Origin of the sequence: Pseudomonas sp. NFACC24-1, from assembly GCF_900115235.1 — a bacterium.
GTDB classification, from domain to species: Bacteria; Pseudomonadota; Gammaproteobacteria; order Pseudomonadales; family Pseudomonadaceae; genus Aquipseudomonas; species Aquipseudomonas fluorescens_AA.
The window spans coordinates 53,664-169,006 of record NZ_FOVS01000007.1; the positions used below are offsets into that span (position 1 = coordinate 53,664).

General features: G+C 62.0%; 103 protein-coding genes and 2 pseudogenes (2 of these 105 cut by a window edge). 37 read left to right on the plus strand and 68 right to left on the minus strand.

Annotated features, from left to right (window positions below):
- From ispD to rpsB, 23 genes are all read right to left on the minus strand, one after another.
- On the minus strand, nucleotides 1-667 hold the 5' portion of the coding sequence (gene ispD, locus BM317_RS08920) for a 2-C-methyl-D-erythritol 4-phosphate cytidylyltransferase (RefSeq protein WP_072408301.1). 41 nt of this gene lie to the left of the window's left edge; the window shows 667 of its 708 coding nt (coding positions 1-667); its start codon is at nucleotides 665-667; the stop codon falls past the left edge of the window.
- Complete coding sequence (ftsB, locus tag BM317_RS08925; RefSeq protein WP_003184873.1) at nucleotides 664-942, minus strand: cell division protein FtsB; 279 nt, start codon at nucleotides 940-942, stop codon at nucleotides 664-666. Before ftsB ends, ispD begins: the two co-directional genes overlap by 4 nt.
- A 171-nt stretch (nucleotides 943-1,113) precedes the next feature.
- Nucleotides 1,114-2,403, minus strand: coding sequence for a phosphopyruvate hydratase (gene eno, locus BM317_RS08930; protein ID WP_072408299.1), 1,290 nt, complete (start codon nucleotides 2,401-2,403; stop codon nucleotides 1,114-1,116).
- A 162-nt stretch (nucleotides 2,404-2,565) separates the two neighbouring features.
- Nucleotides 2,566-3,411 carry a 3-deoxy-8-phosphooctulonate synthase gene (gene kdsA, locus BM317_RS08935; RefSeq protein WP_092165852.1) on the minus strand — a complete coding sequence of 282 codons (846 nt, stop codon included), beginning with the start codon at nucleotides 3,409-3,411 and terminating at the stop codon, nucleotides 2,566-2,568.
- Nucleotides 3,412-3,415: 4 nt separating this feature from the next.
- Nucleotides 3,416-5,047 carry a CTP synthase gene (locus tag BM317_RS08940; protein WP_058542194.1) on the minus strand — a complete coding sequence of 544 codons (1,632 nt, stop codon included), beginning with the start codon at nucleotides 5,045-5,047 and terminating at the stop codon, nucleotides 3,416-3,418.
- Nucleotides 5,048-5,321: 274 nt separating this feature from the next.
- Complete coding sequence (gene tilS / locus BM317_RS08945) at nucleotides 5,322-6,647, minus strand: tRNA lysidine(34) synthetase TilS (RefSeq protein ID WP_092474022.1); 1,326 nt, start codon at nucleotides 6,645-6,647, stop codon at nucleotides 5,322-5,324.
- A 152-nt stretch (nucleotides 6,648-6,799) separates the two neighbouring features.
- The gene (locus tag BM317_RS08950) at nucleotides 6,800-7,747 is read right to left on the minus strand and encodes an acetyl-CoA carboxylase carboxyltransferase subunit alpha (protein ID WP_060738991.1); all 948 of its coding nucleotides are present in this window, start codon (nucleotides 7,745-7,747) and stop codon (nucleotides 6,800-6,802) included.
- A gap of 149 nt (nucleotides 7,748-7,896) precedes the next feature.
- The gene (dnaE, locus tag BM317_RS08955; protein WP_092165850.1) at nucleotides 7,897-11,418 is read right to left on the minus strand and encodes a DNA polymerase III subunit alpha; all 3,522 of its coding nucleotides are present in this window, start codon (nucleotides 11,416-11,418) and stop codon (nucleotides 7,897-7,899) included.
- A gap of 241 nt (nucleotides 11,419-11,659) precedes the next feature.
- Nucleotides 11,660-12,319, minus strand: a complete 660-nt coding sequence (gene rnhB / locus BM317_RS08965; RefSeq protein ID WP_092165848.1) for a ribonuclease HII — start codon at nucleotides 12,317-12,319, stop codon at nucleotides 11,660-11,662.
- Nucleotides 12,316-13,446: a lipid-A-disaccharide synthase gene (gene lpxB, locus BM317_RS08970; RefSeq protein WP_092165847.1), complete on the minus strand. Its 1,131-nt coding sequence runs from the start codon at nucleotides 13,444-13,446 to the stop codon at nucleotides 12,316-12,318. The genes rnhB and lpxB overlap by 4 nt, the downstream gene beginning before the upstream one ends.
- Nucleotides 13,447-13,448: 2 nt before the next feature.
- Nucleotides 13,449-14,225, minus strand: a complete 777-nt coding sequence (lpxA, locus tag BM317_RS08975; protein ID WP_092165845.1) for an acyl-ACP--UDP-N-acetylglucosamine O-acyltransferase — start codon at nucleotides 14,223-14,225, stop codon at nucleotides 13,449-13,451.
- A complete protein-coding gene (gene fabZ / locus BM317_RS08980) occupies nucleotides 14,222-14,662 on the minus strand; it encodes a 3-hydroxyacyl-ACP dehydratase FabZ (protein ID WP_003184897.1) in 441 nt (146 codons plus the stop codon). Before fabZ ends, lpxA begins: the two co-directional genes overlap by 4 nt.
- A gap of 105 nt (nucleotides 14,663-14,767) precedes the next feature.
- Nucleotides 14,768-15,823, minus strand: a complete 1,056-nt coding sequence (gene lpxD, locus BM317_RS08985) for a UDP-3-O-(3-hydroxymyristoyl)glucosamine N-acyltransferase (RefSeq protein WP_060738995.1) — start codon at nucleotides 15,821-15,823, stop codon at nucleotides 14,768-14,770.
- Nucleotides 15,824-15,826: 3 nt separating this feature from the next.
- Nucleotides 15,827-16,330: an OmpH/Skp family outer membrane protein gene (locus BM317_RS08990; RefSeq protein ID WP_003184901.1), complete on the minus strand. Its 504-nt coding sequence runs from the start codon at nucleotides 16,328-16,330 to the stop codon at nucleotides 15,827-15,829.
- Nucleotides 16,331-16,375: 45 nt separating this feature from the next.
- A complete protein-coding gene (gene bamA / locus BM317_RS08995) occupies nucleotides 16,376-18,751 on the minus strand; it encodes an outer membrane protein assembly factor BamA (protein ID WP_092165843.1) in 2,376 nt (791 codons plus the stop codon).
- 74 nt (nucleotides 18,752-18,825) lie between these two features.
- Nucleotides 18,826-20,178 (minus strand): RIP metalloprotease RseP, encoded by a 1,353-nt coding sequence (rseP, locus tag BM317_RS09000; protein WP_092165842.1) that lies wholly within the window; start codon nucleotides 20,176-20,178, stop codon nucleotides 18,826-18,828.
- 52 nt (nucleotides 20,179-20,230) lie between these two features.
- Entirely contained in the window at nucleotides 20,231-21,421 is a 1,191-nt protein-coding gene (gene ispC / locus BM317_RS09005; protein ID WP_092165841.1) for a 1-deoxy-D-xylulose-5-phosphate reductoisomerase, read from the minus strand.
- Nucleotides 21,418-22,224 carry a phosphatidate cytidylyltransferase gene (locus BM317_RS09010; RefSeq protein WP_092165840.1) on the minus strand — a complete coding sequence of 269 codons (807 nt, stop codon included), beginning with the start codon at nucleotides 22,222-22,224 and terminating at the stop codon, nucleotides 21,418-21,420. The genes ispC and BM317_RS09010 overlap by 4 nt, the downstream gene beginning before the upstream one ends.
- Nucleotides 22,224-22,979 (minus strand): polyprenyl diphosphate synthase, encoded by a 756-nt coding sequence (gene uppS / locus BM317_RS09015; protein ID WP_060739000.1) that lies wholly within the window; start codon nucleotides 22,977-22,979, stop codon nucleotides 22,224-22,226. Before uppS ends, BM317_RS09010 begins: the two co-directional genes overlap by 1 nt.
- A 13-nt stretch (nucleotides 22,980-22,992) precedes the next feature.
- Nucleotides 22,993-23,550 carry a ribosome recycling factor gene (gene frr / locus BM317_RS09020; protein WP_003184913.1) on the minus strand — a complete coding sequence of 186 codons (558 nt, stop codon included), beginning with the start codon at nucleotides 23,548-23,550 and terminating at the stop codon, nucleotides 22,993-22,995.
- Nucleotides 23,547-24,290, minus strand: coding sequence for a UMP kinase (gene pyrH, locus BM317_RS09025; protein WP_024779012.1), 744 nt, complete (start codon nucleotides 24,288-24,290; stop codon nucleotides 23,547-23,549). The genes frr and pyrH overlap by 4 nt, the downstream gene beginning before the upstream one ends.
- 216 nt (nucleotides 24,291-24,506) lie before the next feature.
- Nucleotides 24,507-25,373 carry a translation elongation factor Ts gene (gene tsf, locus BM317_RS09030; RefSeq protein ID WP_092165839.1) on the minus strand — a complete coding sequence of 289 codons (867 nt, stop codon included), beginning with the start codon at nucleotides 25,371-25,373 and terminating at the stop codon, nucleotides 24,507-24,509.
- 195 nt (nucleotides 25,374-25,568) lie between these two features.
- Nucleotides 25,569-26,306 (minus strand): 30S ribosomal protein S2, encoded by a 738-nt coding sequence (gene rpsB / locus BM317_RS09035; RefSeq protein WP_003198231.1) that lies wholly within the window; start codon nucleotides 26,304-26,306, stop codon nucleotides 25,569-25,571.
- A 446-nt stretch (nucleotides 26,307-26,752) separates the two neighbouring features.
- On the opposite strand from rpsB, the gene map reads away from it, so the two are divergent.
- The 3 genes from map (at nucleotide 26,753) to dapC (ending at nucleotide 31,614) form a co-directional block, all read left to right on the plus strand.
- Nucleotides 26,753-27,535, plus strand: coding sequence for a type I methionyl aminopeptidase (gene map, locus BM317_RS09040; RefSeq protein ID WP_053118843.1), 783 nt, complete (start codon nucleotides 26,753-26,755; stop codon nucleotides 27,533-27,535).
- Nucleotides 27,536-27,588: 53 nt separating this feature from the next.
- Nucleotides 27,589-30,291: a [protein-PII] uridylyltransferase gene (locus BM317_RS09045; protein WP_092165838.1), complete on the plus strand. Its 2,703-nt coding sequence runs from the start codon at nucleotides 27,589-27,591 to the stop codon at nucleotides 30,289-30,291.
- Between the two features lie 123 nt (nucleotides 30,292-30,414).
- Nucleotides 30,415-31,614, plus strand: a complete 1,200-nt coding sequence (gene dapC / locus BM317_RS09050; protein ID WP_092474024.1) for a succinyldiaminopimelate transaminase — start codon at nucleotides 30,415-30,417, stop codon at nucleotides 31,612-31,614.
- A gap of 202 nt (nucleotides 31,615-31,816) precedes the next feature.
- Here dapC and BM317_RS09055 read toward each other — a convergent pair.
- Nucleotides 31,817-31,987: pseudogene (locus BM317_RS09055) on the minus strand (DUF6124 family protein); the annotation flags it as partial.
- A gap of 225 nt (nucleotides 31,988-32,212) precedes the next feature.
- Nucleotides 32,213-33,859: a Na+/H+ antiporter gene (locus BM317_RS09060; RefSeq protein ID WP_092165835.1), complete on the minus strand. Its 1,647-nt coding sequence runs from the start codon at nucleotides 33,857-33,859 to the stop codon at nucleotides 32,213-32,215.
- A gap of 273 nt (nucleotides 33,860-34,132) precedes the next feature.
- On the opposite strand from BM317_RS09060, the gene BM317_RS09065 reads away from it, so the two are divergent.
- The 4 genes from BM317_RS09065 to BM317_RS09080 all read left to right on the plus strand — a co-directional run bounded on the left by BM317_RS09065 (nucleotide 34,133) and on the right by BM317_RS09080 (nucleotide 37,343).
- Entirely contained in the window at nucleotides 34,133-34,495 is a 363-nt protein-coding gene (locus BM317_RS09065) for an ArsC family reductase (RefSeq protein ID WP_092165834.1), read from the plus strand.
- Nucleotides 34,496-34,527: 32 nt separating this feature from the next.
- Nucleotides 34,528-35,562, plus strand: a complete 1,035-nt coding sequence (gene dapD / locus BM317_RS09070) for a 2,3,4,5-tetrahydropyridine-2,6-dicarboxylate N-succinyltransferase (RefSeq protein ID WP_072408264.1) — start codon at nucleotides 34,528-34,530, stop codon at nucleotides 35,560-35,562.
- Between the two features lie 174 nt (nucleotides 35,563-35,736).
- Entirely contained in the window at nucleotides 35,737-36,942 is a 1,206-nt protein-coding gene (locus tag BM317_RS09075) for an aminotransferase class V-fold PLP-dependent enzyme (RefSeq protein WP_092474026.1), read from the plus strand.
- A complete protein-coding gene (locus BM317_RS09080; RefSeq protein WP_092165829.1) occupies nucleotides 36,939-37,343 on the plus strand; it encodes a SufE family protein in 405 nt (134 codons plus the stop codon). The genes BM317_RS09075 and BM317_RS09080 overlap by 4 nt, the downstream gene beginning before the upstream one ends.
- A 142-nt stretch (nucleotides 37,344-37,485) precedes the next feature.
- Here BM317_RS09080 and tcdA read toward each other — a convergent pair whose 3' ends face one another.
- Nucleotides 37,486-38,298, minus strand: a complete 813-nt coding sequence (gene tcdA, locus BM317_RS09085; RefSeq protein WP_170866252.1) for a tRNA cyclic N6-threonylcarbamoyladenosine(37) synthase TcdA — start codon at nucleotides 38,296-38,298, stop codon at nucleotides 37,486-37,488.
- 377 nt (nucleotides 38,299-38,675) lie between these two features.
- Between tcdA and dapE the strand changes: the two genes are divergently transcribed.
- The 3 genes from dapE (at nucleotide 38,676) to BM317_RS09100 (ending at nucleotide 41,098) form a co-directional block, all read left to right on the plus strand.
- Complete coding sequence (gene dapE, locus BM317_RS09090; protein WP_092474030.1) at nucleotides 38,676-39,827, plus strand: succinyl-diaminopimelate desuccinylase; 1,152 nt, start codon at nucleotides 38,676-38,678, stop codon at nucleotides 39,825-39,827.
- Complete coding sequence (locus BM317_RS09095; protein ID WP_092165826.1) at nucleotides 39,827-40,636, plus strand: putative RNA methyltransferase; 810 nt, start codon at nucleotides 39,827-39,829, stop codon at nucleotides 40,634-40,636. Before dapE ends, BM317_RS09095 begins: the two co-directional genes overlap by 1 nt.
- Before the next feature lie 84 nt (nucleotides 40,637-40,720).
- The gene (locus BM317_RS09100) at nucleotides 40,721-41,098 is read left to right on the plus strand and encodes a hypothetical protein (protein ID WP_003198200.1); all 378 of its coding nucleotides are present in this window, start codon (nucleotides 40,721-40,723) and stop codon (nucleotides 41,096-41,098) included.
- 180 nt (nucleotides 41,099-41,278) lie between these two features.
- Here the strand turns inward: BM317_RS09100 and BM317_RS09105 are convergent, their stop codons facing one another.
- A complete protein-coding gene (locus BM317_RS09105; RefSeq protein WP_092165825.1) occupies nucleotides 41,279-41,488 on the minus strand; it encodes a cold shock domain-containing protein in 210 nt (69 codons plus the stop codon).
- A 234-nt stretch (nucleotides 41,489-41,722) separates the two neighbouring features.
- Here BM317_RS09105 and plsB point away from each other — a divergent pair, with 234 nt between their 5' ends.
- The 4 genes from plsB (at nucleotide 41,723) to BM317_RS09125 (ending at nucleotide 45,993) form a co-directional block, all read left to right on the plus strand.
- Nucleotides 41,723-44,221 (plus strand): glycerol-3-phosphate 1-O-acyltransferase PlsB, encoded by a 2,499-nt coding sequence (gene plsB / locus BM317_RS09110; RefSeq protein WP_092165824.1) that lies wholly within the window; start codon nucleotides 41,723-41,725, stop codon nucleotides 44,219-44,221.
- A gap of 187 nt (nucleotides 44,222-44,408) precedes the next feature.
- On the plus strand, nucleotides 44,409-44,780 hold the full coding sequence (locus BM317_RS09115) for a hypothetical protein (RefSeq protein WP_092165823.1): 372 nt from the start codon (nucleotides 44,409-44,411) through the stop codon (nucleotides 44,778-44,780).
- A 94-nt stretch (nucleotides 44,781-44,874) separates the two neighbouring features.
- Entirely contained in the window at nucleotides 44,875-45,270 is a 396-nt protein-coding gene (locus BM317_RS09120; RefSeq protein WP_092474032.1) for a YbaY family lipoprotein, read from the plus strand.
- Between the two features lie 33 nt (nucleotides 45,271-45,303).
- Nucleotides 45,304-45,993, plus strand: a complete 690-nt coding sequence (locus BM317_RS09125; RefSeq protein ID WP_092165820.1) for a DUF4197 domain-containing protein — start codon at nucleotides 45,304-45,306, stop codon at nucleotides 45,991-45,993.
- A 173-nt stretch (nucleotides 45,994-46,166) separates the two neighbouring features.
- Here the strand turns inward: BM317_RS09125 and BM317_RS09130 are convergent, their stop codons facing one another.
- Nucleotides 46,167-49,232, minus strand: a complete 3,066-nt coding sequence (locus tag BM317_RS09130) for an efflux RND transporter permease subunit (protein WP_092474034.1) — start codon at nucleotides 49,230-49,232, stop codon at nucleotides 46,167-46,169.
- A 6-nt stretch (nucleotides 49,233-49,238) separates the two neighbouring features.
- Nucleotides 49,239-50,339: an efflux RND transporter periplasmic adaptor subunit gene (locus BM317_RS09135; RefSeq protein ID WP_092165816.1), complete on the minus strand. Its 1,101-nt coding sequence runs from the start codon at nucleotides 50,337-50,339 to the stop codon at nucleotides 49,239-49,241.
- 94 nt (nucleotides 50,340-50,433) lie between these two features.
- Between BM317_RS09135 and BM317_RS09140 the strand changes: the two genes are divergently transcribed.
- Nucleotides 50,434-51,069 carry a TetR/AcrR family transcriptional regulator gene (locus BM317_RS09140; RefSeq protein ID WP_092474036.1) on the plus strand — a complete coding sequence of 212 codons (636 nt, stop codon included), beginning with the start codon at nucleotides 50,434-50,436 and terminating at the stop codon, nucleotides 51,067-51,069.
- Between the two features lie 123 nt (nucleotides 51,070-51,192).
- Here the strand turns inward: BM317_RS09140 and BM317_RS09145 are convergent, their stop codons facing one another.
- The gene (locus BM317_RS09145) at nucleotides 51,193-51,975 is read right to left on the minus strand and encodes a class I SAM-dependent methyltransferase (RefSeq protein ID WP_092165812.1); all 783 of its coding nucleotides are present in this window, start codon (nucleotides 51,973-51,975) and stop codon (nucleotides 51,193-51,195) included.
- 91 nt (nucleotides 51,976-52,066) lie between these two features.
- Between BM317_RS09145 and BM317_RS09150 the strand changes: the two genes are divergently transcribed.
- Nucleotides 52,067-52,687, plus strand: coding sequence for an energy transducer TonB (locus BM317_RS09150; RefSeq protein ID WP_092165810.1), 621 nt, complete (start codon nucleotides 52,067-52,069; stop codon nucleotides 52,685-52,687).
- Nucleotide 52,688: 1 nt separating this feature from the next.
- Here the strand turns inward: BM317_RS09150 and BM317_RS09155 are convergent, their stop codons facing one another.
- The 7 genes from BM317_RS09155 to ppc form a co-directional block, all read right to left on the minus strand.
- Nucleotides 52,689-53,387 (minus strand): extensin-like domain-containing protein, encoded by a 699-nt coding sequence (locus tag BM317_RS09155; protein ID WP_092165808.1) that lies wholly within the window; start codon nucleotides 53,385-53,387, stop codon nucleotides 52,689-52,691.
- Between the two features lie 16 nt (nucleotides 53,388-53,403).
- Nucleotides 53,404-54,225 (minus strand): isocitrate lyase/PEP mutase family protein, encoded by an 822-nt coding sequence (locus tag BM317_RS09160; RefSeq protein ID WP_092165806.1) that lies wholly within the window; start codon nucleotides 54,223-54,225, stop codon nucleotides 53,404-53,406.
- A gap of 33 nt (nucleotides 54,226-54,258) precedes the next feature.
- Nucleotides 54,259-55,119: a DUF72 domain-containing protein gene (locus BM317_RS09165; protein WP_092165804.1), complete on the minus strand. Its 861-nt coding sequence runs from the start codon at nucleotides 55,117-55,119 to the stop codon at nucleotides 54,259-54,261.
- Nucleotides 55,119-55,427, minus strand: coding sequence for a hypothetical protein (locus BM317_RS09170; RefSeq protein ID WP_060739023.1), 309 nt, complete (start codon nucleotides 55,425-55,427; stop codon nucleotides 55,119-55,121). The genes BM317_RS09165 and BM317_RS09170 overlap by 1 nt, the downstream gene beginning before the upstream one ends.
- A gap of 362 nt (nucleotides 55,428-55,789) precedes the next feature.
- Entirely contained in the window at nucleotides 55,790-56,467 is a 678-nt protein-coding gene (gene tsaB, locus BM317_RS09175; protein ID WP_092165802.1) for a tRNA (adenosine(37)-N6)-threonylcarbamoyltransferase complex dimerization subunit type 1 TsaB, read from the minus strand.
- 94 nt (nucleotides 56,468-56,561) lie between these two features.
- A complete protein-coding gene (adk, locus tag BM317_RS09180; protein ID WP_092165800.1) occupies nucleotides 56,562-57,209 on the minus strand; it encodes an adenylate kinase in 648 nt (215 codons plus the stop codon).
- Between the two features lie 291 nt (nucleotides 57,210-57,500).
- Nucleotides 57,501-60,131 (minus strand): phosphoenolpyruvate carboxylase, encoded by a 2,631-nt coding sequence (ppc, locus tag BM317_RS09185; protein ID WP_092166078.1) that lies wholly within the window; start codon nucleotides 60,129-60,131, stop codon nucleotides 57,501-57,503.
- Between the two features lie 180 nt (nucleotides 60,132-60,311).
- On the opposite strand from ppc, the gene BM317_RS09190 reads away from it, so the two are divergent.
- The 3 genes from BM317_RS09190 to BM317_RS09200 all read left to right on the plus strand — a co-directional run bounded on the left by BM317_RS09190 (nucleotide 60,312) and on the right by BM317_RS09200 (nucleotide 62,298).
- Nucleotides 60,312-60,656, plus strand: a complete 345-nt coding sequence (locus tag BM317_RS09190; protein WP_003198166.1) for a hypothetical protein — start codon at nucleotides 60,312-60,314, stop codon at nucleotides 60,654-60,656.
- A 388-nt stretch (nucleotides 60,657-61,044) separates the two neighbouring features.
- The gene (locus BM317_RS09195) at nucleotides 61,045-61,458 is read left to right on the plus strand and encodes a DUF4398 domain-containing protein (RefSeq protein ID WP_003198164.1); all 414 of its coding nucleotides are present in this window, start codon (nucleotides 61,045-61,047) and stop codon (nucleotides 61,456-61,458) included.
- A 51-nt stretch (nucleotides 61,459-61,509) separates the two neighbouring features.
- Complete coding sequence (locus tag BM317_RS09200; protein ID WP_092166076.1) at nucleotides 61,510-62,298, plus strand: lipotoxin F family OmpA-related lipoprotein LptF; 789 nt, start codon at nucleotides 61,510-61,512, stop codon at nucleotides 62,296-62,298.
- A 69-nt stretch (nucleotides 62,299-62,367) separates the two neighbouring features.
- Here BM317_RS09200 and BM317_RS31050 read toward each other — a convergent pair.
- From BM317_RS31050 to BM317_RS09275, 16 genes and pseudogenes are all read right to left on the minus strand, one after another.
- Nucleotides 62,368-62,463 (minus strand): annotated as a pseudogene (locus BM317_RS31050) (metal ABC transporter ATP-binding protein); the annotation flags it as partial.
- Between the two features lie 17 nt (nucleotides 62,464-62,480).
- Nucleotides 62,481-62,810, minus strand: a complete 330-nt coding sequence (locus BM317_RS09205; RefSeq protein WP_003184997.1) for a PA3694 family proteiin — start codon at nucleotides 62,808-62,810, stop codon at nucleotides 62,481-62,483.
- A complete protein-coding gene (locus BM317_RS09210; RefSeq protein WP_092165796.1) occupies nucleotides 62,807-63,712 on the minus strand; it encodes an alpha/beta hydrolase in 906 nt (301 codons plus the stop codon). Before BM317_RS09210 ends, BM317_RS09205 begins: the two co-directional genes overlap by 4 nt.
- 145 nt (nucleotides 63,713-63,857) lie before the next feature.
- Entirely contained in the window at nucleotides 63,858-65,135 is a 1,278-nt protein-coding gene (locus BM317_RS09215; protein WP_053118756.1) for a flavohemoglobin expression-modulating QEGLA motif protein, read from the minus strand.
- Between the two features lie 36 nt (nucleotides 65,136-65,171).
- Nucleotides 65,172-65,726 carry a hypothetical protein gene (locus BM317_RS09220; RefSeq protein WP_092474038.1) on the minus strand — a complete coding sequence of 185 codons (555 nt, stop codon included), beginning with the start codon at nucleotides 65,724-65,726 and terminating at the stop codon, nucleotides 65,172-65,174.
- A 165-nt stretch (nucleotides 65,727-65,891) separates the two neighbouring features.
- Nucleotides 65,892-66,608, minus strand: a complete 717-nt coding sequence (locus tag BM317_RS09225; RefSeq protein WP_053118752.1) for a TetR/AcrR family transcriptional regulator — start codon at nucleotides 66,606-66,608, stop codon at nucleotides 65,892-65,894.
- Between the two features lie 101 nt (nucleotides 66,609-66,709).
- Complete coding sequence (lysS, locus tag BM317_RS09230) at nucleotides 66,710-68,212, minus strand: lysine--tRNA ligase (RefSeq protein ID WP_092165792.1); 1,503 nt, start codon at nucleotides 68,210-68,212, stop codon at nucleotides 66,710-66,712.
- Between the two features lie 108 nt (nucleotides 68,213-68,320).
- A protein-coding gene (gene prfB / locus BM317_RS09235; protein ID WP_095963568.1) for a peptide chain release factor 2 occupies nucleotides 68,321-69,416 on the minus strand; the annotation gives its coding sequence in 2 pieces (ribosomal slippage) (nucleotides 68,321-69,343 and nucleotides 69,345-69,416; 1,095 coding nt in all).
- A 295-nt stretch (nucleotides 69,417-69,711) separates the two neighbouring features.
- Nucleotides 69,712-70,713 (minus strand): response regulator, encoded by a 1,002-nt coding sequence (locus tag BM317_RS09240; protein WP_092165790.1) that lies wholly within the window; start codon nucleotides 70,711-70,713, stop codon nucleotides 69,712-69,714.
- A 45-nt stretch (nucleotides 70,714-70,758) separates the two neighbouring features.
- Nucleotides 70,759-71,769, minus strand: a complete 1,011-nt coding sequence (locus BM317_RS09245; protein WP_092474040.1) for a chemotaxis response regulator protein-glutamate methylesterase — start codon at nucleotides 71,767-71,769, stop codon at nucleotides 70,759-70,761.
- Nucleotides 71,766-74,030 carry a hybrid sensor histidine kinase/response regulator gene (locus tag BM317_RS09250; RefSeq protein WP_092474042.1) on the minus strand — a complete coding sequence of 755 codons (2,265 nt, stop codon included), beginning with the start codon at nucleotides 74,028-74,030 and terminating at the stop codon, nucleotides 71,766-71,768. The genes BM317_RS09245 and BM317_RS09250 overlap by 4 nt, the downstream gene beginning before the upstream one ends.
- On the minus strand, nucleotides 74,027-74,695 hold the full coding sequence (locus BM317_RS09255) for a chemotaxis protein CheW (protein WP_092474044.1): 669 nt from the start codon (nucleotides 74,693-74,695) through the stop codon (nucleotides 74,027-74,029). The genes BM317_RS09250 and BM317_RS09255 overlap by 4 nt, the downstream gene beginning before the upstream one ends.
- Nucleotides 74,692-75,957: a CheR family methyltransferase gene (locus BM317_RS09260; protein ID WP_092474046.1), complete on the minus strand. Its 1,266-nt coding sequence runs from the start codon at nucleotides 75,955-75,957 to the stop codon at nucleotides 74,692-74,694. The genes BM317_RS09255 and BM317_RS09260 overlap by 4 nt, the downstream gene beginning before the upstream one ends.
- Nucleotides 75,954-76,490, minus strand: coding sequence for a chemotaxis protein CheW (locus tag BM317_RS09265; protein WP_092474048.1), 537 nt, complete (start codon nucleotides 76,488-76,490; stop codon nucleotides 75,954-75,956). Before BM317_RS09265 ends, BM317_RS09260 begins: the two co-directional genes overlap by 4 nt.
- Nucleotides 76,490-78,112, minus strand: coding sequence for a methyl-accepting chemotaxis protein (locus BM317_RS09270; protein ID WP_092165766.1), 1,623 nt, complete (start codon nucleotides 78,110-78,112; stop codon nucleotides 76,490-76,492). The genes BM317_RS09265 and BM317_RS09270 overlap by 1 nt, the downstream gene beginning before the upstream one ends.
- Nucleotides 78,113-78,370: 258 nt before the next feature.
- Nucleotides 78,371-79,081: a tellurite resistance TerB family protein gene (locus tag BM317_RS09275; RefSeq protein WP_060739037.1), complete on the minus strand. Its 711-nt coding sequence runs from the start codon at nucleotides 79,079-79,081 to the stop codon at nucleotides 78,371-78,373.
- Between the two features lie 183 nt (nucleotides 79,082-79,264).
- Here BM317_RS09275 and BM317_RS09280 point away from each other — a divergent pair, with 183 nt between their 5' ends.
- The 9 genes from BM317_RS09280 (at nucleotide 79,265) to BM317_RS09320 (ending at nucleotide 88,349) form a co-directional block, all read left to right on the plus strand.
- Complete coding sequence (locus BM317_RS09280; protein ID WP_092165764.1) at nucleotides 79,265-80,179, plus strand: LysR family transcriptional regulator; 915 nt, start codon at nucleotides 79,265-79,267, stop codon at nucleotides 80,177-80,179.
- 205 nt (nucleotides 80,180-80,384) lie between these two features.
- Entirely contained in the window at nucleotides 80,385-81,842 is a 1,458-nt protein-coding gene (locus tag BM317_RS09285) for a gamma-aminobutyraldehyde dehydrogenase (RefSeq protein WP_092474049.1), read from the plus strand.
- 90 nt (nucleotides 81,843-81,932) lie between these two features.
- Nucleotides 81,933-83,084, plus strand: a complete 1,152-nt coding sequence (gene ydcS, locus BM317_RS09290; RefSeq protein ID WP_092474051.1) for a putative ABC transporter substrate-binding protein YdcS — start codon at nucleotides 81,933-81,935, stop codon at nucleotides 83,082-83,084.
- A gap of 226 nt (nucleotides 83,085-83,310) precedes the next feature.
- Nucleotides 83,311-84,348: an ABC transporter ATP-binding protein gene (locus BM317_RS09295; RefSeq protein ID WP_092165760.1), complete on the plus strand. Its 1,038-nt coding sequence runs from the start codon at nucleotides 83,311-83,313 to the stop codon at nucleotides 84,346-84,348.
- A 1-nt stretch (nucleotide 84,349) separates the two neighbouring features.
- On the plus strand, nucleotides 84,350-85,297 hold the full coding sequence (locus BM317_RS09300; protein ID WP_092165758.1) for an ABC transporter permease: 948 nt from the start codon (nucleotides 84,350-84,352) through the stop codon (nucleotides 85,295-85,297).
- Complete coding sequence (locus tag BM317_RS09305; protein WP_092474052.1) at nucleotides 85,287-86,105, plus strand: ABC transporter permease; 819 nt, start codon at nucleotides 85,287-85,289, stop codon at nucleotides 86,103-86,105. Before BM317_RS09300 ends, BM317_RS09305 begins: the two co-directional genes overlap by 11 nt.
- A 147-nt stretch (nucleotides 86,106-86,252) precedes the next feature.
- Nucleotides 86,253-87,677 carry a gamma-aminobutyraldehyde dehydrogenase gene (locus tag BM317_RS09310; protein WP_092474054.1) on the plus strand — a complete coding sequence of 475 codons (1,425 nt, stop codon included), beginning with the start codon at nucleotides 86,253-86,255 and terminating at the stop codon, nucleotides 87,675-87,677.
- A gap of 146 nt (nucleotides 87,678-87,823) precedes the next feature.
- Complete coding sequence (locus BM317_RS09315) at nucleotides 87,824-88,087, plus strand: CopG family ribbon-helix-helix protein (protein WP_063322816.1); 264 nt, start codon at nucleotides 87,824-87,826, stop codon at nucleotides 88,085-88,087.
- On the plus strand, nucleotides 88,050-88,349 hold the full coding sequence (locus BM317_RS09320) for a type II toxin-antitoxin system RelE/ParE family toxin (protein WP_092474056.1): 300 nt from the start codon (nucleotides 88,050-88,052) through the stop codon (nucleotides 88,347-88,349). The genes BM317_RS09315 and BM317_RS09320 overlap by 38 nt, the downstream gene beginning before the upstream one ends.
- Before the next feature lie 44 nt (nucleotides 88,350-88,393).
- On the opposite strand, the gene BM317_RS09325 is transcribed toward BM317_RS09320, so the two are convergent.
- Nucleotides 88,394-88,579: a hypothetical protein gene (locus BM317_RS09325; protein WP_003198116.1), complete on the minus strand. Its 186-nt coding sequence runs from the start codon at nucleotides 88,577-88,579 to the stop codon at nucleotides 88,394-88,396.
- Nucleotides 88,580-88,939: 360 nt separating this feature from the next.
- Between BM317_RS09325 and BM317_RS09330 the strand changes: the two genes are divergently transcribed.
- Nucleotides 88,940-90,568 carry a glucan biosynthesis protein D gene (locus tag BM317_RS09330; RefSeq protein WP_092474058.1) on the plus strand — a complete coding sequence of 543 codons (1,629 nt, stop codon included), beginning with the start codon at nucleotides 88,940-88,942 and terminating at the stop codon, nucleotides 90,566-90,568.
- Between the two features lie 113 nt (nucleotides 90,569-90,681).
- On the opposite strand, the gene BM317_RS09335 is transcribed toward BM317_RS09330, so the two are convergent.
- The 3 genes from BM317_RS09335 to BM317_RS09345 all read right to left on the minus strand — a co-directional run bounded on the left by BM317_RS09335 (nucleotide 90,682) and on the right by BM317_RS09345 (nucleotide 94,598).
- Entirely contained in the window at nucleotides 90,682-91,788 is a 1,107-nt protein-coding gene (locus BM317_RS09335) for an NADH:flavin oxidoreductase/NADH oxidase (protein WP_092474060.1), read from the minus strand.
- 389 nt (nucleotides 91,789-92,177) lie between these two features.
- On the minus strand, nucleotides 92,178-93,887 hold the full coding sequence (gene recJ / locus BM317_RS09340) for a single-stranded-DNA-specific exonuclease RecJ (protein ID WP_060739049.1): 1,710 nt from the start codon (nucleotides 93,885-93,887) through the stop codon (nucleotides 92,178-92,180).
- A 168-nt stretch (nucleotides 93,888-94,055) separates the two neighbouring features.
- Nucleotides 94,056-94,598 carry a YaeQ family protein gene (locus tag BM317_RS09345; RefSeq protein WP_003198109.1) on the minus strand — a complete coding sequence of 181 codons (543 nt, stop codon included), beginning with the start codon at nucleotides 94,596-94,598 and terminating at the stop codon, nucleotides 94,056-94,058.
- A gap of 147 nt (nucleotides 94,599-94,745) precedes the next feature.
- Here BM317_RS09345 and BM317_RS09350 point away from each other — a divergent pair, with 147 nt between their 5' ends.
- The gene (locus tag BM317_RS09350; RefSeq protein WP_092474062.1) at nucleotides 94,746-95,945 is read left to right on the plus strand and encodes a CaiB/BaiF CoA transferase family protein; all 1,200 of its coding nucleotides are present in this window, start codon (nucleotides 94,746-94,748) and stop codon (nucleotides 95,943-95,945) included.
- 325 nt (nucleotides 95,946-96,270) lie between these two features.
- On the opposite strand, the gene BM317_RS09355 is transcribed toward BM317_RS09350, so the two are convergent.
- The 11 genes from BM317_RS09355 to ffh form a co-directional block, all read right to left on the minus strand.
- Complete coding sequence (locus BM317_RS09355; RefSeq protein ID WP_060739052.1) at nucleotides 96,271-96,558, minus strand: DUF3509 domain-containing protein; 288 nt, start codon at nucleotides 96,556-96,558, stop codon at nucleotides 96,271-96,273.
- 163 nt (nucleotides 96,559-96,721) lie between these two features.
- Complete coding sequence (locus BM317_RS09360) at nucleotides 96,722-98,110, minus strand: transporter substrate-binding domain-containing protein (RefSeq protein WP_092474064.1); 1,389 nt, start codon at nucleotides 98,108-98,110, stop codon at nucleotides 96,722-96,724.
- 120 nt (nucleotides 98,111-98,230) lie between these two features.
- A complete protein-coding gene (gene thrC, locus BM317_RS09365; RefSeq protein ID WP_063322824.1) occupies nucleotides 98,231-99,640 on the minus strand; it encodes a threonine synthase in 1,410 nt (469 codons plus the stop codon).
- 104 nt (nucleotides 99,641-99,744) lie between these two features.
- On the minus strand, nucleotides 99,745-101,049 hold the full coding sequence (locus BM317_RS09370) for a homoserine dehydrogenase (protein WP_072408170.1): 1,305 nt from the start codon (nucleotides 101,047-101,049) through the stop codon (nucleotides 99,745-99,747).
- A 132-nt stretch (nucleotides 101,050-101,181) separates the two neighbouring features.
- Entirely contained in the window at nucleotides 101,182-101,913 is a 732-nt protein-coding gene (locus tag BM317_RS09375; RefSeq protein WP_092165745.1) for a DsbC family protein, read from the minus strand.
- Between the two features lie 187 nt (nucleotides 101,914-102,100).
- Nucleotides 102,101-102,997, minus strand: coding sequence for a site-specific tyrosine recombinase XerD (gene xerD, locus BM317_RS09380; protein ID WP_092474066.1), 897 nt, complete (start codon nucleotides 102,995-102,997; stop codon nucleotides 102,101-102,103).
- Between the two features lie 132 nt (nucleotides 102,998-103,129).
- Nucleotides 103,130-103,480 carry a 50S ribosomal protein L19 gene (rplS, locus tag BM317_RS09385; RefSeq protein ID WP_003175895.1) on the minus strand — a complete coding sequence of 117 codons (351 nt, stop codon included), beginning with the start codon at nucleotides 103,478-103,480 and terminating at the stop codon, nucleotides 103,130-103,132.
- A 45-nt stretch (nucleotides 103,481-103,525) separates the two neighbouring features.
- A complete protein-coding gene (gene trmD, locus BM317_RS09390) occupies nucleotides 103,526-104,299 on the minus strand; it encodes a tRNA (guanosine(37)-N1)-methyltransferase TrmD (RefSeq protein WP_170842268.1) in 774 nt (257 codons plus the stop codon).
- Nucleotides 104,281-104,817: a ribosome maturation factor RimM gene (gene rimM, locus BM317_RS09395; protein ID WP_058544503.1), complete on the minus strand. Its 537-nt coding sequence runs from the start codon at nucleotides 104,815-104,817 to the stop codon at nucleotides 104,281-104,283. The genes trmD and rimM overlap by 19 nt, the downstream gene beginning before the upstream one ends.
- A 5-nt stretch (nucleotides 104,818-104,822) precedes the next feature.
- Nucleotides 104,823-105,074, minus strand: coding sequence for a 30S ribosomal protein S16 (gene rpsP, locus BM317_RS09400; protein WP_003198088.1), 252 nt, complete (start codon nucleotides 105,072-105,074; stop codon nucleotides 104,823-104,825).
- Nucleotides 105,075-105,325: 251 nt separating this feature from the next.
- Nucleotides 105,326-106,702, minus strand: a complete 1,377-nt coding sequence (gene ffh, locus BM317_RS09405) for a signal recognition particle protein (RefSeq protein WP_060739058.1) — start codon at nucleotides 106,700-106,702, stop codon at nucleotides 105,326-105,328.
- 195 nt (nucleotides 106,703-106,897) lie between these two features.
- On the opposite strand from ffh, the gene BM317_RS09410 reads away from it, so the two are divergent.
- From BM317_RS09410 to cmoA, 7 genes are all read left to right on the plus strand, one after another.
- On the plus strand, nucleotides 106,898-107,710 hold the full coding sequence (locus BM317_RS09410) for a cytochrome C assembly family protein (RefSeq protein WP_060739059.1): 813 nt from the start codon (nucleotides 106,898-106,900) through the stop codon (nucleotides 107,708-107,710).
- 12 nt (nucleotides 107,711-107,722) lie between these two features.
- Complete coding sequence (locus BM317_RS09415; protein ID WP_092474068.1) at nucleotides 107,723-108,964, plus strand: HlyC/CorC family transporter; 1,242 nt, start codon at nucleotides 107,723-107,725, stop codon at nucleotides 108,962-108,964.
- Nucleotides 108,965-109,378: 414 nt separating this feature from the next.
- Nucleotides 109,379-110,692 (plus strand): MFS transporter, encoded by a 1,314-nt coding sequence (locus BM317_RS09425; protein WP_092474070.1) that lies wholly within the window; start codon nucleotides 109,379-109,381, stop codon nucleotides 110,690-110,692.
- Nucleotides 110,693-110,902: 210 nt separating this feature from the next.
- On the plus strand, nucleotides 110,903-113,317 hold the full coding sequence (lon, locus tag BM317_RS09430; RefSeq protein WP_092165735.1) for an endopeptidase La: 2,415 nt from the start codon (nucleotides 110,903-110,905) through the stop codon (nucleotides 113,315-113,317).
- 215 nt (nucleotides 113,318-113,532) lie between these two features.
- A complete protein-coding gene (locus BM317_RS09435) occupies nucleotides 113,533-113,925 on the plus strand; it encodes a protease inhibitor I42 family protein (RefSeq protein WP_092474072.1) in 393 nt (130 codons plus the stop codon).
- Between the two features lie 2 nt (nucleotides 113,926-113,927).
- Nucleotides 113,928-114,563, plus strand: a complete 636-nt coding sequence (locus BM317_RS09440; protein WP_092165733.1) for a lysoplasmalogenase — start codon at nucleotides 113,928-113,930, stop codon at nucleotides 114,561-114,563.
- Between the two features lie 152 nt (nucleotides 114,564-114,715).
- A protein-coding gene (gene cmoA / locus BM317_RS09445) for a carboxy-S-adenosyl-L-methionine synthase CmoA (RefSeq protein ID WP_092165731.1) crosses the window boundary here: on the plus strand, nucleotides 114,716-115,343 show its 5' portion. 116 nt of this gene lie beyond the right edge of the window; 628 of the gene's 744 nt are visible here — the first part of the coding sequence; it begins with the start codon at nucleotides 114,716-114,718; its stop codon lies off the right edge, out of view.

Below are 115,343 nucleotides of genomic sequence, written 5' to 3' on the forward strand. Positions count from 1 at the left end.
CTTCCGGCCGAGTGACCTTGATGTTATCCGAACGCCCCTCGATCAACCGAGGCGCCTGCCCCGCCCACTCCATGGCGGACGCTTCGTCGGTAATCACCGCATCCGCCACCAGGCTGTCGGCCAGGGCTCGGTGCAAGGCACCTAGGCGGAACATCTGTGGCGTATAGGCTTGCCAGATCACGCTGCGATCAACGGTTTCCAGCACGCGGCCATGCTTGTCGACGCGTTTGAGGGTGTCGCGCGCCGGAACGGCCAGCAGGCCGCCGACCGGGTCGTTCGCCAACTCGCTGAGCAATGTGTCCAGGTCGGCCCGAGCCAGGTTGGGCCGGGCAGCGTCGTGCACCAGCACCCAATCGTGGTCGTCGGCGCCCTGCCCGTGCAGATGCAGCAAGGCATTGAGCACTGAATCCGAACGTTGCTCGCCACCGTCGACACGCTGGATGCGTGTGTCGCTGGCGCAGGCCAGGGTCGGCCAGTAGGGATCATCGTGTGCAAGGCTGACCACCACACCCTTGACGGTGGGATGGTCGAGGAAACAGCCGAGGCTGTGTTCGAGAATTGTGCGTCCGCCCAGTTGCAGGTATTGCTTGGGACGGTCGGCGGCCATCCGGGCGCCAACGCCCGCGGCAGGAATCACGGCCCAGAAGGCCGGCAAACGCATACTCATTGGGCCAACTGGTAGAGGGTTTCGCCCTCCTTGACCATGCCCAGTTCATGTCGAGCCCGCTCTTCAACGGTCTCCATGCCTTTTTTCAACTCTGTCACTTCGGCGTCCATCACCCGATTACGCTCCAGCAGCGCCTCGTTTTCGGCGTGTTGGTCGGCAATTTGCTGAGTCAGGTCGGCCACTTGCGCCAAGCTGCCATTGCCCACCCACAGGCGGTACTGCAGGCCGGCCAGCAACAGGAGCAAGACAAGAAACAACCAATTGGGACTGCGCATCGAATATCAGGTATCCAGTGAAAAAAGACCGCCATGCCAAACTTTGAAGCGTCTGATAGCACGAAGCCTGGAAGAACCAGGCTTGTGCTTGATAAGGCATCAGATTAGAGGGAAAAGCGCCGCCATGGCGACTTTTCCGACCTAAGCCGCTGTCTTTTTACCATTTACCGCTTAGCCGCGAAACTCGGCACGACCGTTGTACTTGGCCTTGCCATTCAATTGCTCTTCGATACGCAGCAATTGGTTGTACTTGGAAACGCGGTCGGAACGGCACAGCGAACCGGTCTTGATCTGGCCCGCCGCAGTGCCCACGGCCAGGTCGGCAATGGTCGAGTCTTCGGTTTCACCGGAGCGGTGGGAGATCACGGCGGTATAGCCGGCGGCCTTGGCCATCTGGATGGCTTCCAGGGTTTCGGTCAGGGTGCCGATCTGGTTGAACTTGATCAGGATCGAGTTGGCGATCTTCTTGTCGATGCCTTCTTTCAGGATCTTGGTATTGGTCACGAACAGGTCGTCACCCACCAGTTGGGTCTTCTCGCCGATCTTGTCGGTGAGGATTTTCCAGCCAGCCCAGTCGGACTCGTCCAGACCGTCTTCGATGGAGATGATCGGATAACGTTCGGTCAGGCCCTTGAGGTAGTCGGCGAAACCTTCGGCGGTGAATACCTGGCCTTCGCCGGACAGGTTGTACTTGCCGTCTTCGAAGAACTCGCTGGCGGCGCAGTCCAGGGCCAGGGTCACGTCGGTACCCAGCTTGTAGCCTGCGTTGGCCACGGCTTCGGAGATCACTTTCAGTGCGTCTTCGTTGGACGCCAGGTTCGGTGCGAAACCGCCTTCGTCGCCAACCGCGGTGCTCAGGCCACGGGCCTTCAGCACGGCCTTGAGGTGGTGGAAAATCTCGGTGCCCATGCGCAGGCCTTCGGAGAAGGTCTTGGCGCCAACCGGCTGCACCATGAATTCCTGGATGTCGACGTTGTTATCGGCGTGCTCGCCGCCGTTGATGATGTTCATCATCGGCACCGGCATCGAGTAGACACCCGGGGTACCGTTGAGGTTGGCGATGTGGGCGTACAGCGGCAGGTCCTGGTCCTGGGCAGCGGCCTTGGCAGCGGCCAGGGACACGGCGAGGATCGCGTTGGCGCCCAGGGTGGCTTTGTTCTCGGTACCGTCGAGCTTGATCATCGCGTGATCGAGGGCTTTCTGGTCGGCAGGGTCCTTGCCCAGCAACAGTTCACGGATCGGACCATTGATGTTGGCGACGGCTTTGAGCACGCCCTTGCCCAGGTAACGGCTCTTGTCGCCATCACGCAGCTCCAGCGCTTCGCGCGAGCCAGTGGAAGCACCGGACGGCGCGCAGGCGCTGCCGATGATACCGTTGTCGAGAAGCACGTCCGCTTCAACAGTGGGGTTGCCGCGGGAGTCGAGAACTTCACGACCTTTGATGTCGACGATTTTTGCCATTGTTGTAAACACTCCAAAGTTGACGAAAACGCTGTGGGAGCACGGCTTGCCGGCGATGGGGGCCTCAAGGGCGCCATCGCTGGCAAGCCATGCTCCCACAAGAGCAGTGCGGCCAGCGGGCCAGAGCGATAATCGAGCGGTACTTTACCGGAGAAAACCGCGTTACGCGGTTTCTATCATCGGAAAACTCTTGACCAGCTCGTCCAATGCCTTGAGCTGAGACAGGAAAGGTTCCAGCTTGTTCAAGCGCAAGGCACAAGGGCCGTCACACTTGGCGTTGTCCGGATCGGGGTGGGCCTCGAGGAACAGACCGGCCAGGGACTGGCTCATGCCCGCCTTGGCCAGATCAGTGACCTGGGCGCGACGACCGCCGGCGGAGTCGGAACGACCACCGGGCATCTGCAAGGCGTGGGTCACGTCGAAGAACACCGGGTATTCGAACTGCTTCATGATGCCGAAGCCGAGCATGTCCACCACGAGGTTGTTATAGCCGAAGCTCGAGCCACGCTCGCAGAGGATCAACTGGTCATTGCCGGCCTCTTCGCACTTGCTCAGGATGTGTTTCATTTCCTGGGGGGCGAGGAACTGGGCTTTCTTGATGTTGATCACCGCGCCGGTCTTGGCCATCGCCACCACCAGGTCGGTCTGGCGCGACAGGAAGGCCGGCAACTGGATGATGTCGCAGACTTCGGCGACCACTGCGGCCTGGGCCGGCTCGTGGACGTCGGTGATGATCGGCACGCCAAAGGCTTGCTTGATGTCCTGGAAGATCCGCATGCCTTCTTCCAGGCCCGGGCCACGGTAGGACGTCACGGACGAACGGTTGGCCTTGTCGAAGCTGGCCTTGAACACGTAAGGGATACCCAGTTTCTGGGTCACCTTCACGTACTCCTCGCAGACCTGCATCGCCATGTCGCGGCTTTCCAGCACGTTCATGCCGCCGAACAGCACCATGGGCTTGTCGTTGGCAATCTCGATGTCGCCGACGCGGATGATCTTCTGGGCCATCGTCTTATGCCTTTTTCTGGTGTTGGGCCAACGCGGCCTTCACGAAACCGCTGAACAACGGATGACCGTCCCGTGGCGTCGAGGTGAACTCAGGGTGGAACTGGCAGGCGACGAACCATGGATGGTCCGGGGACTCGACCACTTCCACCAGCGCGCCGTCACCGGAACGACCGGAGATTTTCAGGCCGGCCTCGATCAGTTGCGGCAGCAGGTTGTTGTTCACTTCGTAGCGATGCCGGTGACGCTCGACGATCACATCCTTGGCGTAGCAATCGTGCACCTTGGAACCGGCTTCGAGCAGGCATTCCTGGGCACCCAGACGCATGGTGCCGCCCAGGTCCGAGCTTTCGGTGCGCACTTCCACGGCGCCGGTGGCATCTTCCCACTCGGTGATCAGGCCCACGACCGGATGGCCGCTGGCGCGATCGAACTCGGTGGAGTTGGCGTCTTTCCAGCCCAGCACGTTACGGGCGAACTCGATGACCGCCACTTGCATGCCCAGGCAGATCCCCAGGTAAGGCACCTTGTTTTCGCGAGCGTATTGCACGGCGGTGATCTTGCCTTCCACGCCCCGCAGGCCGAAGCCGCCCGGCACGAGGATCGCATCGGCGCCTTCGAGCAGGCCGGTGCCCTGGTTCTCGATGTCTTCGGAATCGATGTAGCGCAGGTTGACCTTGGTGCGGTTGCTGATACCGGCGTGACTCATCGCCTCGATCAGCGACTTGTAGGCGTCCAGCAGTTCCATGTACTTGCCGACCATGGCGATGGTGACTTCGTGTTCCGGATTGAGCTTGGCATCGACCACGGCGTCCCATTCGGACAGGTCGGCGCTGGCGCATTGCAGGCCGAAACGCTCGACGACGAAATCGTCCAGGCCCTGGGAGTGCAGGATGCCCGGGATCTTGTAGATGGTGTCGGCGTCTTCCAGGCCGATGACCGCGCGCTCTTCAACGTTGGTGAACTGGGCGATCTTGCGACGCGAAGAAATGTCGATCGGGTGATCGGAGCGGCAGATCAGCACGTCCGGCTGCAGGCCGATGGAACGCAGTTCCTTGACCGAGTGCTGGGTCGGCTTGGTCTTGGTTTCGCCGGCGGTGGCGATGTACGGGACCAGGGTCAGGTGCATCAGCATCGCGCGCTTGGCGCCGATTTCGAAACGCAACTGGCGGATGGCTTCGAGGAACGGCTGGGACTCGATATCGCCCACGGTCCCGCCGATTTCGACCATCGCCACGTCGGCGTCGCCAGCACCCTTGATGATGCGGCGCTTGATTTCGTCGGTGATGTGCGGGATGACCTGGATGGTCGCGCCCAGGTAGTCACCACGACGCTCCTTGCGCAGCACGTGTTCGTAGACACGGCCGGTGGTGAAGTTGTTGTTCTGGGTCATGGTCGTGCGGATGAACCGCTCGTAGTGGCCCAGGTCCAGGTCGGTCTCGGCGCCGTCGTGGGTGACGAACACTTCACCGTGCTGGAACGGGCTCATGGTGCCCGGGTCGACGTTGATGTACGGGTCCAGCTTGAGCATGGTGACCTTAAGTCCCCGCGCCTCCAGGATGGCCGCCAATGAAGCCGAGGCAATGCCTTTCCCCAATGAAGAAACAACACCGCCCGTGACGAATATGTAGCGCGTCATGAAAAACCCTAGAAGTCTGCGTTAAAGCGGTCCGAGCCGCCGGGGAAAGCGAAGGAAGGCCGAAGCCCCCGATCACCTGCATTAATCACAGTGCACCTTTCAAAAAAACCGCCGCGTTGGGACAGACCGGAAGTGAAATCACCGGTACGTTGCTCGCTACACATTTTTTGGAATCGCCCAGCAAAGACTGCTTGGTAATCGGCAACTCCTGCAATTCAGGCGAATCCACAGAAGTTGTATCAAGAAGGGAGCGTAGTCTACCGGAAAGCCCCTTTCAGCTCAAACCCAGATCTTGGTTTCCTGGCTGCCAGATCAATTGCCAACTGCCATCAGCGGGTGTGTCGAGCCCGGCCAGGTTGGCCACCGCCAGCAATTGCTCGCCTTGATAGAGCAGCGGCAATCGGCCGCGAACGAACGCCGGCACGCCCTTTTCATTGAGCAAACGCTTGAGATCACGATGACCACGACCCGCTAACGCCAGCACCTCGCCGCCTTGACGATAGCGCACGCTAAGCGGCCCCGCAGGCGGCTGGCCGATGAGCGCCACCCGACCATTGCCCGGCAAGGGCAGCGGCAGCGCCGGATCCGCCCAGTCGACGGGGCCTGGCAGCGAACATAGCCAGTGGTCGGATAACCACCAGAGCCGCCCGGCGGCGCGATGCAGCTCGCCACCGGCCAGGCGCCAGATGGGCCGGGCATCGTCCGCGGCATCGCGCAACGAGTCCCAGCCGGCCCAGTGATCGCTGTCGGGCAGCAGGGTCAGCGGTGCCAGCCAGTGGCTCAATGCGTTGCGCTGACGGGCCGACGACAACCCCCGCAACGGCGCCAGCACCAGCGATTGCAGCCCGAGCCAGTCGAACGCAGCTGGCGTCACGGCCTGGGCCAAGTCGATCCGCGCCAAGTCGTCCAGCAAGCCTTGGGCTTCGCCCATGTGCGCAGCACTTCGGCCCAGGGTCGCCGAGGCTTGCGGCCAGTGCGCCGCCAGCACTGGAAAAACCCGCTGGCGCAGGTAGTTGCGCGCGTACCGGTGATCATCGTTGGACGGGTCGTCGATCCAGCTCAAGCCCTGTTGCGTCGCATAGGCTTGCAGCTCGGCACGGGACACCTCGAGCAACGGCCGCAGCAGATGCCCCAGACCCAAAGGTCGCTGCCGTGGCATCGCCGCCAACCCCCTCACCCCTGCCCCCCGCAGCAGGCGAAACAACAAGGTTTCGGCCTGGTCATCACGATGCTGGGCGGTGAGCAGCACTTCATTGCCATGGAGGGCCGCCACGAACGCGCCATAACGCGCCTCCCGGGCGGCACGCTCGATACTGGCGCCAGGGCGCACTTGCACATTCACCACGTCCAGCGGTACGCCAAGGGCCGCACAGACCGAACGGCAATGATCCGGCCATGCCTCGGCCACCGCCTGAAGGCCGTGATGCACATGGATCGCACTCAGCGCGGGCAGGGCGTGGTGTCGTGAAAGGGTCGCGAGCAGGTGCAGCAGGACGGTGGAGTCGAGGCCGCCGGAGAAGGCGATGCGCCAGGTGGCGGCGTTGCGCCAGGGGGATAGCTGTGTGAGGAGCCGGGTTGGCAGGTCGATGCTTGTGTTCATGGGTATCAGCCTTGGCACAAATCAAATGTGGGAGCGGGCTTGCTCGCGAAGGCGGTGAATCAGTCAACACATGGGTTGAATGTTAAACCGCTTTCGCGAGCAAGCCCGCTCCCACACTGGCTCCCCACACAACTGCTGGAAGCTTGGTCAGATCAGAGACCGTAGCTCATCAACCGCTCGTAGCGACGGGCCAGCAGCGCGTCGTTGTCGAACTTCTTGAGCATCGACAGCTGGGAACTCAGCTCGGCACGGATCAGTGCCGCCGCCGCAGCCGGATCGCGATGAGCGCCGCCCACGGGCTCGTTGATCACTTTGTCGACGATGCCCAGGCCTTTGAGACGCTCGGCGGTAATGCCCATGGCCTCGGCGGCATCCGGCGCCTTCTCGGCAGTTTTCCACAGGATCGAGGCGCAGCCTTCCGGCGAGATCACCGCATAAGTGGAATATTGCAGCATGTTCAACTGGTCGCAGACACCGATGGCCAACGCACCGCCGGAACCGCCCTCACCAATCACGGTGGCGATGATCGGGGTTTTCAGGCGTGCCATGACCCGCAGGTTCCAGGCAATCGCTTCGCTCTGGTTGCGCTCTTCGGCGTCGATGCCCGGGTAGGCGCCCGGGGTGTCGATGAAGGTCAGGATCGGCATCTTGAAGCGCTCGGCCATCTCCATCAGGCGGCACGCCTTGCGGTAGCCTTCCGGACGCGGCATACCAAAGTTGCGGCGCACCTTCTCGCGGACTTCGCGGCCTTTCTGGTGACCGATCACCATCACTGGCTGCTCGTCCAGGCGGGCAACGCCGCCGACGATCGCGGCGTCGTCGGAGAAGTGACGGTCGCCATGCAGCTCATCGAACTCGGTAAAGATGTGGTCGATGTAGTCCAGGGTGTAGGGACGACGCGGGTGACGCGCCAGACGGGCGATCTGCCAGCTGGTGAGCTTGCCGAAGATGTCTTCGGTCAGCGTGCGGCTTTTGTCCTGCAGACGTGAGATTTCATCGCCGATATTCAGCGAATTGTCATTACCGACCAAGCGCAACTCTTCGATCTTGGCTTGCAGGTCGGCGATCGGCTGTTCGAAATCAAGAAAATTCGGGTTCATAGGCGTCCGTCTTGGGTCGACGTCCAAGAGAGCTTGGGCCGGCCGGTTGTCTATTCGCGCCTACCTTAAGGGAGAGGCGCGTTCAGGTCGAGATTAAAAATTCGGGTCGAGATCAGGAGCTTTCCGGTTTCAACAGTGGCCCCTGGCCGTCAACGGTATTGGAGGAAGACGTTGTCTTTGCCGAACTGGTCACGCAAGGCTTGAATCAACGCATCCGCCGGATCGATCCGCCAGCCTTCGCCGAACTGCAGCACGGCCTTGGCATCGGGGCGTACGTACTCCATGGTGATCGGACAGGCACCGCGATGGCGCTTGAACAATTCGCCCAACCAGCGTAGCTGATCGCCCTTGAGGTCCTGGGTCTGCAACTTCAGGCGCAGGCTCTCGGCCAGGTTGGTCCGGGCATCTTCCATGCTCATCACCCGCTTGACCCGCAACCGCAGGCCACCGGAGAAGTCATCGTTGCTGACTTCGCCTTCCACCACCACCATCGCGTCGGTCTGCAACAGCGACTGCGCCGAATGGAACGCATCGGCGAAAAGTGACGCCTCGATGCGCCCGGAGCGGTCGTCCAGGGTGATGAACCCCATCTTGTCGCCCTTTTTGTTCTTCATCACCCGCAGGGCGATGATCATGCCGGCGACCGTCTGGGTGTCGCGCGCCGGCTTGAGGTCAATGATGCGCTGGCGGGCGAAGCGGCGGATCTCGCCTTCGTATTCGTCGATCGGGTGACCGGTGAGGTACAGGCCCAGGGTGTCTTTTTCACCCTTGAGGCGTTCCTTGAGGGTCAGCTCCTTGGCCTTGCGATGGTTGCCGTAGACATCGGCGTCCTCCTCGACGAACAGCCCGCCAAACAGGTCGGCGTGGCCGCTGTCGTGGGTACGGGCGGTCTGTTCGGCGGCCTTGATCGCCTCCTCCATCGCCGCCAGCAACACCGCGCGGTTGCGGTCGATGTTGGCCTGGTAGGCCTTGGGCTCATCCTGGAAGTAAGGCCCGAGCCGGTCCAGGGCGCCACTGCGGATCAAGCCGTCGAGGGTGCGCTTGTTGATGCGCTTGAGATCGACCCGCGCGCAGAAATCGAACAGGTCCTTGAACGGCCCGTCCTGGCGCGCTTCGGTGATGGCTTCCACCGGCCCCTCGCCCACGCCCTTGATCGCACCGAGGCCATAGATGATGCGGCCTTCGTCGTTCACCGTGAACTTGAACTCCGAAGCGTTCACGTCCGGGGCGTCGAGGCGCAGCTTCATGGTCCGCACTTCTTCGATCAAGGTCACGACCTTGTCGGTGTTGTGCATATCCGCCGAGAGTACCGCGGCCATGAATGGCGCCGGGTAATGTGCTTTCAACCATGCCGTCTGGTACGACACCAGGCCATAGGCGGCGGAGTGGGATTTGTTGAAGCCGTAGCCGGCGAATTTTTCCACCAGGTCGAAGATGTTGCCCGCCAGGTCCGCATCGATGCCGTTGTTCGCGCAACCTTCGATGAAACCACCGCGCTGCTTGGCCATTTCCTCGGGTTTTTTCTTACCCATGGCTCGACGCAGCATGTCCGCACCGCCGAGGGTGTAGCCGGCCATCACCTGGGCAATCTGCATCACCTGTTCCTGGTACAGGATGATGCCGTAGGTCGGGGCCAGTACCGGCTTGAGGCCGTCGTACTGATAATCCGGGTGCGGGTACGCCAGCTCGGCGCGACCGTGCTTACGGTTGATGAAGTCATCCACCATGCCCGATTGCAGCGGCCCCGGACGGAACAGGGCCACCAGTGCGATCAGGTCTTCCAGGCAGTCGGGCTTGAGCTTCTTGATCAGCTCCTTCATGCCCCGGGATTCAAGCTGGAACACCGCCGTGGTTTCGGCTTTTTGCAACAGGCTGTAGGTCGGCTTGTCATCCAGCGGGATGAAGGCAATGTCCAGCGGCTCTTCGCCGACCTTGGCCCGGTCGCGGTTGATGGTTTTCAGCGCCCAGTCGATGATCGTCAGGGTCCGCAGGCCGAGGAAGTCGAACTTCACCAGGCCCGCCGCCTCGACGTCGTCCTTGTCGAACTGGGTCACCAGGCCGTCGCCTTCTTCATCGCAATAGATCGGCGAGAAGTCCGTCAACTTGGTCGGCGCGATGACCACGCCCCCGGCGTGCTTGCCGACGTTACGCACCACGCCTTCGAGCTTGCGGGCCATCTCCCAGATTTCCGCGGCCTCTTCGTCGACCTTGATGAAGTCCCGCAGGATTTCTTCCTGCTCGTAGGCCTTCTCCAGGGTCATGCCGACTTCGAACGGAATCATCTTCGACAGGCGATCCGCCAGACCGTAGGACTTGCCCTGCACCCGCGCCACGTCACGCACCACCGCCTTGGCGGCCATGGAACCGAAGGTGATGATCTGGCTTACCGCGTTGCGGCCATATTTCTCGGCCACGTAGTCGATGACCCGGTCGCGGCCGTCCATGCAGAAGTCGACGTCGAAGTCGGGCATGGATACCCGTTCCGGGTTGAGGAAACGTTCGAACAGCAGGTCATATTCCAGCGGGTCGAGGTCGGTGATCTTCTGCACGTAGGCCACCAGCGACCCGGCGCCCGATCCACGGCCAGGGCCCACCGGCACGCCGTTGTTCTTGGCCCACTGGATGAAGTCCATCACGATCAGGAAGTAACCGGGAAACCCCATCTGGATGATGATATCCAGCTCGAAATTCAACCGATCGACATAGACCTGGCGCTTGGCTTCGTAATCTTCGGTGGTGTCCTTGGGCAACAGGACGCGGAGGCGTTCGTCGAGGCCGTCGAAGGACACTTTGCGGAAATACTCGTCGATGGTCATGCCATCGGGAATCGGGAAGTTGGGCAGGAAGTGCTTGCCCAGCTTCACTTCGATGTTGCAGCGCTTGGCGATCTCGACGGTGTTTTCCAGCGCCTCGGGCAAATCGCTGAACAACTCGGCCATTTCCTCGGCGCTCTTGAGGTATTGCTGGTCGCTGTAGTTCTTCGACCGACGCGGGTCGTCGAGGGCACGGCCCTCACCGATGCAGACCCGCGTTTCGTGGGCTTCGAAATCTTCCTGCTTGATGAACCGCACGTCGTTGGTCGCCACCAGCGGCGCGCCGATCCTGTCCGCCAGGGCCACGGCGGCATGCAGGTGCTCTTCGTCATTGGGACGGTTGGTGCGTTGCACCTCGATGTAGAAGCGGTCCGGAAACACCGCCATCCAGTCACGGGCCAGGGTCTCAGCTTCGTCGGGATTGCCACTGAGCAGGGCCAGGCCGATTTCACCTTCCTTGGCCGCCGACAGCATGATCAGCCCTTCGCTGGCCTCGGCCACCCACTCGCGCTCGATGATGATCGAGCCGTTGCGCTGGCCATCGATAAAGCCGCGGGAGATCAGCTCGGTGAGGTTGCGATAACCCACGGCGTTCATCGCCAACAGGCTGATACGGCTCAGCGGCGCGTCCGGATCCTTGTTCGACAGCCACAGGTCGGCGCCACAGATCGGCTTGATCCCGGCGCCCATGGCGGCCTTGTAGAACTTGACCAGCGAGCACATGTTGTTCTGGTCGGTAACCGCCACGGCAGGCATGTTCATGCCCACCAGGGTCTTGACCAGGGGCTTGATCCGCACCAGACCGTCGACCAGGGAGTATTCAGTGTGCAGGCGTAGATGAACGAATGAAGCCGGCATAGTGATCCTGCGTTAAGTCATGAAAACAACAAGGCCCGGATTGTACCGGGCCTTGGGTAAAACATCAGCCATGAGTGTCCGGTCTTGAAAACGCGAACACGGCTTTTGTGGCGAGGGGATTTATCCCCGCTGGGGCGCGAAGCGGCCCTTAAACCTGACAACCCGTTACGCCTGATAGACTTCGGGACTGCTTCGCAGTCCAACGGGGATAAATCCCCTCGCCACAAAAGCAGCGTTCGTCTTAAGAAACAGGGCACTGACTGTTTATGATCAACCCGTCACGGGCTTCATAAGCCAGCCGCACCGGGGCGAACGAGCGCCGGTGGATCGGCGTCGGCCCCAGGCGTGCCAGGGCTTCCAGATGAACGGGGGTCGGGTAGCCCTTGTGGCTGCCGATGCCGTAGCCTGGGTAGATCAACTCGAAAGCCGCCATTTCCCGGTCGCGGCTGACCTTCGCCAGAATCGAGGCCGCCGCGATGGCCGGCACCTTGCCATCGCCCTGGATCACCGCTTCGGCGCGCATCGACAACTTCGGGCAGCGATTGCCATCGATCATCGCCAGCTTCGGCGTGATGTGCAGGCCCTGCACCGCACGCTGCATGGCGAGCATGGTGGCGTGCAGGATATTGAGCTCATCGATCTCTTCGACTTCGGCCCGGGCGATGCACCAGCTCAGGGCTTTCTCGCAGATTTCGTCGTAGAGTTTTTCACGACGGGCTTCGGTGAGTTTCTTCGAATCATTGAGCCCCAGGATCGGCCGGTTCGGGTCGAGAATCACCGCCGCCGTCACCACCGCGCCGCACAATGGGCCGCGCCCCACTTCATCGACACCGGCCACCAGTTCTTCCACTTCGGCAACCAGGTTGAAGTCCAGGCCCATCTGTAGCTTTACATTGCTCATGGTTTTGCGCCGATCAGGGTCAGTACCGCGTCAGCCGCCTGGTTGGAGGCATCGCGACGCAGGGTACGGTGAATTTCGTCAAAGCCGCGAGTCTGTTCCTCGCCGCCGTCGATCAAGGGCAAGAGTGTGGTGGCCAGCGCCTCGGCGGTCGCATCGTCCTGCAGCAGCTCCGGCACCAACAGGCGTTGGGCCAGCAGGTTCGGCAAGGACACGTAGGGGCTCTTGACCATGCGCTTGAGAATCCAGAACGTCAGCGGCGCCAGGCGATAGGCGACCACCATCGGGCGTTTGTACAACAACGCCTCAAGGGTAGCAGTGCCGGAGGCAATCAACACCGCATCACAGGCCGCCAACGCGTCGTGGGAACGGCCGTCGAGCAACGTCACCGGCAAATCGCGACCGACCAGCAGGGCTTCCAGCTGGACGCGCCGCTGCGGACTGGCACACGGCAGGACAAACCGTACACCGGGGCGCAGCGCCAGAAGGCGTTCGGCGGCGTCGAAGAACAAGCCACCCAGGCGACTCACTTCGCCGCCCCGGCTACCGGGCATCAACGCCACCAGCGGCCCGTCGGGCAAGCCCAACGCCTGGCGAGCCGCCTCGCGATCGGCTTCCAAGGGAATGGTATCGGCCAGGGTGTGCCCGACAAATCGCACCGGTACGCCCTTCTCTTCGTAGAACCTGGCCTCGAACGGCAGCAGCGTCAGCATCAGGTCGCAGCCTTCGCGGATCTTCAGCACCCGCTTCTGCCGCCAGGCCCAGACCGACGGGCTGACGTAGTGCACGGTCTTGATCCCGGCCTGACGCAATTTGAGTTCGATATTGAGGGTGAAATCCGGCGCATCGATGCCGATGAACACATCCGGTTTTTCTTCGATCAGGGTCTGGATCAGTTTCTTGCGTCGGGCCAGCAGCTCGCGCAAGCGACCGAGCACTTCCACCAGGCCCATCACTGACAGACGCTCCATCGGAAAATAGGAGGTCAGGCCTTCGGCCTGCATCAACGGCCCACCGACCCCGATGAATTCCACCGCGGGGTGCTGCGCCTTGAGCGCTCGCATCAGACCCGCGCCCAGAATGTCACCGGAAGCCTCTCCCGCCACCAGTGCAACGCGCACGTTAGCCATGGTCAGCGAGTGATGCCGCGGGTCGAAGACTGGATGGAATCGCGGAAGATCGCGACTTCCGGGTATTGCACCGACGCCTCGGCCAGTTCGGCGAGCGCCTGCTCGACGGTCAGGCCCTGGCGGTACACCACCTTGTAGGCACGACGCAGGGCTGTAATCGCCTCTTCGCTGAAACCACGACGGCGCATGCCTTCGAAGTTCATGCTGCGGGCTTCGGCCGGGTTGCCGAACACCGTGACATAGGCTGGGACGTCCTTGCCGATGGCGGTGCCCATGCCAGAGAAGCTGTGGGCGCCGATATGGCAATACTGGTGCACCAGGGTGAACCCGGACAGGATCGCCCAATCGTCCACGTGCACATGGCCGGCCAACGCGGTGTTGTTGACCAGGATGCAATGGTTGCCGATCACACTGTCATGGCCGATGTGTGCATAAGCCATGATCAGGTTGTGGTCGCCCAGGGTCGTTTCGGAACGATCCTGGACGGTGCCACGGTGAATCGTCACGCCTTCGCGGATCACGTTGTGATCGCCGATGACCAGACGGGTTTCTTCACCTTTGTACTTGAGATCGGGCGTGTCCTCGCCTACCGAAGAAAACTGGTAGATGCGATTGTGACGACCAATCCGGGTCGGTCCCTTGAGCACTACGTGGGGGCCGATCACCGTACCCTCGCCGATTTCCACACCTGCGCCGACAATCGACCACGGGCCGACCTCGACATCGGCGGCCAGGACGGCCGTCGGATCGATGATTGCGCGAGGGTCAATCAAACTCATAGTTTGCGTTCCGCACAGATGATTTCAGCGGAGCAGACTGGCTTGCCGTCGACCGAAGCCTGGCATTCGAATTTCCAGATCTGGCGCTTGCAACTGATGAACTTGGCTTCGAGGATCAACTGATCGCCCGGAGTGACCGGCTGGCGGAAGCGCAGCTTGTCGGAACCGACGAAGTAATAGAGCGTGCCGTCGGCAGGCTTGACGTCGAGCATTTTGAAACCAAGGATCCCGGCAGCCTGGGCCATCGCCTCGATGATCAAGACGCCCGGCATGATTGGATGCGCGGGGAAGTGACCGTTGAAGAACGGCTCGTTGATGCTGACATTCTTATAGGCGCGAATGCGCTTGCCTTCAACGTCCAGGTCCACCACCCGATCCACCAGCAGGAACGGGTAACGGTGAGGCAGGTATTCGCGAATCTCGTTGATGTCCATCATTTCGGGGGGAAGCCTATGTAAAGATTGGGAGCGCACGAGTGACGCGCACTCCGCTAGCAAATCAAGATGCCCTAACGGCTGTGCACACTTGATATGGAAATGGTATCAGCCATCTGATGAAGCATTACCGCCAGGGGTCACGTCCCCTACACGCTTTTCCACCTGCTTGAGGCGCCGCGCGATGTCGTCGAGCTGGCGGATACGCGCCGCGCTCTTGCGCCATTCGGCTGCCGGTTGCATGGCTGTGCCGGAAGAATAGGCACCCGGCTCGGTAATCGAGTGGGTCACCATGGTCATCCCGGTCAGGAATACGTTGTCACAGATGTCGATATGGCCCACCAGGCCCACGCCACCGGCGAGCATGCAATGCTTGCCGATCTTGGTGCTACCGGAGATCCCCACGCAGGCGGCCATGGCGGTGTGGTCACCAACCTGGACGTTGTGGGCGATCTGGATCTGGTTGTCGAGCTTGACGCCATTGCCGATGACCGTATCGGCCAGGGCACCGCGGTCGATCGCAGTGTTGACGCCGATTTCAACGTCATCGCCAATGGTGACGCCACCGATCTGGGCGATCTTTTGCCAGATGCCTTTCTCGTTGGCAAAACCGAACCCTTCGCCACCCAGCACGGCACCGGACTGGATCACCACCCGCTTGCCGATGCGCACATCGTGATACAGGGTGACCCGTGGGGCCAGCCAGCCGCCTTCGCCGATCTCGCTGCGCGCACCAATGACGCAATGGGCGCCCAGCGTGACGCCGGCACCGATTCGGGCCGCGCTTTCGATGACCACGAACGGACCGACGCTGGCGGTAGGGTCCACCACGGCATCCGCCGCGATCACCGCGCTGGGATGAATACCAGCAGCCGACTTGGGCTTGGGATCGAACAGATGGGAAATTCGCGCATACGCCAGGTACGGATCGGGCACGATCAGGGCGTCGCCGGCAAACCCTTCGGCATCGGCAGCCTTGAGCAACAGCGCGGCGGCCCGGCTATCAGCCAGATACTTGCGATACTGAGGATTTGCCAGGAAGCTCAACTGAGCTGGGCCAGCCTCTTGCAAAGTGGCTAGCCCAGTAATAGCCTTCTCCGGGTCGCCACGCAAGGTGGCGCCGAGGAACTCGGCCAACTGGCCAAGCTTGATGGTCGCTGTCATGGATTACTTCAGCTGATTCATGCGCTCGATAACCTGGCGCGTGATGTCGTATTGAGGCTTGACATCGATCACCGCGCCACGCTCGAACACCAGGTCAAAACCACCTTTCTTGATGACTTCTTCCACGGCGCTGTCGAGCTTCGGCTTGAGTTGCTTGAGCATTTCGCGGTCGGCAACGGCTTTCGCTTCGTTCAGCTCCTTGGACTGGAACTGGAAGTCACGGGCCTTTTGCTTGAATTCAAGCTCCAGACGCTCGCGCTCGCCCTGGGCCATCTTGTCGCCACCGGCGACCAGACGATCCTGAATGCCCTTGGCGCTACTTTCCAGGCCTTTGAGCTTGGTCAGTTGCGGGCCGAATTTTTTCTCCGCATCCACGGCGTACTTCTTCGCCGCGTCGGATTCCAGCAGGGCCATCTGATAATTCAGCACGGCAATCTTCATGTCGGCAAAAGCCGGACCGGCGACCAGTACGGTCGCCAGGAGAACCAATTGAGTCAACTTACGCACGATGCACTCCTACAAAATCCATTGTCGTTGTCATGGGTCAGACGCTTAGAACGTCTGGCCGAGGGAGAATTGGAACACTTGGGTTTCAGCGTCATCCGGCTTCTTGATCGGCATCGCCAGCGCGAAACTCAAAGGACCCAGCGCAGTGACCCAGGTCACGCCCACACCGACGGAACTGGCCAGGTTGCTCAGGCTGATGTCGTTGCACTTTGTGTCGGACTTGGTGCCGTTGGCGTTGGTGGTGTCACTGCAACTTGAATCGAAAACGTTACCCACGTCCCAGAATACCGAGGTACGCAGGGAGCGTTGATCCTTGACGAACGGCATTGGGAACAGCACCTCAAGGCCACCCTGGATAAGGACATTGCCACCGAACGGCAGTGGATCCTGGTCCGGGTCTCTAATGGTGCCCGGGTTATTGCCCTGACTCGGCGTACTGCGCGGACCAAGCGTACTGTCCTTGAAACCACGTACCGAGTTGAAACCACCGGCGTAGTAGTTCTCGTAGAACGGCAGGCCATCGGTCGAGCCGTAGCCGTCACCATAGCCCAGTTCGGTGTGCAGGCGCATGGTGTAGGTGTCGGTCAACGGCTGGAACAGTTGGCCACGGTAGTCGAGCTTGAAGAACGACAGGTCACTGCCAGGGGTGGTGGTTTCGAACACCAGGCTCTGGGAATGGCCACGGGTCGCCAGCACGCCCTTGTTCAGGGTCGACTCGGACCAGCCGGCGGACGCCTTGAAGTTCAGGTAGCTGTCGCCTTCCTTGTTAACGAAGTCGAAGATCTCGTCGACGGTGTAGCGACCGGTATTGATCTTGTCCTGCTGGGCGGTGAGGCCAAAGGTCAGGCGCGAGGTCTCGCTGATCGGGTAGCCGATGTTGGCGCCGACACCGTAGCTGTCCACCGCATAGCTGGAGATGTCAGAGTCCAGCTCGTCGTAGTCGGTGGTGCGGTAGAAGGCGTTGTAGCCCAGGCTCACGCCGTCAGCCGTCCAGTAGGGGTCCACGAAACCGAAGTTATAGCGGGTCTGGTATTCGCTGCGGGTCAAGCCGATGCTGACCTTGTTACCGGTACCCAGGAAGTTGTTCTGGGTGATCGAGCCACCGAGGATCAGGCCGGCGCTCTGGGCGAAACCGACGCTGGCGGTGATCGAGCCGGAAGCCTGCTCTTCGACGCTGTAGTTCACATCGACCTGGTCATCGACGCCCGGCACGGCCGGCGTCTCGACGTTGACTTCCTTGAAGAAGCCCAGGCGCTCCAGGCGGGTCTTGGACTGGTCGATCAGGTAGGTCGACGCCCAGCCACCTTCCATCTGGCGCATTTCACGGCGCAGCACTTCGTCCTCGGACTTGGTGTTGCCACGGAAGTTGATGCGGTTGACGTAGGCACGCTTGCCCGGGTCCACGGCGAACGTGATGTCGACGGTGTGGTCTTCATCGTGCGGCTGCGGCACGCCGTTGACGTTGGCGAAGGTGTAGCCCTCGTTACCCAGGCGGCGGGTGATCAGCTCGGAAGTGGTGGTCATCAGCTTGCGCGAGAACACCTGGCCCTTCTGCACCAGCAGCAGCGACTTGACCTGGTCCTCGGGAACCTTCAGGTCACCGCTGAGCTTGACGTCGCGAACGGTGTACTTCTCGCCTTCGTTGACGTTGACGGTGATGTAGACGTGCTTCTTGTCCGGGGTGATGGACACCTGGGTCGAAGCGATGTCCATGTTGATGTAGCCACGGTCCAGGTAGTAGGAACGCAGGCGCTCCAGGTCACCAGAGAGTTTTTCACGGGCGTACTTGTCGTCGTTCTTGAAGAACGACAGCCAGTTGGTGGTCTTGAGCTCGAACAGGTCGATCAGGTCTTCATCCGGGAACACCGTGTTGCCCACCACGTTGATGTGCTGGATGGCCGCCACGGTGCCTTCGTTGATGTTGACCTTCAGGCCGACGCGGTTGCGCGGCTGCGGCACCACTTCGGTGTCGACGGTGGCCGAGTAGCGACCCTGGGCGACGTACTGGCGCTGCAGCTCGTTACGCACACCTTCGAGGGTGGCGCGCTGGAAGATCTCGCCTTCGGCCAGGCCGGATTGTTTCAGGCCCTTCATCAGGTCTTCAGTGGAGATCGCCTTGTTGCCTTCGATCTCGATACTGGCGACCGACGGGCGCTCGACTACCGTGATGACCAGGACATTGCCGTCACGGCCCAGCTGGATATCTTGAAAGAAGCCGGTCTTGAACAGCGCACGCGTGGATTCCACCAGGCGCCGATCATCCGCCTGCTCGCCGACGTTCAACGGCAAGGCACCAAAGACGCTACCCGCGGAGACCCGCTGGAGGCCATTGACGCGAATATCAGAGATAGTGAAGGACTCGGCGTGAACTTCGGCGATCATCAATACGGTGAGAACCGCAGTTAGCAGCAGACGTTTCATGAAGTCCTTTCTTATTCCAACTGGCAATAAACAAACTGCCGCAAAATGCGGCAGATTCGCAATTCAGCGAAGCGTTACAGACGACCCAGATCGTTGACGAGGGCAAGCAACATGACCCCGACCACCAAGCTGATACCGATCTGTATCCCCCAACCTTGCACCCGATCCGACAAGGGACGACCACGCGCCCACTCGATCAGATAAAACAGCAGATGCCCCCCATCCAGTACCGGAATGGGCAGCAAATTCAGAACCCCCAGGCTAATGCTCAGATAAGCAAGGAAATTCAGGAAATCAGCGACGCCCGACTGGGCAGAAGCGCCCGCCACTTTAGCAATGGTTATCGGTCCACTCAAGTTTTTTACCGAGAGCTCGCCGAACAACATTTTCTTGAGCGAGTCCAGCGTCAGGATGCTCATGGTCCAGGTACGACGCGCACCCTCGCCAATCGCCGCCACTGGACCGAAACTGACCTCGCGGATCATTTCCGGTGGCCAGTCGACCGCCTTGACGCCCGCTCCCAGGTAACCGGTCGGTGCCTTGCTCTCGCCACGGGCGGCCAGGGTTACCGGGACGTCGATTGGAGCACCGTCGCGCTCGATGCGCAGCACAATTTTGGTATCAGGACGTACACGAACCGAATCGACCACCTGCTGCCAGTCGCCGACCGGCTGGCCGTCGAGGGCCAGCAACCGATCGCCGGTCTTCAGGCCAGCCGCCTGGGCCGGGCCTTTCGGGTCGAGTTCGGCGAGGATCGGCGACAAGGCCGGACGCCATGGCCGGATCCCCAGGGAACGGATCGGATCCGGCTCGTCCGCGCCCTTGAGCCAGTTGTCCAAGATGAGCTCGCGAGGCGAATCCACCGTGGAGCCCTGCTCACGCACCATCAATTGCAACGAACCGCTCTCACCCAGGCGACGTACCAACTGCAGATTGACCGCCGCCCAGCCCGATGTCGGCTCGCCATCGATGGCGACGATTTCCTGCCCGGCACCCAGCCCGGCACGGGCGGCAACGCTACCGGCCTCTACCCCACCGATGACCGGGCGCACCTGTTCGCTGCCCAGCATGGCCAGGCCCCAGAAAAACACCATGGCCAGCAGGAAGTTGGCAATCGGCCCCGCCGCGACGATGGCAATACGCTGACGGACGGTCTTGCGATTGAAGGATTGATCGAGCTGGTCGGCCGGAACTTCGCCTTCGCGCTCGTCGAGCATCTTGACGTAGCCACCCAACGGGATGGCCGCCACGACGAACTCGGTGCCTTTCTTGTCGTGCCAGCGCAGCAATGGCATGCCAAAGCCCACGGAAAAACGCAGGACCTTGACGCCACAGCGACGCGCAACCCAGAAATGACCGAATTCGTGAAAAGTGACCAACACCCCCAATGCAACCAGGGTGCCGACAATCATATAGAGCGCGCTCATCTGTTTTCTCCGCAATCCTGTCCAGGGCAACCCTGGCTAACGTATCGCAGCTTCAACGCCCGTGGCGCTGCAGCCATTGGCCCGCCAACTCACGAGCCCTGGCATCCGCCGTAAATACTGTGTCGAGGTCATCGACCGAAACCACGGCCTCGAGATTCAAGACTTCCTCGATGATACTCGCGATCTCGAGGTAACGGACACGTCCATCGAGAAACGCAGCAACAGCCACTTCATTGGCAGCGTTCAACATGGCCGGAGCACTGTTGCCCGCCTCGGCCGCCTGGCGCGCCAGGCGCAGGCAGGGGAAGCGCTGCTCATCGGGCGCCTGGAAATCCAGGCGAGCGATAGCGAACAGGTCCAGCGGCGCAACGCCCGAGTCGATACGCTCCGGCCAGGCCAGGGCGTTGGCGATCGGCGTGCGCATGTCCGGGTTACCCAACTGGGCCAGCACGGACCCGTCGACGTAGTCCACCAGGGAGTGAATCACGCTCTGGGGGTGAATCACCACCTCGACCTGCGATGGCTTGGCATCAAACAGCCAGCAGGCCTCGATCAACTCCAGGCCCTTGTTCATCATGCTGGCCGAATCCACGGAAATCTTGCGCCCCATGGACCAGTTCGGATGGGCACAGGCCTGTTCGGGTGAAACATGCACCAATTCTTCCAGCGGCGTCTGCCGGAACGGACCACCGGAGGCTGTCAGCAAAATCCGCCGAACACCTACTGCGCCGAGACCACGGGAAAAATCCCGCGGCATGCATTGAAAAATCGCATTGTGCTCGCTGTCGATCGGCAGCAGCACCGAGCCGCTCTTGCGAACAGCCTGCATGAACAGCGCGCCAGACATCACCAGCGCCTCTTTATTGGCCAGCAGGATCTTCTTGCCGGCCTCCACCGCCGCGAGGGTCGGACGCAGGCCCGCCGCACCGACAATCGCCGCCATCACGGCGTCGACTTCGGGGTCGGCAGCCACTTGGCAGAGGCCCTCCTCTCCCACCAGCACACGGGTTTGCAGGCCGGCTGCGCGCAGATCATCCTGCAACGCCCGCGCCACGCCAACCTCAGGCACCACGGCAAACCGCGGCGTGTGGCGAATGCACAATGCCAGCAACTCGCTCAAACGCGTGAAACCACTGAGGGCGAAGACCTGGTAGCGCTCCGGATGCCGGCCGATGACGTCCAGCGTACTGAGGCCAATCGAACCGGTCGCGCCAAGGACAGTGATCCGCTGGGGGCGACTCACGATGCCGCCATCCACAACAGCACGGCAAAGATCGGGATCGCGGCAGTCAGGCTGTCGATGCGATCCAGCACACCACCGTGACCGGGCAACAGGTTACTGCTGTCCTTGATCCCGGACTGACGCTTGAACATGCTTTCGGTCAGGTCGCCGACCACCGACACGAATACGATCAGGGCGGCGCCAATAAGCCCCATGAACAGTTGCGCGACCGTCCAGTCCCGTACGAAACCGACCACTGTGGTGATCACCAGGCTCAAGGCCAGGCCACCATAGACCCCTTCCCAGCTCTTGCCAGGGCTGACTTGCGGCGCGAGCTTGCGCTTGCCGAAGGCCCGACCGGAGAAGTAGGCGCCAACGTCGGCCCCCCAGACCAGCACCATCACGGCCATGATCTGCCAGTTGCCCAACGGGCCTTGCTTGATCCAGATCAGCCCCTGCCAGGCCGGCAGCAGGATCAACAGGCCGATCACCAGCTTGGTCGCCGTATTGGCCCAATGATGCGTCGTCCGTGGATAGGTCAGGACCAGGAAGGTCGCCGTCGCCCACCACAGCACCGCGGCACCCAGCACCCAAGGCGCGAGGCCGGGCACCACGTACATGATGAACAGCATGGCCGCCACGGCCGTTGCATAGGTCACGCGCGCCGACTGCGCAGGAAAACCCGCCAGCCGCGCCCACTCCCACGCGCCCAAGGTCACGACCAGCCCGATGAACAGCGCAAAGCTGCCACCGTCGAGCAGGAAGAAACCACCCAGGGCGATAGGCAACAGGATCAAGGCAGTGATGATTCGTTGTTTAAGCATTAAACCCGGGCTCCAGCTTCGATCTGCTCGCTCGTTTTACCGAAGCGACGCTGACGGGAAGCGAAATCGGCCAGTGCGGTGCGCATGGCTTCGTGTTTGAAGTCCGGCCAGAACAGGTCGGAGAAGTACAACTCGGCATAAGCCAACTGCCAGAGCAGGAAGTTGCTGATGCGATGCTCGCCACCGGTACGGATGCACAGGTCAGGCAATGGCAGGTCACCGGTCGCCAGGCAGGTCTGCAACAGTTCAGGGGTGATGTCTTCCGGGCGCAAGTGCCCGGCCTGGACTTCCCGCGCCAACCGCTGGGCAGCCTGGGCAATGTCCCACTGGCCACCGTAGTTGGCGGCGATCTGCAGGACGAACCGATTGGTACCCGCCGTCGCAGCCTCGGCTTCGCGCATCGCAGCCTGCAATTCAGGATGGAAGCGAGAGCGATCACCGATGATGCGCAGGCTGATCTTGTTGTCGTTGAGGCGCTTGGCCTCACGACGCAGGGCCTTGAGGAACAAGTCCATCAAGGCGCTGACTTCATCGGCCGGCCGTTGCCAGTTCTCGCTGGAGAAGGCGAACAGGGTCAGCACCTCGACCCCCGCCTCGGCGCACACCTCGATGACCGCACGAACCGCATCGACCCCCGCCTTGTGCCCGGCGACGCCAGGCATAAAGCGCTTCTTGGCCCAGCGGTTGTTGCCGTCCATGATGATCGCCACGTGGCGCGGAACCGCGAACGGCACGGCCTGCTTGGTCTTTTCCATGAAAACGAGACCCTTATACGGCCATCAGGTCTTTTTCTTTCTGCGCCAAATCCGCGTCGATCTTAGCCACGTACTTTTTGGTCAGGTCGTCGATTTCGCCAGTGGCGCGACGCTCTTCGTCTTCGCTGATTTCCTTTTCCTTGACCAGATCCTTGAGCTGGCTGTTAGCATCGCGACGGATGTTGCGCACAGCGACGCGAGCGTCTTCAGCCACATCGCGGGCCTGCTTGGTGAAACCACGACGGGTTTCTTCAGTCAGGGCCGGCATGGAGATCAGCAGCAGCTCACCCAGGTTGGTCGGGTTCAGGTTCAGACCGGCACTGCCGATGGCCTTGTCGACCGCGCCCAGCATGTTGCGCTCGAAAGCCACGACCTGCAGGGTACGCGCGTCCTTGACGGTGATGTTGGCCACCTGCTTGATCGGGGTATCGGAGCCGTAGTACGGCACCATCACGCCCTCGAGGATGCTCGGGTGCGCCTGGCCGGTGCGGATGCGACCGAAGTTGTGCGCCAGGGACTCCAGGGATTTCTGCATGCGCTGTTCAGCGTCTTTCTTGATTTCGTTGATCATTGTTGAACTTCCTCGATCAGTGTTCCTTCGGCGCCGCCATGGACGATATTCAGCAGGGCACCGGGCTTGTTCATGTTAAAGACACGCAGCGGCATCTTGTGGTCGCGGCACAGGCAGATAGCCGTCAGGTCCATGACACCCAGCTTGCGATCCAGCACTTCATCGTAGGTCAGATGATCGAACTTCTCGGCATGCGGGTCTTTGAACGGGTCAGCGGTATAGACGCCATCGACCTTGGTTGCCTTGAGCACGACATCGGCATCGATCTCGATCGCTCGCAGGCAGGCGGCCGAATCCGTGGTGAAGAACGGATTACCGGTACCGGCGGCAAAAATCACCACTTCCTTGGCGTTGAGGTGGCGCATGGCTTTGCGACGATCGTAGTGATCGGTCACGCCAACCATGGAAATGGCCGACATCACGATGGCCGAGATATTGGCACGCTCCAGCGCATCGCGCATAGCCAGGGCGTTCATCACAGTGGCCAGCATGCCCATGTGGTCGCCCGTGACCCGATCCATGCCGGCCGCGCTCAGCGCCGCGCCGCGAAACAGGTTGCCGCCGCCGATGACCAGGCCGACCTGAACGCCGATCCCGACCAACTGGCCCACTTCCAGGGCCATGCGATCCAGCACTTTCGGATCGATCCCGAACTCTTCCGAGCCCATCAGGGCCTCGCCGCTAAGCTTGAGTAGAATGCGTTTATAGCGAGCCTGATAACCACTGCCCTGCTGAGCCATTGCGAATCTCTCCTGCGGCGTATGTGTTCAAAAAATTCTTTGCAAGCTGTTTGCAGCCTGCGTTCACTCTAGCTCGACGCTGACACAGCGCCATCGGAACACGGCTTTGTAAGCCAGTTCCGACAGGAAACCAATAAAAATCGGCATCCCCATCCGAAAAGAGGCTGCGCGCGTTAAGCGGGCAGCCTCTTCTGGGCGACAGTTGTAAAAACCGTCTTATTGCTTGCTGGCAGCAGCTACCTGGGCAGCAACTTCAGCAGCGAAGTCATCAACCGGCTTCTCGATGCCTTCGCCTACTTTGAAGTAGGTGAACGAAACGATTTCAGCACCGGCTTTCTTCGCCAGGTCGCCAACCTTGATTTCCGGGTTCTTGACGAAGGCCTGCTCAACCAGGCTGGCTTCAGCCAGGAACTTGGAGATACGGCCGCTGACCATTTTTTCTGCGATTTCAGCAGGCTTGCCTTTCAGCTTCTCTTCGTTCAGCTGCAGGAAAACGCCCTTCTCGCGCTCGATCGCTTCAGCCGAAACGTCCGTAGGCAGCAGGAACTCAGGGTTGGTTGCAGCCACGTGCATGGCGATGTCTTTCGCCAGTTCGGTGTCGCCGCCCTTCAGGACAACCGCAACACCGATCTTGTTGCCGTGCAGGTAGGTACCAACCACGTCACCTTCAACGCGAACCAGGCGACGGATGTTGACGTTTTCGCCAGTCTTGCCAACCAGGACCAGGCGCGCTTCTTCCTGGGACTCGATCAGCGGGGCTGCGTCGGTCAGTTTGTCAGCGAAGGCTTTTTCGACGCTGGCAGCGACGAACGCCTTGAAGTCATCCTGCAGAGCCAGGAAGTCGGTCTGGGAGTTGACTTCCAGCAGAACGGCAGCCTTGCCGTCGTCCTTGATGGCGATGGCGCCTTCAGCGGCGACGTTGCCGGCTTTCTTGGCAGCCTTGATGGCGCCCGAAGCACGCATGTCATCAATGGCTTTCTCGATGTCGCCGCCAGCCTTGGTCAAGGCTTTCTTGCAATCCATCATGCCTTCGCCGGTACGCTCGCGCAGTTCTTTGACCAACGCTGCAGTAATCTCTGCCATTTCAAAATCCTCTTGGATAGGTTTTCAACCATTCCACCCGATCGAACGGGCGATCAATTCTTCCCGGAAAACCACTGCTTATAGGCCGCGGCAGGTTACAAACAAGTCACTGCGCTGGCGGCAAATGGTTTTCGAGGTGGCAAAAAGGGGGCCAAGCCCCCTTTTTGCTTACTGAGTCAACGCCAGGGGCGTCAATTACTCAGCGGCTGCTGCCGGAGCTTCTTCAGCGAAGACTTCGGTGCCGCCATTCACGTTGTTGCGACCACGGATCACAGCGTCAGCCATCGAACCCATGTACAGCTGGATGGCGCGGATGGCGTCATCGTTGCCTGGGATGATGTAGTCAACGCCTTCCGGGCTGCTGTTGGTATCGACAACGCCGATGACCGGGATACCCAGCTTGTTGGCTTCGGTGATCGCGATGCGCTCGTGATCAACGTCGATCACGAACAGTGCGTCAGGCAGACCGCCCATGTCCTTGATACCGCCCAGGGAGCGGTCCAGCTTCTCAAGATCGCGAGTGCGCATCAGCGCTTCTTTCTTGGTCAGCTTGGCGAAAGTACCGTCTTCGGACTGGACTTCAAGGTCACGCAGACGCTTGATGGAAGCGCGAATGGTCTTGAAGTTGGTCAGCATGCCGCCCAACCAGCGGTGATCGACGTACGGCGAACCGCAACGTGCTGCTTCTTCGGCAACGATCTTGCCAGCGGAACGCTTGGTGCCGACGAACAGAATCTTGTTTTTGCCCTGGGCCAGGCGCTCTACGAAGGTCAGTGCTTCGTTGAACATCGGCAGGGTTTTTTCAAGGTTGATGATGTGGATCTTGTTACGCGCGCCGAAAATGTACTTGCCCATTTTCGGGTTCCAGTAACGGGTCTGGTGACCGAAGTGCACACCGGCCTTCAGCATATCGCGCATGTTGACTTGGGACATGATAGTTCCTTGATAAGTCGGGTTTGGCCTCCACGTATCCCAATAACCAACCAGCGGCTATATAAACCGAAGGCACCCAGGTCATCGTGTCGACACGTGTGTGGATTTAAGCTTACGGGGTCATCCCCGGAAAGCGGCGCATTTTATACCACAGCAAGGGCGAAAACGGAACATGGATTCTGAAATCCTCTTGTGGCGAGGGGATTTATCCCCGCTGGGGCGCGCAGCGGCCCCATACCAGGCGATTCAATCGACTTGATACACCATGCTGCCTGATTTGGGCTGCTGCGCAGCCCAACGGGGATAAATCCCCTCGCCACAGAGTTCCAGGCTGGAGAGCTCATTGTACTGATCGTCTGTTAGAATCGCGTTTTCAGGGCCGCCCGGATCCCCATCCGCCGCCCATTTCGTTTTGAACAGCGCCGTCGGGCGCAGAGAGAGCCTGTATGACCGTTACCCTCAAGACACCCGAGGACATCGCCAAAATGCGTGTCGCCGGCAAACTCGCCGCCGAAGTGCTGGAGATGATCGCCGACTACGTCAAGCCGGGCGTGACCACCGAAGAGCTGGACCGCATCTGCCACGACTACATCGTCAACGAGCAGAAGGCCATCCCGGCGCCGCTCAACTATAAAGGCTTCCCGAAGTCGATCTGTACCTCGATCAACCACGTGGTCTGCCACGGCATCCCCAACGAAAAACCGTTGAAGGATGGCGACACCCTGAACATCGACGTCACCGTCATCAAGGACGGCTATCACGGCGACACCAGCCGCATGTTCCATGTCGGCAACGTGCCGGAGTGGGCCCAGCGCCTGTCCAAGGTCACCCAGGAATGCATGTACATGGCCATCGAACTGGTGAAGCCGGGCTGCCGCCTGGGGGACATCGGCGAAGTGATCCAGAAGCATGCGCAGAAGAACGGCTTCTCGGTGGTGCGCGAGTTCTGCGGCCACGGCATCGGCAAGGTGTTCCACGAAGAACCGCAGATCCTGCACTACGGCCGTGCCGGCACCGGCATGGAACTGCAGGCGGGCATGACCTTCACCATCGAGCCGATGATCAACCAGGGCCGCGCCGACACCAAGGTGCTGGGCGACGGCTGGACCGCCATCACCAAGGACCGCAAGCTGTCGGCCCAGTGGGAACACACCTTGCTGGTCACTGAGACGGGCTATGAAATCTTCACCCTGCGCAGCGATGACACCATCGCGCGCGTTTCCGCCTGATCCGAACCCAGCCTATAGATCCGATAGATATAGATAGAAAGGAAAGCCATTCAATGCCGCAGGTGGATCCCGAACTCTTCGACCGCGGCCAGTTCCAGGCTGAACTGGCCCTGAAGGCAAGCCCCATCTCGGCGTTCAAGAAGGCGATCCGCCAGGCCCATGAAGTGCTCGACCAGCGCTTTCGCAATGGCCGGGACATTCGCCGGCTGATCGAGGACCGCGCCTGGTTCGTCGATAACATCCTGCAAAAGGCCTGGGAGCAGTTCGATTGGAGCGAAGACGCCGACATCGCCCTGGTGGCGGTGGGCGGCTATGGGCGCGGGGAGTTGCACCCCTACTCCGACATCGACCTGCTGATCCTGCTGGACAGCGCCGACCATGAGGTTTTCCGCGATTCCATCGAGCGTTTCCTGACGCTGCTGTGGGACATCGGCCTGGAAGTCGGCCAGAGCGTGCGCTCGGTGCAGGAATGCGCCGAGGAGGCCCGCGCCGACCTGACGGTGATCACCAACCTGATGGAAAGCCGCACCATCGCCGGCCCCGAGCGCCTGCGCCAGCGCATGCTCGATGTCACCAGCACAGAGCACATGTGGCCCAGCAAGGATTTTTTCCTGGCCAAGCACGCCGAGCAGAAGGCCCGCCACCACAAGTACAACGACACCGAATACAACCTGGAACCCAACGTCAAGGGCTCGCCCGGCGGGCTGCGGGACATCCAGACGATCCTGTGGGTCGCCCGCCGCCAGTACGGCACGCTGAACCTGCGCGCCCTGGCCGGCGAAGGTTTCCTGGTGGAAAGCGAAAACGCCTTGCTGGCCTCGTCCCAGGAATTCCTGTGGAAGGTCCGCTATGCCCTGCACATGCTCGCCGGGCGCGCCGAGGACCGCCTGCTGTTCGATCACCAACGCTCCATCGCCGGCCTGTTGGGTTTCGAAGGGCAGGATGCCAAGCAGTCCATCGAAAACTTCATGCAGCAGTACTACCGCGTGGTGATGAGCATCGCCCAGCTCAGCGAACTGATCATCCAGCACTTCGAGGAAGTCATTCTCGCCCCCGAAGACGAGGAACCGCCGCAGCCGATCAACTCACGCTTTCAACTGCACGACGGCTACATCGAAGCGCGTCATGACTATGTGTTCCGCCGCACGCCGTTCGCCATGCTCGAAATTTTCGTGCTCATGGCCCAGCAGCCGGAAATCAAGGGCGTGCGGGCCGACACCATCCGCCTGCTGCGGGAAAACCGTCATCTGATCGATGAGGATTTCCGCCACGACATCCGCAACACCAGCCTGTTCATCGAGCTGTTCAAATGCCGGATCGGCGTGCACCGCAACCTGCGGCGCATGAATCGCTACGGGATCCTCGGGCGCTATCTGCCGGAGTTCGGCTTCATCGTCGGACAGATGCAGCACGACCTGTTCCACATCTATACGGTCGATGCCCACACCCTGAACCTGATCAAGCACCTGCGTAAGCTGCAGTACACCCAGGTGTCAGAGAAATTCCCGCTGGCCAGCAAGCTCATGGGCAAGCTGCCCAAGCCCGAGCTGATCTACATGGCCGGGCTGTACCACGACATCGGCAAGGGCCGCCACGGTGACCACTCCGAGATTGGCGCGGTGGATGCCGAGGCGTTCTGCCAGCGCCATCAACTGCCCCTGTGGGACAGCCGGCTGATCGTCTGGCTGGTGCAGAACCACCTGGTAATGTCCACCACCGCCCAGCGCAAGGATTTGTCCGACCCGCAGGTGATCCACGACTTCGCCCAGATCGTCGGCGATGAAACGCGCCTGGATTACCTCTACGTGCTGACCGTGGCCGACATCAACGCCACCAACCCGAGCCTGTGGAATTCCTGGCGCGCCAGCCTGTTGCGCCAGCTCTACACCGAGACCAAGCGGGCCTTGCGCCGTGGCCTGGAAAACCCGGTGGACCGCGAAGAACAGATCCGTCGCACCCAAAGCGCGGCCCTGGACATCCTGGTACGCGGCGGCACCGATCCGGACGATGTCGAGCAGCTCTGGTCGCAATTGGGCGATGACTATTTCCTGCGCCACACCGCCGGCGACGTGGCCTGGCACAGCGACGCGATCCTGCAGCAACCGGCCGATGGCGGGCCGCTGGTGCTGATCAAGGAAACCACCCAGCGCGAGTTCGAGGGTGGCACGCAGATCTTCATCTATGCCCCGGACCAGCACGACTTCTTCGCCGTGACCGTGGCGGCGATGGACCAGCTCAACCTCAACATCCATGACGCCCGGGTCATTACCTCCAGCAGCCAGTTCACCCTCGACACCTACATCGTGCTCGACACCGATGGCGACTCGATCGGCGACAACCCGGCGCGGGTCAAGCAGATTCGAGACGGCCTCACCGAAGCCCTGCGCAACCCGGCGGACTACCCGACCATCATCCAGCGCCGGGTGCCGCGCCAGCTCAAGCATTTTGCGTTTGCGCCCCAGGTGACGATCCACAACGACGCCCAGCGCCAGGTCACCGTGCTGGAACTCAGCGCCCCGGACCGCCCGGGCCTGCTGGCGCGGATCGGCCATATTTTCCTGGAGTTCGACCTGTCGCTGCAAAACGCCAAGATCGCCACCCTCGGCGAACGGGTAGAAGACGTGTTTTTCATCACCGACGCTCACAACCAGCCGCTGTCCGATCCGCAACTGTGCAGCCGCCTGCAGGAGGCCATCGTCCGGCACCTGAGCGTCAACCAGGAACCCGATGCTCACCTGACACGCATCAGCATCTGAACGAACAAATTTCCCGCTGTGGGAGCGGGCTTGCTCGCGAAAGCGGTGGGTCAGTCAGCATAATCATTCACTGACCCACCGCTTTCGCGAGCAAGCCCGCTCCCACATTGAACGAGGCCCCCGATGAACAACGCTTTGAACCAGTTGCAGCCTTATCCGTTCGAAAAGCTCCGCGCCCTGCTCGGCAGCGTTACGCCCAACCCCGACAAACGCCCCATCGCGTTGTCCATCGGCGAACCCAAGCATCGCTCGCCCAGCTTCGTGGCTGAAGCCCTGGCCAGTAATCTGGAAAAAATGGCCGTGTACCCGACCACCCTCGGCATCCCGGAACTGCGTGAAGCCATCACCGGCTGGTGCGAGCGTCGCTTCAACGTGCCGACCGGCTGGCTGGACCCGGCGCGCCACGTGCTGCCGGTCAATGGCACTCGTGAGGCCTTGTTCGCCTTCACCCAGACCGTGGTCAACCGGGGCGACGACGCCCTGGTGGTCAGCCCGAACCCGTTCTACCAGATCTACGAAGGCGCGGCGTTCCTGGCCGGGGCCAAGCCGCACTACCTGCCGTGCCTGGACGAAAACGGCTTCAACCCGGATTTCGAGGCCGTCTCGCCGGACATCTGGAAGCGCTGCCAGATTCTGTTCCTGTGCTCCCCGGGTAACCCGACCGGCGCGTTGATCCCGGTGGACGTGCTGAAAAAACTCATCGCCCTGGCCGATGAGCATGACTTCGTGATCGCGGCGGACGAGTGCTACAGCGAACTGTACTTCGACGAACAGACCCCGCCGCCAGGGCTGCTCAGCGCCTGCGTCGAACTGGGCCGCAAGGACTTCAAGCGCTGCGTGGTGTTCCACAGCCTGTCCAAACGCTCCAACCTGCCCGGCCTGCGCTCCGGTTTCGTCGCTGGCGACGCGGACATCCTCAAGGGTTTCCTGCTGTACCGCACCTATCACGGCTGCGCGATGCCGGTTCAGACCCAACTGGCGAGCATCGCGGCGTGGAACGACGAAGTGCACGTACGGGCCAACCGCGCGCTGTACCGGGAGAAGTTCGACGCCGTGCTGGAAATCCTCAGCCCGGTGCTGGACGTGCAGCGTCCCGATGGCAGCTTCTACCTCTGGCCGAATGTAGCCAGCGATGATGCAGCGTTCTGCCGGGACCTGTTCGAACAGGAACACGTGACCGTGGTGCCGGGCTCCTACCTGTCCCGCGATGTGGATGGCGTCAACCCGGGCGCCGGGCGCGTGCGCATGGCCCTGGTCGCGCCATTGGCCGAATGCGTGGAAGCGGCGGAACGGATCCGCGCGTTCATCCAGCGTCGGGGTTGATGGCTGTATCGGACTGAAGTGGACCTCTGTTGTGGCGAGGGAGCTTGCTCTAGCGGGACTGATCGTTCCCACGCCGCGTGGGAATGCATCCCGTGACGCTCTGCGTCACCTTCCAGAAGCGGAACGCAGAGCGTCCCTGGCGGCGTTCCCACGCGGAGCGTGGGAACGATCAGTGCGGGCCGGGCGGCCGGCATTTACTGCATCAAGTCCGAAGCTCTACCCGATCCAACGCCTTGTTCGCCAACAACGTCCCCAACTCAATCATCTGCGCCACTCCCAAGGCTACATGCCGCCGCGAGCCGTCCAGGCCAAACGCCAGGTCGCTGAGCATCGCATTGGCCGAAGCCAGGGTTTCGCTGAGGTTGGCTAGCAGGGCTTCAGCAAGGACAAGAAATGACCTCAACCGAAGAGAAAGACATACTAGAGGTCGACCTGGGTGAGTTCGTAAAGCACATCGGGCTTGAGAAATCGGTTCCTGGGCGTTACAGCTTGTAGCAGCACAGGATCGCCCACCATTCGTATTTGACTTTACCCATCGCAAGGTATGTCCATAGAGTTTGTGGTCGACCCCAGACTCTTCGGGCGATGAGGCCAGTATTTATTTACCCAACCCCAAATTCGCCTCCGCCAAATCCAACTCCCCCAGCACCTCACGCAACACATCATCGCCAATCTGGTGATGACGACTAAGGCGATACAACTCCAGCCGCTGCGCCCGAAAAGCCTTCAGGCGCAGCCGGCGCTCCAGCAGGTCCATCTCGAATGCCAGCGCCTGGGCTTCGGCGGAGTCGTTGAACACGTCGAGCTGATGACGATACTCGGACATCAGCCGCGCCTTGACCTCGGTCGCCAGCGCCGCTTGGGCCGCATCCGGCGTACTGCCCGCCTCGGTCGGTTCTTCCACCTCCAGCGCATGGATCGCCGCTTCAGCGGTTTTGCGCCAGGCCTCGCGGACTTCATTGCGACGTTTGTCGTCGGGGCTTTTCTCGATGCCCCGCAGCAACAACGGCAAGGCGATACAAGCTGCGATCAACGACAGCAGAATCACCCCGGCGGCGATGAAGATCAGCAGGTCCCGCTCGGGAAACGCCTCGCCCGCGCCCAACAGCAATGGCACCGACAGCACGCCCGCCAGTGTCACCGCGCCGCGCACCCCGCCGAAGGTCAACAGCCAGCAGGAACGTGCGTTCGGCACCAGGATCAGCTCACCCTTGCCACGCCAGCGGCGCAACAGCCCCGACAGACGCCAGATGCTTTGCACCCAGACAAACCGCAGCACCAGCAACACCAGGAAAATCGCCAGCACATCCAGGCAACGGTAGAACAACGTCGGCCAGAGCGTGGTTTCGAGGCGGGTCACCGCCTTGATGATGTCCGGCAGTTGCAAGCCCAGCAGCAGGAAGATCAAGCCGTTGAAGGCGAATTCCAACAGCGACCAGACACTGCGATTGAGCAGCCGCGTGCCGGTCTGGCGCGGCAGCAGGTCGAGCCAGCTCTGCATCATCCCCGCCGCCACCGCCGAGAGAATGCCCGAGGCGCCCAAGCGCTCAGCCAGCACATAGGCGGCAAACGGCAGCAGCAACATGAACACCACATGGGTGGCCGGGTCGTCCCAACCCCGGGCAATCATCCACGCCCGCAGCCGGCCCAGCAGCCAACTCAGGGCCACGCCGACCAGCAGGCCGCCGACCGCCACCAATACGAACGTCAGGCTCGCGTTGGCCAGGGAAAAGACCCCGGTGATGGCCGCCGCCAGGGCGAACTTGAACGTCACCAGGCCCGACGCATCGTTCATCAGCGCCTCACCCTGGAGCATGTGCATCAGGGGGCCGGGCAAGCGGTCGCGGGCAATCGCCGACACCGCCACCGCGTCGGTCGGCGACAGCACCGCCGCCAGGGCGAAGGCCACCGGCAACGGGATACTTGGCAGCAGCCAATGAATGAAATAACCGGCGCCCACCACCGTGAACAACACCAGCCCCACCGCCAGCGTCAGGATCGGCCCGCGCAGGCGCCACAACTCGCGCTTGGGCATGCGCCAACCGTCGGAGAACAGCAGCGGTGGCAGGAACAGAAACAGGAACAACTCAGGATCGAGGGCCACGTGCAGCCCCAGGGACGGCCAGGCCAGCACGGCACCGGCGCCGATCTGTACCAGGGGCAGCGGCAGCGGGATCAACCGTCCGATCAGGCGCGACACGCCTACCAGCATCAACAGGATCAGGACGGTATAAGCGCTTTGCATAACGGTTTCCACTGGCAGCGACACACATCCGGCAACAGCTTGCCGTTGAAGTGCCATATTAACCGCCTAGGATTAACTTGGCCGTTACACCTATGTCGCAGCAGCTCTTTAGTGAGCAAGCTGTGGGAGCAAAGCTTGCTCGCGATGAAAACACCTCGGTCTGCCAGAAGACCGCGTCATCGTTCATCGCGGGCAAGCCTCGCTCCCACAACCGTCCGGTCATGGCATAATCCTTCACCTTTTATTTCCAGCACCTGCAAAGGGGGCAGTTCCTTGACCGATTCAAGCAAAACGTTGCACCTTTTCGGCATCAAAGCCTGTGACACGATGAAAAAGGCGCGCACTTGGCTCGATGATCACGCTGTGCAGTACGACTTTCACGACTACAAGACCGCCGGCATTGACCGTGAACACCTGACCCAATGGTGCAACGAGCATGGCTGGCAAGTGGTGTTGAACCGTGCCGGTACGACCTTTCGCAAACTCGACGACGAACGCAAAGCCGATCTCGACCAGACGAAAGCCATCGAACTGATGCTCGCCCAACCCTCGATGATCAAGCGCCCGGTGCTCGATCTCGGTGACCGAACCCTGATTGGCTTCAAGCCAGATATCTATGCGGCAGAAATCAAGTAAGCCTGCCCAGTCCATTTTGTAGAGGTAATTTCATGTCCACTACCCTGTTCAGCCTGGCCTTCGGTGTCGGCACTCAAAACCGTCAAGGCGCCTGGCTGGAAGTGTTCTACGCACAGCCGCTGCTCAACCCATCGACCGACATCGTCAAAGCCATCGCGCCGATCCTCGGCTACAGCGAAGGCAACCAGGCCATCACCTTCACCACCGCCCAGGCCTCGCAACTGGCTGAAGCCCTCAAGGGCGTCGATGCCGCACAAGCTGCCCTGCTGACCCGCCTGGCTGAAAGCCACAAGCCACTGGTCGCCACCCTGCTGGCCGAAGATGCCCAACTGAGCTCCACCCCTGAGGCCTACCTCAAGCTGCACCTGCTGTCCCATCGCCTGGTCAAGCCCCACGGCCTGAACCTGGCCGGGATTTTCCCTCTGCTGCCGAACGTGGCCTGGACCAGCCAGGGCGCGATCGACCTGGCCGAACTGGCTGAGCACCAGCTCGAAGCCCGCCTGCGTGGCGAACTGCTGGAAGTGTTCTCGGTGGACAAGTTCCCGAAAATGACCGACTACGTGGTTCCGGCCGGCGTGCGCATCGCCGACGCCGCGCGAATCCGCCTGGGCGCCTATGTGGGCGAAGGCACCACGGTCATGCACGAAGGTTTCGTCAACTTCAACGCCGGCACCGAAGGCCCGGGCATGATCGAAGGCCGTGTCTCGGCGGGCGTGTTCGTCGGCAAGGGTTCGGACCTGGGCGGCGGTTGCTCCACCATGGGCACCCTGTCGGGCGGCGGCAACATCGTGATCAAGGTGGGCGAAGGCTGCCTGATCGGCGCCAACGCCGGCATCGGCATCCCGCTGGGCGACCGCAACACCGTGGAGTCGGGCCTGTACGTGACCGCCGGCACCAAAGTGGCGCTGCTGGACGAAAACAACCAACTGGTGAAAGTGGTCAAGGCCCGCGACCTGGCCGGCCAGCCCGACCTGTTGTTCCGTCGCAATTCCGAGACCGGCGCGGTGGAATGCAAGACGCATAAGTCGGCCATCGAGCTGAACGAAGCACTGCACGCCCACAACTAAGCTTCACACCAGCACCTGTGGTGACGAGCCTTTGTGGGAGCCGAGCTTGCTCGCGATGAACGATGATGCGGTCTTGCAGTTAAACCGTGTCGCAGCCATCGCGAGCAAGCTCGGCTCCCACAAAAAAAGCCCGCTCCCACAAGGTCCGGCGTAACTCCAGCAGGGCCCGAAAGCATGTTGATCCAATCCCCCTGGCGTGCCGATTTCCCGGCCATCGCCGCCCTGCAACGGCAAGGCCAGACCTACCTGGACAGCGCCGCCACCACGCAAAAACCCCAAGCCCTGTTGGATGCCCTGACGCATTACTACGCCAACGGCGCGGCCAACGTGCACCGTGCGCAACATTTGCCGGGCGCCCATGCCACCCAGGCGTTCGAGGACAGCCGCCTCAAGGCTTCGCAATGGCTCAATGCCGGAAACTGCGGGCAGGTGGTCTTCACCCACGGCGCCACTTCGGCGCTGAATCTGCTGGCCTACGGGCTGGAACATTTATTCAACCCGGGCGATGAGATCGTCATCAGCGCCCTGGAACACCACGCCAACCTGTTGCCGTGGCAGCAACTGGCCGAGCGCCGTTCGTTGACCCTGGTGGTATTGCCACTGGATGCCGACGGGGTGATCGACCCTGGCGCCTCCGCCGAACTGATCGGTCCCCGTACGCGCTTGCTGGCGGTGAGCCAGTTATCCAATGTGCTGGGGGCCTGGCAACCCGTGCCGGCGCTGCTGGCGCTGGCCAAGGCCCAAGGCGCGCTGACGGTGATCGACGGCGCCCAAGGCGTGGTCCATGGCCGCCACGACGTGGAAGCGCTGGGCTGCGACTTTTACGTGTTTTCCAGCCACAAACTCTATGGCCCCGACGGGCTGGGCGTGCTGTTCGGCCGTACCGAAGCCCTTGGCAAGCTGCGCCATTGGCAGTTCGGCGGCGAAATGGTGCAACAAACCGATTACCACAGCGCCACCTTCCGTCCGGCGCCGCTGGGCTTCGAAGCCGGCACGCCGCCGATTGCCAGTGTGATCGGGTTGGGCGCGACCCTGGACTACCTGTCCGCCCTCGATCCGCAAGCGGTCATCGACCATGAAGCGGCGCTGCATGACTACCTGCGCCATGGCCTGCAAGCCCGCAACGGCATTCGCCTGCTGGGCAACCCGCGCCTGGCTCTGGTCAGTTTCGTGGTCGAAGGCATCCACAACGCCGACCTGGCGCACCTGCTGACCGAGCAAGGCATTGCCGTGCGCGCAGGGCATCACTGCGCGATGCCGCTGTTCAAGCATTTGCAGCTGTCCGGGGCGATTCGCGTGTCGTTGGCGCTGTACAACGATTCTGCCGACATCGAACGGTTCTTCGAAGCCCTCGACCAAGCCTTGGAGATGTTGCGATGAACCTGCCGGCCGATGCCGTCACGGCGCTGCAAATCTTCCGGGACGCGTCAGGCTGGGAGCAACGGGCCCGATTGCTGATGCAATGGGGCGAACGTCTGCCGCCCCTGAGCGACGCGGACAAATGCGAGGCCAACCTCGTCCACGGCTGTGAAAGCCAGGTGTGGTTGGTGGGTCGCTTGCACGACGGGCACTGGCAGTTTTCCGCCAGCAGCGATGCGCGGTTGATCCGTGGGTTGGTGGCGTTGCTGCTGGCGCGGGTCAACGGGCTGTCCGCCGAGGCGTTGCAGCAGGTGGATCTGCCGGATTGGTTCAACCAGCTGGGATTGTCGCGGCAGCTGTCGCCGTCGCGTAGCAATGGCTTGAATGCGGTGCTAAAGCGGATGTTTGAGTTGACTAAATGATTGTGGCGAGGGGATTTATCCCCGTTGGGCTGCGAAGCAGCCCCTAAAGCAGTCAACTCAAGCTGTCTGACACAGCGCATTGTTAGGTTTGAGGGCTGCTTCGCAGCCCAGCGGGGATAAATCCCCTCGCCACATAAAGCGCTCACTGCCCGGACTTGACCCTGTCAGCCGGTCGCCGCACACCCGCCACGATCTTATCCACAGCCTTGGTCGCCGCGACCATGCCAAACGTCGCCGTGACCATCATCACCGCACCAAACCCACCGGCACAGTCGAGCTTGACGCCGTCGCCCACAAAACTCTTCTGCAGGCAAATGCTGCCGTCCGGCTTCGGATAGCGCAGTTGTTCGGTGGAGAACACGCAGGGCACGCTGTAGTGGCGGGTCACGGTGCGGGAGAAACCGTAGTCGCGGCGCAAGGTGGAGCGCACCTTGGAAGCCAGTGGATCGTTGAACGTACGGTTGAGGTCGCAGACCTGGATCAGCGTCGGGTCGATCTGCCCGCCCGCGCCGCCGGTGGTGATGATCTGGATCTTGCGGCGCTTGCACCAGGCGATCAGCGCAGCCTTGGCGTTGACGCTGTCGATGCAGTCGATCACGCAGTCGATGTTCGGCGTGATGTACTCGGCCATGGTGTCGCGGGTGACGAAGTCCGCCACCGCGTGCACCGTGCAGTCGGGATTGATCCCCCGCAGCCGCTCGGCCATCACTTCGACCTTGGGTTTGCCGACGGTGCTGTCCAGGGCGTGCAACTGGCGGTTGGCGTTGCTGACGCAGACATCGTCCAGGTCGAACAGCGAGATCTCGCCCACGCCGCAACGGGCGATGGCTTCAGCCGCCCAGGAACCGACGCCTCCGATGCCGACAATCGCCACATGGGCCGCCCGCAGGCGTTCCAGGCCCTCAATGCCATACAAACGGGCGATGCCGGCAAACCGTGGATCTTCTGTACTCATGACCATTACCCCAAAAACCGGCGCGCATTATAGGGCTTTGCCGTGGCAATTTAAGCAAAACCTCTGTGGGAGCGAGCTTGCTCGCGATGGCGGTGTATCAGTCGACATCGATACTGGCTGATCCAGCGTCATCGCGAGCAAGCTCGCTCCCACAGGTTTTGTGTTCCACCTGTCCCGCACCAGGGGCCAATGGTGGTCGTTTTGCTATAAGATAACCGCCATTTTACGAGCCTTGGCCAAATACAATCCACGGCCGAACTCAGGACCTGTGGGAGCGGGCTTGCTCGCGAAGGCGTCATCACTGGCGCTAAAAGCTTCGCGAGCAAGCCCGCTCCCACAGAGATCCGTGTCTCCTTTCCATGTTTCCGGAGTTTTCCATGACGGCCCACGCCGACCTCTCGCCGACCCTGCAACTCGCCTGCGACCTGATCCGCCGTCCATCCGTGACACCGCTGGATGCCGATTGCCAGAAACTGATGATGCAGCGCTTGGGCAACGCGGGCTTCACGCTCGAGCCGATGCGCATCGAGGATGTGGATAACTTCTGGGCCAGCCATGGCAAGCATGACGGCCCGGTGCTGTGTTTCGCCGGGCACACCGATGTGGTGCCGACCGGTCCGGTAAAGGCCTGGCAGCTCGACCCGTTCGACGCGGTCATCGACGAACAGGGCATGCTCTGCGGCCGTGGCGCGGCGGACATGAAAGGCAGCCTGGCGGCAATGGTCGTGGCGGCCGAACGGTTCGTCGCCGACTACCCGGACCACAAGGGTTCGCTGACCTTCCTGATCACCAGCGATGAAGAAGGCCTGGCCCACCACGGCACCAAGGCCGTGGTCGAGCGCCTCAAGGCGCGTCAGGAGCGGCTGGACTGGTGCATCGTCGGCGAGCCGTCGAGCACTACCTTGGTGGGCGATGTGGTCAAGAACGGCCGGCGCGGCTCCCTCGGCGCAAAACTGACCGTGCGCGGCAAACAAGGCCACGTGGCTTATCCACACCTGGCGAAGAACCCGATCCACCTGGCGGCGCCCGCCTTGGCCGAATTGGCCGCCGAGCATTGGGACCACGGCAACGACTTTTTCCCGCCGACCAGTTTCCAGATCTCCAACCTCAATTCCGGCACCGGCGCGACCAACGTGATCCCCGGTGACCTGGAAGCGGTCTTCAACTTCCGCTTCTCCACCGAGTCCACCGTCGAAGGCCTGCAACAACGCGTCGCCGAAATCCTCGACAAGCATCAACTGGACTGGCACATCGACTGGGCCTTGTCCGGCCTGCCATTCCTCACCGAACCGGGCGCGCTGCTCGATGCGGTGTCGTCGAGCATCCGGGATGTCACCGGGCGCGAGACCCAGGCGTCCACCAGCGGCGGCACGTCCGACGGTCGCTTCATCGCCACCATGGGCACGCAAGTCGTGGAACTCGGGCCGGTCAACGCGACCATCCACCAGGTCAACGAGCGCGTGCTGGCTGCCGATCTCGACGTGCTGACCGAGATCTACTACAAGACGCTGATCAAGTTGCTCGCCTGATGCTCGCCTGCCCGATCTGCAGTGAACCGCTGAACGCGGTGGATAACGGCGTGGTGTGCCCGGCCGGCCACCGCTTCGACCGTGCGCGGCAGGGTTACCTGAACCTGCTGCCGGTGCAGCACAAGAACAGCCGCGACCCCGGCGACAACCAGGCGATGGTCGAAGCCCGCCGCGACTTTCTCAACGCCGGGCACTACGCCCCGGTCGCCCGGCGCCTGGCGGAACTGGCCGCCGAGCGCGCACCCGGGCGCTGGCTGGACATCGGCTGCGGCGAGGGTTACTACACCGCGCAGATCGCCGAGGCATTGCCCCAGGCCGATGGCTATGCCCTGGACATTTCCCGCGAGGCGGTCAAGCGCGCCTGCAAACGCAACCCGCAACTGACCTGGTTGATCGCCAGCATGGCCCGGGTGCCATTGGCGGACGGATGCTGCCAGTTCCTGGCCAGCGTGTTCAGCCCACTGGACTGGCAAGAGGCCAAGCGCCTGCTCAGCCCCGGCGGCGGCCTGATGAAGGTCGGCCCCACCGCCGGCCACCTGATGGAGTTGCGCGAGCGCCTCTACGACGAAGTGCGCGCCTACACCGACGACAAGCACCTGGCCCTGGTGCCGTCGGGCATGGCGCTGGATCACAGCGAAACCCTCGAATTCAAGCTGACCCTCGAAAACGGCCAGGATCGCGCCAACCTGCTGGCCATGACGCCCCACGGTTGGCGCGCCAGCGCCGAACGCCGCGCCAGCGTGATCGAACAGGCCGAGCCATTCGAGGTCACGGTGTCGATGCGCTACGATTATTTCGTTCTTCAATAACCTTTTTGATTCCAGGCCCCGGGCAACCGTTCGGGGCCAGTTAAATCCGCGAATGGATTTTTCAAGACCGCAGCGAGGACATCCATGCGCCAACCCGATATCGAGATTTACCTCAAGGACGCCGACGTCGACCACAAGGCCATCGCCGCCTGGCTCGGCCAGGCCCTGGGCCCCTGCAGCGACTGGGTACAGAAAGGCCAGACCTACAAGTGCAAGGCCGGCAACATTCCGGTGACCTGGCTGCCCAAGGCCGTGGGCAAATGGAACAGCCTGTACCTGGAAAGCGACCAGACCCCGTGGGAAGACGACATCGCCTGCGCCCGCGCCGCCTTCGCCGCACTGAATGTCGAAGTGCGTTGTGCGCCTGGGTCATGGGTGGAGGAAGAAGGGGAAGAATCGGCGGACCGCTGGATTCGCATCAGTGCCGACGGGGAAGAAGAGATTACCTGGAAGACGGCGTGACAGCTGGGTAGGCCTGTTGCGATTGCCAGGCTCGACGCCACTTGCAATGCTAAAACAGATCCCAATGTGGGAGCGGGCTTGCTCGCGAATACGGTGTGTCAGGCAATATCCTTGTGACTGATACACCGTATTCGCGAGCAAGCCCGCTCCCACAGGGATTACTGTGACGGCAAGCGCGGTTTACAACCCCACCACATCCTCAGCCTGCAAGCCCTTCTGCCCTTCCACGACCGCGTACTCGACCTGCTGGCCTTCGGTCAGGGAACGGTGGCCTTCGCCGCGGATCGCGCGGTAATGCACGAATACATCCACCCCGCCTTCGCGTTGGATGAAGCCGTAACCCTTGGCGTCGTTGAACCACTTCACACTGCCGGTTTCCCGTGCTGCCATGATGCTCACTCCCATTTTTATCTTATAAGTCGACTTTTCGATGGAAAGCCGTACGAACTTTCACCACCGTCTGGCCGTCCATGGGAGGCCGGGGCGGTAACCTGCCGAGTATATGACACACGGAAAAACTCTCAACTGACTTTACTTCGGCGCTTTTTTGCCGATTTTCGATGAATCCGGCACACTAGCGGGCCCGAGCAGCCGCTCGGTTTTATCCACTCATGCAGAAGCCGTATGACCCGCTCCCCGTTCCGCCGTCTTGTGTTTGGCACCCTGCGCCGACTGTTGTACCTCTGGGTTCGCTCCGAGACCATCAACCAGTCGTCCTTTACCCTCAACCTCGACCGCAGTCGTCCGGTGTTCTACGTCCTGCAAGACCCTTCGCTCACCGACCTGGCGGTGCTCGACACCGAATGCACCAAGGCCGGCCTGCCCCGTCCGGTGCTGCCGGTCTCGGTGGGTAACCTGCTGGAGCCGGCGGCATTTTTCTACCTGACGCCGGCGCCGGACTGGATCGGGCGCCAGGACAAGCGCGGTGCGCCGCCCACCCTGACGCGGCTGGTCGACGCCCTGACCCACAATGCCGCCGAAGACGCCCAGATCATCCCGGTCAGCGTGTTCTGGGGCCAGTCGCCCGACAGCGAATCCAGCCCCTGGAAGCTGTTGTTCGCCGACAGCTGGGCCGTCACCGGGCGCTTGCGCCGCCTGTTGAGCATCATGATCCTGGGGCGCAAGACTCGCGTGCAATTCTCCGCACCGATCCACCTGCGCGAACTGATCGAACACGACAAGGGCCACGAACGCACCGTGCGCATGGCCCAGCGGATCCTGCGGGTGCACTTTCGCAACTTGAAAGCGGCGGTCATCGGCCCCGACATTTCCCACCGACGCAACCTGGTCAAGGGTCTGTTGAACCAGCCGCTGGTCAAGCAGGCGATCGCCGAGGAAGCCGAACGGGAAAAGATCTCCCCGGAAAAAGCCAAGGCCCAGGCCCTGCGCTACGGCAACGAGATCGCCTCGGACTACACCTACACCGCGATCCGATTCCTGGAGGTGGTGCTGAGCTGGTTCTGGAACAAGATCTACGATGGCATCAAGGTCAACCACATCGAAGGCGTGCAAAACGTCGCCCAGGGCCACGAGGTCATCTATGTGCCGTGCCACCGCAGCCACATCGACTACCTGCTGCTGTCGTACCTGCTGTTTCGCAACGGCCTGACGCCACCGCACATCGCCGCCGGCATCAACCTCAACATGCCGGTCATCGGTGGCCTGCTGCGCCGTGGCGGGGCGTTCTTCATGCGCCGCACTTTCAAGGGCAACCCGCTCTACACCGCCGTGTTCAACGAATACCTGCACACGCTGTTCACCAAGGGTTTCCCAGTGGAGTACTTCGTCGAAGGCGGTCGCTCGCGCACCGGGCGCATGCTGCAACCCAAGACCGGCATGCTCGCCATCACCCTGCGCAGCTTCCTGCGCTCCTCACGCATGCCCATCGTGTTCGTGCCGGTCTACATCGGTTATGAGCGGGTCCTGGAAGGCCGCACCTACCTGGGCGAACTGCGCGGGGCCAGCAAGAAGAAGGAATCGATCTTCGACATCTTCAAAGTCATCGGCGCCCTCAAGCAGCGCTTCGGCCAGGTGGCGGTGAACTTCGGCGAACCGATCAAGCTGGCGGAATTCCTCGACGGCGAACAACCCGGCTGGCGCCAACAGGAACTGGGCCCGCAATTCAAGCCGGCCTGGCTCAACGCAACCACTCATCGCCTCGGCGAGCGCGTGGCCCGGCACCTGAACGAAGCCGCGGCCATCAACCCGGTCAACCTGGTCGCCCTGGCGCTGCTGTCCACCAGCCGCCTGGCCCTGGACGATCGCGCCATGGCGCGGGTGCTCGACCTGTACCTGGCGTTGCTGCGCAAAGTCCCGTACTCGCCCCACACCACCCTGCCCGAAGGCGATGGCCAGGCGCTGATCGAACACGTGAAAGGCATGGACCTGCTGTCGGAACAGAGCGATGCCCTGGGCAAGATTCTGTACCTGGACGAGCAGAACGCGGTGCTGATGACCTACTACCGCAACAACGTGCTGCACATCTTCGCCCTGCCGGCATTGCTGGCGAGCTTCTTCCAGAGCAGCTCGCGCATGAGCCGCGAACAGATCCTGCGCTACACCCATGCGTTGTACCCGTACCTGCAATCGGAGCTGTTCATTCGCTGGTCGCTGGAAGAACTGGACGGCGTGATCGACCAATGGCTCGACGCGTTTGTCGAACAGGGCCTGCTGCGTTTCGAAAACGACCTGTACCTGCGTCCGGCGCCGAGTTCACGGCACTTCGTGCTGCTGACCCTGCTGTCCAAAAGCATTGCCCAGACCTTGCAGCGCTTCTACATGACCGTCTCGCTGCTGCTCAACAGCGGTCAGAACAGCGTCAGTGCCGAAGAACTGGAGGACCTCTGCACCGTCATGGCCCAGCGCCTGTCGATCCTCCATGGCCTGAACGCACCGGAATTCTTCGACAAGAGCCTGTTCCGCCACTTCATCCAGACGATGCTGGACCTGGATGTACTGCGCCGCGACGAGGCCGGCAAGCTCAGCTACCACGAACTACTGGGCGAACTGGCCGAAGGCGCGGCCAAGCGGGTGCTGCCAGCGGAGATTCGCCTGTCGATTCGCCAGGTGGCGTTGCATCGCAGTGAAGATGCGGCGGAGATCGCCGTCAGCCCCGACCTTTGACATTTGCCGATCACTCACCTTGAGCATGGAACGGTTCTGGTGAGTGCTTCGGTCAATCGCCAGGCGTACTCCGACGCTGCGCAGCGGCCAAGGCGACGTCAAACGAAGAAAAGACCTACAGAGAACTTTGGAGCAGGCCTCTAGGATGAGCCCACGTCAATGTCGACGTATTGAAAAGGAATTCAACATGAACATCATCACCCTCACCCTGCAACTGCCCGCAGGCTACGAACTCCCGGAAGCCGGCCGTGCCGAAATCAGTGTTCGAAATGCCGACGGTGTGCAGATCAGCACCAGCGGCGGCCAGGGCTCCAACATGGCGCCAAGGGAGCCGCTCCAGCAGCCTTGGCAATATCGCTTCCAGATCAATTCCGAGAGGGCGTCCGTCGGCGAGAAGCTCTCGGTAAAGGTGCAAATGTACCAAGGTGGTACCGCTCTTTTCCTTGATACCGAACAGGCCTTCACCTGGGATGGCGGCGATCAACACGTTGACATCCCCCTGAGCCTGGCGCCAGCATCGCTGGCTGAAACTGTTCAAGCGCCTGTGTTCGGTTCCTGAGCCGCGACGCGACGCAGGGATGCTTGGACGCAAATCCGTTAAATGCTCGTTGACGCCCGTGTGTGGCTGGCGTCAACGAGCCAGGTGCTTCCCCATGAAAAAACTCGCTCTGTTCGCATCCATGGCCTTGCTGGCCGCTTGCCAATCGACAACACCACCCGCCGCGTCCCTCGACGGCGAAGTCTTCTATCTGCAACGCATCGCCCTGCCGCCCAACGCTACCTTGAGCGTTAGCCTGCAGGACGTTTCCCTGGCCGACGCTCCTGCGGTGGTGCTCGATGAGCAGAGCGGCCCGATCAAAGGCCAGGTCCCGCTGCCGTTCCACCTCAGTTATGATCCCGCCCAGGTCAAGCCCGGCCATCGTTATGCCGTGAGCGCCCGCATCGAAGTGGACGGCCAGTTGATGTTCATCACCACCGAACAACACGCCGTGCAACTCGATGGCAAGGATCCGCAGCCGTTGAAGATCCGCGTCAACGCCGCACGCTGATTGCTTTTTCCAACTTTTTTCAAGGACGCCATCATGCTCCGCTCTACCCTCCGTTTCACCGGCCTGTGCGCGGGCCTGTTGATCTGCGCCAATGCCATGGCCCTGTCCCTGGGCGACCTGTCGCAACAGGATGCCACGGGCGGCCTCAAGGACGCCTTGACCCAAGGCGCGCAGGTGGCGGTCAAGCAACTGGGCACACCCGGCGGCTTCAGCAACAACCCGGATGTGAAAATCGAACTGCCAGGCAAGCTGGGCAAAGTCGCCAGCAAAATGAAGGCCTTCGGCATGGGTGAACAGGTCGATCAACTGGAAACCAGCATGAACCAGGCTGCCGAGGCCGCCGTGGTCCAGGCCCAGCCGATCCTGGTCAATGCCGTGAAAAACATGAGCGTGAGCGATGCCAAGGGTATCTTGAGCGGCGGCAACGACTCGGCCACGCAATACCTGAACAAGAGCAGCCGCGAGCAGATCCGCGCCAAGTTCCTGCCCATCGTCAAGCAAGCCACCGACAAGGTCGGCCTGGCCCAGAAATACAATGCCTTCGCCGGTCAGGCCGCGACGCTCGGCGTGCTGGATGCCAAGAGCGCCAACATCGAGAACTACGTGACCGAACAGGCGCTGGATGGGTTGTTCGAGATGATCGGCAAGCAGGAAGCCACCATTCGCCAGAACCCGGCGGCTGCGGCGACCAGTTTGGCGAAGAAAGTCTTCGGCACCCTTTAAAACTCAGCACAAAACACCCTGTGGCGAGGGGATTTATCCCCGCTGGGCTGCGAAGCAGTCCTAAAGCAGCGAACTCAATCTTCCTGACACACCGAGTTGTCTGGTTTGGGGGGCTGCTGCGCAGCCCAGCGGGGATAAATCCCCTCGCCACAGGTTCGGTGTGCAGCTGTTGATCAGGTTTTCTTGACCCTGAACCACGCCGCATACAACGCCGGCAGGAACAACAGCGTCAACGCCGTGGCCACGATCAAGCCGCCCATGATCGCCACCGCCATCGGCCCGAAGAACAGGCTGCGTGACAGTGGGATCATCGCCAGCACCGCGGCCAGTGCGGTGAGCACAATCGGACGGAAGCGGCGCACCGTGGCTTCGATGATCGCCTGCCAGGGCGCCAGGCCAGCCTTGATGTCCTGTTCGATCTGATCCACCAGGATCACCGAGTTGCGCATGATCATCCCCGACAGCGCGATAGTGCCGAGCATGGCGACGAAGCCGAACGGCTGGCGGAACACCAACAGGAACAGCGTGACGCCGATCAACCCCAGGGGCGCGGTGAGAAACACCATGGCCGTGCGGGAAAAACTGCGCAGTTGCAGCATCAACAACGTCAGCACCACCACGATGAACAACGGCACACCGGCATTCACCGATTTCTGGCCGCGGGCCGAATCCTCCACCGTACCGCCCACCTCCAACAGGTAACCATCCGGCAGTTCGGCACGAATCGGCTCCAGGGTCGGGAAGATCTGCTGGACCAGGGTGGCCGGTTGTTCCTTGCCGTAGATATCGGCCCGCACGGTCACGCTCGGCAGGCGATTGCGGTGCCAGATCACGCCCTCTTCGAAGCCGTACTCCAGCGTAGCGATCTGCGACAGGGTCACGCTCCTGCCATTTTCGGTCGGCACCGCCAGGCTCGGCAGCAACGACAGCTCGGTGCGTTCATGCACCGTACCGCGCAACAGGATTTCGATCAGTTCGTTGTCTTCCCGGTACTGACTGACACTGGAGCCGGTGAGGGAGCTGCGCAGGAAACTCGCCAGGTCGGTCGTGCTGACACCCAGGGCCCGGGCGCGGTCCTGGTCGACATTCAGGTACACCACCTTGCTCGGCTCTTCCCAATCCAGGTGCACATTGACCACGTAGGGGTTTTCACGAACTTTCGTCGCCACTTTCCGCGCCAGGGCCCGGACTTCTTCAATGTGCTCGCCCGTGACACGGAACTGCACCGGATAGCCGACCGGCGGGCCGTTTTCCAGGCGCGTGACCCGCGAGCGCAGGGTCGGGAATTGTTCGTTCAGGGTGGTGATCAACCAACTGCGCAACGGCTCGCGGTCTTCGATGGTCTTGGCCAGCACCACGAACTGGGCAAAGCTGGAAGCCGGCAGTTGTTGATCCAACGGTAGATAGAAACGCGGTGAACCAGTACCGACGTAGGCCACGTAGTTGTCGATGCCGGCATGGTCCTTGAGCAGCGCTTCCAGACGCTTGACCTGCTCGGCGGTATTGCTCAGGGAGGCGCCTTCCTGCAGCTTCAAGTCGACCATCAGCTCCAGCCGCCCCGATGCCGGGAAGAACTGCTGCGGCACGAACCGGAACAACACCACCGAGCCGACGAACAACAGCACCGTCAGCAGGATGACGGTTTTGCGCCGACGCACGCACCATTCCACCATTCGCCGGACACGCTGATAAAACGGCGTGCCGTAAGGGTCGGTCTGGCCGTCAGTCGTGCCATGTTTGGCCGCATGAATTTTCGCCAGGTCTGGCAGGAGCTTTTCCCCCAGGTACGGCACGAACACCACAGCGGCCACCCAGGACGCCAGCAACGCCAGGGTCACCACCTGGAAAATCGAACGGGTGTACTCACCGGTGCCCGATTGTGCGGTAGCGATCGGCAGGAAGCCCGCCGCCGTGATCAACGTACCGGTGAGCATCGGGAATGCGGTGCTGGTCCAGGCGAAGCTGGCGGCCTTGATCCGGTCGAAGCCCTGCTCCATCTTGATCGCCATCATCTCCACCGCAATGATCGCATCGTCCACCAGCAGCCCCAGGGCCAATACCAGCGCCCCAAGGGAAATCTTGTGCAGGCCGATCCCCAGGTAGTACATGGCGGCGAACGTCATCGCCAGCACCAGTGGAATCGCCAGGGCCACCACCATCCCGGTGCGCAGCCCCAGGGAGAAGAAGCTCACCAACAACACAATCGTAAGCGCTTCCACCAGCACTTGGACGAACTCACCGACCCCGGTCTTCACCGCCGCCGGCTGGTCCGAAACCTTGCGTAACTGCATGCCGGCCGGCAGGGTGTTCTGGATACGGGCAAAGTCGGCTTCAAGGGCCTTGCCCAGAATCAGGATATCCCCGCCTTCCTTCATCGCCACGGCCAGGCCGATGGCGTCCTCGCCCATGAAGCGCATGCGTGGCGCGGGCGGGTCGTTGAAACCACGGCGCACATCCGCCAGGTCGCTGATGCGGAACGTACGATCGCCGACCCGGATCGGGAAGTTGCGGATCTCTTCCACCGTCTGGAAATTCCCCGAAACCCGCAGTTGCAAGCGCTCGCTGCCAGTCTCGAAGAAACCGGCAGTGGAAACCGTGTTCTGCTCTTCAAGGGCCTGCTGGACTGCGGCCAAGGGCAGGCCGAGGGTCGCCAGCTTCACGTTCGACAACTCGATCCAGATCTTCTCGTCCTGCAACCCGAGCAGCTCGACCTTGCCCACATCCTTGACCCGCTGCAGCTGCAGCTGGATGCGATCGGCGTAGTCCTTGAGCACGGCGTAGTCGAAACCGTCGCCGGTCAGCGCGTAGATATTGCCGAAGGTGGTCCCGAACTCATCGTTGAAGAACGGCCCCTGGATACCCGGCGGCAAGGTGTGACGGATATCGCCGACCTTCTTGCGCAACTGGTACCACAGCTCGGGAATCTGTGCCGAATGCAGGGAATCGCGGGCCATGAACGTCACCTGGGATTCTCCGGGTCGGGAGAACGAGACGATTTTCTCGTAGTCACCGGTTTCCATCAGTTTCTTTTCGATGCGCTCAGTGACTTGTCGCGAAACTTCCTCGGCCGTGGCGCCTGGCCAGTTGGTGCGGATCACCATGGCCTTGAAGGTGAACGGCGGGTCTTCGCTCTGGCCGAGCTTGGTGTAGGAAAGCGCGCCGACGATGGCCAGCAACAGCATCAGGAACAGTACGATCTGGCGGTTACGCAGCGCCCATTCGGAAAGATTGAAACCCATCGCGGATTACTCCTTGGCCGTCAGGTTGACCACGCGGTTGGAGCGATCCACCGGCCGCACCTGCTGGCCGTCAAGGAGCACATGCACGCCGGCAGCCACCACCCAGTCATCGGGGCTGAGGCCTTCCAGCACCGGCACCGTCTTTTCGCCGAAGGCGCCGACCCGCACCGGGACTTTTTTCAAGGTGTTGTTGGCGTTGACTACCCAGACATACGTCGCGCCGTTCTCAGCCGTCAGGGCCGACAAGGGCACCGACAGCGGCACCTTGTCGGCGGTCTGGATAAACACCCGCGCACTTTGGCCCAACTCGGCCGGAACGCTGCCGGCGGTGAAGGCCACGCGGGCGGCAAAGGTTCGGGACTTGGGATCGGCGGCGGGTGACAGTTCGCGAATACGCCCGCTGAAACGCTGGTCGGGCTGGCTCCACAGTTCGACCGAGACCGGCTGGCCGACCTTGAACCGGCCAAACCCTTGTTCCGGCAGACTGATCAGCACCTCACGCTCACCGTCGGTGGCCAGGGTGAAGACGGTTTGCCCGGCCGAGACCACCTGCCCGACTTCCACCGAACGCCGGGCCACCACGCCATCCTGGGGCGCACGCAATACCGAATAGCTGGCCTGGTTGTTGGCGACATCGAACTCGGCCTTGATCTGCTTGAGCCGTGCGGTGCCGGAGCGATAAAGGTTTTCGGCGTTGTCGTACTGGGAGCGGCTGACCATCTGCCGCTCCATCAAGGTTTTGTAGCGGTCACGCTCGGCGCGGACCAGGTTCAGGTTGGCCTCGGCGGCGGCGACCTGGGCACGGGTCGCTTCCAGTTGCAGGCGCACATCTTCGGGATCGAGCTCGGCCAACGGTTGATTGGCCTTGACCCGCTGCCCCTCTTCCACCAGTCGCCGGCTCACCTTGCCGCCAATGCGAAAGGCCAGGTCGGGCTCGAAACGGGCCCGCACTTCGCCAGGGTAACTGTCCATCGCCTGGGCCGACGGCTCGGGCTTGACCACCATGGCGGGGCGCACGGCGACGGGCACCGGCTCGTCATGACCACACGCAGACAATAAAAAAACCAGGGTGACTGGCACGGCGAGGGGCAGGGCATAGCGGAACATGACGAGTGACCTTTCGCTAATGGTGCTTGGAATAATTATACTGGCGAGTATGTTATTAATAGCAAACTCACCAGTCCAGTATTAAAGCGAAGAAATGTCGAACAATCCTTCCCCCCCCAGCGGCCCTGGTCGCCCCAAGGACCTGGCCAAGCGCCAGGCCATCCTCGACGCGGCGAAACGCCTGTTCCTGAGCCTGGGTTATGCCAATACCAGCATGGACGCCGTCGCCACCGAGGCCGGGGTTTCTAAACTGACGGTCTACAGCCATTTCAACGACAAGGAGACGCTGTTCTCCGCTGCCGTGATGGCCAAATGTGAAGAGCAGGTGCCGCCGCTGTTTTATGAATGGCCCGATGGCGTTCCGATCGAACAGGTATTGTTGAACATCGCCCGCGGGTTCAACCAACTGATCAACAGCGACGAATCCCTGAACCTGCATCGACTGATCATGGCCCTGGGCAGCCAGGACCCGCACTTGTCGACCATTTTCTACGAAGCAGGCCCACAGCGGATGCTCTCAGGCATGGAGCGGCTGCTGACCAAGGTCAACCAGAGCGGTGCCTTGAGCATCGATAAACCGCGCAATGCCGCCGAGCATTTCTTCTGCCTGATCAAGGGCGCGGCGAATTTCCGGTTATTGTCTGGCTGCGGCGAACCCCAGGAACCGGAAGCGGCCGAGGCTCATGTGCAGGAAGTGGTGGGGTTGTTCATGCGGGCTTATCGGCCTTAGCTCGACCGGTAGCCTTTTGCTGGCTGGAAGGGCCTCATCGCGAGCAAGCTCGCTCCCACAGGGCTTGATGAGCCACAGATCCAATGTGGGAGCGAGCTTGCTCGCGATGCAGGCGACCCGGTCTCAGGGCTTGAGCGCTTTCTTCGGGTAGATGTCGTAGCGACTGGATTTGCCATCGAGCCCATGGCTCGGCTTCGGCCCTTCGATGCACGGGGCCTTGCGCGGGCGCTTGACCACCACCCGGTGCGTCGCCAGGGCCAGGGCCGCGGCAAGCAGTGCCGGAGCGTCCGGGTCATCGCCCACGAGGGGGCGGAACAGGCGCATTTCCTTCTTCACCAGGGCGGTTTTCTCACGATGAGGGAACATCGGGTCGAGGTAGATCACCTGGGGCGGTTCGCCTTCCCAGTTGCGCATCACCTCGATGGAGTTGCCCTTGAGCAAACGCATGCGCGCCACGATCGGTGCCACCTCGAAGTCCTCGGCCCCACGGGCCAGGCCATCCTCCAGCAAGGCGCCAATCAGCGGCTGGCGCTCGATCAGGCTCATGTCGCAGCCCAGGCTGGCCAGCACAAACGCATCCTTGCCCAACCCTGCCGTGGCATCGAGCACCCGCGGACGCACACCCTGGGCGATACCGACCGCCTTTGCGATCATCTGGCCGCTGCCGCCGCCGTACAACCGACGGTGAGCCGCACCGCCCTCGACGAAGTCCACGCGCACCGGCCCGGGTGCATCCGGGCCCAACTGCTGCAATTGCAACCCCTGCTCACCGACCTGCAAGGCAAACTCGCCATCGTCCCCTTGCAAAGGCAGGCCAAGCCGCTCGGCCCAGTGTTCGGCCTGCGGTTGGAAGGCCGGGGCCAGGGCCTCGACATGGATGCGGCAGACCGCGGGTTGCTCATTCATGGAAACATGCTCAAAAAATTAAGGATCGGCAAAAACGGCCGATAACAACGGTGAACGGCATTTTGCCAGAGCTGAGCGTCGACCGAGAAAAATGTCAGACATTCAATCCACATCGATAGGCGTTATCTCCCCTTACGGCGATTACAGCCTGCGTAACACCCAAGCGCTGAGCGGCGTCAGTCACCTGTGGCAGGATTTTTTTGCCCGGGCCCTGGCCGATCAACTGGGTGATAACGCACCGGCGCCTGGCAGCTACCAGCCAGAGCCCCTCGATGAGGCCGTTGAACCGACCCTCGGCGCCGAGCTGCTGGCGCACATCGTCAGCCAGCGCACCTGTGAAGTGACCGACACGCCGGTCAAGCCGCCTGAACCGCTGTTCCTGCCCATCGCCGAATTCGAACTCGACCTGCTGGACAAGCCCTTCCCGCCCTTCCCGCCGGAAGAAATCGCCGCCCAGCAAAAACAGCAGACCTTCGAAAGCAACTGGGTTCGCCCACTCGTCCTCGCCGCTGGCCAACCGCTGCCAGAGCCAGGCCCGGCGCCACAACCACGCCCCTTGCACCTGCCGATCGCCGAGTTCGAACTGGACCTGCTGGACAAACCGTTCCCGCCCTTCCCGGAAGAAGAGCTCGTGGCACAGCAGAAACAACTGGACTTCGACACCCGCTGGGCACGTCCGATCGTGCTGCAGAACCTGCGCATCGCCGCCTGAATCAGCGACAGATCCACCATGGCCCCACGTCCAGATGAAAATGGTTGCGGTGCGCCGCGTTGTAATCCGGACTCAAGACCACACTGAACATATCGCAGGCGCCGTCCCGTGCCTGACGCAGAAAACGTGCATCGGCATTGTCCTTGGGCCAGTCCCTGAGCACGCTGATCGTGCGCCCATCGGCCAGGCGAAATCCGGCGATATCCAACGCACTGGCGGTGGCGTGCTGGCTACGCGCACCGCTCTCACGACCGTACATGTTGCGGCAGGCGAAACTGCCGAGATGATCGACCCGTGTCACCCTCTGCCCGTAGGCCGCCACTGCCGCCGGCTGCAACCCATGGCGCTCGAACAGCGCGAACGCCACCGCCAGCGGGCAACTGGCGAGGAAACTGCTGCTCAGCGCCACCTCACCGCCCTGCACCCTCAACACGTTGGTCAACGGGCACGTCGTATTGGCGCCGCTGTCGGCCTGGCGCGCGGTACGCAGCCCCGAGGTGGCGAGGGCCTGGTCACACAGCTGCGGGTCGTTGCGCAGGGCCATGAGCTTGTAGCGGGTCAGCAGGTTGGGCGCGAGATTGACGTCCAAGGGCGCCCAGGGATTCCATTGGGGCGGCAGCGCCACCCAGCCACGCCATACCGCCAGCACGGCAACGCCAACGAGCAGTGCCACGATCGCAAGAGCTTTCAAAAACCGCACGACAATGCCTCGGGCATCAACCCTTGAATAATTGGTTGGCCTGCTTGAACGGCATCGAGCGGCGCGTGAAGGTGAACGTGCCCTGTTGCTGGATTTCCTCGGCGGCGCGGAAGAACTCGCCATACGCGGCCAAGGCCAGCGCCGATCCGACGCTGATGCGCTTGACGCCCAACTCGCTCAACTGCGCGACGGTCAGGTCCAGCGCCCCGGACATCAGCACATTCACCGGTTTCGGCGCCACGGCCTGCACCACCGCGAGCACTTGCCCGGCGCTGCTCAGCCCCGGGGCGTACAGCACGTCGGCCCCCGCGTCCGCGAAAGCCTTCAAGCGGCGAAGGGTGTCGTCCAGATCCAGATTACCGTGCAGGAAGTTTTCCGCCCGGGCCGTCAGCAGGAAGGGATACGGCAAGCTGCGCACGGCCTCGGCGGCGGCCTTGACCCGCGCCACGGCGTGGTCGAAGCAATAGATCGGGCTGTCTTCACGTCCCGTGGCATCCTCGATCGAACCACCCACCGCACCGGCCTGCGCCGCACGGAGCAGGTTACGGGCGCAGTCCTCGGGGGCATCGGCAAAACCGTTCTCCAGGTCGACGGCCACCGGCAGGTCAGTGGCCGCCACAATCGCCCGTACGTTAGCCAACGTGTTCTCCAGGCCCAGCGCGCCATCGGGTCGGCCCAAGGAAAAGGCATGACCGGCACTGGTGGTCGCCAAGGCTTCGAAGCCGAGGCTGGCCAGCATCCTGGCCGAACCGGCATCCCACGGGTTGGGAATGACAAAGGCCCCTTCGCGTTCGTGCAAGGCCTTGAACGCCTGGGCTCGACGAATTTGCGCATCCATGTAGTTCGCTCCTGAGCAGAGAAGGAGTGGGCCTCAGAGCAAACCCAGTTGCTCGGCGGCGGGCTCTCTATATAGCGCAGGCAGGGCCGGCAAGCCAGGCAATCGACTCATCAAACGCTCGTGAAAGCGTTGCGCGAGCCGGGCCGCCAGCAGGTTGTCGGCAGTGTGCAGAAAGATATAGGGCGTGCGACCCTCTTCGACCCAACCGGCGATTTTCTCCACCCAGGGCGTCAGGAACGGCTCGTTGGCTTCCAGCACCGGATGGCCGATGAAGCGCACTTGTGGACACTGCGTGAACGCCGCAGGCCGGGGCGGCACGCGGGGCTTTTTCGATTGTGCATGAAGCACCGCGGGATCAAGGGAGGTGCAGCTGAACAAGGCCCGGGGATCGAGGCAGATGCGTTCGACGCCGCGATCGAGCAACAGCCGATTGAGGCGCCGCTCGGCGTCGCCCTTGGCAAAGAACTCATCGTGACGGACTTCCACGGCCAAGGGACGCTGCAAAGCGTCGATGAACCCCGCCAATTCCGCTAACCGATTCGGGGTGAAGGCCTTGGACAGTTGCAGCCAGTACGGCGCGACACGCTCGCCCAAGGGGCTGAGCAGTTGCAGAAAAGTTTCGGTGGCCGTCAGGCGCTCGCGCAAGTCGCCATTGTGGCTGATGTCACCGGGAAACTTGGCGGTGAAACGAAAGTGCTCGGGCATGATGTCGGCCCAGCGCTGGACCGTGGCCGCAGACGGGCTGGCGTAGAAAGTCGTATTGCCTTCCACGGCATTGAACACTTGGGAATAGAGATTGAGGAAGTCGGTGCTTTTGGCGTCCTGGGGATAAAGGTAATCGCGCCAGGCGTTTTCGCTCCAGGACGGACAGCCCAGGTAATAAGGCAAGACCATCAGATGTAGAGATCGAGTCCCAGCACTTCCATATCCCAATCGACGAAACCGGCGGTGCTCAGGTAGCTCGCCAGGGCCGTGGCGACACTGCGGCTCATCGCACGGTGATAAATCATGTCTTGCTGACGGGCAGGAAGATTGCTCAGGCGTTGCGCAGAAGCTTTGGCGGCGCGGGCGGCCAGTTGCTCCTCGGACGGAAACTCCAGGTCGCCTTCGATATCATCGAAGTTTTCCGGCTCAGTGGCTTTACCCGCACGAGGCCGACGCTTGATGGGGTAGGACTGGGATGGAAAGCCGTCTATACGCATAACAGAATGCTCGGTATCAATGATGGCAATTTAGCGGCACTTTCGCAGCCGCGCAAATGCGCAAGTGATAACTAGAACACATAAAGTCAAAAAGGTTTAAAAACGGGCCGAAAAAGTGACGACTGGCAATATTGAGTGTGACTTTTGAAGGAAGAAATGACTTTGGGTGGACGCCGGTTGTGCGCGAAACAATCCACGGTGTTGGAGGATGCTTTTGTGGCGAGGGGATTTATCCCCGCTGGGGTGCGAAGCGCCCCCCGACGGTGCTGGGCCATGCCTTATTTAGCGAGTGCTGCGCACTCGAACGGGGATAAATCCCCTCGCCACAACGCTGCCCACTCGATTGCTCACCGTTTTGAGTTCTACCGCTCGGACTTGGGCGTTGCCACCTTGTCCCTCAGGTACACCGGTTGCGCATCATCGGCGGGAATGGCTTCGCCCCGTGCCCAGGCGAAGCGGGCCAGGGCCAGCAGGTCTTCGGCGTGAGGCAGCAGGGTTGCGTCCTGGCCGGTCAGGCTGACGGCGATGCGCTCGCCGTAACCCCAACCTGTGCCGGCGCCAAACCAGTCACCGTCGGCCCCGCTTGGCAACGCCGCGGCCTCGGGTGGCAATACCGCCTCAGAACCCACCAGGCGCATCTCGCCGTCGGTTTCGCGGTAGCAGCCCCAGTACACCTCGTCCATGCGCGCATCGATGGCCGCTGCGACCTGGCGGGCGCCGTGCTCACGCATCGCCCGCTGGGCCAGCACCGCCAGGTTCGAGACCGGCAACACCGGCCGCTCCAGGGCAAAAGCCAGCCCCTGCACCACACCGATGGCGATGCGCACGCCAGTAAAAGCCCCTGGCCCACGACCGAAGGCAATCGCGTCCACCGCTTGCAAGGTCGTCCCCGCGTCGCTCAACAGTCGCTGGATCATCGGCAACAGTTTCTGCGCATGCAGACGCGGGATCACCTCGTAATGGCTCGTGACCTTGCCGTTGTGCAGCAAGGCAACGGAGCAAGCTTCAGTCGCGGTGTCCAGGGCCAGCAAGGTGCTCATCGATGTGTCCGTAAATCAGGTGGGAAAAAAGTGCGCCAGTATAAACAACTACGGCCCGCAAGCGGGCCGTAGTTGATGCAGCTGATCAGGCTTTTCAGCTCAAGGCTGCAAGCACCTTGGCCGTGATCGCTTCGACCGAACCGACACCTTCGATGTGGCTGTACTTCGGCTTGCCATTGGCAGCCGACAGTTTCTGGTAGAAATTCACCAGCGGCTTGGTCTGGGAATGGTAGACCGACAGGCGATGACGCACGGTTTCTTCGGTGTCGTCCTTGCGTTGCACCAGGTCTTCACCTGTCACGTCGTCCTTGCCTTCGGTTTTCGGCGGATTGTAGACGGTGTGGTAAACGCGACCGGAAGGCTCATGAACGCGTCGACCGGCAATGCGCTGGACGATTTCCTCGTCTTCGACGGCAATTTCGACCACCGCATCCAATTCGACACCAGCCGTCACCAGGGCTTCAGCCTGGGGAATGGTGCGCGGAAAGCCATCGAACAGGAAGCCATTGGCGCAGTCGGGTTGAGCGATGCGATCCTTGACCAGGGCGATGATCAGGTCATCCGACACCAGGCCGCCGGCATCCATGATGCTCTTGGCTTGAACGCCCAGTGGAGTGCCCGCCTTGACCGCGGCGCGCAGCATGTCGCCAGTGGAGATTTGCGGGATACCGAATTTTTCGGTGATGAACTTTGCCTGAGTACCTTTACCGGCCCCGGGAGCTCCCAGCAGAATGACGCGCATCGATGTGCTCCTCAATTTTTTTATGTAAAACGCTCGGATTCGCCTCGTGGGGCCAATCTTCGAAAAACAGGATCGTGACCGCCCAAACGGCCAAAGGCTGATCAAGATACACAGCAGGCCCGACCCACACAAGCCGCCGAAAGTCGGAGTAACCCGCGCCCGATACGACCTTCGGAGGGGGTGGCGAGCGTCGCAACCGAACAACAAACTGTCGCCTGCTCGACCTGCTCCCTCCCCCAGCGGACAGCGCCCGGGAACGTCGGACGAGCCGTTTCGGTGCGCTGCCTGATGTTAGCCGGTATTGCGCAAACCGGCGGCAATTCCCGCCACAGACACCAGCAACGCCTGTTCCACGGGGCTGCCCTGGGCCACATCCTGCTGCCGCGAGCGCGCCAACAGCTCGGCCTGCAACAGGTGCAACGGGTCGAGGTAGGTGTTGCGCAGGCGAATGAATTCCAGCGTGGCTGGGCTATGTGCCAGTAGCTGCGACTGACCGGTCAAGCCAAGGACCACCGAGCAGGCCTGCGACAATAGGTCGCGTAAATGCGCACCCAAAGGCAGTAACTCAGGTTCCACCAAACGCTCGTCGTAAGAGCGCGCGATATCGGCGTCGGCCTTGGCCAGCACCATCTCCAGCATATCGATGCGGGTCCGGAAGAATGGCCATTGCTCGCGCATCTGCCCCAGCAACTCACCTTCGCCGCGCTCCAGGGCCTTGCTCAGCGCGGTTTCCCAGCCGAGCCAGGCCGGCAGCATCAGGCGCGTCTGGGTCCAGCCGAAGATCCACGGGATCGCCCGCAGGCTTTCGATGCCGCCGGCCCGACGCTTGGCCGGACGGCTGCCCAGGGGCAGGCGCCCGAGTTCCTGCTCGGGGGTGGACTGGCGGAAGTACTCGACGAATTGTGGGTTCTCCCGCACCACGGCGCGGTAGGCACTGACGCCGTCGGCCGCCAGCTCGTCCATCAAGTCCCGCCACTGCGGCGTGGGGGGTGGCGGTGGCAGCAACGTCGCTTCAAGCACCGCGGCGAGGTAAAGATTGAGGTTCTGTTCGGCGATGTCCGGTAGGCCGAATTTGAAACGAATCATTTCGCCTTGTTCGGTGGTGCGGAAACGCCCGGCCACCGAACCGGGTGGCTGGGACAGGATCGCCGCGTGCGCCGGACCGCCGCCACGGCCCACGGTGCCGCCACGCCCGTGGAACAACAGCAGTTCGACTTGCTGCTCGCGGCAGATGTCCACCAGCCGCTCCTGGGCCCGATACTGTGCCCAGGCCGCCGCCGTGGTCCCGGCATCCTTGGCCGAGTCGGAATAGCCGATCATCACTTCCTGGGGGCCTTGCAGCCGTGAGCGATAGCCGGGCAGCAGCAACAGCCGCTCGATCACCGGCCCGGCGTTGTCCAGGTCGGCCAGGGTTTCGAACAGCGGCACCACCCGCATCGGCCGCAACACGCCGGCGTCCTTCAACAACAACTGCACGGCGAGGACATCGGAAGCCGCGCCAGCCATGGAGATCACATAGGAACCCAGGGACGCCGCCGGCGCCGCCGCCACTTCCCGGCACGTCGCCAATACTTCCGCGGTGTCGGCCGAGGGCTTGAAATGGGCCGGCAGCAGCGGGCGCCGGTTGTTCAGTTCCTCGAGCAGGAAGCTGATGCGTTGCTCCTCGTTCCAATCCTCATAGCGGCCCAGGCCCAGGTAGTCGGTTATTTCCGTCATGGCGGCGCTATGACGCGTCGAGTCCTGGCGCACATCGAGGCGCACCAGGAACAAGCCGAAGGTCACCGCCCGGCGCAGGCAATCGAGCAACGGCCCGTCGGCAATCACGCCCATGCCGCACTCGTGCAGGGAGTGGTAGCACAGCGCCAAGGGGTCCAACAGTTCGCGGTTGTGCTGCAGCACCTCGGCGCTGGCTGGCGTGGTGGCACTCAAGGAGGCGTGGGCCCAGTTGCGAGTGGCGCGCAGGCGGTCACGCAGTTGCTTGAGCACGGCGCGATACGGTTCGGCGCTGTCGCCGGCCTGGGCACGCAAGGCCTCACTGGCGTTTTGCATGGACAGCTCGGCTGCCAGTTGGTCGACGTCACGCAGGTACAGGTCCGCCGCCATCCACCGCGCCAGCAATAGCACCTCGCGGGTCACGGCGGCAGTGACATTCGGGTTACCGTCACGGTCGCCACCCATCCACGAGGCAAAGCGGATGGGTGCGGCCTCCAGCGGCAGACGCAAGCCGGTGGCGGCATGCAGGGCCTGATCGGCCTTGCGCAGGTAATTGGGGATGGCCTGCCACAGCGAATGCTCGATTACCGCGAACCCCCACTTGGCTTCGTCCACCGGCGTCGGCCGGGTGCGGCGGATCTCTTCGGTGTGCCAGGCTTCGGCGATCAAGCGTTGCAGCCGTTCGTGAATCTGCGCGCGCTCGGCGCTGGTCAGGTCGCGGTGGTCCTGGGCCGCCAGTTGCGCGGCAATGGCATCGTACTTCTGGATCAGCGTGCGGCGGGCCACTTCAGTGGGGTGGGCCGTGAGAACCAGTTCGATCTCCAGGCGTCCCAACTGCCGGGCCAGGGCCTCGGCGCCATGGCCTTCAGCCCGCAACCGGGCGAGCAGCTCGGGCAGGACGCGTGCCTCGAAGGGCGCCGGTTGCGACTCGTCGCGACGGTGGATCAGTTGGTACTGTTCGGCAATGTTGGCGAGGTTCAGAAACTGGTTGAACGCACGCGCCACCGGCAGCAACTCATCCTCGCTCAGTTGGTTGAGGCTGGCGCTGAGTTCGGCGTCCACGGAGCCGCGTCGGTCAGCCTTGGCCCCCTTGCGGATCTGCTCGATCTTGTCGAGAAACGTATCCCCGTACTGTTCGCGGATGGTATTGCCCAGCAGTTCGCCGAGCAGGTGGACATCCTCGCGCAAGCGGGCATCGATATCGGTCATCAGCATTTCTCCAGCAAAAAAGTCCGGACAGCTCTTGGCTTAGAGAGTGCCGATGCCCGTCGCTTATGACAAGCGACGAAGGGACTTTAAACCTTGTCCAACAAAGCTAGTCTCATGAGTAAGCCACACAACGGCTTGTCACTCACCGCGCCTGCCACGAGCAGGCTGATTGAGGTCATCATGAAAATTCGTGAGCTTGCCCAGCATTGGGAAGAAAACGCCAAGGGTCGCCTGACCCAGACTGGCTACACGATCCATCTGGACGTGGAAGCCGCCGCGCGCCTGGCAGCGATTTGCGACATGTACCCCAAGCGCCAGCCAGAGGAGCTGCTGGGCGAGTTGATCGGCGCGGCGCTGGAAGAGCTGGAGGCGAGTTTCCCCTACATCAAGGGTTCGCAAGTCGTGGCGACCGATGAAGAGGGTGACCCGCTGTACGAAGATGTGGGGCCAACTCCGCGATTCCTCGCGTTGTCCCGTCGGCATCTGCACGAACTTTCCTCGCAGAACGACAAATCCAAACACTGATTTCTCTACGGCGAAAATCTTTGTAGGAGCTGCCGAAGGCTGCGATCTTTTGATCTTTCGCTTGAGACTCAAGCGGCAGGGGAAAGATCGCAGCCTCGCTTCGCTCGGCAGCTCCTACACACGCGCCCTCCAAAAAAATCGCACGTCTCCCTACGCCGTGAATACCGCGGCGCGCCTTGAAAGTTCAGCTTTTCTGTCACTGACCGATCAGTCAGTAATTCTTTTGGCGAATGGCCATCCTCGCTGAACTTTTGAAAAACGCCTCGGGTCACACCGAGTAACCATACTGGAACGGTTGTTTAAATAAACGCGCCTTGGCGCCAACGCCAAACCAGACGTCACGGTTTCGGTCCCAGCATGGATTTGTCGTTTTTTCAGGAGTTTTCCAATGGAGTTGAAGCCTATGAATACCTGCACTGCCAAACCCTCATCCACTGGCTTGCGCGGCTTGAAGTTGGCTGCCCTGGCGATCGGTAGCAGCTTCATTCTCGCCGGTTGCGCCGGCAATCCACCGTCTGAGCAGTACGCGGTGACCCAATCGGCGGTCAACAGCGCGGTCAGCGCCGGCGGCACCGAATTCGCCGCTGTGGAAATGAAATCGGCCCAGGACAAACTGAAGCAAGCCGAAATCGCCATGCATGACAAGAAATACGATGAAGCCAAGCGACTGGCCGAACAGGCCGAGTGGGATGCCCGCGTCGCCGAGCGCAAGGCCCAGGCCGCCAAGGCCGAACAAGCACTCAAGGATTCTCAGAAAGGGGTTCAGGAACTGCGTCAGGAAGGCATGAACAAGGTTCAGTAAACCGTTCACGCCACGACGTACTTCTCATTGATAAAAGGACGACAGACTATGATGCACAAACACTTGATGATGCCCGCCCTGCTCGCCGCCTGCGTAGCCCTGGCCGCTTGCTCCCACGACCCGAACGCCAACCTGGAACAGGCCCGTACCAACTACAACGGCCTGCAGGCTGACCCGGCCGCGACGAAGGTGGCTGCGCTGGAAACCAAAGACGCCGCCGACTTCCTGGCCAAGGCCGACAAAGCCTATATGGACAAGGAAGACGAAGCCAAGGTCGACCAGTTGGCCTACCTGACCAACCAGCGCGTTGAAGTGGCCAAGCAGACCATCGCCCTGCGCAACGCCGAAGCCGAGCTGAAAAACGCTGGCGACGAACGTGCCCGTGCGCTGCTCGACGCTCGCAATGCGCAGATCAAGCAACTGCAGGACAGCCTGAACGCCAAGCAGACCGAACGCGGTACGCTGGTGACCTTCGGCGACGTGCTGTTCGCCACCAACAAGTCCGACCTGCGCGCCAGCGGCATGACGAACGTGAACAAACTGGCGCAATTCCTCCAGGAAAACCCGGACCGCAAGGTGATCATCGAAGGCTATACCGACAGCACCGGTTCGGATTCCTACAACCAGTCGCTGTCGGAACGCCGCGCGGGCTCCGTGCGCACCGAGCTGGTGAAGATGGGCGTCGACCCAGCCCGTATCGTGACCCAGGGCTACGGCAAGGAATTCCCGGTGGCTGACAATACCAGCGTCTCGGGCCGCGCCATGAACCGTCGTGTGGAAGTGACCATCTCCAACGACAACCAGCCAGTGGCCCCGCGCTCGTCCATGAGCGCCAACTGATCGGCTGAGTGCAACAAAAAAGCCCCGCCTGACTTCAATCAGGCGGGGCTTTTTCATGGCTTATTCACCCTGTGGGAGCGGGCTTGCTCGCGAAGGCGGTGTGTCAGTCACTGTAGTAGGTAGCTGACCCGACGCCTTCGCGAGCAAGCCCGCTCCCACAGGGATATGTGGCGTCCTTGGGGTTACGGCTGAAGCTTCTGCGGCGTCTCCTGGCCCATGCAGCGCACCGCGCGTTTCTTCTCGTTGATCAGCACACCGGTCAGGCCTTTCTGCTCGGTGTCGAACAACACCAGTACACCGTCGATGCATTGGGCGACCTGGGGGGCCGGTTCCAGGGACACTTTGTAGTCCTCTCCCGGCACGGTCTTGAGCATGGTGAATTGGTTGAGCAGCAACGCGTCCTCGGGCTTGGCGAAGTGCAGGTAGCCGTAATACCAGAGCACCGCGACGGTGCCGATGATGCTGCAGATACCGGTGATGATCAGGGGGATGGCGTTACGTTCTTCGCTCATTGCGGCTTCTCTGGTGATTCAACGGGTGATTTCGGGTAGTTCGGGACTTCGCCCAGGCGGCGCAGGCCGTCAAAGTGCTGGGGGTCGTCGAGGTAGCGCAGCATCACGGTGCGCCAGGTCGGGTCGGCGAATGTCTGCACATGGCCGCCGCGGGTCAATTGCAGAACCCGCGGTGGCGGCGCAGCTTGATACAGGCGGATGCCGTTGGAAAGAGGCACGATGGGATCGTCCAGGCTGTGGTAGATCAATTTCGGCACGCCATTCAATTGCGCCACGGAACTGATCGCGCTGTCACCGTCCGGCACCAGCCAGGACAACGGCACCTGGAACGGCCAGGTCAGCCACGATGTGCTCAGGGCAAAACGCCCGACGTCGCGGTAACTGGCGGGCACGCCATCGAGCACCAGGGCCTTGAGCTGCCGTTGCCGCTGGGGATGCTCCACCAGGTAATGCACCGCCAGCGCGCCGCCCAGGCTCTGGCCGAGCAGCACCAGCGGCTTGCCCTGGACATCCGGGGACTGATCGAGCCATTGGAACGCGGCGTCGATGTCCTGGTAAATAGCCGGCAGGCTCGGCTCGCCTTCGGACACGCCGTACCCCCGGTAATCGACCATCAATACCTGGTAACCCTGCTCCGGCAACCACCAGCTCCCGCCCAGGTGCCAGGCCAGGTTGCCGCCGTTGCCGTGCAAATGCAGCACCGTGCCCTTGACCTCCACGCCTGGTTTGACGGGCAGCCACCAGCCTCGGAGCTTGAGGCCGTCAGCGGTGGTCAGGGTGACGTCGCGGTACTCGAGCTTGGCCCGCTCCGGGGTAAACGGCAGGCCGTGCTCGGGGTAGAACAGCAGTGAGCTGCAGCCGCTCAGGGCCAGCAACAGGCAAAAGATGCCGAGGATTCGCATCCGGTGAAACCTCGCAGACTTGAAGTTGAAATGCAGTGCTTCTGTGGGAGTGGGCTTGCTCGCGAAAGCGTCGGGCCAGCTACCTCTCAGGTGACTGACACACCGTCTTCGCGAGCAAGCCCGCTCCCACATGATCCTGTGTTGTTCAAAGGATATTGGAATAATCCGCCTCGATCCGGTCCAGGCTCAGGTGGTTCAGGAAGTTGGAGAAACACATCCAGGCCGACAGGGCGTTCATGTCGCGGAACTGCTCGGGCAGGTATTTGGGCGGCACCACCAGGCCTTCATCCACCAACTGGCGCAACGTGCGCATGTCCTCCAAGGTGGTCTTGCCGCAGAACAGCAGCGGCACCTGCTCCAGCTTGCCTTTGCGCACGGCCAGCTGAATGTAGTTGTAAACCATGATGAAGCCCTTGAGGTAGGACAAGTCTTTGGTGAATGGCAGCCCGGTCGGCACCGAGCCACGGAACACCCGGCTGGCGTTGCCGTAGCTTTCGGCCATTTCAAAACCCTGCTCGCGGAAGAACTCGAAGACCTGCAGGAAATCGGCGCCCTCCTCCACCATGTGAATGGCCCGGGTGCGGTTGGTCAGCTTGCGCAGGCGGCTGGGGTAGGAGGCGAAGGTGATGATTTCCATCAGGATCGCCAGGCCTTCCTGGGTCACCGTGGACGAGGGCGGGCCCTTGGACAGGAAGGTGCAGATCGGCTGGTTCAGGCCGTTGAGGGTGGTGCCGACGTGCACCAGCCCTTCATGGACCTCCAGCGCCCGCACATCGCGTTCGTTGAACATCGCATCGGTGCGGATCTTGATGTAGTCCGCGCCCGCCGCCGCGTCGGCCACGATGCCATCGGACTCGAACACCCGGATGGTTTCCTCGGCTTCGCCGAACACCCGGTTGAGACGGTGTTGCAGCAGGTTGACGGCTTCCTTGGCGCTGAGGACTTTCGGCTCGTCCTTGAGGTCGCCACGGCCATCGATGTTATTCAGGTAATCGGAGAGCATCAGGCCCAGGTCGGCCAGAGTCGGGTCGCCGGCGTGGAAGGCATCGGAGGCGGCGCCGTAGAGTTCCTGGGAGATCAGCCCGAAATCCTCGGTGCCACGGGCTTCGAGCATGCGCACCACCATGCGGTACTCCTTGCACATGCGGCGCATGATCTGGCCAACCGGGTTGAACTGCCCCAACTGACGGGTGATGTCACGCTCGATGTTCTGGAACTCCAGCTTCACTTTGCTGGAATCGAAGGACAGTGGCCGGTTGAGGTAATAGTCGCGATCCACCGCGGGCATTTCCTTGCCCTTGGCCTTGAGAAACCCCTTGCGGATATTCTCGTCCCACTTCACCGCATCGAGGATGCGAATCGGCGTTTGCGCCAGCACAATGCGATCGGACAAGGTGCGTATCGTCTGCTGGTAATCGTCCACCCGGAACTCCTGTGAAAAAACGTCCGCTTGTAGCAATTATTGGGATTTGGCCAGTCGCTGGTAACGCACGGCTTCCGAAAACACGTCGGAATTGGCCGGGTCGTCGAGGTAGCTGAAAACCTTGTTCATGTCGCTGTCCACCAACACGCCTTCGCCCTCCTCGCTCTGGTTCGGCTGGCCGCTGAGGAGCTTCTGGCCGATGGCCTGGTTGATCTGCTCCAAGTCCAGGTTGTAGACCACCAGTTCCTGTTTTTCGGTCAATTCGAAACCGGCGATCAGGAAATGGCCGCCATAGCGTGCCGGCACCTTGGCCGACAGGTACCAGCGGCTGCCGTGACGGGAGACGGTCAGGGGAATGGCTTCGCGCTCCTGGGGCCTGGCCCTGAAATAGCTGATAGCCTGGTAGCGGTGCTTGCCGACCTGCGTCAGCTCCAGGTTCAACGGTTCGCCCCAGGCATTGGTGCTGGTCCAGTGGCCGAGCAGGCCCGCGGGCGCGGCTTCGCTGTCAGGCAACGGCGCCTTGAACGACACCAGGCAGCCACTGAGCAGCAGCAACGACACGGCCAGGACAACGGCACGCCAGGCTTTCATTTGAACTCCCTATGGCATCTGTGGCGAGGGGATTTATCCCCGTTGGGCTGCGGAGCAGCCCCCTTGCAGTCAGCTCAGTTAGCCAGACGTACCGAGTTGGCTGGTTTTGGGGCCGCTACGCGCCCCAGCGGGGATAAATCCCCTCGCCACAGGGATCTGTGTAATTCACACCGACGCCAGTACCAGGTGCATGTAGCGGGTCAGGATGCCGAGCATATCTTCATCGGCGACCGGCTCGGCGCCATTGAGCAAGCCCTGATATTCCATCCGTCCGATAATCGCCGTCAACACTTTGGCATCCTGTTGCGGCTCGCGGGAGCCTAATACTTGGAAAAACTGACACGTGCCGTGCAGCAAAATCTGCTGGTGGGAGCGCACCAACTCCGCCAGGCGCGGGTTGAGCAGGGCTTCCTGGCGAAAGGCCTGCTCGGCCATCAGGTATTCACGACGACTGTCCAGCTGATGCCGCACGTAGTCGGCGGTCATCCGGGCAATGTCGTCCGCCAACTGCGAACGCGATTGGGCGCTGCCGTCACCATAGGCGACCATTTCCCGCAGCAGGCCTTCGTTGTTGGCCCACAGCTTGCCCATGAACGCCGCGCTACGCTCCACGTACTGGGCGAAGGTGTCGGTGAGCAGGTCATCGATGTCCTTGAAATAATACGTGGTGGCCGACAGCGGCACACCCGCTTCAGCGGCCACCGCGCGGTGACGCACCGCACGCACGCCATCGCGCACGACAATGCGCATGGCCGCATCGAGAATCTCCTGGCGACGCTGCTCACTGCCCTGTCGGCTGGCCTTGCGGCCCTGGTACTGAACACTTTCAGCGACAGCCGTGGCGACGCCCGCTGCACCTTCTGAAGCCATTGCACGATTCACGACAGGTCTTCCTCGCTCTTTGAAAAACTAACCAATTGATACGTTTGTACCAGACAGGCAATAAAAAGCCGCCCTTCCAGGCGGCTTTTTAGTTGAAGCACTTACGCTTGAGGCCGCATGTGCGGGAAGAGAATCACATCCCGGATCGACGGTGAGTTGGTCAACAACATCACCAGGCGATCGATGCCGATGCCTTCGCCGGCGGTCGGCGGCATGCCGTACTCCAGGGCGCGCACGAAGTCGGCATCGTAGTGCATGGCTTCGTCGTCGCCGGCGTCCTTGTCAGCCACCTGGGCCATGAAACGCTCGGCCTGGTCTTCGGCATCGTTGAGCTCGGAATAGGCGTTGGCGATTTCACGCCCACCGATGAACAGCTCGAAACGGTCGGTCACGCTTGGGTTCTCGTCGTTGCGACGGGCCAGCGGCGACACTTCGAACGGGTACTGGGTGATGAAGTGCGGCTGTTCCAGCTTGTGCTCGACCAGTTCTTCGAAAATCATCACTTGCAGCTTGCCCAGGCCTTCGAAGCCGAGCACCTTGGCGCCGGCCTTCTTGGCGATGGCACGGGCCTTTTCGATGTCGTTCAGGTCATCGGCAGTCAGTTCAGGGTTGTACTTGAGGATCGAGTCGAACACCGACAGGCGCACGAACGGCTCGCCGAAGTGGAACACCTTGTCGCCGTACGGCACGTCGGTAGTCCCGAGAACAAGCTGCGCCAGCTCGCGGAACAGTTCTTCGGTCAGGTCCATGTTGTCTTCGTAGTCGGCGTAGGCCTGGTAGAACTCGAGCATGGTGAACTCGGGGTTGTGCCGGGTCGAAACGCCTTCGTTACGGAAGTTGCGGTTGATCTCGAAGACTTTCTCGAAGCCACCGACCACCAGCCGCTTGAGGTACAGCTCCGGCGCGATGCGCAGGAACATTTCCATGTCCAGGGCATTGTGGTGGGTTTCGAACGGCTTGGCCGCCGCACCGCCAGGAATGGTCTGCAGCATCGGCGTCTCGACTTCCAGGAAGTCACGCTTCATCAGGAAGCTGCGGATGTGGGCGATGACTTGCGAACGCACGCGGAACGTCTGGCGCACGTCTTCGTTGACGATCAGGTCGACGTAGCGCTGGCGATAGCGCTGCTCGGTGTCGGTCAGGCCATGGTGCTTGTCCGGAAGCGGGCGCAGGGACTTGGTCAGCAGGCGCACGCTGGTCATCTCGACGTACAGGTCGCCCTTGCCGGAACGGGCCAGGGTGCCTTCGGCGGCAATGATGTCGCCCAGGTCCCAGGTCTTGACGGCGGCCAGGGTTTCTTCCGACAGAGTCTTGCGGTTGACGTAGACCTGGATGCGCCCGGTCATGTCCTGGATCACCATGAACGAACCACGATTGAGCATGATACGACCGGCCACCTTGACTGGAATCGCCGCCTCGGCCAGCTCTTCCTTGGTCTTGTCCGCATACTGCTTCTGCAAGACGTCGCAGTAGGCGTCGCGGCGGAAGTCGTTGGGGAAGGCCTGGCCCTTGGCGCGCTCGGCAGCAAGCTTTTCCTTGCGCAGGGCGATCAGGGAGTTTTCTTCCTGTTGCAGGGCTTGCGGGTCGAGTTCTAGGTCGCTCATGTCTTTAAGGATTCCATCACAGGTTCGTTGCCCCCGGCCCGGGCCGGAGTTTGCGGGCGAGCCGCGCTTCTTGATGGAAGCGTGCCCGCCCGCCGCATGGGTGTCGCGTTACAGCCCTTGTTTGAGGCTGGCGATCAGGTATTCATCGATATCGCCGTCGAGCACCTTGTCGCAATCGCTGCGTTCGATGCTGGTACGCAGGTCCTTGATCCGCGAGGCGTCGAGCACGTACGAACGGATCTGGTGACCCCAGCCGATGTCCGACTTGGTGTCTTCCAGCGCCTGGGACGCCGCGTTGCGCTTCTGCACTTCCTGCTCGTACAGGCGGGCCCGCAGCATCTTCATCGCGGTGTCTTTGTTGGCGTGCTGGGAACGCTCGTTCTGGCAACTGACCACAGTGTTGGTCGGTACGTGGGTAATCCGTACCGCCGAGTCGGTGGTGTTGACGTGCTGGCCACCGGCCCCGGAGGAACGGTAGGTGTCGATGCGCAGGTCCGCCGGGTTGATCTCGATCTCGATGTTGTCGTCGATTTCCGGCGAAACGAACACGGCCGAGAACGAGGTGTGGCGACGGTTGCCGGAGTCGAACGGGCTCTTGCGCACCAGGCGGTGCACGCCGATCTCGGTCCGCAGCCAGCCAAAGGCGTATTCGCCCTTGATGTGCACGGTGGCGCCCTTGATCCCGGCGACTTCACCGGCCGACAGCTCCATGATGGTGGCGTCGAAACCGCGCTTGTCAGCCCAGCGCAGGTACATGCGCAGCAGGATGTTGGCCCAGTCCTGGGCCTCGGTGCCGCCGGAACCGGCCTGGATGTCCAGGTAGGCGTTGTTCATGTCCATCTCGCCGCTGAACATGCGACGGAATTCCAGCTTGGCGAGGTTCTCGTCAAGGCGTGTCAGCTCGGCGACGACATCGCCGACCGCGCCTTCATCGTTCTCTTCGACAGCCATGTCCAGCAGGTCGCGGCAATCGGCCAGGCCGCTGGACAACTCGTCCAGGGTCTCGACGATCTGCGCCAGCGCAGAACGCTCGCGGCCCAGTTCCTGGGCGTACGACGGGTTGTTCCAGACGTTCGGATCTTCAAGCTCGCGATTGACTTCGGTCAGGCGCTCATGCTTTTGATCGTAGTCAAAGATACCCCCGAATAGTTTCGGAGCGCTCGGACAGGTCCTTGATGGTGTTAAGGATCGGGTTGATTTCCATGGCGGGCAGCACTCGTTGGCGAACTTTTGAAAGCCGGCGAGTATAACGTAATCAAGCGCCAGCGGCAGCCCGCCTGGCGGCTTTAGGGACAATGAGATCAAGACCGAGCCTGGTACACACCCCTGTGGCGAGGGGATTTATCCCCGTTGGGCTGCGAAGCAGCCCCAAATGCAGCCGACGCGATTTGCCTGAAGCACCGCAGGGTCCGATTCTGGGGCCGCTTCGCAGCCCAGCGGGGCGGTGCGACGTTTTGCTAAATCCCATCGCCACAAAAGCGTCCATCACCGACCGAAGGCTACTCGACCCCCACCCGATTACGCCCATTGTGCTTGGCCAGGTACAGCCCCTTGTCCGCCGCCGAGATCAGTTGCCGGCAATCGCCACCTTGCTGCGGCGTGACGGTCGAGACGCCGATGCTGACGGTCAGGTTCTCGCCGCCGTCGGGCGTGGTATGGGGAATTTTCAAGGCGCCGACGCTCTGGCGCAGTTTCTCGGCCATCAACCGGGCGCCGCCCGGCGAGGTGCCAGGCAGCACCAGGGCGAACTCTTCGCCGCCGTAGCGGGCCGGCAAGTCGGACGGACGGCTGCACGCCTCACGGATCGCCGTGGCGACCTTGCGCAGGGCTTCGTCGCCTTCCAGGTGACCGAAGTTATCGTTGTAGGCCTTGAAGTAGTCCACGTCGATCATCAGCAGCGACAATTGGCTCTGGTCGCGCATCGCCCTGCGCCATTCCAGCTCCAGGTACTCATCGAAATGCCGGCGATTGGACAGCCCGGTCAGGCCGTCGGAGTTCATCAACCGTTGCAGCACCAGGTTGGTGTCGAGCAGTTGTTGCTGGCTGACCCGCAGTGCGCGATAGGCCGCGTCACGCTGCAACAGCATCATGTAGGAACGCGAGTGATAGCGGATGCGCGCCACCAGTTCGATGTTGTCCGGCAACTTGACCAGGTAGTCGTTGGCCCCGGCGGCGAACGCCGCGCTCTTGACCAGCGGGTCCTCCTTGGTGGACAGGACAATGATCGGAATATCGCGGGTGGCGGGATGGTTACGGTACTCGCGCACCAGGCTCAGGCCGTCGAGGCCGGGCATCACCAGGTCCTGGAGAATCACCGTCGGCTTGATGCGAATCGCCTGGGCGATGGCCTGATGGGGGTCGGAGCAGAAATGGAAGTCGATGTTTTCTTCATTCGACAGCCCACGCCGCACCGCTTCGCCGATCATCGCCTGGTCGTCGACGAGCAAGACCATGGCGGCGTTCTCATCGCGCTTGAAATCGTCGAGCTGCAGGTCATTCATGATGGCTTACCTGGGTACGGCCCGGGGCAAGGCGCGCGGGGTTCTTCATGGGGTCACAATCTCCAACAGCCGTGGCGCAATGGCGTCCAGGGCAAGAATATGGACGGCGGCATCGATGGCGGCCGCTGCTTTGGGCATGCCGTACACCGCGCTGCTGCGCTGGTCCTGAGCGATGGTCACATAGCCCTGCTGGCGCATGAGTTTAAGCCCTTGCGCACCGTCGCGGCCCATGCCGGTGAGCAATACGCCCACCGCGTCACCGCTCCAGTACTGGGCGACACTTTCAAAAAACACGTCGATGGAGGGCCGGTAGATCTCGTTCACCGGCTCGGCGGTGTAGGCCAGGGTGCCGTCCTTCAACAAACGCAGATGATGGTTGGTCCCGGCCAGCAACACCGTGCCACTTTGCGGCGTCTCGCCGTGCCGGGCCAGGCGCACCGTGTGGCCCGACACGCTGCCCAGCCACTCGGCCATGCCCGCGGCGAACACCTCGTCCACATGCTGGACCAGCACGATCGCTGGGGCAAAGTCCCGCGGCAACGCCTTGAGCAGCACTTCCAGCGCCGCCGGCCCGCCCGCCGATGACCCGATGGCCACCAGGCTCTTGCGCGACACCGCCATACGCTGCGCCGGCGGCGCGGGGCGCTCATGCTTGTTGCGCTCACCGATCAGCCAGCCGATGTTGGCGATCTTGCGCAGTAGCGGCGCCGCCGCGTCCGCCGGATTACCGACACCCAGGGCCGGGGTATCGACCACATCCAGCGCGCCATGGCCCATGGCCTCGAACACCCGGTGGACGTTCTGCTGGCTGTCCCCGGTGACAATCACGATAGCGCAGGGGCTGTCGGCCATGATCCGCCGGGTGGCCTCGACACCATCCATGATCGGCATGAACAGGTCCATCAGGATCAGGTCCGGGGTGTACTCGGCGCAACGCTGCACCGCCTCGGCCCCGTTGGCGGCCACCCAGACCAGTTGATGCGCCGGCTCGAACGCCAGGGCGCGGCGCAGGGCCTCGACCGCCAGGGGCATGTCATTGACGATGGAGATCTTCAAGCGCGCGCCCCTCCGATCAATTCAACCACGGCGTCGAGCAAGGCGTCGTCGTGGAAACTCGCCTTGGCCAAATAATAGTCGGCGCCGGCGTCGAGACCACGGCGACGATCCTCTTCGCGATCCTTGTAGGACACCACCATCACCGGCAACGACTGCAAGCGGTTGTCGCGCCGCAACAGCGACACCAACTCGATACCGTCCATGCGCGGCATGTCGATGTCGGTGATCAGCAAGTCGAAATCCTCTGAGCGCAATGCATTCCAGCCATCCATGCCATCCACCGCCACCGCCACGTCATAGCCACGATTGAGCAGCAACTTGCGTTGCAGCTCGCGCACGGTCAGGGAATCGTCCACCACCAGGATCCGCTTGCGCGGGGCCTGGGCCTGGTTCTGCCGGGCGATGCGCTCCAGGCGCCCGGTATCGAGCAACTTTTCCACCGAGCGCAGCAGGTCTTCGACATCGATAATCAACACCACCGAGCCATCGTCGAGCAGGGCCCCGGCGGAAATGTCCTGGACCTTGCCCAGGCGTTCGTCCAGGGGCAGGACCACCAGGGTTCGCTCGCCGATGAACCGCTCCACCGCCACCCCGTAGATCGTCTCGCGCTCGCGGATCACCACGACCTTGAGGGTCTGGCCGCTGTTCTGCGTCGACGGGCGATTGAGCAACTGGCTGGCGGCGACCAAGCCGATATGCCGGCCTTCGTGCCAGAAATGCTGACGCCCTTCGACCTGGACGATGTCTTCCGGCGCCAGGTCGCACATGCGTTCGATGTGGGCCAGGGGAAAGGCGTACGCCTCATTGCCGACCTCCACCACCAGGCTGCGCACCACCGACAGCGTCAGCGGCACCTCGAGATGGAAACGACTGCCCTCGCCCGCCGCCTGCTCCAGCACCACCGCCCCGCGCAACTGCCGGACCATGTGCTGGACGGCGTCCAGGCCGACGCCACGCCCGGACACTTCAGTGACTTTGTCGCGCAGGCTGAAACCGGGCAGGAACAGGAAGGTCAGCAGTTCCTCTTCGCTCAGGCTGGCGGCTGTTTGCTCAGGGGAAAGCGCGCGCTCGACAATGCTGCGGCGCACCCGCTCCAGGTCCACCCCTGCGCCGTCGTCCGCCAACTCCAAGACCAGCAGACCAGCCTGATGAGAAGCACGCAGGCGGATCAGGCCTTCGGCGGGCTTGCCGGCCAGTATCCGTTGCTCCGGGGCTTCGATGCCGTGGTCCACGGCGTTGCGCAGCAAGTGGGTCAGTGGCGCTTCGAGCTTTTCCAGCACATCGCGGTCGACCTGGGTTTTCTCGCCTTCGATCTCCAGGCGCACCTGCTTGCCCAAGCTGCGGCCCAGGTCACGGACCATCCGTACCTGCCCCGACAGCACATCGGCGAACGGCCGCATGCGACAGGCCAGCGCCGTGTCGTACAGCACCTGCGCCCGCTGACTGGCCTGCCAGGCGAACTCATCCAGCTCGGCGGTTTTCTGCGCCAGCAACTGCTGGGTCTCGGCGAGCAAGCGGCGGGCATCGCCAAGGGCTTCCTGGGCCTGCAGGCTCAAGGCATGGTCCTTGAGGTGCACGTTCAGCTCTTCAAGGGCGCGCAAGCCAGTGCCTTGCTGGCGCTTGAGCCGTTGCAGCGTCGCCAGCCAGGGCTTGAGGCGCTGGGTCTCGACCAAGGACTTGCTCGACAGATCGAGCAAGCTGTTGAGGCGTTCGGCCGTGACCCGCAAGACCCGCTCGCCGCCTTCGGTGACCCGTTTATTCTTCGAAGCCGGCTCCGGTGCCGCGAACGGTTCCGGAACGAGCCGCTCGACACTGACGGGATCGAAAGGCACCTCGAGGCTTGTCGGTACCGGCGCCTGCAGTTGCGCTGCGCTGGGGTCGAGCAAACGCCCCATAAACGCCACATAGGCGTCGACATCCGGGGCACCGACGTTGTTGCCCGGCGTAGCGATGCGCGTCAGCAGGTCGGTGCCTTGCAGCAAGGCGTCGATGTGCTCGGGCCCCAGCATCAGGCGCCGCTCCTGGGCACCGACCAGGCAATCTTCCATGACGTGGGCCACGCTGACGCCGGCATCCACCCCGACAATCCGTGCCGCGCCCTTGAGGGAATGCGCCGCGCGCATGCACGACTCGAGGTAATCGGCCTGGCTCGGATCGCGCTCCAGGGCCAGCAAACCGGTGCTCAGCACCTGGACCTGGGCTTCGGCCTCCAGGCTGAACAGTTCCAACAACGAAGCGTCGCGCATCTGGTCAGGGGTCATGACAGGCTCCGGGCCACGGCGGACAGCAGCTGTTCTTCATCCAGCCAGCGCAGGCTGCGGCCTTTGTAGGGCAACACGCCACGGGTGTACTTGCCCGCCGATGGCGAAGCGCTCGCCAGGATGCGCTCATCGATGGCGTGGATGCCGTCCACCTCATCCACCGGCACCACCACCGGCCCGCCCTTGGCCGCGACAATCAACATGCGCGGCATGACCCGTGTACCGGCAACCGCCGCCCCGGGCTCCAGGTCCAACAGCTCCGCCAGCGACAGGCAGGCCACCAGCGCCCCGCGCACATTCGCCACGCCCAGCAGGGCCCGCGAGCGTTGGTGGGGCAACGAGTGGATCGGCTGCAACGGTGCCACTTCCACCAGGCTGCGTGTCGTCAGGCCCAGCCACTCCTCGCCGAGACGGAACATCAGCAGCGAGCGTGTGACCACATCATTGTCCACTGGGGCCAGGGACAAGTCCCGTTGATCCTGCGGCAAGGTATAACGGTCCAGCAGCCGGGTGGCCGCCGCCGAATACACCGAGCAATTGCGGCAGTGGATATGCTCGACCAACAGTGGACAGGATTTATCGCCATGCACCCCGATGCGGTTCCAGCAATCATCGATTGCCTGGGCATCGTCATGGGTGACGTTGTAAGAAGCCGAACCGCTCATCGTTTGTGCTCACTGTCTACCGTGCGCCCGCTACGGGCGGCGCGTTCCTGCAATCGACGGGCTCCGGCCGCGTCTCCCTGGGAAGCCAGCAGCGCCGCCAGATGCACCAGGGCCTCGGCGTGTTGCGGTTCAAGATAAAGCGCCTTGCGATAAAAACCCTGGGCTTCAAGCGCACTGCCGGCCATGTCGCTGAGCAGGCCCAGCCAATAGAACACCTGGGCGTTCGGCGCATGGCTGCGCAAATACTCTTCGCACGCCCCGCGGGCCTCGGCGCTTTTGCCACCGTTGGCCAGGGCGGCGATATTGGCCAGCAAGGTCGCGGCGTCGCTGCTCTTGGGCGGGGCAATCGGCGTGACGTTCGCGGCAAACGGCCGCGGCCGAATCACCGGCGCAACGACCCGGGGCGGCGGCTGACGAACCGGCAACGGCGGCGGCATCAACGCTGGCAACGGTTGAGGCTCCGCAGCCCCGTGGCGGCTGAAGGCGAACGATTGGGCTATCCCGATCGAGCGCATGCCCAGGCGTCCCAGCAAGCTGCCCTCGGCGGGGCCGATAAACAGCACACCGTCCTGATGGGTCAGGCGCTTGAGCACCTCGAACACCTGCTGCTGGGTCGGCTGGTCGAAATAGATCAGCAAGTTGCGACAGAACACAAAATCGTAAGGCGCCTCGTTCACCAGCAAGGCCGGATCCAACAGGTTGCCCACCTGCAAGCGCACCTGTTCACGCACCCGTTCGCTGAGGCGGTAACCCTCGTCCGCGACATCGAAATGCCGTTCGCGAAAACCCAGGTCGGCGCCGCGGAAGGAGTTTTTGCCGTAGCGCGCGTCCTTGGCCCGCGCCACCGACAGCGGGCTGACGTCCAGGCCGTCGACCTTGAACTGATGTGGCCCCAGGCCCGCGTCGAGCAAGGCCATGGCGATGGAATACGGCTCTTCGCCCGTGGAGCACGGCAAGCTGAGGATGCGCAGCGCACGCAGGTGCTTGATCTCGGCCAGGCGCTTGACGGCCAGCCTGGCGAGGGTCGCGAAGGATTCGGGATAGCGGAAGAACCAGGTCTCCGGGACGATCACCGCTTCGATCAGCGCCTGCTGCTCCGGGGCCGAATGCTGCAGGGCCTGCCAGTATTCATCGGCGGTTCGCCCGGGCACGGCACTGATGCGTTGGCGCACGGCCCGCTCAATGATCGCGGTGCCGACGGAGGTCACATCAAGGCCGATGCGCTCCTTGAGAAAATCGAAAAAACGCTGATCGTTGATCATGGCGTTGCCCCGAGGTCGTCGAGGTCCAGCGGCGGCGCAGGAAACAGCAGCGCCCGAACGGACTCGTCGAGCAGATCATTGACCCGCACCCATTGCAGCAATCCGTGGGCATCCTCGCGTACGGGGCCGAGGTACGGCGCCTGCCGGTTATCCAAGCCATAGGGTTTGAAATCGGCCGGATCACAACGCACGGTGTCGGTCGCCTGTTCCAGGATCAATCCCAGCACTTGCCCGGCCTGTTGCCCGTCGCTTCGATAACGCACCAGCACCAATCGTGTACTGGTCCGGGCCTCGGCATTCTGGCCGAACGTCAGGGCGCACAGGTCGATCACCGGCACCATCGTGCCGCGCCAGGCAAACACCCCTGCCACCCAGGACGGCGCCCGGGCAATCGGTTTGAGGGGCAAGCGCGGCAGCACCTCCACCACATCGATGGCCTGCAGGGCGTACCGTTCATTGCCGATGCAGAACACCAGGAACAACGACTGGCGGGCCGTCGGTGCGGCACCACGCCGGGTATCGATTTCGCCCATCAGACTTTGAAACGCGAGACGCCGCTGCGCAGCCCCACGGCGACCTGGCTCAGCTCGTCGATGGCGGAACTGGCCTGGCGCAGGGAATCCACGGTCTGGCTGCTGGCATCGCCCAGTTGCACCAAGGCGTGATTGATCTGCTCCGCGCCGGTGGCCTGGGCCTGCATGCCTTCGTTGACCATCAATACACGCGGGGCCAGGGCCTGGACCTGATGGATGATCTGCGACAGTTGCTCGCCGATCTGCTGCACTTCGGCCATGCCTCGGCGCACTTCTTCGGAGAACTTGTCCATGCCCATCACACCCGCCGATACGGCGGACTGGATCTCACGCACCATCTGCTCGATGTCATAGGTCGCCACGGCAGTCTGGTCCGCCAGGCGCCGCACTTCCGTGGCCACCACGGCGAAACCGCGCCCGTACTCACCGGCCTTCTCGGCCTCGATGGCCGCGTTGAGGGACAGCAGGTTGGTCTGGTCGGCCACTTTGACGATGGTCACCACCACCTGGTTGATGTTGCCGGCCTTCTCGTTGAGGATCGCCAGCTTGGCGTTCACCAGGTCGGCGGCGCCCATCACCGAATGCATGGTTTCCTCCATGCGCGCCAGGCCCTGCTGGCCGGAGCCGGCGGCCACCGAAGCCTGGTCGGCGGCGGTGGAGACTTCGGTCATGGTGCGCACCAGGTCCCGGGAGGTGGCGGCGATCTCCCGGGACGTCGCGCCGATCTCGGTGGTGGTGGCAGCGGTTTCGGTGGCCGTGGCCTGTTGCTGGCGCGAGGTGGCGGCGATCTCGGTGACCGAGGTGGTGACCTGCACGGAAGAGCGCTGGGCCTGGGACACCAGCGAGGTCAGTTCAGCCATCATGTCGTTGAAGCCGGTTTCCACGGCGCCGAATTCGTCTTTGCGCGCCAGGTTCAGGCGCCCGCTCAGGTCTCCGCTGCGCATGATCGCGAGGATCTCGACGATGCGATTCATCGGCGCCATGATCGCCCGCATCAACAACAGCCCGCACAGTACGGCGACGATCAGTGCGACCAGGAACGACAGGCCCATGGCGACCTTGGCCGCCGTCACCGCATCGCCAATGGTCTGGGTGGCGCTTTGCGCCAGCTCGCGATTGCGCTCGATGATCTGATTCAAATGCCCGCGGCCACCGATCCATGCGGGCGTCAGGTCTTTCTCCAGCGCCAGCCGTGCGCCCTCGTAGTCCTTGCGCTGGTACAAGTCCAGGACCTTTGCCACCGCCTGATTGAACGCCAGGTGGAAGGCCTCGAACTCGTCGAACGAGGCTTGATCGGCGGGGTTCTGGATCAACTTCTGGTAGTTCTGTATCTCTTCGCGCAGGTGCTGCTCGAAACCCTGGTAGCGAGCCTTGTCCTCGGCGGTGATTTCCCGGTTCCCCGAGAGGCCGACAATCTGTTGGGTCAGGACATAGCTGTCGACCCAGCCACCGCGGATCATCGAACTGAAATACACCCCTGGCACCGCGTCGGTCCGGACCTTTTCGCCACTGTCCTGGATCTTCAACAACCGTGAATACGAGACAACCACCATCAGCAGCATAATGGCGATGATCACCGCAAAACTCGCCAGGATGCGTTGGCGCAATGTCCAATTCTTCACAGTAAAACCTCGGGCACTTGAAATGCTGGGGAGTATAGCCGAGGGCGGCGTGGCGTCTGTATGGCGGCGTGGGAGGATTTTGACCAGGTCGAGGTTCGCCCCCACAGGAAATGCGTTGGACACAGAACTGCCAGACACTACAAAACCACTGTGGGAGCGAGCTTGCTCGCGATAGCGGTGTACCAGTCAAAAACGCTGTGACTGACCGGGCGCCATCGCGAGCAAGCTCGCTCCCACAGGAAATAGCGTTGGGGCTGTTTAGGCAGTCGCCTGGCGCACCTGCTTTTCCAGTTCTACCTTCAACCCCGGCTCCAGCTTGAGTTGGCGGGCCAGTTCGTCGAGGTAGGACTTCTCCATGAAGTTTTCCTCGTCCACCAGCATCACACTGGCGATGTACATTTCCGCGGCTATTTCCGGGGTGCTGGCGGCGCGGGCGACGTCGGTGGGGTCCAGGGGTTTGTTGAGCTCGGCGTGCAGCCAGTGTTGCAGCTCCTGGTCGTTGTCGAGCTTGGTGAATTCACCCTCGATCAACTGCCGCTCCCGCTCGTCCACATGACCGTCGGCCTTGGCCGCCGCCACCAGGGCCTTGAGGATCGCCTGGCTATGCTGTTCCACCTGCGCCGGGGGCACGCGGTCGAGGGTCTGCGGTTCGGTTTTCGGCGCGGTGCCCTGTTGGGCCTGCCAGTTGCCATAGGCTTTGTAGGCGATCACGCCCAAGGCAGCCAGGCCACCGTAGGCCAGGGCCTTGCCACCGAAGCTGCGCGCTTTCTTGTTACCCAGCAACAAGCCCATGGCCCCAGCGGCCAGGGCCCCACCGCCCGCGCCGGAAAGCATCCCGCCCAGGTTGCCGGAGCCGCCGAGCAACCCGCCCAGGCCGCCGGACGACTTGCCCTGTGAACCGCCAGCCTTGTTCTGCAACATTTCCTGGCCGGACTTGAGAAGCTGATCGAGCAATCCACGGGTGTTCATTTGTTGCCTCCACATTGTCGGGTCAACGTAAGGCCCCCAGCCTAGATCGAAAGTGCCCTGACGCCGCAGGCGAGATTGCTTCCAGATGTTGCCTGGCTCATTCGAAGACGCACTTACCTACCCTTCTGAAAAAACGATATACACTCCAGCACATCGATAAAATCGCCCACCGGGTATACGCCCATGATGACCCTGCGTCAGATCCGCCACTTCATCGCCGTGGCCGAAACCGGTTCCATCTCCGCCGCTGCGCAAACGGCGTTCATTTCCCAGTCCACCCTGACCCTGGCGATCCAGCAACTGGAGCAGGACATCGGCGTCAGCCTGTTCAGCCGCCACGCCAAGGGCATGACCCTGACCCACCAGGGCCATCAATTCCTGCGCCAGGCCCATTTGATCCTGGCCACTGTCGACAACGCCAAGCGCAGCCTGCAACAAAGCACCGATCAGGTGGCCGGCCAAGTCACCATTGGCGTCACCAGCCTGGTCGCCGGCTATTACCTGGCGGACCTGCTCACCCGTTTCCAGCGTGCCTACCCCAACGTGGAGATCCGCGTGATGGAGGACGAACGGCCGTACATCGAGCATTTGCTGGTCAGCGGCGAAATCGATGTCGGGGTGCTGATCCTGTCCAACCTGGAAGACCGCCACGCGTTGCAGACCGAAGTCCTGACCCATTCGCCATACCGCTTGTGGTTGCCGGCACAGCACCCACTGCTGGAACACGACAGCATCAACCTGGCCGACGTGGCCCGCGAACCGCTGATCCAGCTGAACGTCGATGAAATGGACCGCAACGCCCAACGCCTGTGGCGCGGCGCCGGCCTGCAACCGAGGATCACCCTGCGCACCGCCTCGACCGAAGCGGTGCGCAGCCTGGTGGCGGCTGGATTGGGCGTGTCGATCCAGCCGGACATGACCTACCGCCCCTGGTCGCTGGAAGGCGACATCATCGAAGCCCGGCCGATCGCCGACCTCAACCAGACCCTCGACGTAGGCCTGGCCTGGCGCCGGGGCACGGCGCGACCGGCGTCGGTCGACCCGTTCCTGGCCGTCGCCCGGGAACAACCTCATGGCGGGCGCAAGCCATCTATTTAATCGAACGCAGCCTTGAGAATTTCGAATTTGTCGGCCTCGGGGCTGAGCACTAGTCTTGCTGCATCAGCACAATCCCTTGTGGGAGCGAGCTTGCTCGCGATGGCGGAGTGTCATTAAAGCAATTGTCGATGGATAGACGGCCATCGCGAGCAAGCTCGCTCCCACAGGTTCTGTGTTTCAACCGATATAAAAAGAGAAATCGGACATGGCTGGCACGCAACCCCCCTTGTGCACCGCGTTGCTGATCGACGGAGAGCTCGTTGCCGGTGAAGGTCTTGTCGAGCCGATCCTCAACCCGGCCACTGGTGAGGTGGTGGCTCACATCGCCGAGGCCAGCACCGAACAGGTGGAAGCCGCGATCCTCGCCGCCCATCGCGCCTTCGACGGCTGGTCGCGCACCACGCCGCAACAACGCTCGAACCTGTTGCTGGACATCGCCAGCGCCATCGAAAAGAACGCCGATGAGCTGGCCCGCCTCGAATCCCTGAACTGCGGCAAGCCGCTGCACCTGGCGCGCCAGGATGATCTGAGCGCCACGGTGGATGTGTTCCGTTTCTTCGCCGGCGCCGTGCGCTGTCAGACCGGCCAGCTCAGTGGCGAATACCTGCCCGGCTACACCAGCATGGTGCGCCGCGACCCGATTGGCGTAGTGGCGTCCATTGCACCGTGGAATTACCCGATCATGATGGCCGCCTGGAAAATCGCCCCAGCCCTGGCCGCGGGCAATACGCTGGTGTTCAAGCCATCGGAACATACGCCGCTGTCGATCCTGGCGCTGGCGCCGGCACTGGCCAGGATCCTGCCGCGAGGCGTCATCAATATCATTTGCGGGGGTGGCGAAGGTGTGGGCAGCCATCTGGTCAGCCACCCGAAAGTGCGCATGGTCTCGCTGACCGGCGACATCGTCACCGGGCAGAAGATCCTCCAGGCGGCAGCGAAAACCCTCAAGCGCACCCACCTGGAACTGGGCGGCAAGGCGCCGGTGATCGTGTGCGACGACGCCGACATCCAGGCCGTGGTCGAAGGCGTGCGCACCTACGGCTATTACAACGCCGGGCAGGATTGCACCGCGGCGTGCCGGATCTACGCCCAGGACGGGATTCACGATCGCCTGGTGGCCGAACTCGGCGCAGCGGTCAGCAGCCTGCGCTTTGCCGGCAAGCGCGATGCCGACAACGAGATCGGCCCGCTGATCAGCACCCGCCAGCGCGACCGCGTGGCCAGTTTTGTCGAGCGCGCCCTCGGCCAGCCGCACATCGAACGCATCACCGGCGCGGCGGTGCATTCCGGCGCCGGTTTCTATTACCAACCGACGCTGCTGGCCGGCTGCAAGCAAAGCGATGAAATCGTCCAGCGCGAGGTGTTCGGCCCGGTCGTCACCGTGACCCGTTTCGACGAACTCAGCCAGGCGGTGGACTGGGCCAACGATTCCGAATACGGCCTGGCCTCCTCGGTGTGGACGCAGAACCTGGACAAGGCCATGCAGGTGGCGGCGCGGCTTCAATACGGCTGCACCTGGATCAACAGCCATTTCATGCTGGTCAGCGAAATGCCCCACGGCGGCCTGAAACGTTCGGGGTATGGGAAAGACCTGTCCAGCGATTCACTCCAGGACTACAGCGTGGTGCGCCACATCATGGCCCGCCACGGCCAGCATCTGTAGCTAACAGAACTACTCTAATAACAGGCCAGCCATGGCGCTTCACCCGGTTCGAACACTGCCCCGACCATAATTAAAGCAAGAGGGATTTCCATGTACGCGCACAAGACCGTATTGCTCAGTGCACTCACAACGGCGCTGCTGACCAGCGTCAGCCTCCAGGCCGCCGAACCGCTCAAGGCCGTCGGTGCCGGCGAAGGTCAACTGGATATCGTTGCCTGGCCGGGTTACATCGAACGCGGCGAAAGCGACAAGGCCTACGACTGGGTCAGCGCTTTCGAGAAAGAAACCGGCTGCAAGGTCAATGTGAAAACCGCCGCCACGTCCGACGAAATGGTCAGCCTGATGACCAAGGGCGGCTATGACCTGGTCACCGCCTCCGGCGACGCCTCGTTGCGGCTGATTGCCGGCAAGCGCGTGCAGCCGATCAACACCGCGCTGATCGCCAACTGGAAGAATCTCGACCCGCGCCTGAAGGATGCGCCGTGGTACGTGGTCAACCAGCAGACCTACGGCACCCCGTATCAATGGGGCCCGAATGTGCTGATGTACAACACCGACGTGTTCAAGCAGGCGCCCACCAGTTGGAGCGTGCTGTTCAATGCCCAGGACCTGCCGGACGGCAAGCCGAACAAAGGCCGCGTGCAAGCCTACGACGGCCCGATCTACATCGCAGACGCGGCGCTGTACCTCAAGACCGCCAAGCCTGAGCTGGGCATCAAGGACCCGTACCAACTCGACGAAGCGCAGTACAAGGCCGTGCTGGAATTGCTGAGGGCTCAGCAGCCGCTGATTCACCGCTACTGGCACGACACCACCGTGCAAATGAGCGATTTCAAGAACGAAGGCGTGGTGGCGTCCGGCGCCTGGCCGTATCAGGTCAACGGCCTGATGAACGAGAAGCAACCGATCGCCTCGACCATTCCGAAAGAAGGCGCCACCGGCTGGGCCGATACAACGATGCTCCACGCCGAGGCCAAGCATCCCAACTGCGCGTACAAGTGGATGGACTGGTCGCTGCAACCGAAAGTCCAGGGTGACGTGGCCGCGTGGTTTGGCTCCTTGCCTGCGGTGCCGGCAGCGTGCAAGGGCAGCGAACTGCTGGGCGCCGAAGGCTGCAAGACCAACGGCTTCGATCAGTTCGACAAGATCGCCTTCTGGAAAACCCCACAGGCCGAGGGCGGCAAGTTCGTGCCGTACAGCCGCTGGACCCAGGACTACATTGCGATCATGGGTGGGCGGTAAGTCCCTTCAGTCGCATGAAAATAGCAGATGAACATCTGCTCTTGTGGCGAGGGGATTTATCCCCGTTGGGGCGCGAAGCGCCCCCAAAACTGACGCCTCTGACTATCAGGCAGACTGAGTCGACTGCTTTGGGGCTGCTTCGCAGCCCAGCGGGGATAAATCCCCTCGCCACAGGTCCGTGCCCGATAACTCAGAACATAAGCCCCGCTTTTTGGAGCCCCGCACCATGACGCTTGCAGTCCAGTTCACCCAGGTATCCCGTCAGTTCGGCGATGTGAAAGCCGTTGACCGGGTCTCCATTGATATCCAGGACGGCGAGTTCTTTTCCATGCTGGGTCCGTCCGGCTCGGGCAAGACCACCTGCCTGCGGCTGATCGCCGGGTTCGAGCAACCCAGTGCCGGCTCGATTCGCATCCACGGTGAAGAAGCCACCGGGCTCGCGCCGTACCAGCGGGACGTCAACACCGTTTTCCAGGATTACGCCCTCTTCCCCCACATGAACGTACGCGACAACGTGGCCTACGGCTTGAAAGTCAAAGGCGTCGCCAAGGCCGAACGCATCCAGCGCGCCAACGAAGCCTTGGAGATGGTGGCCTTGGGTGGCTATGGCGAACGCAAGCCGGTCCAGCTGTCCGGCGGCCAACGCCAACGCGTGGCCCTGGCCCGGGCGCTAGTCAACCGTCCGCGGGTGTTGTTGCTGGACGAACCCTTGGGCGCTCTGGACCTGAAGCTGCGCGAACAGATGCAGGGCGAATTGAAGAAGCTGCAACGCCAGCTGGGCATCACCTTCATTTTCGTCACCCACGACCAGACCGAAGCGCTGTCGATGTCCGATCGCGTGGCGGTGTTCAACAAGGGGCGCATCGAACAGGTCGATACCCCACGCAACCTGTACATGAAACCGGCGACCACCTTCGTCGCCGAATTCGTCGGCACCTCCAACGTGATTCGTGGGGAGCTGGCCCGGGAACTGAGTGGTTATCCACAGCCGTTCTCGATCCGCCCGGAACACGTGCGTTTCGCCGAGGGCCCGTTGGCCAGCGATGAGATCGAGGTCCACGGCCTGCTGCACGACATCCAGTACCAGGGCAGCGCCACACGCTACGAGTTGAAACTTGCCAACGGCCAGACCCTGAACCTCAGCCAGGCCAACACCCAGTGGCTCGACAACACAGTCCGGCACCAGACCGGCCAGCCCCTCAGCGTTCGCTGGGCCCGTGAGGCGATGGTCGCGCTGCACGACACCGTCAGCGGCGAGGTGTGAGATGAACACCCTCACCATCACCCAAGCGCCTGCGCCCGGTTCGCCGCTGCGGCGCTTTGCCAACCTGCTGTACCGACGGCCCAACCTGTACTTGTCGATGTTGCTGGTGCCGCCGCTGCTCTGGTTCGGCGCGATCTACCTCGGCTCGCTGCTGACCTTGCTGTGGCAGGGGTTCTACACCTTCGACGACTTCACCATGGCGGTCACGCCGGACCTGACTCTGGCGAATTTCGCGGCGCTGTTCCAACCGTCGAACTTCGACATCATTTTGCGCACCCTGAGCATGGCGATAGCGGTGTCCATCGCCAGCGCCATCGTCGCATTCCCGATTGCGTACTACATGGCGCGCTACACCCGCGGCAAGACCAAGGCGTTTTTCTACATCGCGGTGATGCTGCCGATGTGGGCCAGCTATATCGTCAAGGCCTATGCCTGGACGCTGCTGCTGGCCAAGGGCGGCGTTGCACAGTGGTTCGTCCAGCACCTGGGCCTGGGGCCGGTGTTGCAGTTCGTACTGGGGATCCCCGGCGTGGGGGGCAGCACCTTGTCCACCTCACACCTGGGGCGTTTCCTGGTGTTCGTCTACATCTGGCTGCCGTTCATGATCCTGCCGATCCAGGCGTCCCTGGAGCGCCTGCCGCCCTCGCTGCTGCAAGCCTCGGCGGACCTGGGCGCCAGGCCACGCCAGACGTTCACGCAGGTGATCCTGCCGCTGTCGATCCCGGGCATTGCCGCCGGCTCGATCTTCACCTTCTCGCTGACCCTGGGGGATTTCATCGTGCCCCAGTTGGTGGGCCCGCCGGGTTACTTCGTCGGCAGCATGGTCTACGCCCAGCAAGGCGCCATCGGTAACATGCCCATGGCCGCGGCGTTCACGCTGGTGCCTATCGTGCTGATCGCGGTCTATCTATCCATCGTCAAGCGACTGGGAGCTTTCGATGCGCTCTGACTCTCAAGACCGAGCCTCGTGGGGCTTGCGGATCGCGGCGTGGGGCGGGCTGGTGTTCCTGCATTTCCCGATCCTGATCATCTTCCTCTATGCCTTCAACACCGAGGACGCGGCCTTCAGTTTCCCCCCCAAGGGCCTGACCCTGAAGTGGTTCAGCATCGCCTTCTCGCGCCCGGATGTGCTGGAGGCGATCAAGCTGTCGTTGCAGGTCGCGGCCATCGCCACGCTGATCGCCATGGTGCTCGGCACCCTGGCTTCGGCGGCGCTGTACCGTCGCGAGTTCTTCGGCAAACAGGGCATTTCGCTGATGCTGATCCTGCCGATTGCCCTGCCGGGGATCATCACCGGCATTGCCCTGCTGGGGACCTTCAAGACCCTGGGTATCGAACCGGGGATGTTCACCATCGTCGTCGGCCACGCCACCTTCTGCGTGGTGATCGTCTACAACAACGTGATCGCCCGCCTGCGCCGCACCTCCCACAGCCTGATCGAGGCCTCAATGGACCTGGGCGCCGACGGCTGGCAGACCTTTCGCTACATCATCTTGCCTAACCTGGGGTCGGCACTGCTGGCCGGCGGGATGCTGGCCTTCGCGCTGTCGTTCGACGAAATCATCGTCACCACCTTCACCGCTGGCCACGAACGCACCCTGCCACTGTGGCTGCTCAACCAGCTCAGCCGCCCGCGCGACGTGCCGGTGACCAATGTGGTGGCGATGCTGGTGATGATGGTCACGATGTTGCCGATATTGGGCGCGTATTACCTGACCCGCGGGGGTGAGAGCGTGGCCGGTAGCGGCGGGAAATAAATGTCACTGTGGAACCGGATCTCCTGTGGGAGCGGGCTTGCTCGCGAAAGCGGCGTGTCAGGCGGTGCAAATATTGGATGACATACCGCATTCGCGAGCAAGCCCGCTCCCACCCAGACAACAAACAAAACTCAAGAGGACTTGGACATGCAAACCAAACTGCTGATCAACGGCCACCTGGTGAACGGCGAAGGCCCCGGCCAGGCCGTGTTTAACCCCTCGCTGGGGCGAGTGCTGGTGGAAATCAACGAGGCCAGCGAAGCCCAGGTCGATGCCGCCGTCCGTGCGGCCGACAGCGCCTTCGACAGCTGGTCGCAGGTTGCGCCCAAGGACCGTTCCCTGTTGCTGCTCAAGCTGGCCGACGCCATCGAAGCCCACGGCGAAGAACTGGCGAAGCTGGAGTCGGACAACTGCGGCAAACCCCTTGGCGCCGCGCTGAACGACGAAATTCCGGCGATTGCCGACGTGTTCCGCTTCTTTGCCGGTGCCAGCCGCTGCATGAGCGGTTCGGCGGGCGGCGAGTACCTGCCGGGGCACACTTCGATGATCCGTCGCGACCCGGTGGGCGTCATCGCCTCCATCGCGCCGTGGAACTACCCGCTGATGATGGTCACCTGGAAAATCGCCCCAGCCCTGGCCGCCGGCAATACCGTGGTGCTCAAGCCGTCGGAGCAGACCCCGCTCACGGCCCTGCGCCTGGCGGAACTGGCGTCGGAGATTTTCCCGGCCGGCGTACTCAACGTGATCTTCGGTCGTGGGCAGACCGTCGGCAACCCGCTGGTCACCCACCCGAAAGTGCGCATGGTGTCGCTGACCGGGTCCATCGCCACCGGCTCGAACATCATTTCCAGCACGTCCGACAGCGTCAAGCGCATGCACATGGAGCTGGGCGGCAAAGCCCCGGTGATCATCTTCGACGATGCCGACATCGACGCGGCCGTGGAAGGCATCCGCACCTTCGGTTTCTACAACGCCGGCCAGGACTGCACCGCCGCCTGCCGCATCTATGCCCAGCAAGGCATCTACGAACAATTCGTCGAGAAACTCGGCGCCGCGGTGGGCAGCATCAAGTACGGCCTGCAAACCGCATCCGACACCGAGATGGGCCCGCTGATCACCGCCCAGCACCGCGACCGCGTGGCCGCTTTCGTCGAGCGGGCCATCGCCCAGCCGCATATCCGCCTGGTCACCGGTGGCAAGGCGGTGGACGGCAACGGGTTCTTCTTCGAACCGACGGTGCTGGCCGACGCCCAGCAGGATGACGAAATCGTCCGCCGGGAAGTCTTCGGGCCGGTGGTGTCCGTCACCCCGTTCCTAGACGAAGCGCAAGTGCTGGCCTGGGCCAACGACTCGGACTACGGCCTGGCTTCATCGGTCTGGACCAGCGATGTCGGCCGTGCCCATCGCCTGTCGGCACGCCTGCAATATGGCTGCACCTGGGTGAACACCCACTTCATGCTCGTCAGCGAAATGCCCCATGGCGGTCAGAAACGTTCCGGCTATGGCAAGGACATGTCCATGTATGGGCTGGAGGATTACACGGTGGTGCGGCATGTGATGTTCAAGCATTGACGACAAGACAACGTTGGCAACACATGCTCGCGCCTGCCCGGCGTTCGTCCTGCTAAGGTTTTCGTCGATCGGTGCACGCCCGCCGGTTGACGGAAATCCTGGCAGCACCTAGGGTGTCTACAACGTATACACCTTGGAGATCAGCCATGGCCTCGCCCGTTTTGTCCTTTCGTGTGGAAGAAGGTCTGGCCCAACAGCTGGACTTGCTGGCTGCCGCCACCGACCGCGACCGCCAATATCACCTCAAGCGTGCACTGGTTCGATATGTGGAAGCCGAATCCTGGCATCTGCAAGCCATCAGCGAAGGCATGGCCGATGCCGACGCTGGAAACCTGACCGATCTGGACGCCGTGAAGGCTAAGTGGGCAAAGCGTGCCGAGCATCGTACTGACCGACAAAGCACAGAGTGACCTCGACTCGATCCACGAACATTACCAAAGCGCTATCGGCGCAGAAGGCGCCGATGAGGTCATCCTCGCCATCCTGGAGACATTGCGCCAACTGCAACGCTTTCCCGGCTCGGGCCGTCCTTCGGTCGTTCCCGATATTCGAGAGCTGGTGCTGACACGCTACCCGTTCGTTGCCCCGTACCGGCTCGAGCAGGGACAACTGCAAGTCCTGCGGATACTGCACCTGCGCACCGAACGTCCCCAGGACTGGTCGGTGGAGTGATGTCGGCCGGCGCGCCTGCCCCGACCGCTCACCTGCGCCACGCTTCAAAACCGCGAAACACTCCTCATCGCATCCACCAGGTAGCGCATGGCGATGCGGTCGTTTTCCGACAACTCCCGATAACGCTCCACCAGCCTCAATTCTTCAAGGCTGAGCCGGCGTGTCCTGCGCGGGTTGGTCAGGCCTGGAAAGATCCCCAGCATTTCGGTAATGCCCTGTATTTTTGTCATGAGTTGTCCTTCTTACGTCGAGGTTGACCTGATAGCGCCGTCTGAACCCGGGTTAGATCGTCTATCACGCTAAAGAATAGGGAGGATTCAAAGCGTGAAAAGGGAGTTTTAGAGTAATTAGTCAAAAAAAGTTGGAATCGACATAAAAAAAGAAATAACTGTAAGAAAATTTGACCAAGCCACGCTTTCCCTGCTCTCAAAGCCCGTATTTCCCCTATGATTTTGCGCCTCGGTGAACCGATCCAGCTCTCAGGCATCTGTTCTAACGTTCGTAGCGTTTGGCCAAAGGCATGTCCGAACTCCTTTATCAGTCTTTGTTGCCAGGATCGGCGCGGGATTGTTTCGAGAAAGGTTGTATTTATGCACCGCAGGAATCTGCTCAAGGCCTCCATGGCCTTCGCCGCCTACACCGGGCTGTCGGCCTCCGGGCTCATGGCCGCACGCGCCTGGGCCGCCGATCAGACTGCCGACGGCGAAGCCCGTCCCTTCGATTTCAACGGTTTGAAGGATCAGGCCCGGCGGCTGGCCGAAAGCCGCTACGTCGACACCAAGCAAGTCCTGCCACCCACCCTGGCGCAAATGTCGCCACTGCAGTTCAACGCCATCCAATACGACGTCAATCACTCGTTATGGAATGACCTGGAAGGGCGGCAACTGGACGCACAGTTCTTCCACGTCGGCATGGGTTTCAAGCAGCCGGTGCGCATGTACAGCGTCGACCCGAAGACGCGTATGGCTCGTGAAGTGCACTTCCGTCCGGAACTGTTCAACTATGAGAAAACCACGGTCAACACCTCGCAACTGACGGGTGACCTGGGCTTCGCCGGCTTTCGTGTCTTCAAGGCGCCGGAGCTGGATCGACATGACATCGTTTCGTTCCTGGGGGCCAGCTATTTCCGCGCCGTGGATGCCAGCGGCCAGTACGGGCTGTCGGCCCGCGGCCTGGCCATCGACACCTATGCCAAGAAGCGCGAGGAATTCCCGGACTTCACCAAGTTCTGGTTCGAAACCCCGGACAAGAACAGCACCCGTTTCGTGGTCTACGCCCTGCTCGACTCCCCCAGCGCCACCGGTGCCTATCGGTTCGACATCGATTGCCAGCCGACCCGGGTGGTGATGGAAATCGATGCGCACATCAATGCCCGTACCGCCATCGAGCAACTGGGTATCGCCCCCATGACCAGCATGTTCAGCTGCGGCACCGTGGAACGGCGCATGTGCGACACCATTCACCCGCAAATCCATGACTCCGACCGGCTGGCCATGTGGCGCGGCAACGGCGAGTGGGTCTGCCGTCCGTTGAACAACCCTGCCACCCTGCAATTCAATGCCTTCGCCGACAGCAATCCGAAAGGTTTCGGCCTGGTGCAGACCGACCACGACTTTGCCAGTTACCAGGACACCGTGGACTGGTACAGCAAGCGCCCAAGCCTGTGGGTCGAACCGACGACGGCGTGGGGCGAAGGCTCGGTGGACCTGCTGGAAATTCCTACCACCGGAGAGACCCTGGATAACATCGTCGCGTTCTGGACGCCGAAAAAACCGGTGGCCGCCGGTGATTCGCTGAACTATGGCTATAAGCTCTACTGGAGCGCGTTGCCGCCGGTCAGCACCGACCTGGCCCACGTCGACGCCACCCGTTCTGGCATGGGCGGTTTCATCGAAGGCTGGGCACCGGGCGAGCATTACCCGACCGTCTGGGCACGTCGTTTCGCCGTGGACTTCAGCGGCGGCGGCCTCGATCAACTGCCGCCGGGCACCGGCATCGAACCGGTGGTGACCTGCTCCCACGGCGAAGTGAAGGACTTCAATGTGTTGGTGCTGGATGCGATCAAGGGTTACCGCATTACCTTCGACTGGTACCCGACCGATGACCGGGTGGACCCGGTGCAGATGCGCCTGTTCATTCGCACCAAGGACCGCACCTTGAGCGAGACCTGGTTGTACCAGTACTTCCCGCCGGCACCGGATAAGCGCAAGTATCCCTGACAGTGATCGGGTGCCTGGGCTTGCTCGCGAAGGCGGCAGTACAGGCACCAACGATTTCAAATAAGAAAAAGCCCCGGCCAATGACGACCGGGGCTTTTTGTTTTACTGGGCACTCAATCGCGCAAATCCGACTCATGAATCGGCTGGTCCCGATGCGTGGCCCGCTGGTACTGCGCCGGCCACGTGGCCTTGCGGCCGCCCAGGTCATCATCGGCATGCAGGGCCCAGTACGGATCGCGCAACAGTTCGCGGGCCAGGAAAATGATGTCGGCCTGGCAGGTGCGCAGGATGTGTTCGGCCTGGGCCGGTTCGGTGATCATGCCGACGGTGCCGGTGGCGATTTCCGACTCCTTGCGCACCCGCTCGGCGAAGCGTGTCTGGTAACCCGGGCCGGTGGGGATTTCCGCATTGGCGGCCGTGCCGCCCGATGACACATCGATCAGGTCCACCCCCAGCGCCCTGAAGCGCCGCGCCAACTCCACGGTTTCATCCGGGTTCCAACCGTCCTCGACCCAATCGGTGGCGGAGACGCGAACGAACACCGGCAGCTCTTGCGGCCATACGGCCCGGATCGCTTCGGTGACTTGCAGCACCAGGCGGATGCGGTTCTCGAACGAGCCGCCGTATTGATCGCGCCGCTGATTGCTCAAGGGCGACAGGAACTGATGCAGCAGATAACCATGGGCCGCGTGGACCTCGACCACCTTGAAACCGGCCGTGAGGGCGCGCCTGGCCGAATCCACGAAGGCCTGGATCACCCCGGCGATCTGCCCTTCGTCCAACTGCACCGGCTGGGTGTGTTGCGGATCGAAGGCAATCGGCGACGGACCGACCGGCACCCAGCCGCCATCCGCCGGTTTGACGCTGCCATGCTTGCCCAGCCAAGGTCGCCAGGTGCTGGCCTTGCGCCCGGCATGGGCCAGTTGTATGCCCGGCACGGCGCCTTGGGCGGTGATGAACCGGGTGATGCGTTGCAAGGGTTCGATCTGTTCATCGTTCCACAGCCCCAGATCCTGGGCGGTGATACGACCGTCGGCGGTCACGGCGGTGGCTTCGGTGAACACCAGGCCGGCACCGCCCACGGCGCGGCTGCCCAAGTGCACCAGGTGCCAATCGTTGGCCAGGCCATCGGTGCTCGAATACTGGCACATCGGCGATACCGCGATGCGATTGGGCAAGGTCAATTGGCGAAGGGTATAGGGTTCCAGCAGCAGACTCATGGGGCACCTCTCGAATCAGTGGGCAGGCTCCAGGGTTCTGTTTGAAAAGTCGACGAGTGACAAGAAGGTGCAACACCCGCCCCCGCGGGCAAAAAATCGACAAGACGTCACAAGGGCTATCAAGCAGTGCTTAGAGCCTAGTCGACAACCCGGGAGGCAGGAGGGTTCAGAACCTAAAAAACCGACGGTGTGACCAGATTACTCTTGATCGGGCCTGTGACTTTGTGGCGAGGGGATTTATCCCCGTTCGGCTGCGAAGCAGCCGTGAACCCGGCCAATGCCGTTTGGCTGAAGAAATTCGGGGCTGGGATATTTTGGGGGCTGCTGCGCAGCCCAGCGGGGATAAATCCCCTCGCCACACGTCATCACTTGATCGATAGCATTTGTGCCTACCGCGGTTCGATATGGGCAATCATCAACTGCACCGTTTCCTGGCCGCGGAACTCGTTGAGGTCGAGCTTGTAGGCCAGTTCCACCCAGCGCACGGTAGGGTTTGGCCAGATCTCGCGGTCGATGCCGAAGGCGATGCCGTCGAGCTTCACCGAGCCGCACTCGCTCTTGAGAATGACCTTCAGGTGCCGTTCGCCCACCACCCGTTGTTCGACCAACTGGAACACGCCATGGAACATCGGCTCCGGGAAATGCTGGCCCCAGGGACCGGCATGGCGCAGCGCCCGGGCCAGTTCGAGGTGGAATTCCTCCACCGCCAGGGTGCCATCCGACAACAACCGGCCGGTCAGGTCTTCTTCGCGCAATTGCCGGCGCACTTCCGCGTCGAACGCTTCGGCGAACAACGGAAAATTCGCTTCCGGCAACGTCAGCCCCGCCGCCATGGCGTGACCGCCGTACTTGCTGATCAGGGTCGGATGCTGCGCCGCCACCACGCTCAGCGCATCGCGAATGTGAAAGCCCGGTACCGAGCGCCCCGAGCCCTTGAGCAAACCGTCCCCGGCATCGGCAAAGGCGATGGTCGGGCGGAAATAGCGCTCTTTCATCCGCGAGGCGAGAATGCCGATGACCCCTTGGTGCCACTGTGGATCGAAGAGGCACAAACCGAATGGCATCGACTCCACCGGCAGGTCCTTGAGTTGAGCCAGGGCTTCACGCTGCATGCCCTGCTCGATAGACTTGCGGTCCTGGTTCATGCCGTCCAGTTGCGCCGCCATCTCCCGCGCCAGGGCCGGGTCGTCGGTGAGCAGGCATTCGATGCCCAGGCTCATGTCGTCCAGGCGCCCCGCCGCATTCAGACGCGGCCCGAGGATAAATCCGAGGTCGGTGGAGGTAATCCTTGAAGCGTCGCGCTTGGCCACTTCCAGGATCGCCTTGATGCCGGGCCGGGCGCGTCCGGCGCGAATCCGTTCCAGGCCCTGGTGCACCAGGATCCGGTTATTCGCGTCCAGGGGCACCACGTCGGCCACGCTGCCCAGGGCCACCAGGTCGAGCAATTCGCCGATGTTCGGCTGGGGGGTGCTGGCATACCACCCCAGGCTGCGCAGACGCGCCCGCAGGGCCATCAGCACATAAAAAATCACCCCGACACCGGCCAGGGCCTTGCTCGGGAACTCGCAGCCCGGCTGGTTCGGATTGACGATGGCATCGGCCGCCGGCAATTCGAGGCCAGGCAAGTGGTGGTCGGTGACCAGCACCTGGAGCCCCGCCGCTTTCGCCGCCGCCACGCCTTCCACGCTGGAGATGCCGTTATCCACGGTGATCAGCAACTGCGGTGCGCGGGCCAGGGCGACTTCGACGATTTCCGGGGTCAGCCCGTAGCCATATTCGAAGCGATTGGGCACCAGGTAATCGACATGGGCTGCACCGAGCAGGCGCAACCCCAGCATCCCCACGGTGCTGGCGGTCGCGCCATCGGCATCGAAGTCCCCCACGATCAGGATGCGCTGGCGCTGCTCCAATGCCGTCACCAACAGATCCACCGCGGCGTCGATCCCCTTGAGTTGCTGAAAGGGAATCAGGCGCGCCAGGCTCTTGTCCAGTTCAGCCTCGGACTGTACGCCGCGTGCCGCGTACAGGCGCGTCAACAGGGGCGGCAGGTCACCGAGAAATGGCAGGGTGTCGGGCAGTTGGCGGGGTTCTATGCGCATGGGGTGACGGACATTTCTCTGGATAATCGTGAAAGTTCTGGCAGGGAGCTTGTGTGGGAGCGGGCTTGCTCGCGAAAGCGGCGGCACATTCAACATAAATGCAAACTGATCTACCGTATTCGCGAGCAAGCTCGCTCCCACAATGAGTTCACTTGATGCCGGGGCGGTTCAACCGCGCTCGCCCAGCAACCATTGCAGCTGGACTTCATGCTGGCCACGGTCGTCGGTCACGAAAATCGTGCCCTCGCTGATCATCACATCCCACTTGATCACCCGGGGCATGTCCTGGGCCAGGGTTTCGAGCACTTCCTGGGGTACGGCGGCGATGTTGACGTTCTTCAGGTTCTTGACCGCCGGGATCACCTTGCCTTCCCACACCCGCAGGCTGCCATAGGCCAGCAGGCTGGTGCGCTCGGTCCGGCGCGAACACCAGGTCAGGCGATCGGCATCCGGCTGGCCGACTTCGATCCAGTGCAGCACACGGTCATCCAGGCTCTTTTCCCACAGCGCAGGTTCATCGACGTCTGACAGACCACGACCAAATGCCAGCAGCTCGTTGTACCAGAACGCGTAGGCCAGCAGGCGCACGGTCATGCGCTCTTCGGTTTCCGAAGGGTGGCGGGCGATGGTCTGCTTCACATTCTCGTACACATTGCGGTCGAGGTCGGTGAGGTTCAGTTCAAACTTGTAGGTCGTGGACGGCTGGGCCATGAACGGACTTCTTGATACGAGGAAAGGCGGCAAGTCTAACCGATGACGCAGGCAATCCACGAATTGCCGACCATCAACCTGCGGCGACCGGCCCTGGCCTATGATAAAACGCTCTATTCGTTCTGCCTTTGTCCTACAGGATCCGCCATGTCGCTTACTGCCAACCCCCTTGCCGGCGTCAAAGTCATCGAATTGGGCACCTTGATCGCCGGGCCCTTCGCCTCGCGCATCTGCGGCGAATTCGGTGCCGAAGTCATCAAGGTCGAATCGCCCGACGGCGGTGATCCGCTGCGCAAGTGGCGCAAGCTGTACGAAGGCACCTCGTTGTGGTGGTTCGTCCAGGCGCGCAACAAGAAGTCCCTGACCTTGAACCTCAAGCACCCCGAAGGCCTGGCGATCCTGAAAAAACTGCTCGGCGAAGCCGACATCCTGATCGAAAACTTTCGCCCCGGCGTGCTGGAAAAGCTCGGCCTGGGCTGGGAGGTGCTGCATGCCTTGAACCCGAAACTGGTGATGGTGCGGCTTTCGGGCTTCGGCCAGACCGGGCCGATGAAAGACCAGCCGGGGTTTGGCGCGGTGGGCGAATCCATGGGCGGCCTGCGCTACATCACGGGGTTCGAAGACCGCCCACCGGTGCGCACCGGGATTTCCATCGGCGACTCCATCGCCGCCCTCTGGGGCGTGATTGGCGCATTGATGGCCCTGCGTCACCGGGAGATCAACGGCGGCACCGGACAAGTGGTGGACGTGGCCTTGTACGAGGCGATTTTCGCCATGATGGAAAGCATGGTGCCGGAGTTCGACGTGTTCGGCTTCATCCGCGAGCGCACCGGCAATATCATGCCCGGCATCACCCCCTCGTCCATCCACACCAGCGCCGATGGCAAGCACGTGCAGATTGGCGCCAACGGCGATGCGATCTTCAAGCGTTTCATGCAGATCATCGGCCGTGACGACCTGGCCAATGACCCGCAACTGGCCAGCAATGATGGCCGTGACAGTCGGCGTGACGAGCTGTACGGGGTCATCGATCGCTGGGTCAACGCGCTGCCGCTCGACAGCGTTATCGACCAATTGAACCAGGCCGGGGTGCCGGCCAGTCGGATCTTCAGCGCCGAGGATATGTTCAGCGACCCGCAGTTCCTCGCCCGCGAGATGTTTCTGCAGGCCAAGCTGCCGGACGGCAAGGCGTTCAAGATGCCGGGGATCGTACCGAAGCTCTCCGACACCCCGGGCACCTGCGAATGGGTCGGGCCGGCACTGGGTGAACACAACGCACAAGTGCTCGGTGAGCTGGGCTACGACCCACAGCAGATCGCCAAACTGCGCAGTGACGGCGCCATTTGAGGCACTGCAGGGGCAGTCACGGGAGATCAAACTGTGGGAGCGAGCTTGCTCGCGATGGCGTCAGATCAGCCGCATCGATCTCGACTGACACTCCGCTATGGCGAGCAAGCTCGCTCCCACAAAAGCTTCCTGCGCCCGACAGAACACACCAAAAAACATAAACGCCGGGCAAAAAGAAACCCCGAGAAGTGGGGAGACGACTCGGGGTTAAACGTGACCATTCAAGGTCCGCACAACAAGCGACAAGCACCGGAGCACAATGCTCGCTCTTGCTGGTAAAGGGTCTGACTCATCAAGACGTAGGAAGGTTCCCACAAAAGCCCAGTCAATTCGCCGCGACCATGACCTTGTCGCGCGCCAGATTGCGCAGCGCCGCAATCACACAGGGCTCCAGGCGACCCTCGGCAATCAGCACATCGCGATGCAGGCCATCGACCACGTCCGTCAACTGACGCTTGTCGGTCAATTGGGCCTGATTGAACACTCGCTCGACCATGATGACCCCGCTGGCATTCTTCAGCGTCACCCGGCATTCGCCCTTGGCGCCGGAGGGAGTCAGCGACACCTGATACGGGCTCAAGGCTTCATTCAGCAATAGGCTGATACTTTCCATTCGCTCACCCTTCAATAGTCCGAAACAACTGCATGTGCACAGTAAATGACCGTGGGCCGCAGCAGAAAGTTCGTCAGCGCACCGAACCGGCATGCCTTCAACCTGTTCAACCGAGCATGCGCGTCCAATATGACAGGCAGACAACAGCGTTCTCCGAGAGCCGTTACGGGGTGACGGCCGGCTCAGCCAGGCCCCTGTCGCAACGGCGCCACCGCCGTCCGACATCGGTCCAGCCGCCCAGAATGCCGCGCAACTGTCCATCAGCCCCATAGAACGGCACCGACCAATGATAGATTTCCCGCAGTCCGCCGCTGAACATCAATTGCCGGTCGACGAATCGAGACTGGCCGGTGCGCAATTGCTCCATCACTTCCCCATGCAGCAGCTCGGCGGTAGCCGGCGGGAATGATGCCGAGTCGGTAAGCCGCGTGCCCCGGAGTTTTTCGAAGCGGGTCGCAAACTGGTCTTCATAGCTTTTGTTGCACATGATCAGGCGCCCTTCCAGATCACAGATGAAAATCGGGTCGGGAATGGCATCCATCAAGGCCCGCTGGAGCATCAACTGGTCGTTGAGGACCGCTTCGGCCTTGAGGCGTTGGTCGATCTGTATCTGCAGGCGACGGTTCCACAGCAGGGACAAGAGACCAAACACCACGACCACGGTCACACACCAGTAACCCCAGCGGGACATCCGCTCCCAGATCGATGGCGCCTGGACGGGCGTCGCACCGGCCATCCATTTCGAACGCAGTGCACGCATGTCCTCGGCGGGGAAGGCTTCCAGCGCTTTATTCAAGATACTCAACAGCACGGTCAGGTCCTGGCGCACCGCCAGGTAGTCCGGTTCCCACTTGCCCTCAAGGCCGCTGCCGACCTGCAACTGTCCGGCGGGATAGAGATGCACCCCGGTTTCATTTTCGATGGTGGCGTAGGCTTCCCGGCTCTCCACCAGCGCCCGCGCCTCGCCAAAAGTCTTGGTCGTGCGCAATTTGATCGCCGGGTAATCGCGCCTGATTTCCGCCTCCAATGCATGGCGTGCCGGCAATGCCAGGACCTTCCCTTCGAGCTGCTCCAGCGAATGGAGGGACGACTCCCCGTCACGGCCGACGAATACCCAACCGGAACCACCGAATGCATGGCTGAAACTCAGGAAGTCCCGACGCTCTTCGTTCATCGCCAGCAGGGTCGTCATGTCGGCTTCGCCATTCTCCAGCATTGTCAGCAACTCGCCGGGGGAGAATGACTCCCGATGCACGAACTCAAGGCCGGTCATGTGGGCGATGCGCTGGAGAACGTCGTGGTTCAGCCCATTCCACTGCCCCTGTTCATTCTTGAACAGGTACAGCGGAAACTGCATCGTGGCCACGATGACCCGGGGGTTCTCCTTGATCCATTTCAATTCCTGCGCGTCCAGCACCAGCCGTTCGCCTGGGTTGGGCGGTGGCGTTTCGAAAGCCGCCAGCGGCGCCGCGTTGCCTCCCTGCGTCCAGTACATCAGGGCCAGCCCCATTACCCAGCCCAGGGCTGGTTTGCCTTTGATAAAAAACGACATCTGCATTTCCTTCGAGATGACTCGCCCATCCCTCCAAGGGCGAAAACCCGGCCAGTTTGGCATGCAGAAACAAGAAAGCCCGTCAGGAGACGGGCTTCAAAATGTGACAGGTTTATCCGGTCAGAGTGGCTTGCCGCGATTGCCATGCTGGCTGACAAAGGCCTGCACGGCTTTCAAGTCGTTGGGCAACACGGTGCAACGCTCATCTCGCTCAAACAAATCAGAAAGATGCGCAGGCAGTTCGAGCGCTTTTCCTACACCGGCTTTCTCCACCGCTTCCGGGAACTTGACCGGGTGAGCCGTGCCCAGGATCACCATCGGGATGTCCAGGCTGCGACGGCATTCACGGGCCGCCCTGACGCCGATGGCCGTGTGCGGGTCGAGTAGTTCGCCGCTCTGGGCGAACACCTCGGCGATGGTTTCGCAGGTTTGCTCATCGTCCACGGCCAGGGAGTCGAACAACTTGCGGGCTTCGGTCCAGCGCTCAGGCTCGACGCTGAAACCGCCGCCCTGGCGGAAGCTGTCCATCAGCCCGGCAATCGCCGCACCGTTGCGACCGTGCAGGTCGAACAGCAGGCGCTCGAAGTTCGACGACACCATGATGTCCATCGAAGGCGACAGCGTGGCGTGCAGGGTTTCCTTGACGTACTGGTTGCCGCTCATGAAGCGGTGCAGGATGTCGTTGCGGTTGGTGGCGACGATCAATTGGTTGATCGGCAGCCCCATGTTGCGCGCCAGGTAACCGGCGAAGATATCGCCGAAGTTGCCGGTCGGCACCGAGAACGATACGGAACGGGCCGGACCGCCCAATTGCAGGGCCGCGTGGAAGTAATAGACGATCTGGGCCATGATCCGCGCCCAGTTGATCGAGTTCACCGCCACCAGCCGCGTACCCTTGAGGAAGCTCTGGTCGGCGAAGCTGGCCTTGACCATTTCCTGGCAGTCATCGAAGTTGCCTTCGATGGCGATGTTGTGGATGTTGTCGCCGAAAATCGTCGTCATCTGGCGACGCTGCACTTCCGAGACGCGGTTGTGCGGGTGCAGGATGAAAATGTCGACGTTTTCGCAATGCTTGCAGCCTTCGATGGCCGCCGAACCGGTGTCGCCAGAGGTGGCACCGACGATCACCACGCGCTCGCCACGCTTTTGCAGCACGTAGTCCAGCAGGCGACCGAGCAGTTGCAGGGCGAAGTCCTTGAACGCCAGGGTCGGGCCGTGGAACAGCTCCATGACCCATTCGTTACCGTTGAGCTGGCGCAGCGGTGCGATGGCATTGTGGGAAAAGACCCCATAGGTCTCTTCCAGGATCTTTTTGAAATCGGCGTCCGGGATGCTGCCGGTGACGAATGGGCGCATGACCCGGAACGCCAACTCGTGATACGGCAGGCCGGCCCAGGAAGCGATTTCCTCCTGGGTGAAGCGCGGCAGGTTTTCCGGCACATAGAGACCGCCATCCGTGGCCAGGCCGGCCAGGAGGACATCTTCGAAATTCAGGGCCGGTGCCTGGCCGCGGGTGCTGATATAGCGCATTTTTTGGCAAACCTTCGGTTTGAGCTTCAAGGTCAAGCGGCAAGCGACAAGTCAAAGCGGCTCGGCTTCTACTTGCGGCTTGCAGCTTATAACTTGCCGCTAAATTAATTCAAATGTTCGACGCGGATACGGACCACCGGCCCAACGACACCCTGGAGCGCTTCCAGCGCCGCAATCGCGTCGTTGATGTTCTGCTCGACCACCCGGTGGGTCAGCAGGATCATCGGCACCAGGCCGTCGTGTTCCTCGACTTCCTTCTGCATGATCGACTCGATGTTGATGCCGCGTTCCGAGAGGATGCTCGCCACTTGGGCCAGCACGCCCGGATGGTCCTTGGCCTGGATGCGCAGGTAGTAGGAGCTTTCGCACGCCTCGATCGGAAGAATCGGGTGCGCCGACAGCGAATCCGGCTGGAAGGCCAGGTGCGGCACGCGGTTTTCCGGGTCCGAGGTCATGGCGCGAACCACGTCCACCAGGTCGGCAATGACCGAAGAGGCCGTCGGTTCCATGCCCGCGCCCGCGCCGTAGAACAACGTCGAGCCAGAGGCATCGCCGTTGACCATCACCGCGTTCATCACGCCGTTGACGTTGGCGATCAGGCGGTCGGCCGGGATCAAGGTCGGGTGCACGCGCAGCTCGATGCCGCTGGCGGTGCTGCGCGCCACGCCCAGGTGCTTGATGCGGTAGCCCAAGGCTTCGGCGTAGTTCACGTCAGCGGTGGTCAGCTTGGTGATGCCTTCGGTGTAGGCCTTGTCGAACTGCAACGGAATGCCGAACGCAATGGACGCCAGGATCGTCAGCTTGTGCGCTGCGTCGATGCCTTCCACGTCGAACGTCGGATCGGCCTCGGCGTAGCCCAGGGCCTGGGCTTCGGCGAGCACGTCTTCGAAGGTACGACCTTTCTCGCGCATCTCGGTGAGGATGAAGTTACCGGTGCCGTTGATGATCCCCGCGACCCAGTTGATGCGGTTGGCCGACAGGCCTTCGCGGATCGCCTTGATCACCGGGATACCACCGGCCACGGCGGCTTCGAATGCCACGATCACGCCCTTCTCGCGGGCCTTGGCGAAAATCTCATTACCGTGAACGGCGATAAGCGCCTTGTTCGCGGTGACCACATGCTTGCCATTCTCGATGGCCTTGAGTACCAGCTCGCGGGCAACGGTATAGCCGCCCAACAGCTCTATGACGATGTCGATCTCAGGGTTCGTGGCCACTTCGAAGACATCGTTGGTAATCGCAATACCGGTCGTCTGGAACTGAGGCTTTGGCGTGCGCATGGCAATTTGTGCCACTTCGATCCCACGCCCGGCACGACGAGAAATTTCCTCGGCGTTGCGCTGAAGTACGTTGAAGGTGCCGCCACCGACGGTACCTAACCCACAGATGCCTACTTTGACCGGATTCACTCTTGACTCCCCATGAAACGGCCGACGCAAGGTCGGCCGTGAAATACAGCCGCGCAGCAACGCGACTCTGTGTTTAACGGCCCGACGAATGTGTTCGCCGAGCCGTGATCTTCAAAAGCGGACCGCCCATGATCATTTCGCGCCCAAGGCCAGTTTGGCCACTTGTGGCGCCGGCTGGTAGCCCGGAATTACCTGACCATCGGCCAAAACAATCGCCGGCGTACCGTTCACGCCTATTGACTGTCCGAGCGCAAACTGCTTGGAAACCGGGTTTTCGCACTTGGCGGCCTTGATTTCCTTGCCGTCGACCATCTTGTCCATGGCCGCTTTCTTGTCCTTGGAGCACCAGACCGCCTGCAACTGCTCATCGCCCGGCGAGCCCAGGCCCTGGCGCGGGAACGCCACATAACGCACTTCGATGCCGCGCTTGTTCAGCTCCGGCACTTCGGCATGCAGCTTGTGGCAATACGGACAGGTGGTGTCGGTGAACACGGTGATGTGGGACTTGGTTTCGCCGATCGCCGGATAAACCACGGTTTCAGCGACCGGAATGCCGTTGATCAACTTGGAAATGCCCTGGCGCTCGGTCATCTCGGTGAGGTTGACCGGCTTGCCGTCCTTGAGCTCGAACAGGTTGCCCTGGACGATGTACTGGCCGTCGGCGCTGGCGTACAGCACGCGGCTGCCCTTGAGCTTGACTTCATACAGGCCGGCCATGGGGCTGGCCGAGATGGCTTCGATCGGCACTTCGAGCTGGAGGTTTTCCAGGCTTTTGCGGATAGCCTTGTCGGCCGCGTCGTCGGCGATGGCAAAGGTACTGGCCAACGCAATGGCGGCGGCGGTGAACATCTGGATCAAACGCATGGGGACTCCTGAGGCGAACAAATGAGACGGGAAACGCCGACCCGCAGATTCGGGTTCCAACCGCCCACTGTGCAAACCGGCAAAGCCTACCACATAAGGCTGGCGTGGCCGAATGCCGCTGACGCACGACGTTTTGTAAGCACACTCAGGATTGATGTCGGCTGACACGCCGTCATCGCGGCAGATGTCAGCCCCGTGGATGATGCTTGGCATGCAAGTCCTGCAACCGCGCCCGGGCCACATGGGTGTAGATCTGGGTGGTGGACAAGTCGCTATGGCCGAGCAGCATCTGCACCACCCGCAAGTCGGCACCGTGATTGAGCAGGTGTGTGGCGAAGGCATGGCGCAAGGTGTGGGGCGAGAGGGATTTATTGATCCCGGCCACCTTGGCCTGGTGCTTGATGCGGTGCCAGAACGTCTGGCGAGTCATCTGCTCGCCGCGCAAGCTGGGGAACAGCACATCGCTGGGGCGCCCGCCCAGCAATTCATGACGGGCATCGCGCATGTAACGCTCGACCCAGACAATCGCTTCCTCGCCCATCGGCACCAGGCGCTCCTTGCTGCCCTTGCCCATCACCCGCAGCACGCCCTGGCGCAGGTTGACCTGTTCCAACGTCAAGCTGATCAACTCGGTGACGCGCAAGCCACAGGCATACAGGACTTCCAACATGGCCCGGTCGCGCTGCCCGATGGCCTCGCTGAGATCGGGTGCCGCCAGCAGCGCCTCCACATCGGCTTCCGACAGGGACTTGGGCAGCGGACGCCCCAGTTGCGGCATTTCCACACGCAAGGTCGGGTCTACCGCGATCAGCTTTTCCCGCAGCAAATAGCGATAAAACCCACGCAGACCGGAGAGAAACCGCGCCGTCGAGCGGGGTTTGTAGTTCTGCTCCAGGCGCCACGCCAAGTGATCGAGGATCAACTCACGGCCGGCATTGAGCAGTTCCAGGTGATTGTCCTGCAACCAGCCGTTGAACAACGCCAGGTCGCTGCGGTAGGCATCACGGGTGTTGTCGGACAGGCCCTTCTCCAGCCACAGGGCGTCGAGAAACTGGTCTATCAGCGGATGATCGATGGCTGGCATAAGAACTCTTGAAGGATGCGGGCACACACGGCATCGAAATGGAAAATGAAGCTATGCAGGGTGCTCAAAGCGCAAATCGCAGGCAACAAAAAAGCAGCCCGCAGGCTGCTTTTTTTGCATCGGAAGCTGGACTTAAGCCAGTTTTTCCTTGATGCGAGCTGCTTTACCCGACAGGTCACGCAGGTAGTACAGCTTGGCTTTACGTACGTCACCGCGACGCTTGACAGCCATGCTGTCGATTTGCGGGCTGTAGGTCTGGAAAGTACGCTCTACGCCAACACCGTTGGAGATTTTACGAACGGTGAATGCACTGTTCACGCCACGGTTACGCTTGGCGATAACGACGCCTTCGAACGCTTGCAGACGGGAACGGTCGCCTTCCTTCACTTTCACCTGGACGACAATGGTGTCGCCTGGGGCAAAGGTAGGGATTTCTTTGGTCATCTGCTCTGCTTCGAGTGCAAGGATGATTTTGTTAGTCATGCTGTGCTCCTAAGGCGAGTCGTCGGACTCACCATCGATACGTTGTTAACTATCGTCCCGCTCGCGGATGTATTCCTCGAGCAGCTTCTTCTCTTCTCCAGAAAGCGAGCGGCTTTCCAGAAGATCGGCGCGTCGTTCGTAGGTCCGACCAAGGGACTGCTGCAAACGCCAACGCCGGATGTGCGCGTGGTTGCCACTTAGCAACACGTCGGGAACACGCTGATCCGCATACACCTCCGGTCGGGTGTAGTGCGGGCAATCCAGCAGACCATCCGTAAAGGAATCTTCCTCAGCGGAATCTGCATGCCCTAAAGCTCCAGGCAGCAGTCGTGTAACCGCATCGATCAGGACCATCGCCGGCAGCTCGCCGCCAGACAGTACATAGTCGCCAATCGACCACTCTTCATCGACATGAGCTTCAATGAAACGCTCGTCAATGCCTTCATAACGGCCGGCAATCAGGATCAATGCATCCGATTTCGCCAGCTCGCGTACCGCCGACTGGGTCAGCTGGCGGCCTTGGGGCGACAGGTAGATCACCTTCGCACCCTCCCCGGCTGCCGTCCTGGCCTGAACCAGCGCATCTTCCAGGGGCTTGATCTTCATCACCATGCCCGGACCACCGCCAAACGGGCGATCGTCCACAGTGTGATGCCGATCCGTGGTGTAGTCCCGCGGATTCCAACAGGTGAGCTGCAACAGCTCCTGTTTCACCGCGCGGCTGGTTATGCCGTACTCGCTGATGGCGGAAAACATCTCGGGAAACAATGTGATGACTTCAACGCGCAAATTAGCCACGTTCAGAAATCCGCATCCCATTCCACCTTCATCTCGCCTGCGGCAAGGTCGACGGCCAACACGCATTGCTCGGTATAGGGCAACAGGCGTTCGCGATCATCCAGGCTGCCGACGCAAGGCTTGACCACCATGACATCGTTCGAACCGGTCTCGAGCAGGTGATCGATTTTCCCGAGCAATTGCCCGAGGTGGTCGATGACCTTCAGACCCACCAGCTGGTACCAGTAGTACTCGCCGTCGGTCAGTTCAGGGAACAGGTTGCGCGGCACGCAGATCTCATAACCGGCCAGAAGACGCGCTTCTTCACGATCATCGAGACCCTTGAGCTTTGCGACCAGGAACTTGTCGTTCCCGCGTCCGCTGACCAGCTCCACCTGTTTCACGCTACCTTCGCGCTTGAGCGTCCAGGTTTTGTAGTCCAACAGGTTCTTGATCGGATCAGTAAAGGAATACACCTTCACTTCGCCGCGAACGCCATGTACAGAATAGATCTTGCCGACAACGATCAAATCATCAGCATCTTTTGGCGTCGCGTTCATATTGCTCAGGCCGCAGCCTTAGCCGATTCCTTCAACAACTGAGCAACGCGCTCAGAAGGTTGTGCACCAACGCTCAGCCAGTAGGCTACGCGCTCTTGGTTCACGGACAGACGAACTTCCTGACCACGGGCAACAGGGTTGAAGAAACCAACCTGCTCCTTGTGGGAACCGTCACGCGGGTTGCGGCTGTCGGTTACGGTCAGGTGGTAAAACGGGCGCTTTTTGGAGCCGCCAAGGGCAAGACGGATTGTTAGCATGTGAACATCGTTCCTGTAGTCGGTGCTGCAAATCTAAATGCACAGCGGGCATAGGTGCCCGAAAGGCCGCATATTCTAAGGAATATCCGGACTTTTGCAAATGTCTTTTTCCGGCGCCTGGCGCCATGCGATCAAGATTTGCCATAGAGCCGTCATGGAAAACGGCAGGTCAGCTCCCGCATAGCACGGGTTTGCTGGAGATCCCCGCATCCGTGCGGGGCAACGTCGGCACGACAGCCGGCGCAGATTCTTTACATTTTCGGCATGCCGCCGCCGGGCAACATACCGCCCATGCCGCGCATCATCTTGGCCATCCCGCCCTTGGCGGAGAATTTCTTCATCATCTTCTGCATCTGCTTGTGCTGCTTGATCAAGCGACCGATGTCCTGCACCTGGGTGCCGGAACCCATGGCGATGCGGCGCTTGCGCGAACCGCTGATCAGCTCAGGGTCGCGGCGCTCGGCCGGGGTCATGGAGTTGATGATGGCCTCCATCTGCTTGAACTGCTTTTCAGCCGCGCCCTGGGCATTGCCCATCTGCGCCAGGTTCACGCCACCGATGTTCGGCAGTTTGTCCATGAGGCCGCCAAGGCCGCCCATGTTCTTCATTTGTTGCAGCTGGTCGCGAAAGTCTTCGAGGTCGAAGCCCTTGCCCTTCTTCAGCTTCTTGGCCAGTTTGTCGGCCTTGTCCTTGTCGAGGGTCTGCTCGGCCTGCTCGATCAGGCTGAGCACGTCGCCCATGCCGAGGATGCGCGAGGCGATACGCTCGGGGTGGAACGGCTCGAGCGCTTCGCTCTTCTCGCCCATACCGATGAACTTGATCGGCTTGCCAGTGATGGCCCGTACCGACAGCGCGGCACCGCCACGGGCGTCACCGTCGACCTTGGTCAGGATCACGCCGGTCAGCGGCAGTGCATCACCGAACGCCTTGGCGGTGTTGGCCGCGTCCTGGCCGGTCATGGCGTCGACAACGAACAGGGTTTCCACCGGGTTGATCGCGGCATGCAGCGCCTTGATCTCGCCCATCATCTCTTCATCGATGTGCAGGCGACCGGCGGTATCGACGATGACCACGTCGATGAACTTGAGCTTCGCTTCCTTGATAGCCGCCTGGGCGATGTCCACCGGCTTCTGGCTCAGGTCGGACGGAAAAAACGTCACGCCGATGTCGTTGGCCAGGGTTTCCAGCTGCTTGATCGCCGCCGGACGGTAGATGTCCGCCGACACCACCATCACCGATTTCTTCTTGCGCTCTTTAAGGAAGCGCGCCAGCTTGCCGGCGGTCGTGGTCTTGCCCGCGCCCTGCAGACCGGCCATCAGCACCACCGCTGGCGGTACGGCGGCGAGGTTCAGGTCCTCGTTGGCGGCGCCCATCAGGCTTTCGAGCTCGGCCTGGACGATTTTCACGAACGCCTGGCCCGGCGTCAGGCTGCGCGACACTTCGGTGCCGACGGCGCGTTCCTTGACCGAATTGACGAAGTCCTTGACCACCGGCAGGGCGACGTCGGCTTCGAGCAACGCCATGCGCACTTCGCGCAGGGTGTCTTTGATGTTGTCCTCGGTCAGTTTCGCCTTGCCGGTGACATGGCGCAGCGTCTGCGAGAGACGGTCGGTTAGGTTTTCAAACATGCGCGATCCTTTCAGGCCCAGATGAGACCGGGATAATGGCGGCCCAGACCGTGAAAATGTGCTCGGCGAGCCTGCGGCGTGGGCAGGTCGCGGATTATAGCGAAGAAGCGTGCGGCGTACACCTTGCTGTGGTCTTTCGTGTGGAGGGGGTTCTATGCCAAACTCAGCGCCTTTCGGGCTTGCCTAACAGGATTTATGCTCCCCTTGTCACCCAGCTTGCTTGCCACCCTCGCCGCCGCTTGCCTTTATGCCGCTGCGACCCTCTATCAAGGCACCCGCCTGGCCACCGGTGCCAAGGCGAACAAACGCCTGCTGGTCACGCTTGGCGTGCTGGCGGTGCTCGGCCACGCGGCCAGCCTTTATACCCATCTGATGACGCCCATCGGCCTGGGCCTGGACTTTTTCAACGCCGCCAGCCTGATCGCCGTCGCCGTGATCGCCCTGACGTTGCTGGCCTGCTCGCGCATCCCGGTGGAAAACCTGCTGGTGCTGCTGTTCCCACTGGGGCTGGCCACGGTGTTGCTGGCGCAGTTCGCGCCGTCGGGCACCGTGCAGATCATCGACGAAGAGCCGGGCATCCTCGCCCACATCCTGCTGTCGATCCTCGCCTACGGCCTGTTCACCATCGCCGTGTTCCAGGCCCTGTTGCTGCTGGTGCAGGACCACCAGCTCAAGAACAAGCACCCCTCCGGGCTGATCCGCAACTTCCCGCCGCTGCAAACCATGGAAAGCCTGTTGTTCGGTTTCCTCTGGGCCGGCTGGAGCCTGCTGTCGCTGTCATTGATCTCCGGCTGGTTGTTCGTCGAGAACCTGTTCGCCCAGCACCTGGTGCACAAGACCCTGCTGGCCTGCCTGGCGTGGGTGGTCTTCAGCGTGCTGCTGTGGGGCCGCAACCGCCTCGGCTGGCGTGGGCACAAAGCGATTCGCTGGACCCTGGCCGGTTTCTGCCTGCTGATGCTGGCGTACTTCGGCAGCAAGCTGGTCCGTGAATACATCCTGCATATCTGACGGACGGCCCTGATGGATACGTTGCCCGTAGCGCCGTTGTTCGCCGTGCTGGTGGTGCTGATCCTCTGGTCAGCCCTGTTCACGGCGATCGAAGCCGCCCAGCAACACCTGCTGGCCCAGCGCACCGCTTCGCGCGCCAGTGACAAACCACTGGCGACACTGACCTTCCCGCTGCCCAGCCTGATCCTGTGCAATACCCTCTGTCGCGCCCTGGCCGTGGTCATCGGCACCTTGCTGGCGATTTTTACCTGGCTGGAAAACGGCCCCTGGGTCGCCTGGCTCGGCACCAGCGCCGCCCTGCTGGTGTTCGCCGACTACTTGCCGCGCACCCTGGCCAGCCGCCAGCCCGACGCGGTGCTGGCACTGGGTAACGCCTTGCTGGGCATACCGTTGAAGATCCTCTATCCATTTGCCTGGCTGTTGAATGGCGCCAGCCAGTTGTTGCTGCGTCCATTTGCCCGCAAGCCCGGCATGGTGCAGCAGAGCGACGACGAAATGCCCGCGCCACCGCGCAGCGAGCAGGAGTCAGAGCAGGGCAGCGGCCGGCTGCATCCGATTTCCGGCATCCACGCCCTGGACAACATCACCGTCAACGATATCCTCGTGCCCCGCAGCGAGGTCGATGGGATCAACCTCGACGACCCCATCGGCGAGATCATCGAACAGTTGCGCCTGAACCGACGGACGCGCCTGCCGGTGTTCCACAGCGATATCAACCAGGTCGAAGCGGTGCTCAACACCCGCCAGATCCGTCACTTGCTGGCGGACGCGAGCCTGACCAAGGAAGCGCTGCTGGCCGCCTCCCATGAACCCTACTTCGTGCCCGAAAGCACACCCTTGCAGCTGCAACTGCTGAATTTCCACAAGCAGCAGCGGCGCTTGGGCATGGTGGTGGACGAATACGGCGAAGTGCTGGGCATCGTCACCCTGGAAGACATCCTCGAAGAAATCGTCGGCGAATTCGAGAGTCAGCACAGCCTCGACAACCCCCACGTCCATCCCCAGCCCGATGGCCGCCTGATGATCGATGGCGCGGCGTCGATCCGCGAATTGAACAGGACCCTGGGCTGGCACCTGCCTTGCGACGGCCCCAAGACCCTCAACGGGCTGGTGACCGAAGCCCTGGAAACCATCCCCGAAAGCCCGGTCTGCCTGAAGATCGGGCGTTATCGCCTGGAAATCATCGAGACCGTGGACAACCGCGTCAGCCAGGTGCTGGCGTGGCATAACAGTTCGGTGCCTGCAGTTTCCTGATTCCCCGCAAGCTCAAGGTGAAACACTGTTGTGGCGAGGGGATTTATCCCCGCTGGGTCGCGCAGCGGCCCCCAAACTATTAGCTCAGTTGCATCAGATTCAGCGCAACTTCGTTTTTGGGACTGCTTCGCAGTCCAACGGGGATAAATCCCCTCGCCACAAAAGCTCGTTTCGGCGTCAACAGGTATTGTTGATTCGTTAGCCCCCTTCCTATACTCAACCCGCTTACCCAGCCCCGCCCGAACCCCGTGCCTACCCCGCACCCGGCCGGTTCCGGCCAGACCATCGGCAAAATCCGCATCAGCCCTGGGACTGTTCCTACCCGAAACAGCGACGGGATACCCGCCCACATCCCTGGGTGTTCGACCATAATAATTCGCTCCAACGGAGCACATGACTGTCAGGGATAACCGCATGACGACCGCTACCTGCAATGAGGCTGTGCCTGCCCAGCCGACCAACTCGGCCACTCGCGTGGCCACCGCGAGTTTCATCGGCACTGCCATCGAGTTCTACGACTTCTACGTCTATGCCACGGCGGCGGCCCTGGTGATCGGGCCGGTGTTCTTCCCACAAACCTCAGGCACGGCACAGATGCTGTCGTCCTTCCTGACGTTCGGCATCGCCTTCCTCGCCCGTCCGCTGGGTTCTGCGTTGTTCGGCCATTTCGGCGACCGGATCGGCCGCAAGTCGACGCTGGTAGCCTCCCTGCTGCTGATGGGCGTGTGCACCACGCTCATTGGCGTGCTGCCCGGTTACGCCAGTATTGGCGCCTGGGCGCCGATCCTGTTGTGCCTGCTGCGTTTCGGCCAGGGCCTGGGATTGGGGGGTGAATGGGGCGGCGCGGCGTTGCTCGCCACCGAGAACGCCCCCAAAGGCAAGCGCGCCTGGTTCGGCATGTTCCCGCAACTGGGGCCCTCCATCGGCTTCCTGGCGGCCAACGGACTGTTCCTGACCCTGGCCATGAGCCTGGACGACGAGCAATTTCGTGACTGGGGCTGGCGGATTCCGTTCCTGCTCAGTGCCGTGCTGGTGATCGTCGGCCTCTACGTGCGGCTCAAGCTCCATGAAACCCCGGTGTTCGCCAATGCCATGGCCCGCCAGGAGCGGGTCAAGGTGCCGTTGGTCGAGCTGTTCAGCCAATACTGGGCGCCGACCTTGCTGGGCGCCGCGGCGATGGTGGTGTGTTACGCGCTGTTCTACATCTCGACGGTATTTTCCCTGAGCTACGGCGTGTCCACCCTCGGCTACAGCCGCGAGACATTCCTGGGCCTGCTGTGCTTTGCCGTACTGTTCATGGCCGCCGCTACGCCGTTGTCCGCCTGGGCCAGCGACCGCTACGGCCGCAAACCGATCTTGATCATCGGCGGCCTGCTGGCGATTGCCTCGGGTTTCCTCATGGAACCGTTGCTGACCCACGGTACGACCGGCGGCGTGGCGCTGTTCCTGTGCATCGAGCTGTTCCTGATGGGGGTGACCTTCGCCCCCATGGGCGCCTTGCTACCGGAACTGTTTCCGACCCACGTACGCTACACCGGCGCCTCGGCGGCCTACAACCTGGGCGGTATCGTCGGCGCCTCGGCCGCACCGTTCTTCGCCCAGAAACTGGTGGCGATGGGCGGTTTGAGCTATGTCGGAGGCTATGTTTCGGCGGCCGCGCTGCTCAGCGTCATCGCCGTGCTGTGCCTGAAGGAAACGCGCCACAACGACTTGAACCGGGTCGCCTGACGCGCCTCCCCGTAGGAGCTGCCGCAGGCTGCGATCTTTTGATCTTTCACTTGAGACTCAAGCGTCAGAGGAAAGATCGCAGCCTCGCTTCGCTCGGCAGCTCCTACGGGGTAAAACCGGCCAATGAAATAACCGTTAACAATCGCCCACCATTGAAACCACCCCCCACCTGCCCCATCTAAGACCCATACCCCATTGCGCAGGTGCCCCATGAGCGACCAGCACTCTACTGAAGCCACTAACGACTACGCTGATTCCGAACACATCGAACACACTTCCTCCGGCACCGGCCTGGCGCTGCCCGGCCAGAACCTGCCGGACAAGGTCTACATCATCCCCATCCACAATCGCCCCTTCTTCCCGGCCCAGGTGTTGCCGGTCATCGTCAACGAAGAACCGTGGGCCGAGACCCTGGAACTGGTGGCCAAGTCCGATCATCACTCCCTGGCGCTGTTCTTCATGGACACGCCCCAGGAAGACCCGCGCCATTTCGACACCTCGAAACTGCCGCTGTACGGCACGCTGGTGAAGGTCCATCACGCCAGCCGGGAAGGCGGCAAGCTGCAATTCGTCGCCCAGGGCCTGACCCGCGTGCGCATCCGCACCTGGCTCAAGCACCATCGCCCACCGTACCTGGTGGAAGTCGAATACCCGCATCAGCCAAGCGAGCCAACCGACGAGGTCAAGGCCTACGGCATGGCGCTGATCAACGCGATCAAGGAACTGCTGCCGCTCAATCCGCTGTACAGCGAAGAGCTGAAGAACTACCTCAACCGCTTCAGCCCCAACGACCCTTCGCCGCTGACCGACTTCGCCGCCGCGCTCACCTCCGCCACCGGCAATGAGCTGCAGGAAGTGCTCGACTGCGTGCCCATGCTCAAACGCATGGAAAAAGTGCTGCCGATGCTGCGCAAGGAAGTCGAAGTGGCGCGGTTGCAGAAAGAGATTTCCGCCGAGGTCAACAACAAGATCGGCGAACACCAGCGCCAGTTCTTCCTCAAGGAACAGCTCAAGGTCATCCAGCAGGAGCTGGGGCTGACCAAGGACGACCGCAGCGCCGACATCGAACAATTCGAACAGCGGCTGGAAGGCAAAGTGCTGTCAGCCCAGGCGCAGAAGCGTATCGAAGAGGAGATGAACAAACTCTCCATCCTGGAAACCGGCTCGCCGGAATACGCCGTCACCCGCAATTACCTGGATTGGGCGACCTCGGTGCCGTGGGGCGTGTATGGCCAGGACAAACTCGACCTCAAGCATGCGCGCAAGGTGCTCGACCAGCACCACGCCGGCCTGGACGACATCAAGGACCGCATCCTCGAGTTCCTCGCCGTCGGCGCCTACAAAGGTGAGATCAGCGGCTCCATCGTGCTACTGGTGGGCCCGCCGGGCGTGGGCAAGACCAGCGTCGGCAAGTCCATCGCCGAATCCCTGGGCCGGCCGTTCTACCGCTTCAGCGTCGGCGGCATGCGCGATGAAGCCGAGATCAAGGGCCATCGACGCACCTACATCGGTGCCCAGCCGGGCAAGCTGGTGCAGGCGCTCAAGGATGTCGAAGTGATGAACCCGGTGATCATGCTCGACGAAATCGACAAGATGGGCCAGAGCTACCAGGGCGACCCGGCCTCGGCCTTGCTGGAGACCCTCGATCCGGAACAGAACGTCGAATTCCTCGACCACTACCTGGATCTGCGCCTGGACCTGTCGAAAGTGCTCTTCGTGTGCACCGCCAACACCCTGGACTCGATCCCCGGCCCGTTGCTGGACCGGATGGAAGTGATCCGCCTGTCGGGCTACATCACTGAAGAAAAAGTCGCCATCGCCAAACGGCACCTGTGGCCCAAGCAACTGGCCAAGGCGGGTGTGTCCAAGGGCAGCCTGAGCATCAACGACAGCGCCCTCAAGGCCCTGATCGACGGTTACGCCCGTGAGGCCGGGGTGCGACAGTTGGAGAAACAACTAGGCAAACTGGTGCGCAAGGCGGTGATGAAGCTGATCGACGACCCGAAAGCGGTGATCAAGCTTGGGCCGAAGGACCTCGAGGCCTCCTTGGGCAAGCCCGTGTTCCGCAACGAGCAGGTGTTGTCCGGCATCGGCGTGATTACCGGCCTGGCCTGGACCAGCATGGGCGGCGCGACCTTGCCGATCGAAGCCACGCGCATCCACACCCTCAATCGCGGCTTCAAGCTGACCGGGCAACTGGGAGAGGTGATGAAGGAGTCGGCGGAGATCGCCCACAGCTACGTCAGCTCGCACCTGAAGCAATTCGGCGGCGATCCGAAGTTCTTTGACGAGGCCTTCGTTCACCTGCACGTACCGGAAGGTGCCACACCCAAGGACGGCCCGAGCGCCGGCGTGACCATGGCCAGTGCCTTGCTGTCCCTGGCCCGCAACCAGCCGCCGAAAAAAGGCGTGGCCATGACCGGCGAACTGACCCTCACCGGGCACGTCCTGCCGATTGGCGGCGTACGCGAGAAGGTCATCGCGGCGCGCCGGCAGAAAATCAACGAACTGATCCTGCCGGAAGCCAACCGGGGCAACTTCGAAGAATTGCCGGACTACCTCAAGGAAGGGGTGACGGTGCACTTTGCCAAGCGGTTTGCGGATGTGGCGAAGGTGTTGTTCTGAGCATCTTGTAGCGCCTGCACGGGCCTCATCGCGAGCAAGCTCGCTCCCACAAGGTTTGGTGTGGATCACAAATGCTGTGAACACCACAAATCCCCCTGTGGGAGCGAGCTTGCTCGCGATGGCGCCATCAGCAACAACACATCCCCACCTGACACACCCAGTAGCATCTTCGGTTATGCTCGCCGTTCGTCGTGAATGCCGGAGCCTTTGCCCATATGTCCCTCACTCGCCTGCTCGTCCCCCTCAGCCTCGCCCTGCTGAGCGCCTGCGCCACGCAAACCAGCAACAACGTGACCGTGGAAAAACTGAGCCAGTGCCCGGTAAGGCTCAATAACGGACAAAACCTGATCCTGAGCCTGCCCAGCAACCCCAGCACCGGTTATCGCTGGGCGATCCAGGATTCGGCCGGTGGCGTGTTGAAGGGCTTGGGGCCGGAGGTTTATCTCAATCCGGAAGACGCCGGCATCGTTGGCGCCGCGGGGGTCTCGACCTGGCGCTTCCAGGCGTTCAGCGCCGGCACCGGGCGCTTGCGCCTGACTTATCAACAGCCTTGGGCGCCGGAAGTGCCGCCCGTGGAAACCTTTGACTGCGCCATCGCGGTGAACTGACCGTGGGTTGGCTGATCCTCGCACTGATGGGTGCGGCCACCTACCTGTACGGCGTGGCCATGCATGCCACGCTGCTGTGCCTGCTGGTCAAGCCCATGCCGGTGCTGGCCTTGCTCGGCTGGCTGCACGATGCGCCGCCCAGCGAATATCGGCGCTGGATCAGCCTCGGGCTGATTTTCTCGCTGGTGGGCGATGTGTTGCTGGCCTGGCCGGGGGACCTGTTCGTGTTCGGCCTTGGCGCGTTTCTGCTGGCGCACCTGGCCTACCTGAAAGCCTACCTCAGCGACTGCCGCCGACCGGCGCTGCTGCCCTTGGCCCTGGCCTTGGGCATCGGCGCGGTGCTCCTGGCAATCCTGGTGTCGAGCGGTCTCGGGCCGTTGCTGGTGCCAGTGGTGATCTACGGCCTGGTCATCAGCGCCATGCTCTGGCGGGCGTTGGCACGGCTGGGCACCCACGTGCCCAAGCGTTCGGCGTGGCTGGCCGCCGCCGGGGCACTTGCGTTTGTGTTTTCCGACAGCCTCATCGGCATCAACCGGTTCGTGCACCCCTTCCATGCCGCGCCTTACCTGATCATCGTCAGCTATTGGCTGGGCCAATGGGGCATTACAGCGTCGGCGTTCGCCCGAAAGCCATACTGAGCCAAATAATGTGGGAACGAGCTTGCTTGCGATAGCGGTCTGTCAGTCAACATTATGGCCGGCTGAACCATCGTCATCGCGAGCAAGCTCGCTCCCACTGGTTTTTTGGTTAAAATGCCGGCCTTTTCACCACCCATGCCGCTGGAACCGCCGTGAGCAAAGACCCTGATCGCCTATTCGCCCAACCCCTGGCCCAAGTGCCGGACTTCGCCTTCAACGAGGACGTAGTGCGGGTGTTTCCGGACATGATCAAGCGTTCGGTGCCAGGTTATCCGACCATCGTCGAAAACCTCGGCGTGCTCGCCGCGCAATTCGCCCAGCCGGGCAGCGTGCTCTACGATCTCGGCTCGTCCCTGGGCGCGGTGACCCAGGCCCTGCGCCGTCATGTGCGCACTGATGGTTGCCGGGTGATCGCGGTGGATAACTCAGCGGCCATGGTTGAGCGCTGCCGTGAATACCTCAACGGCCAGGACTCGATGTTCCAGGAGCTGCTGCCGGTGGAAGTGATCGAAGGCGACATCCTCGCCCTGACGTTCCAGCCAGCCTCGGTGGTGGCACTGAATTTCACCCTGCAATTCATCGCGCCGGACCAGCGCACCGCACTGTTGAGCCGCATCCGTCAGGCCCTGCTGCCGGGTGGCGCCCTGATCCTGTCGGAAAAATTGCGTTTCAACGATGCAGAGGAACACACCCTGCTCACCGACCTGCACGTGGCGTTCAAGCGCGCCAACGGCTACAGCGAGCTGGAGATTGCCCAGAAACGCAGCGCCATCGAAAACG

Coding starts and splice junctions, on each gene's coding strand:
- ftsB (WP_003184873.1), bottom strand. CDS start 942: ATGCGCAGTCCCAATTGGTTGTTTCTTGTCTTGCTCCTGTTGCTGGCC.
- eno (WP_072408299.1), bottom strand. CDS start 2,403: ATGGCAAAAATCGTCGACATCAAAGGTCGTGAAGTTCTCGACTCCCGC.
- kdsA (WP_092165852.1), bottom strand. CDS start 3,411: ATGGCCCAGAAGATCATCCGCGTCGGCGACATCGAGATTGCCAACGAC.
- BM317_RS08940 (WP_058542194.1), bottom strand. CDS start 5,047: ATGACGCGCTACATATTCGTCACGGGCGGTGTTGTTTCTTCATTGGGG.
- tilS (WP_092474022.1), bottom strand. CDS start 6,647: ATGAACACAAGCATCGACCTGCCAACCCGGCTCCTCACACAGCTATCC.
- BM317_RS08950 (WP_060738991.1), bottom strand. CDS start 7,747: ATGAACCCGAATTTTCTTGATTTCGAACAGCCGATCGCCGACCTGCAA.
- dnaE (WP_092165850.1), bottom strand. CDS start 11,418: ATGCCGGCTTCATTCGTTCATCTACGCCTGCACACTGAATACTCCCTG.
- rnhB (WP_092165848.1), bottom strand. CDS start 12,319: ATGAGCAATGTAAAGCTACAGATGGGCCTGGACTTCAACCTGGTTGCC.
- lpxB (WP_092165847.1), bottom strand. CDS start 13,446: ATGGCTAACGTGCGCGTTGCACTGGTGGCGGGAGAGGCTTCCGGTGAC.
- lpxA (WP_092165845.1), bottom strand. CDS start 14,225: ATGAGTTTGATTGACCCTCGCGCAATCATCGATCCGACGGCCGTCCTG.
- fabZ (WP_003184897.1), bottom strand. CDS start 14,662: ATGATGGACATCAACGAGATTCGCGAATACCTGCCTCACCGTTACCCG.
- lpxD (WP_060738995.1), bottom strand. CDS start 15,823: ATGACAGCGACCATCAAGCTTGGCCAGTTGGCCGAGTTCCTCGGCGCC.
- bamA (WP_092165843.1), bottom strand. CDS start 18,751: ATGAAACGTCTGCTGCTAACTGCGGTTCTCACCGTATTGATGATCGCC.
- rseP (WP_092165842.1), bottom strand. CDS start 20,178: ATGAGCGCGCTCTATATGATTGTCGGCACCCTGGTTGCATTGGGGGTG.
- BM317_RS09010 (WP_092165840.1), bottom strand. CDS start 22,224: ATGCTTAAACAACGAATCATCACTGCCTTGATCCTGTTGCCTATCGCC.
- uppS (WP_060739000.1), bottom strand. CDS start 22,979: ATGGAAAAGACCAAGCAGGCCGTGCCGTTCGCGGTTCCGCGCCACGTG.
- frr (WP_003184913.1), bottom strand. CDS start 23,550: ATGATCAACGAAATCAAGAAAGACGCTGAACAGCGCATGCAGAAATCC.
- pyrH (WP_024779012.1), bottom strand. CDS start 24,290: ATGGCTCAGCAGGGCAGTGGTTATCAGGCTCGCTATAAACGCATTCTA.
- tsf (WP_092165839.1), bottom strand. CDS start 25,373: ATGGCAGAGATTACTGCAGCGTTGGTCAAAGAACTGCGCGAGCGTACC.
- rpsB (WP_003198231.1), bottom strand. CDS start 26,306: ATGTCCCAAGTCAACATGCGCGATATGCTGAAGGCCGGTGTGCACTTC.
- map (WP_053118843.1), top strand. CDS start 26,753: ATGACCGTTACCCTCAAGACACCCGAGGACATCGCCAAAATGCGTGTC.
- BM317_RS09045 (WP_092165838.1), top strand. CDS start 27,589: ATGCCGCAGGTGGATCCCGAACTCTTCGACCGCGGCCAGTTCCAGGCT.
- dapC (WP_092474024.1), top strand. CDS start 30,415: ATGAACAACGCTTTGAACCAGTTGCAGCCTTATCCGTTCGAAAAGCTC.
- BM317_RS09060 (WP_092165835.1), bottom strand. CDS start 33,859: ATGCAAAGCGCTTATACCGTCCTGATCCTGTTGATGCTGGTAGGCGTG.
- dapD (WP_072408264.1), top strand. CDS start 34,528: ATGTCCACTACCCTGTTCAGCCTGGCCTTCGGTGTCGGCACTCAAAAC.
- BM317_RS09075 (WP_092474026.1), top strand. CDS start 35,737: ATGTTGATCCAATCCCCCTGGCGTGCCGATTTCCCGGCCATCGCCGCC.
- BM317_RS09080 (WP_092165829.1), top strand. CDS start 36,939: ATGAACCTGCCGGCCGATGCCGTCACGGCGCTGCAAATCTTCCGGGAC.
- tcdA (WP_170866252.1), bottom strand. CDS start 38,298: ATGAGTACAGAAGATCCACGGTTTGCCGGCATCGCCCGTTTGTATGGC.
- dapE (WP_092474030.1), top strand. CDS start 38,676: ATGACGGCCCACGCCGACCTCTCGCCGACCCTGCAACTCGCCTGCGAC.
- BM317_RS09095 (WP_092165826.1), top strand. CDS start 39,827: ATGCTCGCCTGCCCGATCTGCAGTGAACCGCTGAACGCGGTGGATAAC.
- BM317_RS09100 (WP_003198200.1), top strand. CDS start 40,721: ATGCGCCAACCCGATATCGAGATTTACCTCAAGGACGCCGACGTCGAC.
- BM317_RS09105 (WP_092165825.1), bottom strand. CDS start 41,488: ATGGCAGCACGGGAAACCGGCAGTGTGAAGTGGTTCAACGACGCCAAG.
- plsB (WP_092165824.1), top strand. CDS start 41,723: ATGACCCGCTCCCCGTTCCGCCGTCTTGTGTTTGGCACCCTGCGCCGA.
- BM317_RS09115 (WP_092165823.1), top strand. CDS start 44,409: ATGAACATCATCACCCTCACCCTGCAACTGCCCGCAGGCTACGAACTC.
- BM317_RS09120 (WP_092474032.1), top strand. CDS start 44,875: ATGAAAAAACTCGCTCTGTTCGCATCCATGGCCTTGCTGGCCGCTTGC.
- BM317_RS09125 (WP_092165820.1), top strand. CDS start 45,304: ATGCTCCGCTCTACCCTCCGTTTCACCGGCCTGTGCGCGGGCCTGTTG.
- BM317_RS09130 (WP_092474034.1), bottom strand. CDS start 49,232: ATGGGTTTCAATCTTTCCGAATGGGCGCTGCGTAACCGCCAGATCGTA.
- BM317_RS09135 (WP_092165816.1), bottom strand. CDS start 50,339: ATGTTCCGCTATGCCCTGCCCCTCGCCGTGCCAGTCACCCTGGTTTTT.
- BM317_RS09140 (WP_092474036.1), top strand. CDS start 50,434: ATGTCGAACAATCCTTCCCCCCCCAGCGGCCCTGGTCGCCCCAAGGAC.
- BM317_RS09145 (WP_092165812.1), bottom strand. CDS start 51,975: ATGAATGAGCAACCCGCGGTCTGCCGCATCCATGTCGAGGCCCTGGCC.
- BM317_RS09150 (WP_092165810.1), top strand. CDS start 52,067: ATGTCAGACATTCAATCCACATCGATAGGCGTTATCTCCCCTTACGGC.
- BM317_RS09160 (WP_092165806.1), bottom strand. CDS start 54,225: ATGGATGCGCAAATTCGTCGAGCCCAGGCGTTCAAGGCCTTGCACGAA.
- BM317_RS09165 (WP_092165804.1), bottom strand. CDS start 55,119: ATGGTCTTGCCTTATTACCTGGGCTGTCCGTCCTGGAGCGAAAACGCC.
- BM317_RS09170 (WP_060739023.1), bottom strand. CDS start 55,427: ATGCGTATAGACGGCTTTCCATCCCAGTCCTACCCCATCAAGCGTCGG.
- tsaB (WP_092165802.1), bottom strand. CDS start 56,467: ATGAGCACCTTGCTGGCCCTGGACACCGCGACTGAAGCTTGCTCCGTT.
- adk (WP_092165800.1), bottom strand. CDS start 57,209: ATGCGCGTCATTCTGCTGGGAGCTCCCGGGGCCGGTAAAGGTACTCAG.
- ppc (WP_092166078.1), bottom strand. CDS start 60,131: ATGACCGATATCGATGCCCGCTTGCGCGAGGATGTCCACCTGCTCGGC.
- BM317_RS09190 (WP_003198166.1), top strand. CDS start 60,312: ATGAAAATTCGTGAGCTTGCCCAGCATTGGGAAGAAAACGCCAAGGGT.
- BM317_RS09195 (WP_003198164.1), top strand. CDS start 61,045: ATGGAGTTGAAGCCTATGAATACCTGCACTGCCAAACCCTCATCCACT.
- BM317_RS09200 (WP_092166076.1), top strand. CDS start 61,510: ATGCACAAACACTTGATGATGCCCGCCCTGCTCGCCGCCTGCGTAGCC.
- BM317_RS09205 (WP_003184997.1), bottom strand. CDS start 62,810: ATGAGCGAAGAACGTAACGCCATCCCCCTGATCATCACCGGTATCTGC.
- BM317_RS09210 (WP_092165796.1), bottom strand. CDS start 63,712: ATGCGAATCCTCGGCATCTTTTGCCTGTTGCTGGCCCTGAGCGGCTGC.
- BM317_RS09220 (WP_092474038.1), bottom strand. CDS start 65,726: ATGAAAGCCTGGCGTGCCGTTGTCCTGGCCGTGTCGTTGCTGCTGCTC.
- lysS (WP_092165792.1), bottom strand. CDS start 68,212: ATGAGCGACCTAGAACTCGACCCGCAAGCCCTGCAACAGGAAGAAAAC.
- BM317_RS09240 (WP_092165790.1), bottom strand. CDS start 70,713: ATGAATGACCTGCAGCTCGACGATTTCAAGCGCGATGAGAACGCCGCC.
- BM317_RS09250 (WP_092474042.1), bottom strand. CDS start 74,030: ATGACCCCTGACCAGATGCGCGACGCTTCGTTGTTGGAACTGTTCAGC.
- BM317_RS09255 (WP_092474044.1), bottom strand. CDS start 74,695: ATGAGCGGTTCGGCTTCTTACAACGTCACCCATGACGATGCCCAGGCA.
- BM317_RS09260 (WP_092474046.1), bottom strand. CDS start 75,957: ATGATCAACGATCAGCGTTTTTTCGATTTTCTCAAGGAGCGCATCGGC.
- BM317_RS09265 (WP_092474048.1), bottom strand. CDS start 76,490: ATGGGCGAAATCGATACCCGGCGTGGTGCCGCACCGACGGCCCGCCAG.
- BM317_RS09275 (WP_060739037.1), bottom strand. CDS start 79,081: ATGAACACCCGTGGATTGCTCGATCAGCTTCTCAAGTCCGGCCAGGAA.
- BM317_RS09280 (WP_092165764.1), top strand. CDS start 79,265: ATGATGACCCTGCGTCAGATCCGCCACTTCATCGCCGTGGCCGAAACC.
- BM317_RS09285 (WP_092474049.1), top strand. CDS start 80,385: ATGGCTGGCACGCAACCCCCCTTGTGCACCGCGTTGCTGATCGACGGA.
- ydcS (WP_092474051.1), top strand. CDS start 81,933: ATGTACGCGCACAAGACCGTATTGCTCAGTGCACTCACAACGGCGCTG.
- BM317_RS09295 (WP_092165760.1), top strand. CDS start 83,311: ATGACGCTTGCAGTCCAGTTCACCCAGGTATCCCGTCAGTTCGGCGAT.
- BM317_RS09300 (WP_092165758.1), top strand. CDS start 84,350: ATGAACACCCTCACCATCACCCAAGCGCCTGCGCCCGGTTCGCCGCTG.
- BM317_RS09305 (WP_092474052.1), top strand. CDS start 85,287: ATGCGCTCTGACTCTCAAGACCGAGCCTCGTGGGGCTTGCGGATCGCG.
- BM317_RS09310 (WP_092474054.1), top strand. CDS start 86,253: ATGCAAACCAAACTGCTGATCAACGGCCACCTGGTGAACGGCGAAGGC.
- BM317_RS09315 (WP_063322816.1), top strand. CDS start 87,824: ATGGCCTCGCCCGTTTTGTCCTTTCGTGTGGAAGAAGGTCTGGCCCAA.
- BM317_RS09325 (WP_003198116.1), bottom strand. CDS start 88,579: ATGACAAAAATACAGGGCATTACCGAAATGCTGGGGATCTTTCCAGGC.
- BM317_RS09330 (WP_092474058.1), top strand. CDS start 88,940: ATGCACCGCAGGAATCTGCTCAAGGCCTCCATGGCCTTCGCCGCCTAC.
- BM317_RS09335 (WP_092474060.1), bottom strand. CDS start 91,788: ATGAGTCTGCTGCTGGAACCCTATACCCTTCGCCAATTGACCTTGCCC.
- recJ (WP_060739049.1), bottom strand. CDS start 93,887: ATGCGCATAGAACCCCGCCAACTGCCCGACACCCTGCCATTTCTCGGT.
- BM317_RS09345 (WP_003198109.1), bottom strand. CDS start 94,598: ATGGCCCAGCCGTCCACGACCTACAAGTTTGAACTGAACCTCACCGAC.
- BM317_RS09350 (WP_092474062.1), top strand. CDS start 94,746: ATGTCGCTTACTGCCAACCCCCTTGCCGGCGTCAAAGTCATCGAATTG.
- BM317_RS09355 (WP_060739052.1), bottom strand. CDS start 96,558: ATGGAAAGTATCAGCCTATTGCTGAATGAAGCCTTGAGCCCGTATCAG.
- BM317_RS09360 (WP_092474064.1), bottom strand. CDS start 98,110: ATGTCGTTTTTTATCAAAGGCAAACCAGCCCTGGGCTGGGTAATGGGG.
- thrC (WP_063322824.1), bottom strand. CDS start 99,640: ATGCGCTATATCAGCACCCGCGGCCAGGCACCGGCCCTGAATTTCGAA.
- BM317_RS09375 (WP_092165745.1), bottom strand. CDS start 101,913: ATGCGTTTGATCCAGATGTTCACCGCCGCCGCCATTGCGTTGGCCAGT.
- xerD (WP_092474066.1), bottom strand. CDS start 102,997: ATGCCAGCCATCGATCATCCGCTGATAGACCAGTTTCTCGACGCCCTG.
- rplS (WP_003175895.1), bottom strand. CDS start 103,480: ATGACTAACAAAATCATCCTTGCACTCGAAGCAGAGCAGATGACCAAA.
- trmD (WP_170842268.1), bottom strand. CDS start 104,299: ATGGGATGCGGATTTCTGAACGTGGCTAATTTGCGCGTTGAAGTCATC.
- rimM (WP_058544503.1), bottom strand. CDS start 104,817: ATGAACGCGACGCCAAAAGATGCTGATGATTTGATCGTTGTCGGCAAG.
- rpsP (WP_003198088.1), bottom strand. CDS start 105,074: ATGCTAACAATCCGTCTTGCCCTTGGCGGCTCCAAAAAGCGCCCGTTT.
- ffh (WP_060739058.1), bottom strand. CDS start 106,702: ATGTTTGAAAACCTAACCGACCGTCTCTCGCAGACGCTGCGCCATGTC.
- BM317_RS09410 (WP_060739059.1), top strand. CDS start 106,898: ATGCTCCCCTTGTCACCCAGCTTGCTTGCCACCCTCGCCGCCGCTTGC.
- BM317_RS09415 (WP_092474068.1), top strand. CDS start 107,723: ATGGATACGTTGCCCGTAGCGCCGTTGTTCGCCGTGCTGGTGGTGCTG.
- BM317_RS09425 (WP_092474070.1), top strand. CDS start 109,379: ATGACGACCGCTACCTGCAATGAGGCTGTGCCTGCCCAGCCGACCAAC.
- lon (WP_092165735.1), top strand. CDS start 110,903: ATGAGCGACCAGCACTCTACTGAAGCCACTAACGACTACGCTGATTCC.
- BM317_RS09435 (WP_092474072.1), top strand. CDS start 113,533: ATGTCCCTCACTCGCCTGCTCGTCCCCCTCAGCCTCGCCCTGCTGAGC.